The organism is Cytobacillus spartinae (assembly GCF_042865285.1).
Classification (GTDB): Bacteria; Bacillota; Bacilli; order Bacillales; family Cytobacillaceae; genus Robertmurraya_A; species Robertmurraya_A spartinae.
Genome location: NZ_JBIACK010000001.1, coordinates 1 through 115,343, shown reverse-complemented (window position 1 = coordinate 115,343; position 115,343 = coordinate 1). Strand labels below are relative to the sequence as shown.

118 protein-coding genes and 1 other annotated feature (1 of these 119 running past the window's edge) are annotated in these 115,343 nt (G+C 37.4%); of the genes, 2 read left to right on the top strand and 116 right to left on the bottom strand.

Annotation, left to right across the window (positions count from 1 at the left end; genetic code table 11):
* The 76 genes from ACFYKX_RS00590 to ACFYKX_RS00215 all read right to left on the bottom strand — a co-directional run.
* Positions 1-131, bottom strand: partial view of an isoprenyl transferase gene (locus tag ACFYKX_RS00590; RefSeq protein WP_389357036.1) — the 5' portion only. It extends 646 nt beyond the left edge of the window; 131 of the gene's 777 nt are visible here — the first part of the coding sequence; the start codon lies at positions 129-131; its stop codon lies beyond the left edge, outside the window.
* 368 nt (positions 132-499) lie between these two features.
* Complete coding sequence (frr, locus tag ACFYKX_RS00585; RefSeq protein ID WP_389357035.1) at positions 500-1,057, bottom strand: ribosome recycling factor; 558 nt, start codon at positions 1,055-1,057, stop codon at positions 500-502.
* The gene (pyrH, locus tag ACFYKX_RS00580) at positions 1,057-1,779 is read right to left on the bottom strand and encodes a UMP kinase (RefSeq protein ID WP_389357033.1); all 723 of its coding nucleotides are present in this window, start codon (positions 1,777-1,779) and stop codon (positions 1,057-1,059) included. The genes frr and pyrH overlap by 1 nt, the downstream gene beginning before the upstream one ends.
* Before the next feature lie 191 nt (positions 1,780-1,970).
* A complete protein-coding gene (gene tsf / locus ACFYKX_RS00575; protein ID WP_389357031.1) occupies positions 1,971-2,852 on the bottom strand; it encodes a translation elongation factor Ts in 882 nt (293 codons plus the stop codon).
* A gap of 176 nt (positions 2,853-3,028) precedes the next feature.
* Positions 3,029-3,730 carry a 30S ribosomal protein S2 gene (gene rpsB / locus ACFYKX_RS00570; protein ID WP_389357029.1) on the bottom strand — a complete coding sequence of 234 codons (702 nt, stop codon included), beginning with the start codon at positions 3,728-3,730 and terminating at the stop codon, positions 3,029-3,031.
* A 147-nt stretch (positions 3,731-3,877) separates the two neighbouring features.
* Positions 3,878-4,525, bottom strand: coding sequence for a hypothetical protein (locus ACFYKX_RS00565; RefSeq protein ID WP_389357027.1), 648 nt, complete (start codon positions 4,523-4,525; stop codon positions 3,878-3,880).
* A 103-nt stretch (positions 4,526-4,628) separates the two neighbouring features.
* Positions 4,629-4,949 (bottom strand): hypothetical protein, encoded by a 321-nt coding sequence (locus ACFYKX_RS00560; protein ID WP_389357025.1) that lies wholly within the window; start codon positions 4,947-4,949, stop codon positions 4,629-4,631.
* Between the two features lie 63 nt (positions 4,950-5,012).
* Positions 5,013-6,368 carry a DUF342 domain-containing protein gene (locus ACFYKX_RS00555; RefSeq protein WP_389357023.1) on the bottom strand — a complete coding sequence of 452 codons (1,356 nt, stop codon included), beginning with the start codon at positions 6,366-6,368 and terminating at the stop codon, positions 5,013-5,015.
* A 46-nt stretch (positions 6,369-6,414) separates the two neighbouring features.
* A complete protein-coding gene (locus tag ACFYKX_RS00550; protein ID WP_389357021.1) occupies positions 6,415-7,179 on the bottom strand; it encodes a FliA/WhiG family RNA polymerase sigma factor in 765 nt (254 codons plus the stop codon).
* Positions 7,180-7,457: 278 nt separating this feature from the next.
* Entirely contained in the window at positions 7,458-7,802 is a 345-nt protein-coding gene (locus ACFYKX_RS00545) for a hypothetical protein (RefSeq protein ID WP_389357019.1), read from the bottom strand.
* Positions 7,802-8,299, bottom strand: coding sequence for a chemotaxis protein CheD (locus ACFYKX_RS00540; protein WP_389357017.1), 498 nt, complete (start codon positions 8,297-8,299; stop codon positions 7,802-7,804). The genes ACFYKX_RS00545 and ACFYKX_RS00540 overlap by 1 nt, the downstream gene beginning before the upstream one ends.
* Positions 8,292-8,933 carry a chemotaxis protein CheC gene (locus ACFYKX_RS00535; protein ID WP_389357015.1) on the bottom strand — a complete coding sequence of 214 codons (642 nt, stop codon included), beginning with the start codon at positions 8,931-8,933 and terminating at the stop codon, positions 8,292-8,294. Before ACFYKX_RS00535 ends, ACFYKX_RS00540 begins: the two co-directional genes overlap by 8 nt.
* A gap of 4 nt (positions 8,934-8,937) precedes the next feature.
* Complete coding sequence (locus ACFYKX_RS00530) at positions 8,938-9,399, bottom strand: chemotaxis protein CheW (RefSeq protein WP_389357013.1); 462 nt, start codon at positions 9,397-9,399, stop codon at positions 8,938-8,940.
* Between the two features lie 97 nt (positions 9,400-9,496).
* Positions 9,497-11,548: a chemotaxis protein CheW gene (locus ACFYKX_RS00525; RefSeq protein ID WP_389357011.1), complete on the bottom strand. Its 2,052-nt coding sequence runs from the start codon at positions 11,546-11,548 to the stop codon at positions 9,497-9,499.
* A 17-nt stretch (positions 11,549-11,565) separates the two neighbouring features.
* The gene (locus tag ACFYKX_RS00520; RefSeq protein WP_389357009.1) at positions 11,566-12,663 is read right to left on the bottom strand and encodes a protein-glutamate methylesterase/protein-glutamine glutaminase; all 1,098 of its coding nucleotides are present in this window, start codon (positions 12,661-12,663) and stop codon (positions 11,566-11,568) included.
* A gap of 9 nt (positions 12,664-12,672) precedes the next feature.
* Positions 12,673-13,536, bottom strand: a complete 864-nt coding sequence (locus tag ACFYKX_RS00515) for a MinD/ParA family protein (RefSeq protein WP_389357007.1) — start codon at positions 13,534-13,536, stop codon at positions 12,673-12,675.
* Position 13,537: 1 nt separating this feature from the next.
* Positions 13,538-14,701 carry a flagellar biosynthesis protein FlhF gene (flhF, locus tag ACFYKX_RS00510; RefSeq protein WP_389357005.1) on the bottom strand — a complete coding sequence of 388 codons (1,164 nt, stop codon included), beginning with the start codon at positions 14,699-14,701 and terminating at the stop codon, positions 13,538-13,540.
* On the bottom strand, positions 14,698-16,734 hold the full coding sequence (flhA, locus tag ACFYKX_RS00505; protein WP_389357003.1) for a flagellar biosynthesis protein FlhA: 2,037 nt from the start codon (positions 16,732-16,734) through the stop codon (positions 14,698-14,700). The genes flhF and flhA overlap by 4 nt, the downstream gene beginning before the upstream one ends.
* A 32-nt stretch (positions 16,735-16,766) precedes the next feature.
* Entirely contained in the window at positions 16,767-17,849 is a 1,083-nt protein-coding gene (flhB, locus tag ACFYKX_RS00500) for a flagellar biosynthesis protein FlhB (protein WP_389357001.1), read from the bottom strand.
* A 1-nt stretch (position 17,850) separates the two neighbouring features.
* Positions 17,851-18,627 (bottom strand): flagellar biosynthetic protein FliR, encoded by a 777-nt coding sequence (gene fliR / locus ACFYKX_RS00495; protein ID WP_389356999.1) that lies wholly within the window; start codon positions 18,625-18,627, stop codon positions 17,851-17,853.
* 4 nt (positions 18,628-18,631) lie between these two features.
* Positions 18,632-18,901 (bottom strand): flagellar biosynthesis protein FliQ, encoded by a 270-nt coding sequence (fliQ, locus tag ACFYKX_RS00490; RefSeq protein ID WP_389356997.1) that lies wholly within the window; start codon positions 18,899-18,901, stop codon positions 18,632-18,634.
* Positions 18,902-18,913: 12 nt separating this feature from the next.
* Positions 18,914-19,579, bottom strand: coding sequence for a flagellar type III secretion system pore protein FliP (gene fliP / locus ACFYKX_RS00485; RefSeq protein WP_389356995.1), 666 nt, complete (start codon positions 19,577-19,579; stop codon positions 18,914-18,916).
* Entirely contained in the window at positions 19,576-20,247 is a 672-nt protein-coding gene (locus ACFYKX_RS00480) for a flagellar biosynthetic protein FliO (RefSeq protein WP_389356993.1), read from the bottom strand. The genes fliP and ACFYKX_RS00480 overlap by 4 nt, the downstream gene beginning before the upstream one ends.
* A 29-nt stretch (positions 20,248-20,276) precedes the next feature.
* Complete coding sequence (locus ACFYKX_RS00475) at positions 20,277-20,639, bottom strand: response regulator (RefSeq protein ID WP_389356991.1); 363 nt, start codon at positions 20,637-20,639, stop codon at positions 20,277-20,279.
* Between the two features lie 21 nt (positions 20,640-20,660).
* Positions 20,661-21,956 (bottom strand): flagellar motor switch phosphatase FliY, encoded by a 1,296-nt coding sequence (gene fliY / locus ACFYKX_RS00470; protein ID WP_389358966.1) that lies wholly within the window; start codon positions 21,954-21,956, stop codon positions 20,661-20,663.
* A complete protein-coding gene (gene fliM / locus ACFYKX_RS00465; protein ID WP_389356989.1) occupies positions 21,943-22,944 on the bottom strand; it encodes a flagellar motor switch protein FliM in 1,002 nt (333 codons plus the stop codon). Before fliM ends, fliY begins: the two co-directional genes overlap by 14 nt.
* A 42-nt stretch (positions 22,945-22,986) precedes the next feature.
* A complete protein-coding gene (gene fliL / locus ACFYKX_RS00460) occupies positions 22,987-23,415 on the bottom strand; it encodes a flagellar basal body-associated protein FliL (protein WP_389356987.1) in 429 nt (142 codons plus the stop codon).
* The gene (locus ACFYKX_RS00455) at positions 23,405-23,626 is read right to left on the bottom strand and encodes a flagellar FlbD family protein (RefSeq protein ID WP_389356986.1); all 222 of its coding nucleotides are present in this window, start codon (positions 23,624-23,626) and stop codon (positions 23,405-23,407) included. Before ACFYKX_RS00455 ends, fliL begins: the two co-directional genes overlap by 11 nt.
* A gap of 53 nt (positions 23,627-23,679) precedes the next feature.
* Positions 23,680-24,585 (bottom strand): flagellar basal body rod protein FlgG, encoded by a 906-nt coding sequence (flgG, locus tag ACFYKX_RS00450; protein ID WP_389356984.1) that lies wholly within the window; start codon positions 24,583-24,585, stop codon positions 23,680-23,682.
* A gap of 81 nt (positions 24,586-24,666) precedes the next feature.
* On the bottom strand, positions 24,667-25,053 hold the full coding sequence (locus ACFYKX_RS00445; protein WP_389356982.1) for a TIGR02530 family flagellar biosynthesis protein: 387 nt from the start codon (positions 25,051-25,053) through the stop codon (positions 24,667-24,669).
* Positions 25,054-25,068: 15 nt separating this feature from the next.
* Positions 25,069-25,707: a flagellar hook assembly protein FlgD gene (flgD, locus tag ACFYKX_RS00440; RefSeq protein ID WP_389356980.1), complete on the bottom strand. Its 639-nt coding sequence runs from the start codon at positions 25,705-25,707 to the stop codon at positions 25,069-25,071.
* 9 nt (positions 25,708-25,716) lie between these two features.
* The gene (locus tag ACFYKX_RS00435) at positions 25,717-26,934 is read right to left on the bottom strand and encodes a flagellar hook-length control protein FliK (protein WP_389356978.1); all 1,218 of its coding nucleotides are present in this window, start codon (positions 26,932-26,934) and stop codon (positions 25,717-25,719) included.
* A gap of 29 nt (positions 26,935-26,963) precedes the next feature.
* A complete protein-coding gene (locus tag ACFYKX_RS00430; RefSeq protein ID WP_389356976.1) occupies positions 26,964-27,557 on the bottom strand; it encodes a MotE family protein in 594 nt (197 codons plus the stop codon).
* An 8-nt stretch (positions 27,558-27,565) separates the two neighbouring features.
* A complete protein-coding gene (gene fliJ / locus ACFYKX_RS00425; protein WP_389356974.1) occupies positions 27,566-28,009 on the bottom strand; it encodes a flagellar export protein FliJ in 444 nt (147 codons plus the stop codon).
* A gap of 4 nt (positions 28,010-28,013) precedes the next feature.
* Positions 28,014-29,333: a flagellar protein export ATPase FliI gene (fliI, locus tag ACFYKX_RS00420; protein ID WP_389356972.1), complete on the bottom strand. Its 1,320-nt coding sequence runs from the start codon at positions 29,331-29,333 to the stop codon at positions 28,014-28,016.
* A gap of 1 nt (position 29,334) precedes the next feature.
* A complete protein-coding gene (fliH, locus tag ACFYKX_RS00415) occupies positions 29,335-30,108 on the bottom strand; it encodes a flagellar assembly protein FliH (protein WP_389356970.1) in 774 nt (257 codons plus the stop codon).
* Entirely contained in the window at positions 30,092-31,108 is a 1,017-nt protein-coding gene (gene fliG, locus ACFYKX_RS00410; protein WP_389356968.1) for a flagellar motor switch protein FliG, read from the bottom strand. Before fliG ends, fliH begins: the two co-directional genes overlap by 17 nt.
* A gap of 14 nt (positions 31,109-31,122) precedes the next feature.
* Positions 31,123-32,724, bottom strand: a complete 1,602-nt coding sequence (gene fliF / locus ACFYKX_RS00405; RefSeq protein WP_389358964.1) for a flagellar basal-body MS-ring/collar protein FliF — start codon at positions 32,722-32,724, stop codon at positions 31,123-31,125.
* A 71-nt stretch (positions 32,725-32,795) separates the two neighbouring features.
* Complete coding sequence (gene fliE, locus ACFYKX_RS00400) at positions 32,796-33,107, bottom strand: flagellar hook-basal body complex protein FliE (RefSeq protein WP_389356966.1); 312 nt, start codon at positions 33,105-33,107, stop codon at positions 32,796-32,798.
* A gap of 14 nt (positions 33,108-33,121) precedes the next feature.
* Positions 33,122-33,571, bottom strand: coding sequence for a flagellar basal body rod protein FlgC (gene flgC / locus ACFYKX_RS00395; protein WP_389358962.1), 450 nt, complete (start codon positions 33,569-33,571; stop codon positions 33,122-33,124).
* 8 nt (positions 33,572-33,579) lie between these two features.
* Entirely contained in the window at positions 33,580-33,975 is a 396-nt protein-coding gene (flgB, locus tag ACFYKX_RS00390) for a flagellar basal body rod protein FlgB (RefSeq protein ID WP_389356964.1), read from the bottom strand.
* Between the two features lie 532 nt (positions 33,976-34,507).
* The gene (gene codY / locus ACFYKX_RS00385) at positions 34,508-35,287 is read right to left on the bottom strand and encodes a GTP-sensing pleiotropic transcriptional regulator CodY (RefSeq protein WP_389356962.1); all 780 of its coding nucleotides are present in this window, start codon (positions 35,285-35,287) and stop codon (positions 34,508-34,510) included.
* 129 nt (positions 35,288-35,416) lie between these two features.
* Positions 35,417-36,829: an HslU--HslV peptidase ATPase subunit gene (hslU, locus tag ACFYKX_RS00380; RefSeq protein ID WP_389356960.1), complete on the bottom strand. Its 1,413-nt coding sequence runs from the start codon at positions 36,827-36,829 to the stop codon at positions 35,417-35,419.
* A 6-nt stretch (positions 36,830-36,835) separates the two neighbouring features.
* Positions 36,836-37,378 (bottom strand): ATP-dependent protease subunit HslV, encoded by a 543-nt coding sequence (gene hslV / locus ACFYKX_RS00375; protein WP_389356958.1) that lies wholly within the window; start codon positions 37,376-37,378, stop codon positions 36,836-36,838.
* A gap of 23 nt (positions 37,379-37,401) precedes the next feature.
* Positions 37,402-38,301, bottom strand: a complete 900-nt coding sequence (xerC, locus tag ACFYKX_RS00370) for a tyrosine recombinase XerC (RefSeq protein WP_389356956.1) — start codon at positions 38,299-38,301, stop codon at positions 37,402-37,404.
* A gap of 57 nt (positions 38,302-38,358) precedes the next feature.
* Positions 38,359-39,666, bottom strand: coding sequence for an FADH(2)-oxidizing methylenetetrahydrofolate--tRNA-(uracil(54)-C(5))-methyltransferase TrmFO (gene trmFO, locus ACFYKX_RS00365; protein ID WP_389356954.1), 1,308 nt, complete (start codon positions 39,664-39,666; stop codon positions 38,359-38,361).
* 205 nt (positions 39,667-39,871) lie between these two features.
* Positions 39,872-41,947: a type I DNA topoisomerase gene (topA, locus tag ACFYKX_RS00360; protein ID WP_389356952.1), complete on the bottom strand. Its 2,076-nt coding sequence runs from the start codon at positions 41,945-41,947 to the stop codon at positions 39,872-39,874.
* Between the two features lie 540 nt (positions 41,948-42,487).
* On the bottom strand, positions 42,488-43,357 hold the full coding sequence (dprA, locus tag ACFYKX_RS00355; RefSeq protein ID WP_389356950.1) for a DNA-processing protein DprA: 870 nt from the start codon (positions 43,355-43,357) through the stop codon (positions 42,488-42,490).
* A gap of 86 nt (positions 43,358-43,443) precedes the next feature.
* Positions 43,444-44,346, bottom strand: a complete 903-nt coding sequence (gene sucD / locus ACFYKX_RS00350) for a succinate--CoA ligase subunit alpha (protein ID WP_322448641.1) — start codon at positions 44,344-44,346, stop codon at positions 43,444-43,446.
* Positions 44,347-44,361: 15 nt separating this feature from the next.
* Positions 44,362-45,519 (bottom strand): ADP-forming succinate--CoA ligase subunit beta, encoded by a 1,158-nt coding sequence (gene sucC / locus ACFYKX_RS00345; protein ID WP_389356948.1) that lies wholly within the window; start codon positions 45,517-45,519, stop codon positions 44,362-44,364.
* Between the two features lie 649 nt (positions 45,520-46,168).
* Entirely contained in the window at positions 46,169-46,450 is a 282-nt protein-coding gene (locus tag ACFYKX_RS00340; protein WP_389356946.1) for an EscU/YscU/HrcU family type III secretion system export apparatus switch protein, read from the bottom strand.
* Positions 46,447-48,396, bottom strand: a complete 1,950-nt coding sequence (locus ACFYKX_RS00335; RefSeq protein WP_389356944.1) for a hypothetical protein — start codon at positions 48,394-48,396, stop codon at positions 46,447-46,449. Before ACFYKX_RS00335 ends, ACFYKX_RS00340 begins: the two co-directional genes overlap by 4 nt.
* Before the next feature lie 215 nt (positions 48,397-48,611).
* Positions 48,612-49,388 (bottom strand): ribonuclease HII, encoded by a 777-nt coding sequence (locus ACFYKX_RS00330; protein WP_389356942.1) that lies wholly within the window; start codon positions 49,386-49,388, stop codon positions 48,612-48,614.
* Between the two features lie 92 nt (positions 49,389-49,480).
* Complete coding sequence (gene ylqF / locus ACFYKX_RS00325; protein WP_389356940.1) at positions 49,481-50,344, bottom strand: ribosome biogenesis GTPase YlqF; 864 nt, start codon at positions 50,342-50,344, stop codon at positions 49,481-49,483.
* A 75-nt stretch (positions 50,345-50,419) separates the two neighbouring features.
* Positions 50,420-50,974 carry a signal peptidase I gene (gene lepB / locus ACFYKX_RS00320; RefSeq protein ID WP_389356938.1) on the bottom strand — a complete coding sequence of 185 codons (555 nt, stop codon included), beginning with the start codon at positions 50,972-50,974 and terminating at the stop codon, positions 50,420-50,422.
* A 176-nt stretch (positions 50,975-51,150) separates the two neighbouring features.
* Positions 51,151-51,495, bottom strand: coding sequence for a 50S ribosomal protein L19 (gene rplS, locus ACFYKX_RS00315; protein ID WP_389356936.1), 345 nt, complete (start codon positions 51,493-51,495; stop codon positions 51,151-51,153).
* A gap of 136 nt (positions 51,496-51,631) precedes the next feature.
* A complete protein-coding gene (trmD, locus tag ACFYKX_RS00310) occupies positions 51,632-52,372 on the bottom strand; it encodes a tRNA (guanosine(37)-N1)-methyltransferase TrmD (RefSeq protein WP_389358960.1) in 741 nt (246 codons plus the stop codon).
* The gene (rimM, locus tag ACFYKX_RS00305; RefSeq protein ID WP_389356934.1) at positions 52,372-52,890 is read right to left on the bottom strand and encodes a ribosome maturation factor RimM; all 519 of its coding nucleotides are present in this window, start codon (positions 52,888-52,890) and stop codon (positions 52,372-52,374) included. The genes trmD and rimM overlap by 1 nt, the downstream gene beginning before the upstream one ends.
* Before the next feature lie 11 nt (positions 52,891-52,901).
* On the bottom strand, positions 52,902-53,288 hold the full coding sequence (locus tag ACFYKX_RS00300) for a YlqD family protein (protein ID WP_389356932.1): 387 nt from the start codon (positions 53,286-53,288) through the stop codon (positions 52,902-52,904).
* 272 nt (positions 53,289-53,560) lie between these two features.
* Complete coding sequence (locus tag ACFYKX_RS00295) at positions 53,561-53,791, bottom strand: KH domain-containing protein (RefSeq protein ID WP_389356930.1); 231 nt, start codon at positions 53,789-53,791, stop codon at positions 53,561-53,563.
* Between the two features lie 8 nt (positions 53,792-53,799).
* Positions 53,800-54,072: a 30S ribosomal protein S16 gene (rpsP, locus tag ACFYKX_RS00290; protein WP_389356928.1), complete on the bottom strand. Its 273-nt coding sequence runs from the start codon at positions 54,070-54,072 to the stop codon at positions 53,800-53,802.
* Between the two features lie 110 nt (positions 54,073-54,182).
* Positions 54,183-55,535: a signal recognition particle protein gene (gene ffh, locus ACFYKX_RS00285; RefSeq protein WP_389356926.1), complete on the bottom strand. Its 1,353-nt coding sequence runs from the start codon at positions 55,533-55,535 to the stop codon at positions 54,183-54,185.
* 13 nt (positions 55,536-55,548) lie between these two features.
* The gene (locus ACFYKX_RS00280; protein ID WP_389356924.1) at positions 55,549-55,881 is read right to left on the bottom strand and encodes a putative DNA-binding protein; all 333 of its coding nucleotides are present in this window, start codon (positions 55,879-55,881) and stop codon (positions 55,549-55,551) included.
* 153 nt (positions 55,882-56,034) lie between these two features.
* Positions 56,035-57,027, bottom strand: a complete 993-nt coding sequence (ftsY, locus tag ACFYKX_RS00275) for a signal recognition particle-docking protein FtsY (protein WP_389356922.1) — start codon at positions 57,025-57,027, stop codon at positions 56,035-56,037.
* A gap of 12 nt (positions 57,028-57,039) precedes the next feature.
* On the bottom strand, positions 57,040-60,606 hold the full coding sequence (smc, locus tag ACFYKX_RS00270) for a chromosome segregation protein SMC (protein ID WP_389356921.1): 3,567 nt from the start codon (positions 60,604-60,606) through the stop codon (positions 57,040-57,042).
* A 27-nt stretch (positions 60,607-60,633) separates the two neighbouring features.
* Positions 60,634-61,401, bottom strand: coding sequence for a ribonuclease III (gene rnc, locus ACFYKX_RS00265; protein ID WP_389356919.1), 768 nt, complete (start codon positions 61,399-61,401; stop codon positions 60,634-60,636).
* Positions 61,402-61,662: 261 nt separating this feature from the next.
* A complete protein-coding gene (locus tag ACFYKX_RS00260; RefSeq protein WP_389356917.1) occupies positions 61,663-61,896 on the bottom strand; it encodes an acyl carrier protein in 234 nt (77 codons plus the stop codon).
* 346 nt (positions 61,897-62,242) lie between these two features.
* Positions 62,243-62,986, bottom strand: a complete 744-nt coding sequence (gene fabG, locus ACFYKX_RS00255; protein WP_389356915.1) for a 3-oxoacyl-[acyl-carrier-protein] reductase — start codon at positions 62,984-62,986, stop codon at positions 62,243-62,245.
* Positions 62,983-63,930: an ACP S-malonyltransferase gene (gene fabD, locus ACFYKX_RS00250; protein WP_389356913.1), complete on the bottom strand. Its 948-nt coding sequence runs from the start codon at positions 63,928-63,930 to the stop codon at positions 62,983-62,985. Before fabD ends, fabG begins: the two co-directional genes overlap by 4 nt.
* Positions 63,931-63,952: 22 nt before the next feature.
* Positions 63,953-64,942 (bottom strand): phosphate acyltransferase PlsX, encoded by a 990-nt coding sequence (gene plsX / locus ACFYKX_RS00245; RefSeq protein ID WP_389356911.1) that lies wholly within the window; start codon positions 64,940-64,942, stop codon positions 63,953-63,955.
* Between the two features lie 14 nt (positions 64,943-64,956).
* Positions 64,957-65,520, bottom strand: coding sequence for a transcription factor FapR (gene fapR, locus ACFYKX_RS00240; RefSeq protein ID WP_389356909.1), 564 nt, complete (start codon positions 65,518-65,520; stop codon positions 64,957-64,959).
* A gap of 111 nt (positions 65,521-65,631) precedes the next feature.
* Positions 65,632-67,680 (bottom strand): ATP-dependent DNA helicase RecG, encoded by a 2,049-nt coding sequence (gene recG / locus ACFYKX_RS00235; RefSeq protein ID WP_389356907.1) that lies wholly within the window; start codon positions 67,678-67,680, stop codon positions 65,632-65,634.
* Complete coding sequence (sdaAA, locus tag ACFYKX_RS00230; protein ID WP_389356905.1) at positions 67,670-68,560, bottom strand: L-serine ammonia-lyase, iron-sulfur-dependent, subunit alpha; 891 nt, start codon at positions 68,558-68,560, stop codon at positions 67,670-67,672. The genes recG and sdaAA overlap by 11 nt, the downstream gene beginning before the upstream one ends.
* Before the next feature lie 119 nt (positions 68,561-68,679).
* Positions 68,680-69,342, bottom strand: coding sequence for an L-serine ammonia-lyase, iron-sulfur-dependent subunit beta (gene sdaAB / locus ACFYKX_RS00225; protein WP_389356903.1), 663 nt, complete (start codon positions 69,340-69,342; stop codon positions 68,680-68,682).
* A gap of 219 nt (positions 69,343-69,561) precedes the next feature.
* Entirely contained in the window at positions 69,562-71,241 is a 1,680-nt protein-coding gene (locus ACFYKX_RS00220; protein WP_389356901.1) for a DAK2 domain-containing protein, read from the bottom strand.
* A gap of 34 nt (positions 71,242-71,275) precedes the next feature.
* Positions 71,276-71,638 (bottom strand): Asp23/Gls24 family envelope stress response protein, encoded by a 363-nt coding sequence (locus ACFYKX_RS00215; RefSeq protein ID WP_389356899.1) that lies wholly within the window; start codon positions 71,636-71,638, stop codon positions 71,276-71,278.
* Between the two features lie 309 nt (positions 71,639-71,947).
* Between ACFYKX_RS00215 and rpmB the strand changes: the two genes are divergently transcribed.
* Entirely contained in the window at positions 71,948-72,136 is a 189-nt protein-coding gene (gene rpmB, locus ACFYKX_RS00210; protein WP_019381740.1) for a 50S ribosomal protein L28, read from the top strand.
* 238 nt (positions 72,137-72,374) lie between these two features.
* Here rpmB and spoVM read toward each other — a convergent pair whose 3' ends face one another.
* From spoVM to ACFYKX_RS00125, 17 genes are all read right to left on the bottom strand, one after another.
* Positions 72,375-72,455, bottom strand: a complete 81-nt coding sequence (spoVM, locus tag ACFYKX_RS00205; protein ID WP_071395378.1) for a stage V sporulation protein SpoVM — start codon at positions 72,453-72,455, stop codon at positions 72,375-72,377.
* A 98-nt stretch (positions 72,456-72,553) separates the two neighbouring features.
* Positions 72,554-73,201, bottom strand: a complete 648-nt coding sequence (locus tag ACFYKX_RS00200) for a thiamine diphosphokinase (RefSeq protein ID WP_389356897.1) — start codon at positions 73,199-73,201, stop codon at positions 72,554-72,556.
* Positions 73,202-73,223: 22 nt separating this feature from the next.
* Positions 73,224-73,871 carry a ribulose-phosphate 3-epimerase gene (gene rpe / locus ACFYKX_RS00195; protein ID WP_389356895.1) on the bottom strand — a complete coding sequence of 216 codons (648 nt, stop codon included), beginning with the start codon at positions 73,869-73,871 and terminating at the stop codon, positions 73,224-73,226.
* Positions 73,872-73,873: 2 nt separating this feature from the next.
* Positions 73,874-74,758 carry a ribosome small subunit-dependent GTPase A gene (gene rsgA, locus ACFYKX_RS00190; RefSeq protein ID WP_389356893.1) on the bottom strand — a complete coding sequence of 295 codons (885 nt, stop codon included), beginning with the start codon at positions 74,756-74,758 and terminating at the stop codon, positions 73,874-73,876.
* A gap of 352 nt (positions 74,759-75,110) precedes the next feature.
* Positions 75,111-77,087 carry a Stk1 family PASTA domain-containing Ser/Thr kinase gene (gene pknB, locus ACFYKX_RS00185; RefSeq protein WP_389356891.1) on the bottom strand — a complete coding sequence of 659 codons (1,977 nt, stop codon included), beginning with the start codon at positions 77,085-77,087 and terminating at the stop codon, positions 75,111-75,113.
* Positions 77,087-77,842: a Stp1/IreP family PP2C-type Ser/Thr phosphatase gene (locus ACFYKX_RS00180; RefSeq protein WP_389356889.1), complete on the bottom strand. Its 756-nt coding sequence runs from the start codon at positions 77,840-77,842 to the stop codon at positions 77,087-77,089. The genes pknB and ACFYKX_RS00180 overlap by 1 nt, the downstream gene beginning before the upstream one ends.
* A gap of 5 nt (positions 77,843-77,847) precedes the next feature.
* Positions 77,848-78,933 (bottom strand): 23S rRNA (adenine(2503)-C(2))-methyltransferase RlmN, encoded by a 1,086-nt coding sequence (gene rlmN / locus ACFYKX_RS00175; protein WP_389356887.1) that lies wholly within the window; start codon positions 78,931-78,933, stop codon positions 77,848-77,850.
* 3 nt (positions 78,934-78,936) lie between these two features.
* The gene (gene rsmB / locus ACFYKX_RS00170) at positions 78,937-80,283 is read right to left on the bottom strand and encodes a 16S rRNA (cytosine(967)-C(5))-methyltransferase RsmB (RefSeq protein WP_389356885.1); all 1,347 of its coding nucleotides are present in this window, start codon (positions 80,281-80,283) and stop codon (positions 78,937-78,939) included.
* Between the two features lies 1 nt (position 80,284).
* Positions 80,285-81,229 carry a methionyl-tRNA formyltransferase gene (gene fmt / locus ACFYKX_RS00165; RefSeq protein ID WP_389356883.1) on the bottom strand — a complete coding sequence of 315 codons (945 nt, stop codon included), beginning with the start codon at positions 81,227-81,229 and terminating at the stop codon, positions 80,285-80,287.
* The gene (gene def, locus ACFYKX_RS00160; protein WP_389356881.1) at positions 81,226-81,711 is read right to left on the bottom strand and encodes a peptide deformylase; all 486 of its coding nucleotides are present in this window, start codon (positions 81,709-81,711) and stop codon (positions 81,226-81,228) included. The genes fmt and def overlap by 4 nt, the downstream gene beginning before the upstream one ends.
* Before the next feature lie 69 nt (positions 81,712-81,780).
* Positions 81,781-84,195: a primosomal protein N' gene (gene priA, locus ACFYKX_RS00155; RefSeq protein WP_389358958.1), complete on the bottom strand. Its 2,415-nt coding sequence runs from the start codon at positions 84,193-84,195 to the stop codon at positions 81,781-81,783.
* Positions 84,189-85,400 (bottom strand): bifunctional phosphopantothenoylcysteine decarboxylase/phosphopantothenate--cysteine ligase CoaBC, encoded by a 1,212-nt coding sequence (coaBC, locus tag ACFYKX_RS00150; protein WP_389356879.1) that lies wholly within the window; start codon positions 85,398-85,400, stop codon positions 84,189-84,191. The genes priA and coaBC overlap by 7 nt, the downstream gene beginning before the upstream one ends.
* A 128-nt stretch (positions 85,401-85,528) precedes the next feature.
* Positions 85,529-85,747, bottom strand: a complete 219-nt coding sequence (gene rpoZ / locus ACFYKX_RS00145) for a DNA-directed RNA polymerase subunit omega (RefSeq protein WP_389356877.1) — start codon at positions 85,745-85,747, stop codon at positions 85,529-85,531.
* A 4-nt stretch (positions 85,748-85,751) separates the two neighbouring features.
* Positions 85,752-86,366, bottom strand: a complete 615-nt coding sequence (gene gmk / locus ACFYKX_RS00140) for a guanylate kinase (protein ID WP_389356875.1) — start codon at positions 86,364-86,366, stop codon at positions 85,752-85,754.
* Positions 86,367-86,375: 9 nt separating this feature from the next.
* On the bottom strand, positions 86,376-86,639 hold the full coding sequence (gene remA / locus ACFYKX_RS00135) for an extracellular matrix/biofilm regulator RemA (RefSeq protein WP_003350261.1): 264 nt from the start codon (positions 86,637-86,639) through the stop codon (positions 86,376-86,378).
* 59 nt (positions 86,640-86,698) lie between these two features.
* Entirely contained in the window at positions 86,699-87,574 is an 876-nt protein-coding gene (locus tag ACFYKX_RS00130; protein ID WP_389356873.1) for a YicC/YloC family endoribonuclease, read from the bottom strand.
* 213 nt (positions 87,575-87,787) lie between these two features.
* Entirely contained in the window at positions 87,788-90,466 is a 2,679-nt protein-coding gene (locus tag ACFYKX_RS00125; RefSeq protein WP_389356871.1) for a calcium-translocating P-type ATPase, SERCA-type, read from the bottom strand.
* A 328-nt stretch (positions 90,467-90,794) separates the two neighbouring features.
* On the opposite strand from ACFYKX_RS00125, the gene ACFYKX_RS00120 reads away from it, so the two are divergent.
* On the top strand, positions 90,795-92,504 hold the full coding sequence (locus tag ACFYKX_RS00120) for an Rqc2 family fibronectin-binding protein (protein ID WP_389356869.1): 1,710 nt from the start codon (positions 90,795-90,797) through the stop codon (positions 92,502-92,504).
* Positions 92,505-92,897: 393 nt separating this feature from the next.
* Here the strand turns inward: ACFYKX_RS00120 and ACFYKX_RS00115 are convergent, their stop codons facing one another.
* The 23 genes from ACFYKX_RS00115 to ACFYKX_RS00005 all read right to left on the bottom strand — a co-directional run.
* Positions 92,898-93,104 (bottom strand): zinc ribbon domain-containing protein, encoded by a 207-nt coding sequence (locus tag ACFYKX_RS00115; RefSeq protein WP_389356867.1) that lies wholly within the window; start codon positions 93,102-93,104, stop codon positions 92,898-92,900.
* Between the two features lie 520 nt (positions 93,105-93,624).
* Positions 93,625-94,248, bottom strand: coding sequence for an orotate phosphoribosyltransferase (gene pyrE / locus ACFYKX_RS00110; RefSeq protein WP_389356865.1), 624 nt, complete (start codon positions 94,246-94,248; stop codon positions 93,625-93,627).
* A complete protein-coding gene (pyrF, locus tag ACFYKX_RS00105) occupies positions 94,245-94,961 on the bottom strand; it encodes an orotidine-5'-phosphate decarboxylase (RefSeq protein ID WP_389356863.1) in 717 nt (238 codons plus the stop codon). Before pyrF ends, pyrE begins: the two co-directional genes overlap by 4 nt.
* Positions 94,933-95,874, bottom strand: a complete 942-nt coding sequence (locus ACFYKX_RS00100) for a dihydroorotate dehydrogenase (RefSeq protein WP_389356861.1) — start codon at positions 95,872-95,874, stop codon at positions 94,933-94,935. The genes pyrF and ACFYKX_RS00100 overlap by 29 nt, the downstream gene beginning before the upstream one ends.
* Entirely contained in the window at positions 95,871-96,650 is a 780-nt protein-coding gene (locus tag ACFYKX_RS00095; RefSeq protein ID WP_389356859.1) for a dihydroorotate dehydrogenase electron transfer subunit, read from the bottom strand. The genes ACFYKX_RS00100 and ACFYKX_RS00095 overlap by 4 nt, the downstream gene beginning before the upstream one ends.
* Positions 96,647-99,859 carry a carbamoyl-phosphate synthase large subunit gene (gene carB / locus ACFYKX_RS00090; RefSeq protein WP_389356857.1) on the bottom strand — a complete coding sequence of 1,071 codons (3,213 nt, stop codon included), beginning with the start codon at positions 99,857-99,859 and terminating at the stop codon, positions 96,647-96,649. The genes ACFYKX_RS00095 and carB overlap by 4 nt, the downstream gene beginning before the upstream one ends.
* On the bottom strand, positions 99,859-100,944 hold the full coding sequence (locus tag ACFYKX_RS00085; protein WP_389356855.1) for a carbamoyl phosphate synthase small subunit: 1,086 nt from the start codon (positions 100,942-100,944) through the stop codon (positions 99,859-99,861). Before ACFYKX_RS00085 ends, carB begins: the two co-directional genes overlap by 1 nt.
* Positions 100,941-102,227 carry a dihydroorotase gene (locus ACFYKX_RS00080; RefSeq protein ID WP_389356853.1) on the bottom strand — a complete coding sequence of 429 codons (1,287 nt, stop codon included), beginning with the start codon at positions 102,225-102,227 and terminating at the stop codon, positions 100,941-100,943. The genes ACFYKX_RS00085 and ACFYKX_RS00080 overlap by 4 nt, the downstream gene beginning before the upstream one ends.
* Entirely contained in the window at positions 102,187-103,119 is a 933-nt protein-coding gene (locus ACFYKX_RS00075) for an aspartate carbamoyltransferase catalytic subunit (RefSeq protein WP_389356852.1), read from the bottom strand. Before ACFYKX_RS00075 ends, ACFYKX_RS00080 begins: the two co-directional genes overlap by 41 nt.
* A gap of 176 nt (positions 103,120-103,295) precedes the next feature.
* Entirely contained in the window at positions 103,296-104,585 is a 1,290-nt protein-coding gene (locus ACFYKX_RS00070) for a uracil-xanthine permease family protein (RefSeq protein WP_389356850.1), read from the bottom strand.
* Between the two features lie 133 nt (positions 104,586-104,718).
* Positions 104,719-105,261 carry a bifunctional pyr operon transcriptional regulator/uracil phosphoribosyltransferase PyrR gene (pyrR, locus tag ACFYKX_RS00065; RefSeq protein ID WP_389356848.1) on the bottom strand — a complete coding sequence of 181 codons (543 nt, stop codon included), beginning with the start codon at positions 105,259-105,261 and terminating at the stop codon, positions 104,719-104,721.
* 221 nt (positions 105,262-105,482) lie between these two features.
* Positions 105,483-106,391, bottom strand: coding sequence for an RluA family pseudouridine synthase (locus tag ACFYKX_RS00060; protein WP_389356846.1), 909 nt, complete (start codon positions 106,389-106,391; stop codon positions 105,483-105,485).
* Positions 106,363-106,854, bottom strand: a complete 492-nt coding sequence (gene lspA, locus ACFYKX_RS00055) for a signal peptidase II (RefSeq protein ID WP_389356845.1) — start codon at positions 106,852-106,854, stop codon at positions 106,363-106,365. The genes ACFYKX_RS00060 and lspA overlap by 29 nt, the downstream gene beginning before the upstream one ends.
* A 71-nt stretch (positions 106,855-106,925) precedes the next feature.
* Entirely contained in the window at positions 106,926-107,213 is a 288-nt protein-coding gene (locus tag ACFYKX_RS00050; RefSeq protein WP_389356843.1) for a hypothetical protein, read from the bottom strand.
* Between the two features lie 435 nt (positions 107,214-107,648).
* Complete coding sequence (gene ileS, locus ACFYKX_RS00045) at positions 107,649-110,420, bottom strand: isoleucine--tRNA ligase (RefSeq protein ID WP_389356841.1); 2,772 nt, start codon at positions 110,418-110,420, stop codon at positions 107,649-107,651.
* A 143-nt stretch (positions 110,421-110,563) separates the two neighbouring features.
* Positions 110,564-110,793, bottom strand: a binding site (T-box leader).
* Positions 110,794-110,836: 43 nt separating this feature from the next.
* Positions 110,837-111,355, bottom strand: coding sequence for a DivIVA domain-containing protein (locus ACFYKX_RS00040; RefSeq protein WP_389356839.1), 519 nt, complete (start codon positions 111,353-111,355; stop codon positions 110,837-110,839).
* A 79-nt stretch (positions 111,356-111,434) separates the two neighbouring features.
* Positions 111,435-112,208, bottom strand: a complete 774-nt coding sequence (locus ACFYKX_RS00035; protein ID WP_389356837.1) for a YlmH family RNA-binding protein — start codon at positions 112,206-112,208, stop codon at positions 111,435-111,437.
* A 237-nt stretch (positions 112,209-112,445) separates the two neighbouring features.
* On the bottom strand, positions 112,446-112,709 hold the full coding sequence (locus tag ACFYKX_RS00030) for a YggT family protein (protein ID WP_389356835.1): 264 nt from the start codon (positions 112,707-112,709) through the stop codon (positions 112,446-112,448).
* A gap of 4 nt (positions 112,710-112,713) precedes the next feature.
* Positions 112,714-113,172 carry a cell division protein SepF gene (locus ACFYKX_RS00025; protein WP_389356833.1) on the bottom strand — a complete coding sequence of 153 codons (459 nt, stop codon included), beginning with the start codon at positions 113,170-113,172 and terminating at the stop codon, positions 112,714-112,716.
* Position 113,173: 1 nt separating this feature from the next.
* Complete coding sequence (locus tag ACFYKX_RS00020; protein ID WP_389356831.1) at positions 113,174-113,863, bottom strand: YggS family pyridoxal phosphate-dependent enzyme; 690 nt, start codon at positions 113,861-113,863, stop codon at positions 113,174-113,176.
* The gene (gene pgeF / locus ACFYKX_RS00015; protein WP_389356829.1) at positions 113,860-114,690 is read right to left on the bottom strand and encodes a peptidoglycan editing factor PgeF; all 831 of its coding nucleotides are present in this window, start codon (positions 114,688-114,690) and stop codon (positions 113,860-113,862) included. Before pgeF ends, ACFYKX_RS00020 begins: the two co-directional genes overlap by 4 nt.
* Positions 114,691-114,757: 67 nt before the next feature.
* Entirely contained in the window at positions 114,758-115,033 is a 276-nt protein-coding gene (locus ACFYKX_RS00010; protein ID WP_389356827.1) for a YlmC/YmxH family sporulation protein, read from the bottom strand.
* 90 nt (positions 115,034-115,123) lie between these two features.
* On the bottom strand, positions 115,124-115,343 hold a 220-nt coding region (locus tag ACFYKX_RS00005; RefSeq protein ID WP_389356825.1), incomplete at its 5' end, for a hypothetical protein.

The following is a 115,343-nucleotide window of genomic DNA, read 5'->3' as shown; positions in this document are numbered from 1 at the left end:
GCCCATCTTCCATTCCCGTCCATAATAATTGCGACATGTTCAGGGACTTGTTGTTCTTTTATAGTACTTATTCGATCTCGGAGATTGGAAGAAGTGTTGTTACTTTTCCAAAGCTTCATTTTATCTAACATGGTCGGCTCCTCCATAAATAGATTATTCATATCCTCCGATAATAAAGTGACATTTTTATATAAAACTCTTGCTTTATTTTCAAAGAAACAGCCATTATATATTACTTTTGTAGACAAATATATGAACAAAGTAAATCGGCTTAACAGGGAATTAATCTATTATGTATTCATTCTATTTATGCATGTTCTTATCATACCAAAAATAAATAAAGATATCTCTATAAAAGAATATGTACAAGGACAAAAAATAAGAAGAAAAAGAATGGTGATGTCTTGAAACTATCTAATAACTTCTATTTAAAGTTGAATTATACGGACAACTCAAAAAAGAAAACCCCCTAAATTTAGAGGGTCTAAAGAATAAAAATTTATACTTCCATGATTTCTTTTTCTTTTTCTTTTGATAGCGCGTCAACTTTATTGATATGCTCATCTGTTAGCTTTTGAATATCGTCAGAGTAACTACGTTGATCATCTTCCGTAATTTCACCGTTTTTCTCAAGCTTTTTTAAATCATCATTTGCATCACGACGAATATTACGGACAGCTACTTTTGCTTCTTCAGATTCCTTCTTCACAACCTTAACTAAGTCTTTACGGCGCTCTTCTGTTAGTTGTGGAATCATAATACGAATAACACTACCATCATTCGTAGGATTAAGTCCTAAATCTGATTTTAAGATTGCTTTTTCGATTTCACCTAAAACACTCTTATCATAGGGTTGAATAACAAGTAATCTTGCTTCAGGAACAGTTACACCAGCTAATTGGTTGATAGGAGTTGGTGCTCCATAATAATCCACTGTTATTCTGTCTAAAAGTGAAGCATTTGCACGACCTGCACGAATACTCGCTAATTCTCGAGAATAAGCTTGGATTGCTTTTGACATTCTATCTTTTGCATTTGCAATAACTTGTTTTGGCATTATTTTTTCCCCCTAACAATAGTTCCAATGGTTTCACCCATAACGGCTCTTTTAATATTGCCCTGCTCCATAATTGAGAATACAATTAACGGAATATCATTATCCATACATAAAGAGGATGCTGTAGAGTCCATAACAGCTAAACCTTCTTTTAACACATCTAAATATGATAATTCGTCATACTTCTTAGCATTCTTATCAACTCTAGGGTCTGCTGAGTAAACCCCGTCTACATTGTTTTTTGCCATTAAAATAACTTCTGCTTCAATTTCAGCCGCACGTAATGCTGCCGTAGTATCTGTTGAGAAATAAGGATTTCCTGTACCCGCAGCAAAAATCACGACGCGTTTCTTTTCAAGATGACGAATTGCACGTCTACGGATATAAGGTTCTGCCACCTGTCTCATCTCAATAGAAGTTTGTACTCGTGTTTCAACACCAGATTGTTCAAGACTATCTTGAAGTGCTAGTGAGTTCATTACAGTCGCTAGCATACCCATATAATCGGCATTTGCTCTATCCATACCCATTTCTTCGCCGATTTTACCACGCCAGATGTTTCCGCCACCTACTACTACTGCAACCTCTACATCTAAATCAGCTAATTCTTTTACTTGGCTAGCTACAGATTTGATTACAGAAGGATTAATTCCAAAGCCTTGTTCGCCTGCTAATGCTTCACCACTTAATTTTAAGACAACGCGTTTGTATTTAGGACCCATTAGAACCTCCATATGTATATTGAAAACTCTATTTCTTGAAAAACAGGGAACACTATGTGTCCCCTGGATCATTCATCAGTCAAAGTTATTCTATTTTAAGATTCGCTTAAAATAGTACTTCATACTAGAAAAATATCAGCAAGGCCCAAAGATCCTTATTAGATATTCATGAAGTGATAACTGATTCAATATTATTTCTTAACTTGGTTCATTACTTCTTCAGCGAAGTTATCTTCACGCTTTTCGATACCTTCTCCAACTTCAAAGCGGATGAACTCACGAACTTTTCCGCCTTTAGACGCAACGAATTGTCCAACCTTTTGATCTGGATTCTTAACGAAAGCTTGGTCGTTTACACAAACATCTTCAAAATATTTGCTTAGGCGTCCTTCTACCATTTTAGCAACGATGTTTTCAGGCTTACCTTCATTTAATGCTTGTTGTGTTAAAACTTGACGCTCACGCTCAACTTCTTCTTGAGATACTTCGTCACGTGATACATATTTAGGATTTAATGCAGCAATGTGCATTGACACATCTTTAGCAGCGTCTTCATCTGTAGTTCCTTCAAGTACAGATAATACCCCAATACGTCCACCCATGTGTAGGTAAGCACCAAAAGCATCGTTATCGCCTTTAGTTACGATTTGGAAGCGACGAAGAGTTAATTTTTCTCCAATTTTAGCGATAGCTGCATTAATATGAGCTTCTACAGTTGCACCATTTTCCATCGTTTGTCCAGTTGCTTCTTCAACAGTTGCAGGCTTGTTAGCAAGTAGGAAATCTCCTAATTCTCTTACTAAAGTTTGGAAACCTTCGTTCTTAGCAACAAAGTCAGTTTCAGAGTTAACTTCTAGAATAACTGCTTCGTTTCCTTCTACCTTAATTGAAGATAAACCTTCAGCGGCGATACGATCGCCTTTCTTAGCAGCCTTAGCAATACCCTTTTCACGAAGATAATCGATTGCTTTTTCCATATCACCTTCAGTTTCTGTTAATGCGTTTTTACAATCTAACATACCAGCACCAGTTTTTTCACGAAGTTCTTTTACCATTTGTGCAGTAATAGCCATAATGAGTAATTCCTCCTTAATTCTATGTATTATTATTTTTTGCAAGCTTTTCAAAAGCTAATCAATCGTTGTAAAGTTTTTCTTTGCTTGTAATGATTTATGATTAAATAAACCACTGTCTTTAAAAAAAGGTGATAAAGGGGAGCGCCCTCTAATCACCTTTATATGTTAATTAATTAAGCAGTAGTAACTTCTTCGCCTTGTTTCGCTTCTAAAATAGCGTCTGCCATTTTAGCAGTTAATAGTTTAACTGCACGAATTGCGTCATCGTTCGCAGGGATTACTACATCGATTTCATCTGGATCACAGTTAGTATCAACGATTCCTACGATTGGGATGTTCAATTTGTGAGCTTCAGCAACAGCGATACGCTCTTTACGTGGATCGATGATGAATAATGCATCAGGAAGCACCTTCATATCTTTAATTCCACCTAAGAATTTTTCTAAACGCTCTAGCTCTTTCTTTAATTGAACAACTTCTTTCTTAGGAAGTACGTCGAAAGTTCCATCTTCAGCCATTCTTTCGATATCTTTTAAACGTGCAATACGCTTTTGAATTGTTTCGAAGTTTGTTAAAGTACCACCTAACCAACGTTGGTTAACATAGTATTGACCTGAACGGATTGCTTCTTCTTTAACTGAATCTTGAGCTTGCTTTTTAGTACCTACGAAAAGAACTGTACCACCGTTAGCAGCTAATTCTTTTACCCAGTTATAAGCTTCTTCAACCTTTTTAACTGTTTTTTGTAGGTCGATGATGTAAATGCCGTTACGCTCAGTGAAGATATATTTCTTCATTTTTGGGTTCCAACGGCGAGTTTGGTGTCCGAAGTGTACACCAGCTTCAAGCAATTGCTTCATTGAAATTACTGACATGTTTTTTTCCTCCTAATGGTTTTGTTTTCCTCCGCTCATTTCAACTCTAATCAAAAACTGTTTAAAACAGCACCATTTGACTAAATCCATGAACGTGTGTATTAACACCAAGAGTTAATATAGCATAAGTTCGACTGACTTTGCAAGTTATTCTTGGCTAATTTGACGAAATTTGAGTAAAAGTTCTATTTCGGTTTTACCCTTATTTAATTTACGGGCAATCTCCTCTTCATTAAACCCTTGTTTTTTAAGGAGTAAAACTTGATTCAAAAGGGACTGCATATACAAATCACTTGTAGATTTCTTTTCCTGTATATTTACCTCTGGAACCTCTTCACTTTTATTAAATTTCATTTCTTCTTTAAGGGGTGTGATGTTATTTATATCTTCATCAACAATAAGAGGGGGTATTTTATTAATATCCTCTTCATCAGTTAGATTAACATCTATTTCCCTAGTACTTGCCTTCTTATAAGCTTTAGAGGCCTGAAATGCCATAGCTTTGCGATAGGTGCCAGCTTGATTGTTTACTTGATCACTTGAAAGATGTTTTGGCGCAGCAGGTTTATCCTCTATATTCTGTTTTTCGACCTTACTATTTGGTTGTACTACCACTTCTTCTTTTGCTATTTTATTGCTTTGTTTTTCTTGTGCAATTATAGGTCGATTTAGATTGATTTCTTTTACCTTCTGTAAAAACTTTTCATTCTCGTCTTTCATTTCGATTAGATACGTAGAAATAACATCTTCCATATCTCGTATCATTTTGTCATGTTTTTTTTCAACGAGTAACAAACGATTTTGTCTTAGGAATAGAATGATAATTGCAAATAAGGCTATGATATTTAGAAGCAAGCTTATAAATAATAAAAATGTAGTCATAAGTAATCCAAACCCTCTATCCGCTAAAGTCAAAAAGAGTACCTTTGTAAGGGTGTTGTTCTTTTGCTTTATCTTTATCTTTATCTTTCTCTTGGTCTTTATCTTGTTTTTGTTGATACATTGACTGATTATGCTTTTGATCAAATTGCTGAAGGTGAGCACGGTCTTTCTGCTCTTGTTTTAGTACTGTGCTTCTCTTTTTATCCTCTTCCCTTTGAACACTTTGAGCAGCATAGTCATTATGTAGCTGTCCTCTTTGTTGGGCCTGTTCTTGTAGTTTTCCTGCTTCATAGGTTCTCGGAAGCGCAATCTGCATTTCAATTAACTTGAGACTCAAAATGGCCACTTCCTTTATAATTAGACTTTTTTACTATTCACCGACAGTTCAGGCAGGATGCAATCAGATTGGCTCAAATGCAACCTCACTGTTAGAAAAGTAAAACCTAACATACGTATGCTTCCTTTGGATATTTTGTGAATACTTGCCGAAATGAAGAGTTGTATTTGGATAAACAGTATCGTATATAAATACGGATGCCATTAATCTTTCCTGTTTCTCATCCTCTAACTCTTGGAGGGTTTCATTTAAATCCTCAATTTGAGTAGTAAAATGTTTTTTTGTAGCTCTTTGTTTTAAGATAAGTGTTTTATGTTCTTCGGATAACTGTCCAGATTTCTTCGCAACTTCAATTATTTTTGATTCAATTTCATCGATCTTTTTGATATTTTCGGAGACAGAAAATATTTCTTGCTTAAGTTTCATTTCGGTATCAGCGAGGATAGGATCGAACCCAATAAAAAGGTCTGTTTTTGTGAATAAATGGTTCCCTACATTTTTCACGTGAATATCCTTCCCTGATGATATTTGCCCACCGATAACATGTCCGTTTTTACAGAAGATGGATCCTCCTGTTTGAATAAAACTATGTAATAAAGAAGAGTCAACGAAAAGATCCTGTCCAGCTTTAACATTGGCTTGGTTTAGGTAGGCTGCATGAATGCTGCCTTCAGCCTCGATTTTCCCCCTATTTCCACCGGTAACACCGCCCATTATGACAATATTCCCTTTTGATGTAATATGAGCTCCTTCTACTAAACCATAAATTTTTATATCGCCACCTGCATGAACCTCATAACCTGTAGGAACATTTCCACGAATGACAACGTTGCCGATAAAGTTAATATTTCCTGTCTTTAAGTCTATATCTCCTTTTACTTCAAACACGGGATTAACTGTAATCATCGTTTTTGATATGCTAACTTGCCCGTTTAGAGTAGAGATAAATTTATTATCATTTTGTATAACATTTTTACCCGCTCTCACCTTTAATGGCTTTCCATTCTTTGCTTGGATCTGTTTCCCAGTTATATCCGTACCAGGTGCACCATAGGTTTGTGGAACAGCAGTTGCTATAATTTGCCCATTTTCAACAGAAGGAATTTCCATCACTTCACGAAAATTAATATCCTTCTTTTGTCTATCCTCTTTTTTTACTGACTCAATTAATAAGTATGCGTCGTCACCATTTTTAGGAAGAATCCCCTCAGCAATTACAACGGGAAATGAGATAGAAAATGGGTTGTTAGCTATTTCTGCTATTATTTCCTGGTTCAATCCGAGAGTAATGCCTTCATTCTTAATTAGTTCTTCTAACTCATGAACAGAAATGGAAAAGCGTTCATCAAGTTTCTCAATTAAATCTATTTCAGCTTTTAAACGATCTTTTGAAATTATAACTTTAAATGGCTTTTCCACAGTGATTCACCTCGTATGTATTAATAATTGAATATTTGCAGTGAAGTTAATTTATTTTTTTCAAAGATTGCCTTAGTTTGAATATTGCTTTTGAGTGAATTTGTGAAATCCTTGATGTAGATAAATCCATAACCTGTCCAATCTCAGTTAGCGTTAGCTCCTCTTGATAAAATAGACTAAGAACAAGCTGCTCTTTTTCATTTAACGATGAAATCATATTGGCCATTTCTTGAATAAGTTCATCCTTCATGACCTTTTCTTCTGGAATCTCTGCTTTATCGTCCTTAAGTACAAAAGATTGACCTTCTTTTTCATCCTGCTCATTTGGTTGTTCATCTATTGAAAGGATGTTAGCAAAGAAGTACTCGTTCATAGTTGTGTACACTTCTTCTTCTGTTAAATTTAACTCCAAAGCTATTTCCTTTGCCGAGACCGTTCTCATGTATTTTTGCTCTAACTTTTCAATCGCTGCTTCAATTCGCTTGGATTTTTCCCTTGTACTTCTTGAGAGCCAATCTTCTTTTCGTAATCCATCAATGATAGCACCACGAATTCGAAAAGATGCATATGTGTCAAACTTCAAGTCTCGTGTAGGGTCAAATTTTTCTAACGCATCATATAGCCCAATCATCCCTAAACTACGAAGGTCATCTCTCGAAACATTTCTAGGTAGCCCTACAGATATTCTTTGTACGTGGTAGCTAACTAGAGACATATATTTCTTAACTAATAGATTCCCTGCATGAGAGTCTCTCGTTGTCACCCACTTTTCCCATATTAACTGTTCCTCTGTTGTTGATGCCTGTGCCATAGTTCCACCTCAAAACGTACCTTTTTCATTATTCATATTATACCAAACTTAAAGCTCTCTTAATAGAATCGTTATACTTTTATATTGTCCATTATAAGGAAATTAGATAGGAAGTGTTTATGGGCGGTGAATCCCGAAATAGACTTCTTTATTGCACGAGGTAACGTTTTCGTAGATTTCTCTTATGGAGCTGATAGAAAGAATACTTGAAGGATCCTAGCAACTTGCCTTTTTACCATTAACAAAAATAAAAATCAGCACCTCAAAGGATACTGATTTTAATCTTTTATCATTTCTTTTATGTATTGTGTAGTTTTATCGATGTCTTCATCGTTTAATTCATTTGAGTCTGCCGTGTGATTTTTTCCAATAAATTCAGATTTATTTTCATCTAATTCTGATGTTTCCAAAACATTTAAATCCTCACTCTGGCTTTCCTTTTGATTCTGATTCATAAAATAGAGAGCCCATCTGAAAATATAGCCTAGGAAAAAGAAAACGAATCCCACAATTATCGCCTCGATGAGAGAACGAGTAATGGATTTATTTAATATAGATAAAAGAAAGTAAAATACAAACGAACCTAATCCAAACCATACATTAAAAATCCATGAGCCAAACACTAGAGTTCTTGCACTCCCTTGTTTACTGTACGAATATTTAATATACAAGTTTGAGGATCAAATTCTATCGTTCTTCCACTATTTCCTCCTACGTCCTCTGCAACAATGGTAATCCTAAGTGCGGCTAGCTCCTTCTTTACTGCTTCTACATTCCTTGGACCAATACGCATCATATCGCTTGAATTAGAGAACTGAAACATTTGTGCCCCACCAGCGATTTTAGCTTTTAAAGAGCTAAGTCGAGCACCATGTCTAACCAGTATATTAACTAATTCTTTGACAGCCGTATCTGCATATTTGGCTATATTTATAGAACCAGTCTTTGCTAAGGAAGAGTCAGGAAGCATTACGTGAACTAAGCCTGCAATTTCCTTAACTTGGTCGTAAATAACAACACCTACACAAGACCCTAGACCAGATGTCCGAATATGATTAGGTGGTTTCACAATATTCATGTCAGCTATTCCAACTTTAACGACTTCAACACAATCATTCATTCTGTGCAACCCCTAATGATTTAAAGATAATATCAAAAGAATCCGGATCAGGTAAAAGGAAGAAATGACCTTTAACGCTTTCTGAAATTCCTTCATTATCTTCATTAAGAGCAGTATCAATCACGATTGCATAATCACTTACTTGAGATAGCTCAATTAACCCAAAGCTTATGATAGCTCCCACCATATCGATGCTTAATGCTGGGACAGAAGGATATAAAGAAAGTTTTGTTAAATCTGACAAGGACGCTAAATAAGAGCCTGATAGGATATTCCCTAACTCTTGAAGAGCGGATATTGCTAATTCATTATATGGTGGATTTTCAAAGTTAAAGCTAGTATCACCAATCATCTGCTGAATAAAGGTAGTGGCTTGCTGAAGTGGCAGAACAAAGAACATGCTTCCAGGAGCATCCCCTTCAATTCTAAGAAATACACTCGCAACAATATTTTCAGCTCCACCAGCCATTTCCATCATTTCATCGAACGATACAACCCTTACATTAGGAACTTTCATATCCACTTTTTTATTTAAAAGCTTTGAAAGAGCTGTTACAGCATTTCCAGCACCAATATTTCCGACTTCTTTTAATACATCAAGGTGCATGCTCGTAAATTTATCCAAAAAACTCATATCGCTACCCTTCATTTCTGTTAACTTCTTCCGGATTTAACACCTTTACCAAGTCTATTAAAATCAACAATCTTTTTTCAATCTTTACTACACCATTTATATACTCAGCCTCTGTCACACCTACTACCTCTGGAGGTGGCTCAATAGAAGTTGTTTTTACATCGATAACATCGTTTGCAGCATCAACAATTAATCCTACTTCCATGTTTTCTAGTGCAACAATTATGACTCTAGTACTTTCAGAATAATGCTCTTCATCAATGTCAAAACGTCTACGTAAATCAATGATAGGTGTCACTACACCACGAAGGTTGATAACACCTTTTACAAATGGTGATGTACTAGGGACTCTAGTAATGTGTTGAACCTTTTCAATTGAACGCACTTGACTTACCGGGATCGCATATTCTTTCCCTTTTAATTGAAAAACGATTAGCTTTAAATCAGCCGTTAAAGTTTCAGTCATGATTTTCACTCCCGTTCAGTTTCCTATTTCATGAATGGCTCTGTCCTAAAGAGGAGCCAGAGCCATTAAATTTCTAAACATAAACAACTTGTATTGATTACTTAATTAAAGCATTACAGTCAACAATTAAAGCAACTTGTCCATCTCCTAAAATAGTCGCTCCAGAAATGGCAAATACAGAAGTTAAATAGTTCCCAAGAGATTTTAGTACAACTTCTTGCTGGCCAATAAAGGAATCAACTACTAACCCTGCCATCTTATCTCCTTTTCGAACAATAACAACTGAGTAAAACTCATCCTCTTCTTCATGAACAGGTACTTGGAAAATATCCTTTAAGAATAATAAAGGTACTACCTTTCCACGGAAATCAATTACTTTTTGATTATGAGCATTTAAGATATCTTCTTTTTTAACGATGGCTGTTTCAATAATCGATGATAGAGGAACAGCATATTTTTCCTGTTGTATTTCTACTAACATAACAGAAATAATAGAAAGTGTAAGTGGTAGCTGTATAGAGAAGGTTGAACCAGAACCTTCTTTAGCGTCAATAGAAACTGAACCACCTAATGATTCTATTGTATTTTTGACAACATCTAAGCCCACTCCACGTCCAGATACATCTGATATCACTTCAGCAGTAGAAAAACCTGATGCAAAAATAAGTTCATACACTTGTTTATCTGTTAAGGTAGCAGCTGTTTGCTCATTTACAACTCCATTTTTTAGCGCTTTCTTTAAAACTCTTTCTCTACTGATTCCAGCACCGTCATCTTGGATTTCAATGAACACATGATTTCCACTATGGAATGCCTTGAGAATGACTGTTCCCTCTTCACTTTTTCCTTTGCTCTTTCTAACTTCAGGTGTTTCTACACCGTGATCAAGGGCATTTCTAATTAAATGAACAAGAGGATCTCCAATTTCATCAATAACCGTTCTATCTAATTCAGTTTCAGCACCAATGATTTCAAGATTAATCTTCTTCCCTAAATCTCTAGCTAATTGACGTACCATTCTAGGGAAACGATTAAATACTGTCTCAACAGGAACCATTCTCATGTTTAAGATAATGTTTTGTAAATCCCCAGATATTCTAGACATTCTTTCAACTGTCTCATGAAGTTCCTGGTTATTTAAGTCACGTGAAATTTGCTCTAGTCTTCCACGATCAATAACGAGTTCTTCAAACAAGTTCATAAGAATATCAAGTCTCTCAATATTTACACGAATCGTTTTATTACTAGCTTGTTTTGCTGATGTTTGCTTTTTCTGATCAGTTGCTGGTGCTGCAGTATTTGTTGATATTTCTTGTGTTTCACCAAATGTTTCTACATTTACAACCGGTTCATGTTCCTTAGTTTCCTGCTTCTCGCGAAGTGATTCTAATGTAAACATTTCAACTTCTACTTTTTCCACCTCAGAAACTTTCATTACCTTCTTCTTAATATCTTCCTGAGGTTCCTTAGAAACGATTGTAACCGTAAATTCTTGATCGAATTGTTCTTCTTCAAGTTGATCAACGGATGGATTCGATTTAATTACTTCACCAATTTTCTCTAAAACTTCAAATACCATGAATACCCTTGCTGCTTTTAAAAGGCAATCTTCTCTTAAAGCGATTGTTATCTCAAACGCATCGAAGCCTTGTTCTTTTGATTGCTCAAGAACCGTGTATTCAAACTCATCATACTGACTTTTTGTCCCATTTTTCACTTCCGCTACAGCAACTGCAACTTCGTTCTTCGTTTGAGCTTGAGTTGGGCTTTCTCCCTTCTCAATCATGACTAGTTTATTCACGACTTCTTTTACGTCTCTTTTACCATCTCCACCTTCAGCAATCGATTGAACCATAGCTTCAAGGTCATCTACAGCTAAGAAAACAACATCTAATATTTCAGGTGTGACCGATATTTTTGAATTACGGATTAAATCTAGTACATTTTCCATTTGGTGTGTCAAGCTTGCTAAATCCTCGTACCCCATTGTAGCCGACATACCTTTTAAAGTATGTGCTGAACGGAATATATCATTAACAATGCTTATATCACTTGGATTTTTTTCTAAATCAAGCAATCTCTCGTTACAGCTCTGCAAATGTTCCTTACTTTCTTCAATGAACACTTCTAAATATTGATTCATTTCCATCGCCCTACACCCCTGACTTATACATATTTCAATATCGATTCTGCAATTCGTTCAACATTTTGAACTTCATCAACTAGATTTGTAGAAATAGCGGCTTTTGGCATTCCAAAAACGATTGAAGTCTCTTTTGACTCAGCTATCGCTTTTACCGCACCATGTTTCTTTAACTCTATTAAGCCTTGTGAACCATCTGATCCCATTCCTGTCATGACGACAGCAATTTTCAAATAATCTTTTATTACACTAACTGATTCAAACATGACATCAACTGATGGGCGATGCCCACTACGAGCTGGTGACTGATCTAGGTGAATGGCTAAGCTTGTTCCAACATGCTTTACCTTCAAATGGAATCCCCCAGGGGCAATATACACAGTTCCATTTTTCACAATCTCTCCATCTTCTGCTTCCTTTACTTCTACCTCAGAAAAAGAATTCAAACGATTAGCGAGACTTTTTGTAAACCCAGGAGGCATATGCTGAACAACTAAGACTGGTGCTTGTAAATTGCTAGGAAGCTTTGTGACTACATTCTGAAGTGCTCTTGGACCTCCTGTTGAGGTACCAATACATACAATTTTCTTCGTTGTATTCCAATTGCTACTAGTTACATAAGTTTTTAGCGTAGCTTCCTTTGGTTCTATTTTACTATAATTATCGGCGGAAATAGTAGTACTTTTTACATTAGAAGGCGATTTAGCTAATTGTTTAATATTTGCTTGACTCGCTGATAAAACCTTTTCAATAATTTCTTCTTTAATCTTATATAAATCTAGTGAAATAGCTCCTGACGGCTTTGCGATAAAATCTGTGGCACCATACTGAATGGCCTGAATTGTATTCTCAGCCCCCTCATAAGTGGTGCTTGACAGCATGACTATTGGGACAGGGTGCTCTTTCATGATTATTTTAAGAGCTTCTAGTCCATTTAGAATAGGCATTTCTATGTCCATAGTCACAACATCAGGTTTTAATTGCTTAATTTTTTTGATGGCATCCTCACCGTTTCTTGCTGTATCAATGACTTCTATACGAGAACTTTCGGTTAGAAAATCATGAATGAGTTTCCTCATGAATGCTGAATCATCAACGACAAGGACTTTTACTTTTTTCATACTGAAGCACTACCTTTCAAAGAGAAATTGCTTTAACTTTGAAACAAAAAGAAAATGATTGGAAGGCGGTAGAGTATTAAAAGATTGTTTTTCATATCTTTCAGTTATTTTATATAGTGCTTTGGACGCATTTGATTTTTCATTATTAATAAACGGAACTTGTTTTACTACCGATTGATGAATAGCTTTATCGTCTGGAAGTGTACCAAGTAAAATGACGTCCCTATCTAGAAACCTTTTAAGAACCATTTTAAGCCTATTAAATGTTTCTTTACCTTCTTTTTCACTCTGAACTCGATTTACCATAATCAAGATAGGAAGATCCTGGTTATTTAGATGTATGTATTTCATCATGGCATAAGCATCAGTAATTGAGGTCGGTTCTGGTGTTGTAATAACAACGATTTCATCCACTGCCAATATAAAATTAAGAGATTCCTCACTTACCCCTGCACCCATATCGAATATGATATAGTCATAATCATTTATCAATTTTGATAATTCATTAGAAAAAAATTCTACCAGTTCTTCATCCAATTTAATTAACTGGGATAAACCAGATCCCCCGGCAATATATCGAATATTATCGGGGCCCTCCATGACAACATCTTTTAAAGACTTATCTCCTTTGAAGAAATCAACAATGGTTGACTTAGTTGTCCTCCCCATTAAAATATCAATATTGCCCATACCTACATCCATATCAAATAGTAACACTTTTTGTCCACGCTTGGATAAGGAGATGGCAAAGTTTAACGAAAAGTTCGATTTTCCAACTCCACCTTTTCCACTTACAACCGCTATTGTTTTTGGAGTAGAATCTTTTTCGATATTGCTAATCTTGTTTCTTAACGCCTCAGCTTGATCGTTCATCTTATTCAACCCCAACAATGAATTTTGTTACTACGTTAGGATTTGCTAAAATCATATCATCTGGCACATTTTGACCAGTCGTAATATAGGCGATTCCTTTGTTATATTTATGGGTCAAATTCAACATTGCTCCATAATTAGATGTTTCATCAGACTTAGTAAAAATAAACCGATCAATATCAATCGTCGAAAACTGTTCATATATATCTTCCATGTCTCTCTGCTTTGCAGTAAGAGCTAAAACTAAAAAAGTTTCCATTTCATTGTTGTAATCGATAATCCCTTTTAAATCTTCAACATATTGCTTGTTTCTAAAGTTTCTTCCAGCTGTATCGATTAAGACAACATCGAAATCCCTAAAGGAATCACATGCTTTCTTAAAATCATCTAGGTTATAACATACTTCAAGTGGCATAGAAAGAATTTTCGCATAGGTTTTTAATTGTTCGATAGCTGCAATACGGTAAGTATCAGTCGTTATTAAAGCTACTTTTTTCTTATACTTTAATGAGCATTCTGCGGCCATCTTTGCTAGGGTGGTAGTTTTTCCTACTCCTGTTGGACCGACTACATTTACATATTTTTTTGTAAACGTAATTTCACCAAATGGTACTTTAGCGAGCTTTTCGGATAAGAGATCTTTCATCCAACCTTTTACCACTTCGTTAGCACCTTGTCCGCCATTTAAATACCACTTTTCGAGTAGTATTGTTAATATTTCTTCTTTAATTTCATTATCTACTTCCTGACTAGTCAAAATTTTGGCCGCCTCCTGCACAGGTTCAGGATAAGAGATTCTTTCGCTTGTAGGACTTGATAAATTTTTTATCATTCCTTTTAACTCGGATAACTCTTTAAGCAACTCTTCAGAAGGCTTTATTACTGTATTGATTTCAGGGCTTTTGTTAATAACTTCTTTACCGTGCTCAATTTTAAGACTAGGTTTCTCAGGTTCCTTTTTAGCTTTTTCCTTTAGTTTGGGTTCAGCTTTTGGTGTAGGATCGACAGCAGCGATGACTTCAATTCCTTTTTTCTTAAAGAAACCAAGGAAACCTCCAGTATGAACCATTTTGGAGTTAAGGATAACCGCATCGTTTCCAAGTTCAGCACGAATTTGTTTCATTGCTTCAGGCATCGAATTAGCTACGTATTTTTTTATTTTCAATCGATGTTCACCACCCCAACACTTTGTACTTCCACATTCGCTTCCAGCTCGTTATAGGAAAGGATGGGAATTTGTGGAAAATATCTTTCTGTTAACTGACGGACATACATTCTAACTGCAGGTGAACAGAGAACGATTGGTGTTTGCTCCATTAATGATAATTGCTCAACCTGAGATGCTAACGACTCAAGAATGGACTGAGAAACTGTAGGATCCATTGAAAGATAGTTTCCATGTTCTGTTTGTTGAATACCATCTGCTATTAGCTTTTCTATTTTACCTGACAAAGTAACAACCTTTAACGATTCGTTACTAGAGCTATATTGATTAGTAATCTGTCTAGCAAGAGCTTGTCTAACATATTCGGCTAGTAGATCCGTGTCCGATGTTACTTTCCCAAAATCAGCGAGAGTCTCAAAAATAATAGGAAGGTTTCTTATTGAAACATTTTCTCTTAATAGTTTTCCAAGTACTTTTTGGACTTCACCAACCGATAATGGATTTGGAGTTACTTCTTCTACTAGAATTGGATAGCTTTCCTTTATATGATCAATCAACTGCTTCGTTTCTTGTCTTCCTAGTAATTCATGAGCATTTCCTTTTATAACTTCAGTGATATGGGTAGATACCACAGACGGGGGATCTACTACCGTGTAACCAAATATTTCAGCTTGCTCCTTCATATCTTCAGTAATCCATTTTGCGGGAAGACCGAATGATGGTTCTACCGTATCAATCCCTTCGATTGAATCATCGTCAATCCCAGGACTCATCGCTAGATAGTGATCAAGTAATAGCTCACCTCGAGCCATTTCACTACCTTTAATTTTTAGTCTATATTCATTCGGTTGTAGCTGAATATTATCTCGAATTCTTACAACAGGAATTACTAGTCCTAGCTCAATTGCTAGCTGTCTTCGAATCATCACAATTCGATCGAGAAGGTCCCCTCCTTGGTTCGAATCGGCTAATGGGATAAGTCCGTAGCCAAATTCAAATTCAATAGGATCGACATTTAGGAGATTGACAACACTCTCAGGACTTTTCATCTCATCTGTTTGAATCTCTTCTTCAAGTTCTTGGAGCTGGTCTTTATCAGGCTGTGGAGTACGTGAGATCATGTATCCTCCCACAATCATTAGCCCACCAATTGGGAGTGTTAGAACAATTCCGATTGGTGTAAAAATCCCTAATAATAGGATGGTTGCACCTGTAACGTAAAGCATTTTTGGATAGGCAAACAGCTGTGAAGTGATGTCTTTACCAAGGTTCCCATCAGACGCAGCACGTGTAACCACAATACCTGTTGCAGTTGAAATCAAAAGAGCTGGAATTTGGCTTACAATTCCGTCACCTACTGTTAAAAGGGAAAATTTATTAGCCGAATCCGCAATACTTAATCCCATTTGAGTCATCCCGATGACGATTCCGAAAATTAGATTGATTATAACAATAATAATACCGGCTATGGCATCTCCTTTAACGAACTTACTCGCACCATCCATAGCTCCATAAAAATCGGCTTCTCTTCCGATTTTTTCACGTCTTTCTCTTGCTTCATGTTCAGAAATCATCCCCGCATTTAAATCTGCGTCAATACTCATCTGTTTACCTGGCATCGCATCTAGTGTAAAACGAGCAGCAACTTCAGAAACACGTTCAGACCCTTTCGTGATAACAATGAATTGGATGATAATTAAGATTAAGAAAACAACCATCCCTACTACTACATTCCCACCTACAACGAAGGTTCCAAAGGTTTCTACTACGCCCCCTGCTTCTCCTTTTGAGAGAATCGATCTTGTAGTAGAAACGTTAAGTCCCAGTCGAAAAAGGGTTAAAAGTAACAATAATGAAGGGAATATAGAGAACTGAAGAGGTTCACTCATATTCATGGATGTTAAAAGAACTAATAATGCTAATGAAATATTTATGATAATGAGTACACTTAATAACCATCCCGGAAAAGGAATAATTAGCATCGCAACTATTAAAATGACACTTAGCAATACCGATAAATCTCTTGCTGACATACTTCCCTCTCCTAACTGGTATTTTAAGACAACTAAATCTTATTTTTTGTTTTATATACGTAGGCAAGAATTTCTGCGACAGCTTTAAAGAATTCTTCAGGAATTGCATCCCCAATTTCTGCCTGGCTGTACAATGCTCTTGCTAAAGAACGATTTTCCACCATGACCACGTCATTTTCTTTGGCTATATACTTTATTTTCTGAGCGACGTAGTCAACTCCCTTTGCGACAACATACGGCGCATCAAGCTTTTTCTCATCGTATTTCAAAGCAATTGCATAGTGCGTTGGGTTCGTGATAACTACATCTGCTTGGGGTACCTCTTGCATCATTCTGCGCATAGCCATTTCTCGCTGACGCTGTTTGATTTTTGATTTAATTAAAGGATCCCCTTCAATATTCTTATATTCGTCCTTTATATCTTGTTTGGACATTCGTATATTTTTTTCAAAGTCGTACTTCTGATATAAGTAATCCAATACAGACAAAAATAATAACGCTGCAGATGCTATTAAGCCCATTTGAATCGTGATATTCGCTACAGTTACTAATGATGCACCAACGGATTTTAGGGCTAGGATTAAGATTTCCTCTCTATTAATCCAAAGGATGGCAAATGTAATAACTCCGACAAATGAAATTTTCAAGATACTCTTAAGCATTTCAACAATGGCCCTAACAGAAAAAATTCTTTTAAATCCTTTAATCGGATCAATCTTTTCTAGTTTAGGCTGTATCGCTTCTGTAGAAAATAAAAAACCAAATTGCATATAATTTGCTGCAACACCTGCAAGTAAGGCAACTATCATAATAGGACCTAAAAGAAGTATTAGTTCATATAAAATATCAAGAAAGATTACTTGTATATTACTTTCTGTTAATTCCATTCGCATGTAATCCTCGAAGGAGTGACTAAAGATATAAAGGACAATATCTTTCATATAACTTCCAGTAAATAAAAGCAATAAGAAAACTCCTACAAAACCTACAGCTGTATTAACATCCTGACTTTTGGCCACTTGTCCCTTTTTTCGGGAATCTTGCCTCTTTTTTGGTGTAGCTTTTTCTGTTTTTTCACCAGAAAAAAATTGTAAATCTAATTTTAATTGATTCATATTATGAACCTCCAATAAGATCCATAAGATTTCTCATTGTAATAAGCATCGTTTCAAATAATTGCGTCACAACCATCATTAACACACTCATAACAGCAATAAGGACAATAAAACTAACACCTATTTTAAGAGGTAGACCTACAACAAACACATTTAATTGAGGTACAGTTCTAGCTACAATTCCCAGAGCAACATCGACAAGAAATAAACTCCCTACAACAGGAATGGACATTTGAAAGGCGATCGTGAACATAGAACTGAAGGATTTTACGATAAACTCAACCATCGATTCATCCCCAAAAGGAATCCAAGCTTGGTCAAGTGGGATAAACTCGTAGCTATAAAAAACTCCATCTAAAAGCAAATGATGTCCATTTACCGTTAATAAAAAGAAAAGAGCAATAGTGTATAAATATTGACCCGTAAGAGGACTTTGCGCTCCTGTTTGAGGGTCAATAACATTGGCAATGGCAAAACCCATCTGAAAATCAATAAATCCACCCGCTACTTGAATAGCCGCAAGGATTAAGTATGCGATAAACCCTATTATTAAACCAACTAAGGCTTCTTTCATAATTAATAAAAAGTATGCACCGTTAATTTCTAATACCGGTGCATCAATGTTAGAGAACATAATCAATGAAAGAAAAAATCCTAATCCAATTTTATGTGTAGTAGGAATCGTCCGATAAGAAAAAATCGGCATCATTAAGAAAAAAGATGTAACCCTGACCAACACTAGTAAAAAGGCAGGGAATTCTGGAAGAAAATCTAACATATTATCATCCTACAAACCTAGTTAAATTCGAAAATATTTCACTTGCATATGAAAGCATCTGACTAAGCATCCATGGTCCAAAAAACACGATTCCTAGTAAAACAGCCACGATTTTCGGTATAAACGCAAGTGTTTGTTCTTGAATTTGTGTGGTGGCTTGGAATATACTTACAACTAAACCTACTATTAGAGCTAATGCTAATAATGGTCCGCAAATAATGATTACCATCCAAATACCCTGTTCAGCGATTGCGATTACACCATCTTGAGTCATACATTCACCTGCTTAAAAACTATATAGTAACGATTTAACGACCAAATACCAACCATCTACTAGAACAAAAAGCAATATTTTAAATGGTAACGAGATCATAACTGGTGGTAGCATCATCATCCCCATAGACATTAGAATACTTGCTACAACCATATCAATGACTAAAAATGGAATAAAGATCATAAAACCTATTTGAAATGCCGTTTTTATTTCACTTATGGCAAATGCCGGAACAAGTGCAGTTAACGGAATATCTTCAATAGATTCTGGTGGATCTGCCTGTGAATACTCTAAAAATAGTGCCAGATCCTTCTGCCTAGTGTGTGCACTCATAAACTCTTTAAACGGTAGTGCCGCTCTTTCATATGCTTCTTCCAAATTAATTTCCTCATTAAACAAGGGCGTTAAAGCTTTCTCGTTTACTTCTTGAAATGTTGGAGCCATAATAAAAAAACTTAAGAAAAGAGCTAGTCCAATAATTACTTGATTGGGTGGCATCTGCTGAGTAGCAAGCGCCGTTCTGACAAAGGAAAGAACTATTACAATTCTTATAAAACAAGTCATTAATACTAGAATACTTGGAGCTAGTGAAAGAACAGTGAATAGCAACAGTAGCTTCACAGAAGTTGAAACATTAGCAGGGGAACTGTTGTTGAAAAACTCCATAAATTCACTCATTGTTCGTCTTTCCCTTTCTTCTCCATTTCTTCATATAACTTTTTTCTCCCTTTTGACATTTCTTCTAACTGGTTCTTAAATAAAGAAGAGAATGGTGTGTTTCCAGTACTATCATTGCTTGTTTTTGTCAGCTTTGTTCTTTTTATTACCCTTGTCACAATATCGCTTGGTTGAACAAGCTGTTCTAATCTGTTGTTGTGGTCTTGGATGATTTGAAGAGCTTCCTCTTCGTCTTCTATCTCTTTTAACAGCTGAATATTTTCGCCTACTCCAACAATTAATACACGATTTCCAACCTTTATGATCTGTACAGAACGATTTGCCCCAAGTGTAGTTCCTCCTAAATTCTCTACTAATTGGGATGTCTTGTACAATCTACTTTTTTTATTAATAAATTTGAGTAAGAAATATAGAAGTGCTACCACAAAAATGGTTGCTATAATCATTTTTAAGAAATCCCAAATATTTAACCCAACATTGCTAGTTTGACCTTCCTGTTCTTCACTTGAATCATCTGCTGGATTTATTTGATTTTCACTACATTTCTCTGGATGTTGTATGCAATCTTTTACACTATTTAATTGCTCTGCATAGGCTTCTATTTCGAAGCCTAGCAAAGCAATCATCACTAGAAGCAACACCATTATTTGTCGTCTTAATCTTTGCAATGCGCTGCACCTCTAATAATTTCTAATTTTTATCCTAATGTTTTTGATATCGCTTCAATAACTCGGTCTGCTTGGAATGGTTTAACGATGAAATCTTTTGCTCCCGCTTGGATAGCATCAATAACCATCGCCTGTTGCCCCATTGCTGAACACATAATAACTTTTGCATTAGGGTTAATTTTCTTAATTTCCTTAAGTGCTGTGATTCCATCCATCTCAGGCATAGTGATATCCATTGTAACTAGATCTGGCTGGCTTTCTTTATACTTTTCTACTGCTTGAGCACCGTCTGCTGCTTCTCCTACAACCTCAAAACCATTCTTTGTTAAAATATCCTTAATCATCATTCTCATAAATGCCGCATCGTCTACAATTAAAATCTTGTGTCCCATATTCGAAATCCCCCTAAATTATTATCTAAGTTTTTTTATTCGATCCGTTTGACTGATGATATCTGTCACACGCACACCGAAGTTTTCATCGATAACCACAACCTCACCTTTTGCGATGAGACGATTATTTACTAATATATCAACTGGTTCCCCAGCTAATTTATCTAATTCAATAATAGAGCCAGAAGACAACTCAAGTATTTCTTTTACTGAGCGTTTTGTTCTTCCTAGTTCAACCGTAACTTGTAACGGGATATCCATCAGCATATTTAAATTTTTTGATTCAGATTCCTGCAGCTGATATTGCTCAAAATTAGAAAAGACTGCCGGTTGAACATTTGGTTGCACTCCTCCAGGGAACGGTGACCCATAATGCTGTGGCCCAGTTTGATACCCCATTCCTGGTGGTGGCATTTGATAACCTTGTTGCGGTTGCTGCCAGCTTGTTTGCTGATGGTTAGGGTCAAAAGTTGGCTGTTGTCCTTGATTTGGTGGTGGACTCCATTCATTATTAATAGGTTGTTCAGGCTGATATTGATGCAAAGGTTGATTACTAGTACCTGGTGATTGATTATATACCTCAGGCTGTTCCTCTTCCATTTTAACTGATTGAGTTGGTGTTGCTTCTCCCGGATTTAACAATTCCTTGACTAAATTCTTTGCAAATTCCAAAGGAAGTAGTTGCATAATGCTTGAATCAATTAATTCTCCGACCCTTAAACGGAAAGAAATTTTTGCAAGCATATCATCATCTGGAATTCTTTCTGTGCCTTCTCCTTGTTGAACATCAAGCATATCAATGGAAGGAGGAGAAATATCTACCTTCTTGCTAAAAATAGTGGACATCGATGTAGCCGAAGACCCCATCATTTGGTTCATCGCTTCTTGCACAGCACTTAACTGTATTTCACCCATTAGTTCTGCAGGATTTAATCCATCCCCACCTAGCATTAGATCTGCGATAATAGCAGCGTCTGTTTGTTTAATAACTAACAGATTTGTACCAGAAAATCCTTCCGTATAGCTCACTTGAATAGCCACATACGGATGTGGAAATTCTTCTGCAAGCTTATTTCTAGGAATAATTGATACTGTAGGCGTTGTAATATCAACTTTTTGATTTAATAACGTTGATAAAGCAGTTGCAGAGCTGCCGAAGGATATATTTCCAATTTCACCTAGCGCGTCTTGCTCCATTGAAGAAAGATAATCTTCTACGTTAAATATTTCATCATTATTGTTTTCAGAGTCAGAGTCATCTGTTCCTCTTAATAGTGCATCTATTTCATCTTGAGAGAGCATGTCATCGCTCACCATCATCGTCGCCCCCCTTCAACGTATCCAAAACTTGAATGGCAATTTTTTTGTTTAATTTTCCTGGTTGACCTAAAAATTTAGGAATATCGCCAACACTTATCGTCAACGGCTGATCAATTTGCTGGTTTAACTCAATAACATCTCCTACATCAAGCATTAAAAAATCTTGAATAGATATTTCGGACGAGCCAAGTCCAACAGATATTGGTACATCAGCCTTATGAATTCTCTGTTCTAATACTTCTATTTCTTGAGGTTTTCTTTCCTTCTTCTCCGTTTGCATCCAATAATGAACGGAAAGTTTAGGTATAATCGGCTCAAGAACGACGTGAGGTATACATATATTAATCATCCCCGACGTTTCGCCAATCGTTGTATTTAACGAGATAACGACAACCGTCTCGTTGGGAGATACCATCTGTAAAAATTGAGGATTCACCTCAAAATCAGTTAACATTGGATCAATTTCAGCTATCGTAGACCATGCTTCTCTTAGATTTTCAAAAGAACGTTCAAACGTATTAGACATAATCTTGGTTTCAATTTCTGTTAAATTATCAACTTTGTTTATACTTGTTCCTCTACCACCCATCATGCGGTCCATCATAGCATAAGCAATATTTGGGTTCACTTCCATCAATATTCTTCCATCTAATGGAGGAACTTCGAAAACGTTCAATATCGTCATTTTAGGAATGGAACGGATAAACTCCTCATACGGTATTTGGTCTGCGGACGCAACTGAAATCTGTACATAAGTTCTCAATTGAGCAGAGAAAAAGGTAGTAAGCAATCTAGCAAAGTTCTCATGAATCCGAGTTAAACTTCGAATTTGATCTTTTGAGAAACGTAATGCTCTTTTGAAGTCATAAACCTTAACTTTTTTCTCGGATTGTTCTTTTTTCAGTTCATCTGCATCCATTTCACCAGTGGAAAGAGCTGATAAAAGGGCATCTATTTCACTTTGGGACAATACTTCTCCAGACATGAATCCTCACCTCCTATTCGTAGTAATTTCTGTCATGTTGTTTTACTGGAGGAGTGGTTCAATAATATACACCTTGACGACTTCGCCTTCTTGCATAATTTCATTAATTTTAACCTTTAACTCTTCCTCAAATTTCAGTAGGGCTTCTTTACCTTGTAGGTCTTCTGCCTTTTTCTCTGATAATTCAAGTATGATAATGTTCTTTACTTGGAAGTCACGCTTTTCCAATTCTTCCTTTGCCTCTTTACTGTCTGTCTGTATTTTGAAGGAAATACGAATATAGTCATTACTTGCAAGATTAGTCGTTATCTGTGGGATATCAACAGACGCTTCTAAAACCTCATCTATAGTAGGCTCTTTATGTTCTTCGGCACCAGTAAATTTTAATACAACCACAAGCGCAACAGCCCCAACAAGGGTGATCGCAACAAGCATAATTAACATAATCATTAATAGCTTATTATTTTTCATTTTCTTTCCCCTCCCCCTGTTGTTGTCCTAGTAGGTTGACAGATTGATAGAAATTTTCAACTAACGTAAAAACTTGATCCTCTGCCTCCCTCACGACATACTTTCGGCCGTTTGTTAACGTAATGGTCGTATCAGGAAAGGATTCAATCGTTTCTATGTATACTGCATTTAACATAAATGAATTTCCATTTAATCTTGTAAGCTTAATCAATTTATTTATCAGGACTGAAGGCTAATTACTTTCAGTCCTGTCCCTCCCTTAAACTATCGTTTTAAGTTTACTAGTTCTTGCAGAATTTCGTCAGAAGTTGTAATAATTCTAGTATTTGCTTGGAATCCACGTTGAGCAGTGATCATTTCGGTGAATTCTTCTGAAAGGTCAACGTTGGACATTTCTAGGAAGCCTGACTCAGTTGTTCCTAGACCTGATTCTCCAGCAAAATTTAATACTGCAGCCCCAGTGTTATCATTACCTCTATAAGAATTACTACCGGTTTTTTCTAGAGCTCCGGTATTGGGGAATTTTGCCATCACTAGTTTACCAGCCCATTTTAAAACTCCAGCAGCATCTACATATGTTACTGTTCCATCTTTTCCTATACTCATGTCTTTTGCATCTGTAGGTATCTTGATTGGGCTATAATCCACCCCTGGATTTGTAGTAGTTGGTGTTCCACCCGCTGGAAAATTGAAACTCGCGTTATTTATTGCAGTAGGTGCGACACCAGGATCTGCCGAGAAACCAACAATATACATACCGTCACTATTTACTAAGTATCCCTCTTTATCCATATAAAAATTCCCTGCTCTAGAATACTGTATATTAGAAAAATTGGAATGAGTAGCATTAGATGTTCCTACTTGAAAAAAACCATCCCCAGCAATCCCTAAATCTAGTACTCTATTGGTTGTCTGTAGGTTTCCACCAGTGTGGATTGTATCAATAGTAGACATCTGCGAACCCAGCCCGACTTGCTTAGGATTTACTCCTCCACGAGTACCAGTGGGTCCACTAGCACCAGATAAATTCTGGCTCATCATGTCTTTAAAAACAACACGGCCCTTCTTAAATCCAAATGTATTTACGTTTGCAATATTATTTCCTATTACATCAAGCTTTGTTTGAAAGTTTTTTAAACCACTAATACCTGAATACATTGAGCGTAGCATATAACTATCTTCTCCTTTCGAATGAGCTGCTTCATTCGGTCCACAGCTCAGGCCTCCAACTAAGGTCCAGCCTATCACTTATTATTCTAGTACAATTGTACCGTTTATGTTAGTAAAAATTTGTGAAGTTGCTTCGTTCCGATCCATTGCCGTTATAACCGTATTGTTTTTTGCACTGATAATTAACGCAGCATTATCTAACAATACAAGGGAATCTTTAACCCCCATTTTCTTTGCTTCATTTACTTTTTCCTGAATATTCTCCCAACGACTCTCACTAATAGTTATCCCTCTTTGATGTAGTCGCTCTTTAGCATGCTTACTAATCGTTAACTTACTATTGGTTTCAATAGCTTGTTGTAAATGAAGGGAAAATGTATTATTTTTTGAGTGGTTTACTTTTGGTAAACGATTTTGTTGGCTTTTAATCGGCTGTGACTGAATCGGTCTAAAAACTGACTTGTCCATCCCAATCCTTCCTTTTTAGCCAATTTTGGTTATTTGACTTGAAGTTATACTCGTTTCATCATCTAACTGAAACAATGTTTTTCCATCTTTAAAAGAAACCGATTTAACCACTGACTGTTTTTCCTCTTTATTCTCATTAAAATAAGTAATACTTTTACCAATTAACATACTTGCTTGTATAAGATTATTTTCTGTAGGTGAGCTATTAATCTGTGAAATATTAGCAGGCTCTAGTTCTGTTCCGTCCTCTAACTTAAAATAGACATTACCGTCTTTAAATTGGAGAGATATTACTCTACTAATTCCCTCTTGAACTACTGGTTCTGCATCTGGGTCTTCTTCAGAATATTGTAATTTATGCCAAGTTATTTCTTTGCCTACGAATTGACTGTAAGATATTAGCTTACTGTCCTCCTGTGACTGTACAAATTTATCAATAGATTTACCCATGTTAGTAATTTGCTCCAAGCTAGTAAACGTTGCCATCTGAGCAATAAAATCCTTATCCTGCATAGGATTCAGTGGATCTTGATGCTGTAGTTGTGTCATAAGAATTTTCAAAAAATCATCTTTTCCTAAAACATCTGAGCCTGTATTCCTTTGTTGCTTTTGGTAGTTCGATAAATACAAAGATGAGTCAATTGTATTTGTCATATTCATCACCTATATTTCCATATTTAAAAGTGCATCCTCAAATGATAATTCAAAAGAATCGTCATTTTGATTTTCTTCTTTAGCTTCTTTATCCGGTTGTCTAGAATGATTGTTATGTTGTTGGTGACCCTCTTTATTTAAAGATCTATCCTGTTGGTTCATCTGTTGAGATATTTCAATTCTCTCAACTTGTATGTTTTGGGAATTAAATGCTTGTTTTAAGCTGTTTAGCTGCGATTCAATGGTATCTTTTGCAGTAGCAGTTGTTGTTAAGATCTTTGCAATCATCATTGAATCCTTTTGAATTAGCTCAATTCTTAAGGATCCTAGATGTTCAGGATTTAATTTAATGAACAACTTTTGTGTTCCACCGAGTTTTGAAAATTGACTTCTAGATAAAATGTTCTCAAACTGTCTGATCATATCTTCAGTAGTTGCGGCTTTGACAGACTTATCAACCATCAAACTAAATTGTTCTGGTTTAGAAATTTGGTGAAATTGAACAGTTCCATTAATCACTTCAAGTTTTGGTGATGTAGTTACCTTATCTGTTTGACCTTCAGAATTACCAGGGATTTTTTTAAACCCGGCAGCTACAGGAGCAAACTTTTCATATAACAATTGTAATCTATCATTCTTCGGCCCTAGTTTGTCAGACATAGTTGCTAGAGTAGAAGTTGACTTTCCATCTTCTAAAAGAATTTCGAGTTTCTTCGAAAGCTGTTCAGTTAAGCCTTTAAATTGACTTTTCTTTTCACTTAAATTTAGATGTTCAGACAAAAGGTCGAACAATTTTATCGTCTTAACCATATCGACAACATCGTTGTTTATCGATTTACCTAATTCTTTAATTGGTATTTGATTTAGGTTATTTAATTTACTAACAATTGCTAATAACTCTTCCTTAAAGGACTCTTCTTCTATACCCAGATATTCCTTTACCATTGAAAGCAAATCAAGCTCGCTGTTGGACAAAACTTGATTTAGTAACTCTAACCCACCATTTAAGTCAAGTAGATCATCTGTCTTTATAAACTGTATGAGTTCCTGAATTTCATTCTTGGATAGGGATTGCTCCTCCTCAACAGGACCAATTTGAGTATCATTGTTAACTGATAACAATGCTTCGAATAATCCAGCAAATCCACTATCACTAGTTGTAGACGAAATACTTTTATCACCTGACACTAAGGTATTTACTGCACCTAACCCTCCTACTTGCATCATTTCTCACCCCCTTTCAAAGAAAGCATAAACTAATTGTTTTCAGCAGTTAGAAGTTCTGTATATTTTGCTGCATCCTCTGGTTCCATATTTTCAATGATTGCAGCAAGATTGTCTGGTTTTATACTAGTCAGGATCTTTACAGCATCTTCGTCACTCATTTGAGTTATTATAGGCGCTGCTTTCTTCGCAGAAATCGTTTCATAAGTTTTAATAATATCTTTAAAGGCACGCTTATTTTCTTCTTGCATAGCTGTCAGTTCATCTATTTGCAGTTGAAGTTGTTCTTTTTCTAGCAGAACACGCTCCACTTGTTTTTCTTTTCCATCAAGTTCGGTTTCTAACTCTAGAATCTTAGCTTCGCGATCCTTAATTTCCCCTTCTAGCTCAATCATATTGGATTCCCAATCTTCAATTGAATTTGATGGATTTTCTTCAAAGTAGGCTGATAAGAAAGGAATATTTTGTCCATATTCTTTAGTCTTTTCGAAAACGTTAATCCCTGCAACTGAAAGTATAACTAACGCTAAAGTAACTGCAAATAAAATTGGAATTACTACAACAAACAAAAACCACTGAAACTTATTAAATTTTTTCTCTTCTTGTTCTTCAACTGCTTTAGCCATCCAATCACCTAGCTTCCCCGACTCATAAAGTGTTGAATCGAGATGTCATCCATCTGCTTATTCTCAGTAGCCTTTAAGTCTTCCACAAATAGATTTAAATCTTTTTCTCGAATCTTTTCTAGTTTCTTCACTTCTATGTTTTTTTCTAATAGCTTTTCTTGATACAAGAACATCCTGTTTCTAGCATTCATAACCATCTTTTGCTGATGATTAATCAGATTCTCTAGGTTACCAATAAAATGTTGATGGTAACGTACTTCTTGGACTGAGAGACCATGCACTAATCTATTAGATTGAAATTCTTCTAGATCCTCTTTCTTCTTTAGAAGTTCATATAGCTTTTCCGCAACTTCTTCAAACTTTTTTACTGATTCGTTGTATATCGAGAGAGCCTCTTCTTTCTCTCGCTCCTTTACGAACAAAATTTTATTAAACTTAAAATCGTATTTCATAAGCCTATTCAACCTTTCCAATTAAGTCGTATAGGGTATTAATACTCTCTTGCATCGAAACCTTTTCGTCTGTTTCTTGCTTTAAAAATGATATGATCTGGGGGGTTAACCTAATCGCCTCATCTATTTCTCTTGAGGATCCCTTCTTATATGCACCTATATTAATTAAATCCTCTGAATTAATGTAAGTACTCAATAAGTCCCTTAATTTCTCTGAAGATTTTCTATGGCCTTCAGGAACAATGTTATTCATTACCCTGCTAATACTCTTTAGAACGTTTAACGCTGGGTATTGTCCTTTATTGGCAAGGCTACGATCTAATACAAGGTGACCATCTAAAATTCCTCGTACTGTGTCAGATATAGGTTCATTCATATCATCACCATCAACTAACACAGTGTAAAATGCTGTAATGGAACCATACAAATTGGTACCCGTTCTCTCCAAAAGTTTAGGCAAAATAGCAAAAACGGACGGAGTATACCCCTTTGTTGTAGGCGGTTCTCCAATTGCTAGTCCAACTTCCCTTTGCGCCATTGCAACGCGTGTAACTGAATCCATCATCAGCATGACATTAAGTCCTTTATCTCTAAAGTACTCAGCAATGGCAGTTGCAGTAAAAGCACCCTTTATTCTCATTAACGCAGGTTGATCTGAAGTGGCGACTACTACTATTGACCTCGATAATCCTTCAGGACCTAAATCTCTTTCAATAAACTCTCGGACTTCTCTCCCACGTTCACCAATAAGGGCAATTACATTTAAATCTGCTGTAGTGTTTCTTGCAATCATTCCTAGTAAAGTACTTTTCCCTACTCCACTACCTGCAAAAATACCAACCCTTTGACCGTTTCCAACTGTTAATAGGCTGTCTATCATTCTGACACCTACTTCTATTGGATCGGTAATTGGTGGCCTACTCATTGGATTAGGAGGCTCTTTATCCGTTGGTACGGAAACCAATCCTTTAGGGAGAAGACTGCCATCTAATGGCTGCCCTAACGAATCTACTATATTTCCAATCAAGGCTGAACCTACTTTTACCTCGAGAGGCTTCAAGGTAGCTTCTACTAAACTTCCAGGCGAAATATCACTAATTGTTGTGTAAGGCATTAGTACGACATTCTCTTCTTTAAACCCTACAACTTCTGCAAGAATCCTTCTCTTTTGTAGATTGTTACTAACATGAATATAACAAACATCACCGATGGAGCTTTCTGGACCTTGAGATTCAATCATTAATCCGATGACTCTTTTGACTCTGCCATAACGTTTAAAGGTATCTAGTTGCTCAATTTGATCAATGAGATCGGTCACTTTCAAATCATTCACTCTCCAACAGTTCGAAAAGCTTTCGTTTAATTTCTTCCAATTGTTGATCTACACTAGCATCAATTCGTCCATTGGCTGATTCTATGATACAGCTCTGTTGAGATAATTCTTCGTCAGGATAAATATAAAGCTCTGTCTCCTTAGGAAATATACGAACTAGGTCTTCCTTTTGAGATAATAAATATCCGTAATGGATAGGATGAATGTGTAATTGAACTTCTTTGTAGTCTCTCGCCTCTTTTAGCGCTCGTTTAACAATCGTTAAAAACTGTTCTGTATTTCCATCAATTTTTTCACCAAGAATTCTCTCCGCTACCCTTAGTCCTATGTCTAGGATTGTACTTTCAGAGGATTCTATTTTGTTGAAATAATCCTGCTTAGAATCTTCAACAACTTGTTTTGCTTCGCTGATGTTTACCTTGTATTCCTCATATCCTCTTTGCTGCCCCTCAGAAAAACCATGCTTATACCCAGACTGTCTAGCTTCTTCAGCCATTCGTAGTTTTTCTTCCTCCCAGGCTATTTTTTCTTGTTCTATTTGCTGATACATGAACTGGATGTTGGCTTCTGTCTCTGAAATAAGTTGTTCAGCCTCTAGTCTCGCCTCTTGAAGAATCTTCTCTTTATCCTCTTGGAAATCAGCTTGTATGCTCGGAGCGACAACTTCTGGTTCAACACTTTTAAAACTTTTAATCGATATCACTTTGTTTTGTTGCTCACCTGGAGATGTCCAAGCAGACTTTATAAGTCTAGACAATGATATCATCTCCTCCACCGCGTGCTACGACGATTTCGCCAGATTCCTCTAGGCGGCGAATAATCGCAACGATACGAGATTGAGCTTCTTCAACATCACGAAGTCGGACAGGGCCCATAAACTCCATTTCATCCCTAAAGGTTTCCACCATCCGTTTAGACATGTTTTTAAAGACGATTTCTTTTACTTCATCACTTGATACCTTCAGTGAAAGCATAAGGTCTTCATTTTCACAATCACGAATAATTCTCTGGATTGCACGGCTATCAAGCGTGACAATATCTTCGAACACAAACATTCTTTTCTTGATTTCTTCTGCAAGCTCAGGGTCTTGAATTTCTAGTGCATCTAGAATCGTTCGCTCTGTAGCTCTATCAACTCCATTTAACACTTCGACAACCGCTTCAATTCCACCGGTTTGCGTGTAGTCTTGGGTTACTGTCGAAGAAAGCTTTCTTTCAAGCACCTGTTCAATCTCATTAATGATTTCAGGAGAAGTACTATCCATAACTGCGATTCTTCTTGCAATATCTGCCTGCATTTCTTGCGGAAGCTCGGATAGAATTTGACCAGCTTGTGTTGCATCTAGATAAGATAGAACTAGTGAAATCGTCTGTGGATGTTCATTTTGAATAAAGTTTAGGATTTGAGCGGGATCTGCCTTCCTTGCAAAATCAAATGGTCTAACCTGCAAAGATGACGTTAATCGATTTATAATTATAGCAGCCTGATCTGCCCCTAATGCTTTTTCTAACACCGTTTTTGCATACCCAATTCCGCCCTGAGTTATGTAATCTTGAGCTAAGGCGATATTGTGAAACTCTTCTAATATTTCTTCTTTAGAATGGGTATCTACTTTCTTTACACTTGATATTTCTAGTGTTAGCTTCTCAATTTCTTCCTCGCTTAAATGTTTATACACAGATGCTGACACATCAGGACCTAGTGAAATTAAAAGAATGGCCGCTTTTTGTTTTCCAGTTAATTCTTTTTGGTCTTTCTTTGCCACTTTTCACATCTCCCTTAGTCTTCGGCAATCCAACTTCTGAGGAGCTTTGCAAAATCCTCTGGTTTCTCTTTCGCCATTTTCTCTAGTTGCTTCCTTCTCATACTACCTTCTGTTTCAACCTCATCGTTCACATCAGGTACAGTAATGGGACTTGCTTGTTCAAGTATACGTTGATTATCTTCCTCTTCTTCAACACGTTTCTTACGCGCTCGCATGAATAAGAAAATTAATAACGCTATAACTGCTAGCAGCACTCCGCCTACTACATAGATCCACCATGGTATTACAGCAGTAGGTTTATCATCAAAAGTGACTTTGCCATTGAATGGCTGTACAGAAACAACAATTTTATCTTGGATACTTTCTTCTGTTAGTTCCTCTTGTAATGAGTTTTTATCAATGGTTGTACGGACAATAGTCCCTAGCATCCTAGTAATATCGTCTACTCTCTCTTGCGGAAGAGAGTTAGGATCATCTGCAACAGGTGGTTCAACCATAACTTGAATTCCTAGATCTCTAATCTTGTATGGACTTTCAACAATCTCTTTTCGAATCTTATTAACTTCATTGTTAATCGTCTCTTCTATTCTTTCATAATCACCATTTGCGTTAGCACCTTCTAGGTAACCGACCCCACCTGCATCTGCAGGATCTTCCCCCTGTGGGACTCCACCTACACCAGCCCCATTCCCGGTAAACGTTTCTGTAATCTTTTGTGCGCTAATAGCTATACCTTCCATGTTTTCTTCATCAACAGGTACAACAAGGTTTTCTTCTCTATTTTCTTGAGTAAAATCGATGTCAGCTGTAACGGAAACAACGACTTTGTCTTGACCCATTAATGTTCCTAACATACTTTGAACTTGTCTTTGCACATCACGCTCTAACTGATTTTTAATGTCAAGTTGAGCGGTGAAAGTAGAACCGTCAGAATTTGAATTATTTTTTAAATCAAAGTACTCAAAAAATTGGTTGGTGATGACGATATTATCTGTAGACAGATTTGGTACACTTTTTGAGACTAGATGGTAGAGTGCTTTTATTTGATCTTCTTCAAACTGATACCCTGACTTTGTATTTAATACAATTGACGCTGATGCTGCCTCGGCTGTATCAGTAACGAAAATCCCTTTTTCAGGAAGGTGAATCATCACCTTTGCGTCATTTACGCCATCTATGCCTTTTATTAGATTAGAAAGTTCCGATTGCATAGCTTCCAGCTTCAAAACATTAAATTCATTTTCGGTCATCCCAATCCCAGCATTTTGACTAAAAAAAGAATAATCTATACTCCCGGAATTTGGGATCCCCTCTGCAGCAAGTTCAACTTTTAAACTGTCTACTAACTCCTCGGGAACTTTAATAGTTGTCCCTCCGTCTGCAATTTCAGACACAATTCCTCTCCCATCTAAACTTTCCTTGATGGTCCCAGTTTCGGATGGAGTTAAATTACTGTAAAGAGGAACTAGTGTAGTTCTAGTAGCAAGTATAGTTGTTATGATTACTAGAACAATAAAAAACAAAAATCCACCGAAAAAGACCATTTTTTGTTTTTTCGTCCTAGTACCCCAATATTCTTTCACATTGTTTACATTTTTCTGAAGCGTTTCATTCATCATAATCCCCCGGTTATTCTGGCTAATTGTCGGCAGCTAATAACCGCAAGCCTTCATCACTTATATCTCTATTAAACTTGCATTCTCATAACTTCTTGATAAGCCTCGATTACCTTATTTCTGATTTCCATCGTAGCTGAAAACGTAATGCTAGCTTTTTGACTGGCAATCATCACCTGATGCAAGTCTACATTCTCACCTTTTGCTAACTTCGTTGTGTATTGGTCCGATTCAATTTGCGCTTGATTTACTTCCTCAATTGATTTCTTTAATACGGACGCAAAATTCTTATGTATTTCGAATGGTGTAGATGTAGGAGTAGCATTTATTTTATTTTGAGTTTGAAATATTTGATTTGTTGTTGGAAATGAAATATTATTCACTTATAAAACTCCTTTTATTTTCCAATTTCTAGAGCTTTCATCATCATTCCTTTTGAAGCATTTAAAACCGTTACGTTAGCTTCATACGATCTTGTTGCACTTATAAGATCAACCATTTCTCGAAGTGGGTCCACATTTGGAAGCTCAACATACCCATTTTCATCAGCATCAGGATGCTCTTGGTCAAACACTAGTTTAAACGGAGTTTCATCCTCAACGATTCTAGTAACTTTTACACCGTTCCCAGCACCATTACTTTGGCGATTTATGGCCATATTCATAAAAGATGAGAAGCTACCTTCTCTAGGCTCTAACACTACTGATTTACGTTGATATGGTACCCATTCTCCATTCACTAGCTTTCCACGCGTTGTATCTACATTAGCCATATTCGATGAGATAACATCCATGCGTAATCTTTGAGCTGTAAGAGCTGAAGATGAAGTGTTAATACTATGAAACATAGACAATGTTATTTCCCTCCTCGAATAACGGTTTGTAGAGAATTAAACTTACCATTAACTCTCTCAATTAATGCATTATAGTAGATCTGATTCTTTGCTAAATCTGCCATTTCTTTATCTAAATCTACGTTGTTGCCATTATGGTTGTAAGATGTATCATTTCTATTAATAATAGTCTTTTGCGTTGAAGGCACACCTTGAAATTGATAGTGCCTAGCATCCGTTCGGTTAGCTGTAATGGTTTGGTCTAGTGTAGATTGAAAAACAGACTTAAAATTCACATCTTTTGCTTTATAATTAGGTGTGTCTACATTAGAAATGTTCTGGGATATTGCTTTTTGCTTCAACGAAGAATAATCCAATGCTTTTTCTAAAGTTGTTATTGTGTTTGAAAACAGTTTCAAGTACCTCACCTCAAATTACTAAAAACATAGTGGAAATGTTAAAATTTGCAGAAATTTGTTATTTAACGCTGAATTATGTAATCTTAATCCTTATTGTAATGAAAGTGTCATAATATGTCTATGTAAAATAAGATAAAAACTTTGGTATATAAGTCCTATTTTGACCCACAAAACTGATATTATATGAAGAATTTACCAATCTAGATCGTTTTGTCCTAAAGTCTAAGTTTAGTCATACTTGTCAACATAAAACTGATTATATTTTTAAAGAAATTTTAGTAGGTAAATAGACTTATGAATTACTGAGAATAAAGCAAGTATATGGACAAAAGGTAGTAAGTTTCTTCGTTACAATTGTTAAAATAAATTCGTTTTTTCGTAAGAAATCTGTAACAATTTGTCGATGTAACTTCCGATAACCTGTTCACATGTAGCTTGCTATACTAGAATGGAGTCTTAGTTCTTTAGGGATTTTTTTCCTTTCAATTCTCCACAAAACAACCCCCTTAGCATCCTAAGGGGGTCAAATTTATTAATTCGTTTTTAGTTTTTCAAGTTCAAACAAGAACTTGTCATTTAGTACCTTGATGTAAGTACCTTTCATTCCTAGTGATCTTGATTCGATTACTCCAGCACTCTCAAGTTTACGAAGTGCATTTACGATAACTGAACGAGTAATTCCGACGCGGTCAGCAATCTTTGAAGCAACTAATAGACCTTCATTCCCATTAAGTTCTTCAAAAATATGTTCAATCGCTTCTAACTCACTGTATGATAATGAACTTATCGCCATTTGCACGACAGCTTTGCTACGAGCTTCTTCTTCAATTTCTTCCGCTTTTTCACGAAGGATTTCCATCCCTACAACAGTAGCACCATATTCTCCAAGGATTAAATCATCATCATGGAATTGTTCTTGAGTTCTAGCTAGGATTAGTGTACCTAGTCTCTCTCCACCACCAATGATTGGAACAATCGTTGTCAGTCCATTTTTAAACAGCTCTTTATTCTCAACAGGGAATGCTGTATATTCACTTTCTACATCTAAGTTCGAAGATGTCTCTTTAATATTAAATAAGTTATTTGTATATTCTTCAGGGAACTGTCTGTCCTCAAGCATCTTTTTCATACGCTCATTTTCAATTTGCTGATTGACAGCAAATCCTAAAAGCTTCCCGCGGCGACTTACGATAAAAATATTTGCTTCGATGACTTCAGATAATGTTTCGGACATTTCCTTAAAGTTTACAGGTTTTCCTGCTGCTTTCTGTAGTAGAGCATTAATTTTCCTTGTTTTTGTTAATAAATCCATCGTTTCTTCCTCCTATATTTGCTAAATCCCATAAAATATTTAGTAGTATATTTTTTTCTGTATCTATTGCTGTGAAATGACTCTGTTAAACATCAGATCGAACTTTAACATAGCCTTAATTTCTAAAATTTAGAGAATAAACTGACTTAAATCCTTATCCTTTGAAATGGCCCCAAGTTTTTCGTCTACATATTGAGGTGTAATAGCAACTTTATCCATTGTAATATCAGGTGCTTCAAACGATAAATCTTCTAAAAGTTTTTCAAGAATCGTATGAAGACGTCTCGCTCCAATATTATCAGTGTTTTGATTTACATCAAATGCTACTTCTGCAATCCTACGAATAGCATCGTCAGAAAATTCAATTTGTATACCTTCTGTTTCCAATAATGCTTGATATTGCTTAATGAGAGCGTTATCAGGTTCAATCAAGATCCTAAAGAAATCGTCTACCGTAAGCTTCGTTAGTTCAACACGGATTGGAAAGCGCCCTTGTAGCTCTGGAATTAAATCCGAAGGCTTCGCAGTATGAAACGCGCCCGCTGCGATAAAGAGAATATGGTCTGTTTTAACTGAACCGTATTTCGTTACTACTGTTGACCCTTCTACCACTGGAAGAATATCTCTTTGGACACCTTCACGGGAAACATCAGCAGACGAACCACCGTTATTTTTACTAGCGATTTTGTCTATTTCATCAATAAAGATAATGCCTGTTTGTTCCGCTCTGAAAACAGCTTCCTGCGTAACTTCATCCATATCGATTAACTTTTGGGCTTCGTCTTGTGTAATAACCTTTCGAGCTTCACTAACAGTGAGTTTGCGCTTTTTACGCTTTTTAGGCATCAAACCACTTAAGGCATCCTGCATGTTCATCCCCATTTGTTCCATTCCTGAACCTTGCAGCATATCAAACATGGAAGGCTGTTGTTCATCGACTTCGACAGAAACCATTTCATTTTCTAATTCGCCACGCTCAAGTTTTTCCTTAACAACTCTACGGCGATCTTGAAGGTTCAAATCCTCTGCAGTAGTATCAGGCTCTTCTTTTGTTTCCCCACCTCCAAAAAACATTTCAAGCGGATTTTTGTATCCCGTATTTTTTTTAGTAGATGGAACTAAAAGGTCGATTAAACGTTTGTTTGCATTATGCTCAGCTCTTTCTTTAACACTAAGCATCTTTTCTTCTTTTACTAAGCGGACAGAGGTTTCAACTAAATCTCTTACCATGGACTCAACGTCACGACCTACATATCCTACCTCGGTGAATTTCGTTGCCTCTACCTTAACAAAAGGAGCACTTACTATTTTAGCCATTCTACGAGCGATTTCCGTTTTCCCAACTCCAGTTGGTCCCATCATGAGGATGTTTTTCGGATTAATTTCATCTCGAAGCTTTTCATTTAATAAACTACGACGATATCGATTTCTTAATGCTACCGCAACCGCTTTCTTTGCATCCTTTTGACCTACAATATATTGATCCAATCTATCAACAATTTGACGTGGAGTTAAATCCGTTCCTTTGGTCACCATTTGCATTCCTCCTTACAACTCTTCAACAATAATGTTGTCATTTGTGTAAACGCAAATTTCTGCTGCCACTTCTAGTGCTGCTTTGGCGATGTCTTTAGCTGTTAAGTGCTCTCCTGCATATTTCTTTAATGATCTTCCAGCGGAAAGAGCATAGTTTCCACCTGATCCGATAGCTAATATACCATCGTCAGGTTCAATAACTTCACCTGTTCCTGATATTAAAAGTAAACCATCCTTATTCATAACAATTAACATGGCTTCTAGTTTTCGTAGAACTCTATCACTTCTCCATTGTTTCGCAAGTTCAACTGCTGCCCTTTGGAGATTGCCGTTAAATTCCTCGAGCTTGCCCTCAAACATTTCAAACAAAGTAAAAGCATCGGCTACAGAACCGGCAAAACCAGCAATCACTTTCCCATTAAATAGTTTTCTTACTTTTCTAGCAGTATGCTTCATTACTACTGCATTTCCAAAAGTCACTTGACCATCGCCGGACATCGCATATTGCCCATTATGATGAATTGCGAATATAGTGGTTGCATGAAATTCAGACATTTAATCCTCTCCTTTTTTGGAGTTTATGCCCTAGGATGATGGGTCATATACATTTTTCGTAAATAGTCATTGGTTACGTGTGTGTATACTTGTGTTGAAGATAGATACGCATGACCAAGCAATTCTTGTACCGTCCTCATGTCCGCCCCATTATTCAGCAAGTGAGTGGCAAAGGTATGCCTAAGCATATGGGGATGAATTTTTCCATCAAGAGAAGACTTATCGATTATGCTGTTTAAAATAGTTCTAACTCCTCTTGTCGTTAGAGGACCGCCCCGAAAATTCACAAATAAAAAATCATGTCCATTATTGGTCAATAATTCTTTACGTCCTTGTTGTATGTATTGTTCTAATGCGTCTTGAGCAAAGCTTCCAAAAGGAACATATCGCTCCTTCTGCCCTTTTCCATGTACTAATACGGTTGATAAATACATATCTAAGTCCGGTAAACGTATTTGGCAACATTCACTTACCCTTATACCTGTAGCATAGAGTAATTCAAGTAGAGCTTTGTTACGTTGACCAAGGGGTGTACTAATATCACAAGCTTCAAACACATGTGCCAATTCTTCTTCATAAAAAAAGTCTGGTAAACGTTTTTCAGATTTCGGGATAGCTACTTGTGAAAATGGATTTAGATCTACTAACTTTTCCCTTAGTAAAAACTTATAAAAAGTTCTCATGCTAGAAATTTTTCTAGCTACAGACTTTCTAGCAAGCTTTTTATTAAAAAGTTTAGTAAGATAGATACGGACATCCATGTATTGGACATCTGCAAACGATTGAATAGCTTGTTCAGACATGAACAATTGAAATTCTCTAATATCATGTTGGTAATGTTCAATAGTATATTGTGAATAATTTTTTTCAATTTGTAAATATTCTAAGAACAACTTTAAAGAAACGTTCATATTTGTCATCATAACACCTCACAAGGGCTACTAAATATTATCATAGTTTAATACCCCTTGCAAGAAAATTTACATATTTTTCACAAAGTTCTGAATTGTTTCCAAAGCTCTGTTTGCGTGTTGCTCATTTCTTTCTTTCTTCCCTCTAATTTTTTCAGGTAAATCAGGGAATAAGCCAAAATTAGCATTCATAGGTTGGAAGTTCTTTGAGTTAGCTGTTGTAATATATTTTGCCATACTCCCCATCGCCGTTTCGTGCGGGAACTCTATCGGTTCTTGGCCCAATGCAAGGCGAGCAGCATTAATTCCAGCAATTAGTCCACTAGCAGCAGACTCTACATAGCCCTCTACCCCAGTCATTTGACCTGCAAAGAACAAGTCCTCTCTATTTCTAAATTGATAAGTCGCTTTTAAAACCTTCGGTGAATTGATAAACGTGTTTCGGTGCATAACTCCATACCTTACAATCTCTGCATTCTCCAAACCAGGAATGAGTTTAAGCACTTCTTTTTGCGGCCCCCATTTTAAATGAGTTTGAAATCCTACTATATTGTAAAGAGTACCAGCAGCGTCATCTTGTCGTAACTGAATAACTGCATATGGTCTTTTTCCAGTTCGGGGATCCTCTAAACCGACAGGCTTCAGGGGACCAAACAACATGGTTTTTCGTCCTCTTTGTGCCATAACCTCTATTGGCATACAACCCTCGAAGAAAATTTCTTTTTCGAATTCTTTTAATGGTACTGTTTCAGCTGCAACCAAAGCATCATAGAAGCGATCAAATTCTTCTTCTGACATCGGACAATTCAGATAAGCAGCTTCGCCTTTGTCATAGCGAGACTTTAAATAAACTTTCTCCATATCAATGCTGTCTTTCTCAATGATTGGAGCAGCAGCATCGTAAAAGTACAGGTATTCTTCACCCGTTAGATCCTTAAGCTTTCCCGAAAGTGCTTCACTGGTTAAAGGACCCGTAGCAATAATAGTGATTCCTTCTGGTATTTCTGTCATTTCTTCATTCACTACCGTAACATTTGGATGATCCTTTACTTTTTCAGTTACTCTCGCTGCAAATTCGTGGCGGTCTACTGCAAGTGCCCCGCCGGCTGGTACTGCACACTCATCAGCAGAACTTATGATGACCGAATCTAGAAGGCGCATTTCTTCTTTTAGTACTCCAACAGCATTCGTTAATGTATTGGCTCTTAGTGAATTACTACACACCAGTTCAGCAAATTTATCCGTATGATGTGCTGGTGTTTGTTTTACTGGTCTCATCTCATACAAACGGACGTTTATTCCTCTTTTAGCAAGTTGCCAAGCAGCCTCACTTCCAGCTAAGCCAGCACCAATTACATTTACAGTTGTATTTAACATTTTATGTACCTCCATTTTTACATATGAATATTAAACATCGCTTTAAGTATTTGAATACGATTTAATAGTTTAATTTTGCTATCTTTGCAACCTTGGCTTAAAGGTACTAGTTTTATTTTCACCTATTCCTTTTTGGAAAAACCCTTAAAAACTTTTTCATTTACTTTTAAAAGGTCAATAGAAAAGAGTGAGCGTGCAGCTCACCCTAACTTTGTTGCTCTTCTTTATAGTCGCAATTAATACATTGGACTTGGACACCCTTTTTAAGCTTTTTCTCCACAAGTAGCTTGTCACACTTTGGACAATTACGTGGTAAAGGCTTATCCCATGAAATAAAATCACACTCAGGGAAACGATCACATCCGTAAAAGATACGACGCTTTTTACTTTTCCGTTCGATAATATTTCCCTCTTTACAATTAGGACATTTCACACCAATTTCTTTAACAATCGGCTTTGTGTTTCGGCAATCAGGAAAATTGCTACACGCCATAAACTTACCGTAACGCCCCATCTTGAAAACCATTGGATGAGAACATTGTTCACAATCCTCACCAGCTGGCTCATCTTTAATCTCTATTTCTTCCATTTCTTTCTCGGCTATTTCTAGACGTTTTTCAAAATCTTTATAAAAACCGTCGATAATACTGACCCACTTGGTTTTACCTTCTTCAATGTAGTCAAGATCCTGCTCCATTTTAGCTGTGAATTCTACATCGAGGATTTCTGGAAAAAACTCTAAAATTAACTCGTGTATGATCTCACCTAATTCAGTTGGAATGAAGCGCTTGTTGTCTAATGCAACATATCCACGCTTTTGAATCGTATCGAGAGTAGGAGCAAAAGTAGAAGGCCTACCAATTCCTAATTCTTCGAGTGTTCTTACTAGTCGTGCTTCTGTATAGCGTGGCGGCGGCTGTGTAAAGTGTTGCTTTGGTTCAATATCTTTTTTCAACACTTCGTCTCCTTCGACCAAGTCAGGAAGCATATTGTTCTTCTCTTCGAGTTGATCGTCGGTTCCTTCGACATAGACTTTCATAAAACCAGGGAATTTAACCTTGGATCCTGTTGCACGGAACACTACCTCACCATTTAATAAATCAACACTCATCGTATCCATGATGGCAGGTGCCATTTGACTTGCCACAAAACGTTCCCAAATTAATCGATATAAGCGAAGTTGATCCCTTGATAAGAATTCCTTTAAACTTCCTGGATCTTTTAATGTGCTAGTAGGTCGGATGGCTTCATGCGCATCTTGAGCATTTGTATTCTTTTTCTCTTTTCTTTTTTCTTCTTGCAGAAATTCCTTTCCGTAGGAAGATTCAATGTATTGGGAGGCTTCATCTTGAGCCACTTGGGAAATTCTTGTTGAATCGGTTCTCATATATGTAATTAGACCGACTGTACCTTCTTTTCCTAAGTCAATCCCTTCATATAGCTGCTGTGCGAGCATCATGGTTTTCTTTGCTCGGAAATTTAGCTTTCTCGCTGCTTCTTGCTGTAACGAAGATGTGGTGAAAGGGGCAGCAGGATTACGTTTACGCTCCTTCTTAGTAACCGAAGCTACAGAGAACTTATTCCCCTTCATTTGTGCCAATACATTTTTGACCTCGGCTTCTGATTTAAGCTCCATTTTTTCTTTCCCTATTCCGTAGAAAGATGCTTCAAAACTATCTTTCCCTTTTAAGAACTCTCCATCAATAGACCAGTATTCTTCTGGTACAAAGTCCTTAATCTCTTTTTCACGGTCAATAATGAGGCGAACTGCTACTGACTGTACTCTTCCCGCACTTAGACCTTTTTTTACTTTTTTCCACAGTAGAGGACTTATGTTATAACCAACAAGGCGGTCAAGAATCCTTCTGGCTTGTTGAGCTTCAACTAAGTCCATATTGATTGGTCTAGGGTGCTTGAATGACTCTTTAATAGCATCCTTTGTTATCTCATTAAAGACAACACGACAATCAGAGTTTACATCTACATCAAGGCTATGTGCTAAATGCCAAGCAATCGCTTCCCCTTCGCGATCCGGGTCAGCTGCAAGGTAAATCTTTTTCGCTTTTTTGGCAGCTGTTTTTAATTCTTTTAATACGGGACCTTTTCCACGAATCGTTATGTATTTTGGCTCGTATTCGTTGTCGACATCAACGCCCATTTGAGACTTTGGTAAATCTCTAACATGCCCCATTGATGCTTTAACTTTATATTTTTTCCCAAGATAGCGCTCTATCGTTTTAGCTTTGGCTGGAGATTCTACTATTACAAGAAAATCTGACATTAATGATCCTCCTCAAGAGGGTTGGTTTTTAGTTAAGGCTCTATTCGTTAACTTTATTGCTATTTAAATACTTTAAATTATTTTTATAGCGATGATGGTGCTGCTTCTTAGATCTACGAAGAAAAGATGCCACGAAGTAACACCGTATTCGTGTTAAAGTCAAAATACAAATAGCAGCAATCAATTCGAAAAGAGCCTTAGTTAATAATCTCAAATAAATGATTTAAGTGTTATATTCTTAAAATAAATGAAAATATCGGAGAAAATATCCATTATTATTAAACAGTTTGCTCGCTCTTGTCAATGTTTTAGTAACCGATTACAGTTTAGAGCGAGCAATTTTATAATAAATTGAGCAAAAGATATTATCAAACACCTGAAGCAAAATGTATAACAGTTTTAAAATAATTTCAACCTTTTCCTGAAAATTCTTTCCAGAAAATAGAGAAAAAAGTGAAAAATAGTCTTTATTGTGCATTATACAGCTTTATCTTTACAAAATACCATTTATTTAGTCTAAACCTTTCTAAATAAACTATTTTAATAACACAACTCGTCAAGAATATCTTGATAACTTTTTACAAGCTTTGCCCCTTGTTGTATGAGTTCATTCGTCCCAGCGGAATAATGACTAAAAATATTACCTGGGAGTGCAAATACTTCTCTTCCCTCATGAACCGCATAGTTTGCCGTAATTAATGAGCCACTTTTACTTTTTGCTTCTATTATAAATGTGCCCCTGCTCATTCCACTAATAATTCTATTTCTCATAGGAAACTGCCATCTGGTAGGCCTGGTATCTGGGGGATACTCCGATACAACAAGGTGTTGCTTCATCATTTCCAACGCCAATTTTTGATTCGATTTAGGGTAGATGTGATAAAGTCCTCCTGCAATAACACCAATGGTATTTCCACCTAGTTTTATTGAAGTTTCATGTACCAAAGTATCAATTCCTATTGCCAAACCACTAACAAATGAAATATTTTTTTCAACAAGGTAAGGAAATAAAGTATCTATCGCCTTCTTTCCGTATTCTGTTGCTTCTCTTGAGCCTACAACTGCAAGCTTTGGCTCTTCTTTTAAAAGACTAATCTTTCCCTTCGTATACAAAAGCCAGGGAGGCTGATAGATTTCTTTGAGCAATTCAGGATATAGAGGGTCAAAAATCGAAATGATTTTTATATTATTAATGGCGTACTGTCTGATTTTTTGAAGAATGATAGGAGAGTGTAAATCTTGTAGGAAATTGTGTAGCGTTTCGGAAGATAATTGTGTGGGGTAAAAATCTGGTGAGAGATTGTAAAGTGAGTTTAGTTGAGGGTCCTTCTTGAGCAATTGAAAAATAACTTGCCAGCTAGCACCTCTACAGTGGTGCAAATGAATAAGTCTTAATTTAAAATCATCCATAAAATGAAATTCCTCCAATTCTATAAAAAAATATTAGAAATAGTCCCTCTATTAAGAGGGACTATTTAAATATAAAAAAGTGTTAATTAGTGAGTTTTACATTGGTCATAAAGTCCTTTTTCTTTAAGAACTTTAATAAGTGTTTCACCCATTACAGATGGAGTATCAGCTACTTCAATTCCGCACTCGTTCATAACACGAATCTTTTCGTCAGCAGTACCTTTACCACCTGAAATAATCGCACCAGCATGGCCCATACGCTTTCCAGGAGGTGCCGTGCGTCCACCGATAAAGCCTACTACTGGTTTAGTCATGTTCGCTTTAACCCACTCAGCAGCCTCTTCTTCTGCTGTTCCACCGATTTCACCAATCATGATTACAGCATAAGTTTCAGGATCTTCGTTAAATGCTTTTAATACATCAATGAAGTTTGTTCCGTTAACTGGGTCTCCACCAATACCTACAGCTGTAGATTGGCCGATCCCTTCTTGTGATAACTGATGAACAGCTTCATATGTTAATGTACCAGAACGAGAAACTACTCCCACGTGTCCTTTTGTATGAATGTAACCTGGCATGATCCCAATTTTACATTCACCTGGAGTGATAACTCCTGGGCAGTTAGGTCCAACTAGGCGAGTCTTTTTGCCTTCCATATAACGCTTAACTTTCACCATATCTAAAACAGGAATATGCTCAGTGATACAGATAGCTAAGTCTAACTCAGCATCTACAGCTTCCAAGATTGCATCAGCAGCAAATGGAGCTGGTACGTAAATAACAGAAGCGTTCGCACCTGTAGCTTTAACAGCATCTTCAACTGTGTTGAATACAGGAACACCCTCAACTTCAGTACCGCCTTTACCTGGTGTTACACCAGCAACGATTTGCGTACCGTATTCTAGCATTTGTTTTGTATGGAAAAGGGCTGTAGAACCTGTAATCCCTTGAACAATAACTTTAGTATCTTTATTAATAAATACGCTCACAACAATTCCCCTTCCTTATACTAATGAAACGATTTTTTGTGCACCGTCAGCCATAGATTCTGCAGCAATAATGTTGATATCTGACTCAGCAAGAATTTTCTTACCAAGTTCAACATTTGTACCTTCTAGACGAACTACTAAAGGAACGTTTAAGCCTACTTGTTTAGCAGCTTCTACTACACCAGTAGCTATAACGTCACACTTCATAATTCCGCCAAAGATATTTACAAAAATACCTTTTACATTTTTGTCAGAAAGGATAATTTTGAATGCTTCAGTAACCTTTTCTGCTGTAGCACCGCCCCCAACATCAAGGAAGTTTGCAGGGTCTCCACCGTAATGTTTTACGATGTCCATAGTAGCCATTGCAAGTCCAGCTCCGTTAACCATACAACCGATATTTCCATCTAAAGAAATATAGCTTAGGTCATATTTAGAAGCTTCAATTTCTTTTGCATCTTCTTCATCAAGATCACGATATTCTACAATATCTTTATGACGATATAGAGCATTAGAATCAAAGTTTAATTTTGCATCTAATGCCATTACATTTCCATCACCTGTTACAACAAGTGGGTTAATTTCAGCAATTGAGCAATCTTTTTCAACAAATGCTTGGTATAAGCCCATCATGAACTTAACCGCTTTGTTTACTAATTCTTTTGGAATATTGATATTGAAAGCAATACGACGAGCTTGGTAGCCAGTTAATCCAACAACAGGATCTACTACTTCTTTGAAAATTTTCTCAGGAGTTTGTTCTGCTACTTCTTCAATCTCCGTACCGCCCTCTTCTGAAGCCATTAATACAACACGAGAAGTTGCACGATCTAATACCAAACCAATGTAGTATTCTTTTTTGATATCGCAGCCTTCTTCGATAAGTAAGCGTTTAACTTCCTTACCTTCTGGACCTGTTTGATGTGTTACAAGTGTTTTACCTAAGATTTCACTCGCATATGTACGTACTTCTTCTAAGTTCTTAGCAACTTTAACTCCGCCAGCTTTTCCGCGTCCACCAGCGTGAATTTGTGCTTTAACAACACAAACAGCTGTTCCTAATTCTTTTGCAGCTTCAACAGCTTCATCAACTGAAAATGCTACCTTACCGTTTGGAACCGCTACCCCGTATTTTCTGAGGATTTCTTTACCTTGGTACTCATGGATATTCATTTCCCATCCTCCTTAATTCTGCTCTCGCGCTTGGAAAATCTAATTCATTTTCCTTGTGTTAAAGCGCTTCCGCTTTTTTCCCTTAAGTTCTTTAAAAAATAGACTGCGCTTCCATTTTATAAAACAACACATACCTTGTCTACTATAAAGACAAAAATATTATTATTCTTTCTTTAATTTAGATGAAGATATACTGATTTAACTACGTTTTCATGTTAGAAAACTTATGAATTGAGCACAAATTATTTTTGTAACATAAGAAAAGCGCAAGCCCCTTGCTAAGCACCGTATAAATTGGAGCCCCATCTAATCTAGCTGTGGCTCCTTGACCCTCGAGTCACAAGCTGTACTGCTATGTGGCAAACAACGCCACGCCGCAGCCCATCTTATGCTTGTCGGGTCAGAGCAGTCGCCTCACTTTTTATGCATGAGATAAAGGAAACAGGAGAGCGAAAGCGATTCGATGTTGACTTATCGTAAGGAAGGAAAAATCATATGATTTTTCCCAGATGGGGTGAAGTTTACTAGGCGCTAGGCGCTGGAGCTAGACACCAATCTAAATTGAAGAACTTATACTCTCTTACCTAAAAATAAAAAGGAAAACTACCCAAAGGTATTTCTCCCCTAAAAATACTTTTATAGTCGTAAATTAATTTCTCCCTGCCTCTTTATCTGCTCGATAAATAAACGCAAATACTTCTGCAACAGCTTGATAAAGATCTTCTGGAATATTCTCATTTATATCTAATTTCCCAAGTAACTCAACTAATGATGAATCCTCTTGAATAGGCACACCATGGTCCTTAGCTGAGGCAAGAATATTTTCAGCAATAATCCCTTTTCCTTTTGCTACTAATTTAGGTGATTGATGCAGTTTATCATTATATGACAGGGCCACAGCTTCTTTTCTTTTCAATTTATCGTTCTTCATACCCGAATATCTACTCCGTTGTAGTTACTAGAATCATATAAAGGTTGAACAGCGTGTTTCTTCAGTGTGGTTTTCTGTTCTGAACTTTTTTGAAAATATATCGAAGACAATTTGTAATCATTCCTAGCCAAGTTTTCTTTTAAGATAGGAATAAGAGGAGTTGCTAACTTCTTTAACCTTTCCGTATCGTTAAAGATGGTTATATTCATAATCCGATTCTGAACTTGCATATCGACAATTGTCTCGTTCAGATTTTCTAAGTCTAAATAAAAGAGGACCCTACAATAGTTAGAATCTATTTCACCATTTTCCTTTTTTCTTCCACTCCATTGGATCGTTAAATCCGTCGTTTTTTGAAACAACGGTAAAGGTATTTGCATGACGTATTGTTGCAAAGGTCCAGTTTCCTGAGACATAAGCTGTACCCCTGTTATTTTGTGAAGGAGCTGTTCCGCCACATCTCTAATGTGAGGAGGAGGGGTCTCATTTAAATATTGAATGAGCACTGATTTAAGCGTATCTGTTCTTTGTAATTCTGGTGCATTCGTTTGTTTAAAAGAATGTAAAAGGTCTTTTTCATACGATAGGCCCAAATCTTTTATGATTTTCCGTAGTTGCTCTGATACGAACGTGCTATCCTCCCACTTTGCTCCCTCATTAATAACAGTCAATAATGACCGTAAAAGCATCTTTTCTTCTGCTTTTAATTGAGTTTGAATCTGGTTATTAGGCAGTAACTCTACAGGATCGAAAGTTTCATTCATAACTGAAACAACGTTCTGATTAAAGAGATTTATTTTTCCTACATCGTCCCCGTTTGAACTTAATAAAGGTAAGACCAAACGAGAAATCGTGTTTCCTACATTTTCGGTTTCTGTTTGTTGTATGATGGATAGAATGAAACTTTTCATTACACTATTTAGTATTCTATCATTCTGGCTAGAATTTACGCCTTCCGTCTGGTTAAGAATGCCCGAAACAACAGAATTTGATTGGGAGCTCCCAGGATTATTTGCAAGGTACTGTTTCACTTTTCCTATAAATTCTTCTTGGTTTCCAAGCCTAGAACTCTCAACCACTTCTTTGACTAGAGATAGATTCCTCGACACCTCATGGTTTAAGCCCCTTGTGGTGTCTTCTGCTGTCTTAAGGAGCTGTTCTGCACCATTCCTCAATACGACACTTTCATTCCCTTCTACAACCAACCCAAAGCGCTGTAGAAGTTTAAACGCAACTTGAGAATCGCCTTGTTCAGGAGTGCTTAGCCAGGTCTTCAATAGTTGGGTTAAGACTTGTTCTGTAAGTTTATGATTCTCCGATATCGTAAGCTGATGTGTTAGTTGTATAAGCTTATCGCCTGTAACAGAGGATGGACCTTGATCAAGCAGAGTATGTAACTGAGATAATAATACATTCATAGACTCACTTTTTATGTTGGCTTTCATAGATAGGAAAGTTTCTTTAGTAAGAGGTAAATCTTTTGTAAGCATCTGTTTAATGGCTTCGAGACCTTCTTTTGACTGACCATTTCCCTTTAACCACTCTGCAGATAATTGTAAGATTTCCTTTGAAATCGGAAGTCTCTCTTTGGCAAAAAAGGCCACCAACTCTATATTTTCCTTTGACTGAGGAAGAGAAAGCTGTTTAATCAGTCCTTCAATGGAAGCCGTACCGCCTTTTTGGAAGCTCCCTTCACTTAAAGGCAAAACCTTTAAATGAATTTTCCCTTCACCCGATTGGACCTGAAACCAATACCTTTCATTTGCTGATAGAGGAACTTCAAGTTGGGCAATTACTTTTTGATTCCCGACTTGGACCTCTGCTATTTGATTAGGAAATAACTTAATGATTTTCCCGTTTATAATTTGACCGGGTCGAAAGCCACGAGCTTCGGTTGGTGGAGCTGATTCTTTTAATAAAGACTGAATAATACTAGCAGTAACCATTTTCTCACCTTCTTTTATTACCTCTTAAAACAAGGCTGTTTTCACATAGATTGTTGCTATCCGTATATGTCTCAAGCACGGATTACATGCTACTTCGTGGCATCTTTTCTGCCTAATTTAAAGAAAACAGCACAATAAACCGTTTAAATGCAGGTTCAAAGTACTTAAATAACAACGAATTTTACGAAAAAAGCCTAAAACAACTTTATAAGGTCTTATTCATTACTTAAAGCTTCCCTTACCGGAGCGAAACTTCTACGGTGATAAGGTGTAACTCCAAATTTTTGTATAGCAGTTAGATGCTCACTCGTCCCATAACCCATATTACGAGCAAAACCATATTGCGGATATTCTAAGTCAATTTGCTTCATCATGCGGTCGCGAGTCACTTTGGCAATAATAGAAGCTGCAGAAATTGAAATACTCCTAGCATCTCCCTTTATGATAGACTCGCTAGCAAAAGGAGTCTCAAGCTTCATGGCATCTATTAGTAAAAAATCTGGTGTGACTGAAAGACCTTGTATGCTTAAGAGCATTGCTTTTTTTGTAGCTTCATAAATATTAATTGTATCTATGTCTCCTGCATCTACAACCCCAACGTTAATCGCTTCAGCTTGCTCTTGAATTTGAGAAAAAAATTCTTCCCTCTTTTGTTCTGTTAACTTTTTAGAATCATCTATCCCAGGCAGGTAAAATGTCTCTGGGAGAATGACTGCTGCAGCTACTACAGGTCCTGCAAGCGGTCCTCTTCCAACCTCATCGATTCCTGCAATTGATTTAAATCCTTCTTTACGGTATTTGTTTTCAAAGTAGGTCATTTCAACAAATTTTTCTTGAACTAGCTTCGTTTTTTCATAATTATTTAGCCATTTTTGTAAAAGCTGTTGCACCCCTTTACGTTCGTCGGATTTTAACTCCTTTAAAAATGGATGATTAAGATCTTCTAAAAGTAGTAGTTTATCGCTGATTTGACTAATGGTTAATTTGTTCAATGTAGGGTACTCCTTTTTTCACTCTTATTATATGTATCGGCTAGAATGAACAAAAAATAAAGGCCTCCTCAAATGAAGGCCTGGTTTGTAAACTATTTTTCATTAACTTCTTCTATAGGTTTTTCAAAAGAAAGTGGACCAAATAATTCTGTTCTTATTTCCCTAATGACAAGTTCTGCAACTTTATCATAGTCTACTTCTCCTCCACCCATCAAGCAGCCTCGTCGTCGGCCTATCGCATCAAAAAGTTCTACAATATCCTCTGGAATGATCTCTAAACTGTATCTTTCTTTCAGGCGTTCTGGGTATTCTCTTTCAAGAAACCGAAGCCCGTATATACAAATATCTTGTAGATTTAAAATTGTATCTTTAATCGCTCCGGTTAAAGCAAGTTTCATACCCACTTCTTGATCCTCAAATTTTGGCCATAAAATCCCCGGAGTATCTAACAGTTCCATCTCTTTCCCAACTTTAATCCATTGTTGTGCTTTTGTTACACCAGGTTTATTCCCTGTTTGAGCAATATTCTTTTTTGCAAGCCGATTGATTAAAGTCGATTTTCCTGCATTAGGAATCCCAACAATCATTGCTCTAATGGCTCTTGGTTTTACACCCTTAGCTTTCATTCGATCAAATTTTTCTTTTAAAATCATTTCCGAAGCAGAAACAATTTCTTTCATTCCAGTTCCTGCTTGTGAATTAATCGCTAGTGCGTTAATACCTTTACTTTTAAAATAATGAATCCACTCTCTTGTCACTTCTTTATCAGCCATATCTGCCTTATTTAAAAGAACTAGTCTTGGCTTATGTTGAATGATTTCATCTATCATCGGATTTCTAGAGGAGTATGGAATTCTAGCATCGACTAATTCAAAAATAATGTCGACAAGTTTGAGCTTTTCCGTTACTTGCCTTCTAGCTTTCGCCATATGGCCAGGAAACCACTGAATTGCCATCTCATTCACCTCCATGTCTTTTATCTTGTCATGAGTTCCAGTTTTGATGTTAAGTTCTTCTACAGCCAAAAGAAACTATTTTACCATCCGTATGTCTTCTATTGGCCAATAGATAATACTCGTATTACCTAGGACTTCTTTCATTGAAACCGCACCAATGTGACGGCTGTCTTTGCTAAATCTTCTGTTGTCACCCATTACGAATAAATGTCCCTCAGGAACAGTTTCTTGGGCAACAGGAGTGTCCTCAAGAGTAAACGAATCTGTTAATGGGCCATCAAGCACCTGACTCTTATATTCGTCTAAATACGGCTCCTCATATGCTTTACCATTGACATAAAGGGTATCATTCTTATACTCTACCCTATCTCCTGGTAACCCAATAACGCGTTTTATGTAGTCCTTATTTTCTGGGGCATGGAAGACGATTATATCAAATCTTTCAGGTTCCCCTATTTTATAGCTTAACTTATTTACAATCATTCTATCCTGATCATGGAGTGTTGGCATCATCGAAAGGCCGTCCACAACAATTGGAGCGAATAAAAAGTATCGAATAACGGCAGCCAAAAGTACCGCTATAATAAGAGCCTTTGTCCATTCCCAAAATTCATTTTTCTTTTTAGTCATGATTGTTCCCACCATTCTCATTTACAAATATGATCTCTTTGCTATGTAGTTCCCAGTAGGTATTTTAAATACAATGCTATGTTATTAAATATACTACATATTAATATGTAAGAAAAAGGAGCTTGCATGTAAAAATCATATGAAGATTTTTACTTGAACAAGCTCCTTTTTTATCATTATCTAATTTCTTTAATACGAGCTTTTTTACCACGAAGATTACGTAGGTAGTAAAGTTTCGCACGGCGAACTTTACCGCGACGAATTACTTCAAGCTTCGCAATTTTAGGTGTGTGTACAGGGAATGTACGCTCAACGCCTACACCGTAAGAAATTTTACGTACAGTGAAAGTTTCGCTGATTCCGCCACCACGACGCTTAATGACAACACCTTCATAAACCTGAACACGTTCACGAGTACCCTCAACAACCTTAACGTGTACACGTACAGTGTCACCAGGGCGGAATGATGGGTGGTCAGCACGAAGCTGTTCTTTTGTAATTTCTTCGATTAACTTTTGCATATATTTCTCTCCTTCTCACAGATGCTCTTACAAACCTTTTTCATTGCAGCGGAACATCGTTATAAGACCAAAACTAAATATTATTCAGCCTAAGTCACAAAAAACATCATAACATATTAATAGTCGAACTTCAAGACTATTTCCTCTCTTTTTCAAACTCCGTAATCCAACCCTTTTGCTGAACTGTTAATTCGATATCCTCTAAAAGATCGGGACGTCGGTCAAACGTTCTTCTTAGTGACTCTTTCGCTCGCCACTCATCTATTAAACGATGATTCCCTGACAATAGGACATCTGGTACTTTCATCCCTCTAAACTCTGCAGGTCTAGTATAATGAGGATGTTCTAAAACACCTGTGCTAAAAGAATCCCTCATATGAGACTCTTCGTTTCCAAGGACCCCTGGCAAAAGCCTAACTACACTATCCGTTACGACCATAGCACCAAGCTCTCCACCAGTTAAAACAAAGTCTCCAATTGAGATTTCATCAGTAATTAAATGCTCTCGGATTCTCTCATCATACCCTTCATAATGCCCACAGATAAAAATGAGATGTTCTTCCTTCGCTAATTCCTCTGCTAACTTTTGGTCATGTCTTTTTCCTTGTGGACACATTAGAATAACACGTGGACGATCTGTTCTGGCCTCAGACTTTAAATGTGCGACAGCATCAAAGATAGGCTGTGGCTTTAAAACCATCCCTGCACCACCACCATACGGATAATCATCTACGGTTTGATGCTTGTTATCTGCGAACTCCCGAAAATTAACAACATGGTAGTTAACAGCTCCGTTTTCTGTGGCTTTTTTTAGGATGGATTGCCCAAATACTCCCTCAAACATTTCAGGAAAAAGAGTTAATATGTCTATTTGCATCATGATAGTAGACCTTCCATCGGTTCAATAAGTATGATTTTCTCCTTTACATCAACTTTTTTTACTATTTGTTCAATGTAAGGAATTAAGATGTCCTTTCCACCTTTCCCTTTAACCACCCAAACATCATTAGCTCCTGGAGTCAGAATTTCACGGATTTTCCCGATCTCTTCTCCTTTAGTCGTACAAACAAGGCACCCGATGATTTCATGAAAATAAAACTCATTTTCCTCCAATTCACCTAGCTGACTTTCAGGAACTTTTAATATTCCACCCTTCATCTTTTCAACATCATTAACATTCCCGTAGCCTTTAAATGTTAATAGGTTGAAGGATTTGTGAGTTCGATGTGTTTCTACTGTTAATTCGATTGGCTCGTCCTTATCAGGCATAAATAAATACAATACATTACCTGGTGTATATCTTTCATCTGCGAAATCTGTTTTAGAAACAACTCTCACTTCACCTTTTATCCCGTGTGTATTAACGATTTTTCCTACATTAAACCATTTTTCCAAATCTATCACCTCTAGCGAATTTCATCGATAATCCCATCTTTAATAATAATTGTTTTCCCTGCAAGAACATCGTCCCAACGATCGCCTACCTTTATTTCAACAATTGCTTGGATCTCTTTTTCCTTAAGTTCACTTCCTATAGGTAGCATATGTAATTGATCAATTTGAAACTCAAGGAGCTTTATTTTTTCTTGCCTCATATGTATTTCTTTTTCAAAATGCTTCTTCAAACTGTTAGGTTGGAACTTTTTCGTTTTTTCCAGTTTTTTCAATTCAAATCCAAGCTGATCACATTCTTTATTCAGTTGTATTCTATTAAGCGCATATTTTTCTAGTAATTCTTCTTTACTCTTTTCGGTTAAAACTTGTTTTACCACTACATTTTGAAGAATATTCAATTTTAGCGCCTCCTATTTTTACTATTGGAAAAGCGTAAATGCCAGCTTAAGTATGTGTACTTATGACTCATTACGAGGCAAAGTGAAGCATCTGAGGGTTGTAACTTAGAGGATGGTAATGCTACATTTTTTAGATACTTGGTTAAATCAACATTCCCTTAGAATAACCTTATAAAAAAAGGAGGGGAAACCCCTCCTTTTTTTGCAAGCTAGTTTCCCGGCTTGCGTTATGTCTAGCTGTGCCTTCTGATTAGGAAGTCGACTAAACTTAGTTATTCAGTAATTTCTACAAAAATCTTCTTCTGTTGTGATGATCCTGCTGCGTAGACAACAGTTCTTATAGCCTTAGCTACTCGCCCTTGTTTGCCGATAACTTTTCCCATATCACTCTTATGAACCGAGAGCTTATACGTCACTTTATCAGCTTCTTCCTCAACATTGACTTGAACGTCTTCTGGGAAGTCTACAAGCGGCTTAACAATTGTTTCAATCAGCTGTCTCATAGATAACCTTATTTGCTGTATTTAGCATTATGGAATTTTTCCATAATACCTTGCTTAGAGAAAAGGTTGCGAACTGTGTCAGATGGTTTTGCACCATTTTGTAACCACTTAAGAGCTAACTCTTCGTTGATATCAACTTGAGCTGGTTGAGCTACAGGGTTGTAAGTTCCAACTGTTTCAATGAAACGTCCATCACGTGGTGAACGAGAATCAGCTACTACGATACGATAGAAAGGAGATTTGTTAGCTCCCATACGTTTTAAACGAATTTTTACTGCCATTTTAAATAAGCACCTCCGAATAGTTTCACACAAGATAGTATATTATCAGATTGTTAATTGGTTTGTAAAGTGTTTTTTCTTGTCACTTCAAAATTACATGGATTTTACAATTAAAAAGGATTAAAAGGGAGTTTAAATCCACCTTTTTTCTTGCCTTTTTGTTGCATTCCAGTCATTTGTTTCATCATTTTTTTCATGTCTTCAAATTGTTTTAGTAGGCGGTTGACCTCAGGAACAGATCTCCCGCTTCCCTTTGCAATACGTTTTCTTCGACTAGAATTAATGATTTCTGGATGAGCTTTTTCTTCCTTTGTCATTGATTTAATAATCGCTTCTACGTGTGCTATTTGTTTTTCATCAATTTGAAGATTATTTAAGCCTTTAATTTTATTTGCTCCAGGCATCATTTTTAGGAGTTCATCTAATGGACCCATATTTCGAACTTGACCTAATTGGTCAAGGAAGTCATCGAAAGTAAATGAAGCTGTTCGCATTTTTTGTTCAAGCTCTTTAGCCTTTTCTTCATCGACATTTGCCTGAGCTTTTTCAATTAAGGTTAGGACATCTCCCATTCCTAAAATTCGCGAAGCCATACGTTCTGGATGGAATGCTTCAATGGCATCCATCTTTTCACCAAGACCAACAAATTTTATAGGAGTATCCGTTACTGAACGAATTGATAAAGCCGCTCCACCACGGGTGTCGCCGTCTAGCTTTGTAAGAACCACACCGGTTAAGCCCAGTTGTTCATTAAAACTTTGCGCAACATTTACTGCGTCTTGACCCGTCATCGCATCAACTACTAAGAAGATTTCATCTGGTTTAGAGAGTTCCTTAATTTCCTTAAGTTCTCCCATTAATGCCGCGTCCACATGCAGTCTACCGGCAGTATCGATTAACACATAATCATGATGTTCTTCTTTAGCCTTGGCAAGAGCTTGTCTAGCAATCTCGACAGGACTTACTTGGTCTCCAAGAGAAAAAACTGGCATACTAAGCTGTTTCCCAAGTGTTTCAAGCTGTTTAATCGCCGCAGGGCGATAAATATCAGCAGCAACGAGCATTGGATTTCGATTGTATTTTTTACGCAATAAATTAGCTAATTTCCCTGTAGTGGTGGTTTTACCAGCACCTTGTAAACCTACCATCATGATGACGGTTGGAGGTCTATTGGAAACGGCTATTTTACTCTGCTCACCACCCATTAACGCGGTCAGTTCTTCCTTAACCACTTTAATGACTTGTTGACCAGGTGTTAAGCTTGTTAATACTTCTTGTCCAACGGCACGTTCACTTACTTTTTTAACAAACTCTTTGACGACTTTAAAGTTAACGTCAGCCTCTAATAGAGCCAGACGCACCTCACGCATCATTTCTTTTACATCCGCTTCATTTACTTTCCCTTTTCCACGGATTCTCTGAATGGTACTTTGCAGTCGGTCGGCTAATCCTTCAAATGCCATCTAATGCCGCCTCCTAATTTAATTTCTCAAGCTCAGCAACTGCCTCAATTAGAGACTGCCTAGAAAGAGATTCTTCTTTTAGCATTTCATTTATCTTGTTTAGAATCTTACTTCGCTCTTGAAATTTTTGAAATAATAATAGCTTTTCTTCGTATTCTTCGAGCATTGCTTCTGTACGTTTTATGTTGTCATACACCGCTTGACGACTTACATCGTATTCATCTGCAATTTCCCCAAGAGAATAGTCGTCTAAATAGTACAGGGACATATAGCTTTGCTGTTTTGGTGTTAACAGTGAATGATAGAAATCATATAAGAAATTCATTCTTGTTGTTTTTTCCAGCAACGACTCATCCCCCCTTGTTAAGTGAAAAGCCTTTACATAGATAGTTTACACAGAGAAAGAATAGATGTCAAGAAACAACAGTGGCACTTTCCTTGTAAAAGGCTATGTGAAAAAGGCCAACCCACCCATGTGAGTTAGCCTTCTCGTTAATCTTCAATCGTTTTCTTCTTCCACTAAGTCAGCGAATAATCCGTATACATACTGTTCTGCATCAAACTCTTGAAGGTCATCCATCTTTTCTCCGAGACCTACAAATTTCACAGGAATCTCAAGCTCATTTCGGATTGCTAAAACAATTCCACCTTTAGCTGTCCCATCTAGTTTTGTTAAGACAATTCCGCTCACATTTGTAGCTTCCTTAAATGTCTTCGCTTGAATCATCGCGTTTTGACCAGTAGTAGCATCAAGTACAAGTAAAACCTCATGTGGAGCACCAGGTATTTCGCGCTCAATGACTCTCTTAACCTTTTCTAGCTCCTTCATCAAGTTTACTTTATTTTGAAGTCGACCAGCCGTGTCACAAATGAGAATATCCGTTTTTCTAGACTTTGCTGATTGAATTGCATCAAACATGACAGCAGCTGGGTCTGAACCTTCCGCCTGTTTGATTACATCGACGCCTACTCTATCTCCCCAAACTTCTAATTGTTCAATCGCACCAGCTCTGAACGTATCACCAGCTGCTAAAAGCACATTTTTACCCTCTGACTTGAATTTATGAGCTAACTTTCCAATCGTTGTAGTTTTCCCAACACCATTGACACCCACAAATAAAATAACCGTTAAGCCCTCTTCCTGAATATTAAGCTTTGATAAATCCTCATTTCCACCAGAATTGTAGATATCAACAAGCTTTTCAGATATTACACCACGGACTTCTCTTGGATCTTGGATGTTTTTACGTTTCACTTCCATTTTGAGCTCATCGATTAATTCCATTACCGTATCAAAGCCAACATCCGCTTGGATTAAAACTTCTTCAAGCTCTTCAAAAAAATCTTCGTCTACTGTACGATAGCGAGCAACAAGGTCATTTACCTTACTGGAAAAATTATCCCTCGTTTTCGTCAAGCCCTCTTTAAATTTTTCTGTTACTGAGTCGGTTTGTTTCGTTATTTTTTCTTTTAACTTTTTAAAAAAACTCATGATTTCACTTCCTTATGATTGGACTAGTTCCTTTGTTTCTTCGAGTCTTACGGAAACAAGTTTCGAAACGCCAGATTCCTGCATCGTCACCCCATATAGAACATGAGCTTCTTCCATTGTTCCTTTTCTATGAGTAATGACGATAAACTGTGTTTCTGAGCTATAGCGTTTTAAATATTGACTAAAACGGTGTACATTTGCCTCATCTAAAGCCGCTTCGACTTCATCTAAAATACAAAACGGAACTGGTCTTACTTTTAAGATAGAGAATAGTAGTGCAATCGCGGTTAAAGCCCTTTCTCCACCTGATAATAGACCTAAATTTTGTAGTTTTTTACCTGGAGGTTGAGCGACAATTTCAACACCTGTATTTAGCAGGTCTTCAGGATCCGTCAGTCTTAAATCCGCTCTTCCCCCACCAAATAATGCTTGAAAGACAAATTCAAAATGAGAACGTATTCCATAAAACGTTTCTTCAAAACGTTTCTTCATTTCCTCATCCATTTCACCTATTACTTGGAACAACGTATCTTTCGCTTCTTGAAGGTCCGTCTTCTGCTCCAATAAAAACTCATATCGTTCAGATACACGTTCATATTCTTCAATAGCTCCAATATTAACCGTTCCTAGTTCTTCAATAGCTAGTTTAATTAACTTTACCTTCTTTTTAGCTTCATCAGCAGGAATGGTTAGTGGAAAATCTTCCTTCGCTCCTTCAAAGGTTAATAGATATTCTTCACGTAAGTGAGTGAGGCGATTTTCAAGTTCGACATCAAGACGATTAAGCTTGACTTCTTCATCTTTTAAGACTCCAGTTAGCCCTTTATGCTGTCGCTTCAACTCTTTAACTTCCAGTTCAGCATCCTCTAGCTGGTTCTGTAAGTTTAGACGTTCTTCGCGTCGTGAAGAAATTAGCTGCAATGTTTCATTTTTGTCTTGGAGTTTTCTTTTTGAAGCTTCTTCTAAGTGTCCTTCCCCAGATGAACTATCAGACATCTCGATGTTAAGAAGATTTAAATCCTCTTTTATAAGTTCATGTCTTTCTTCTTGTTCATTTAATTCATAGATTGTTTTCTCGAGCTTTTCCTTCACATGCTGTAATTGCTCACTTTTTGATGCAAATTTCACTTTTAACTCACTGATTTCAGAAAGTAAAGTATCTTTAGACGTCATTTGGTGAGATTTTTGTTCCGTTAGTAAGTTAATTTGCTTGTCTAAGGATAAAATTTCATCATTGTATTGCTGCAAGGATGATAACAATTCCTCTTTGCGCATTAAAACCTTTTCATGTTCATCACTATATTGAGATCGGTCGAGGTCATACACCGATAATCGCTCGTTAATATTTTTTTCTTCAAGCTCGACTTCACGGAGATCCCCTTTGATGGACTGCTCCTGCACCCGTAGCTCTTCTCCAGACTTTCTGAGTCCTTCCAACTGCTTTTCTTGTTTATCTATATCTGCTTTTAAAAGCTTAACCTTTTCTTCTAGTTGGACCGTCTTAGACTCCATCTCTGTAAGCTTACCCTTCAAGTCTTCTAATTCTCCTTTTCTACTTAAAAGAGAAGAAGACTTTTGTTTCACAGCACCACCTGTCATTGAACCACCAGGGTTTACGACATCTCCATCGATCGTAACAAACCGACATCGATACTGTAAAATTTTCGCCATCTCATTGGCACCTTTAAGGTCCCTTGTAATGACAACTGTCCCTAGCAAATTGCTAATTACACTATTAAACTTAACATCAAACTGAATTAAGTCCGTACCTAGGCCTATAAAGGAGGAATGTCCTCTGATTTGCTGCAACTGGCTAGAAGATAATGACTTTTCCTTTATAACGCTAAGTGGTAAAAACGTAGCTCGGCCAAAGGCATTTTGCTTTAGGAACTGAATGGCTTTCCTTCCGTTTTCTTCTGAATCTACTACTATATGTTGCATGGCTCCACCTAAAGCCGTTTCCATCGCTACTTCGTATTCTTTTGGCACTGTGATAAGTTCTGCAACAGCGCCTTCAATACCTGTCAGTTTTCCATCTCGAGCTTTTAAAACTTCTTTAACACCTTGAAAGAATCCAGAATAGTCATCTTCCATTTCCTCTAACATTTCTTTTCGGGATTGGGCTTTTTGCAGATACTGATAAGCTTGATATAGAGTCGTTTCTTGTTTTTGATAATGATTCCTGAGATTTTCAAGCTTGGTTTGTTCGCTTCGGAAATTGTGTACTTGATTCTCTAGTTGTTTTTGTATTTCAAGAAGAGAAGTTTGAATGGAACCCTTCTTTTCTTCGATAAGCTTTCGCTCCGTTAAGTATTTTTCATTTTCATTTTCTAACTTTGAACTTCTTGTACTATGTTGATTAATTTGTTGTTCAATATGTTGAAGTTCATTTTTAGAGGTTGCCTGTTTGTTCAGTATTTCTATATAATCGCTTTTCAATGAGTCAATTTTCAATTCAATATCCTCACTGAATAAAGCGAGTTGTTCTTGCTTTTCCTTTAGGTCCTTTTGAAGCAAAGTAGCCTCTTGCTTAAGAATATCAAGTTGCTTTTGCTGTTCATCCTTTTCAACCTTTAAAACTTGCAGCTTTACTGCAATTTCTGACACACTTTTCTCTAACTGTTCTCTATTTTGAGAAGCATTTTTCTTTCTTTCTTTTAGGACTTCTTTTCTTCCCTCAAGCTTTTCTAGCTCTTCACTTGTATGAAGGAGAATATTTTGCAAATCATTAATAGACTCATCTAGTGCGGCCATTCGGTCACGAGCTTCTTCAATTTTTGCTTCCTTACCACTCAGAGATGTAGAAAGCTTCATTTCATCATTTTTATGTTGTTCTAATTGCTCAGAAAGCTTCTTCCATTTCTCATGTAAATCCTCTATTTCATAAACCGTAAGAGCAACCTCGATTTTTTCAAGCTCTTCCTTTTGCTGTAGATAATCCTTTGCAATGGACGCTTGTATTTTTAGAGGTTCAACCTGACTTTCAAGCTCATGCAAAATATCGTTCACACGGTTTAAGTTTTCTTGGGTCTCATTGAGTTTTCCTTCAGCCTTCTTTTTCCTGGTTTTATATTTTAGTACACCTGCTGCTTCTTCGAAAATGGACCTTCTCTCTTCAGCCTTACTATTTAGGATTTCTTCTACCTTCCCTTGGCTTATAATGGAGAAAGCCTCCCGCCCAAGACCGGAATCCATAAATAAATCTACGATATCTTTCAGACGGCATACCTGTTTATTAATTAAGAATTCACTTTCACCAGATCGATATACTCTTCTAGTGACACTGACCTCATTAAATTCAATCGGTAACAGTTGATCTTCATTATCTAATGTAAGGGTTACCTCGGCAAAGTTTAATGCTTTCCTCGAATCGCTCCCAGCAAAGATAATATCCTCCATCTTAGCTCCACGAAGAGATTTAGCTGATTGCTCACCTAATACCCATCGTATCGCATCAATAATATTACTCTTACCACTTCCATTTGGGCCAACTACCGCTGTAACACCTGGTACAAACTCAACCCCTATACGTTCAGCAAATGATTTAAATCCTACTACATCCAAACGTTTTAAGTGCACGATTGGTTCCCCCTGCTTTTAATCTTGTCATATTTCTTGTTGTTTTGAGTGTTCGTGAAGATGAGACTTCAATTTTTCTAAAGCCATCTGGGCTGCATGTTGCTCAGCTTCTTTCTTCGAACGGCCAGTTCCTACTCCCAATTCCTGTCCATTTAAGGACACTCTAGAAACGAACTCTCGGTTATGAGCAGGTCCCTTTTCTTGAAGAATTTTGTATTCAATCGTACCAGTTCCATCACGTTGGGCTAGCTCCTGAAGTTGACTCTTAAAATCCATCACATGAGAAAAAGCACCAGAATTAATTTTAGGAAAGACGGTTTTTTCTAATAGCTCAACAACGGTTTCAAGTCCTTTATCTAAGAAAAGCGCACCAATGAAGGCCTCAAACACATCTGCAAGTAGCGCAGGTCTTTCTCTGCCCCCTGTCATTTCTTCGCCCTTCCCTAATAATACAAGAGAGCCAAATGACAGATCATTCGCAAAGGATACTAAAGATGGCTCACAAACTATCGCCGCTCTTAATTTCGTTAATTCTCCCTCACTCATCATCGGGTACTTTTTGTAGAGGAACTTAGATACCGTTAGTTCTAAAACCGCATCACCTAAAAATTCAAGCCTTTCGTTGTCTTCATAAGGCTTTCTACGATGCTCATTCACATATGATGAATGTGTGAATGCTTGCTTTAATAATTTTTCATCGCTAAATTGAATTCCAATTTTCTGCTGAAATTCTTTAAAATGTCTATCATTGACGCGAAACCCACGTCTTTCTTTGTCTTTTCCGTTCTTGCTCATCGAGATTCCACCTTGATCTTAATTTACATACTACAAGTTTACGTAATAGAATGAAAAAACGCAAAAGAGACTTGGATATTTTTACATCCAAGTAACTTAGAGTTCATACTTTATTCATTATGGATGAAAAACCGTAAAATAGTAACTATTTTTTAGAAAAACAACTAGATTGTTTTTCGTTTTCACTTTCAGGTTCAAAAAATTCCCGTTATAGAAGAAAGCCCCGTCTATTAAACGGAGCCTTTTCAAAAAGTCTAACGATTATTGATTACTTTTTATGTAATTTACAGCGTCACCCACTGTAGAAATTTTTTCAGCGTCATCGTCAGAAATTTCCATATCAAACTCGTCTTCTAATTCCATTACTAGTTCAACAACATCAAGGGAATCAGCGCCAAGATCATCTTTGAATGAAGCCTCAAGCGTTACTTGAGATTCTTCTACACCAAGGCGATCAACGATAATTTTTGTTACACGTTCTAATACTTCTGCCATGTTTGTTCACCTCCCCTCAAGTCATTATAGATGATTTGATTATAAATATTAATATTTATTGTACAATTTTTGCTAGACTTTCGAAAGGGCGGCTACACTTTTCTTTGTCTAGCTCCAACGGCTAGCTCCTCGACCACTTCAACTCCTCCTTCAGAAGCAAAGAGCGCTTCTTTGTCCGAGTTTCCAGTGCTTTTCGGAGCTGTTCAAGCCGTTTCCGCTTTTCTTTTTCCAGCTCCAACGGCTAGCTCCTCGACCACTTCAACTCCTCCTTCAGAAGCAAAGAGCGCTTCTTTGTCCGAGTTTCCAGTGCTTTTCGGAGCTGTTCAAGCCGTTTCCGCTTTTCTTTTTACATCACCATTCCGCCGTCCACATGAAGAGTTTGTCCAGTCATGTAGCGACTATCTTCAGATGCAAGGAAAACTACTACATTTGCGATGTCCTTTGGCTCGCCGAATTTAGCAAGCGGGATTTGCTTTAACATTTCTGCTTTAATCTCATCCGTTAGCTTATCCGTCATATCTGTAGTAATAAAGCCTGGAGCCACCGCATTGACTGTGATTCCTCTAGAAGAGAGTTCTTTTGCAGTTGTTTTAGTAAGACCAATAACGCCTGATTTCGCAGCTACATAATTAGCCTGGCCAGGATTGCCGCTTACTCCTACAATAGATGAAATGTTAATGATACGACCACTTCTTTGTTTCATCATTTGTCTAGTAACCGCTTTTGTGCAAAGGAAGACTCCTTTTAAGTTGATGTTAATTACATCATCCCATTCTTCTTCCTTCATGCGCATTAATAGATTATCTTTTGTGATCCCTGCATTATTAACAAGTATATCCAAGCTACCGAAATTTTCAATTGTTTGTTTAACCATTTCACTAACTGCTTCGGCATTACTTACATCACATTGAATAGCGAAAGCATCGCGACCTAATGCTTTAATCTCATCTACTACTTCCAAAGCTCTAGCTTCACTACCTGCGTAGTTAACAGCAATATTTGCCCCCTGCCTAGCAAGTTCAAGCGCAATCTCTCTACCAATTCCCCTAGATGCACCCGTTACTAAAGCTGCTTTTCCTTCTAATTTCATTGTACTTCCTCCTTTAGGGCTTCCAATGTAGCCTTGAAAGTGTCTTCATCTGATACAGCAAAAGTACTCACTGATTTGCTTACCTTTTTTACTAAACCAGATAACACTTTTCCAGGACCAATTTCGATAAACGTATCTACACCTAAATCGATCATTTTTTGTACAGAATCTTCCCAAAGAACAGGGGAATACAATTGTTCAATTAATTTCTCTTTGATATCTGATGCTTCCCTCATTTCGTCAGCTGTTACGTTTGCAATAACAGGGACCGAAGCACTTTTGACATTCACTTCATCTAATACACCTTGAAGCTTTTCAGCTGCAGGTTTCATCAGTACGGAGTGAAAAGGCCCACTAACATCAAGAGGAAGAACTCTTTTAGCTCCTGCTTCTTTCGCTTTATCAAAAGCAAGCTCTACCCCTTTTCTTGAACCAGAAATAACAATTTGCCCTGGGCAATTCAAATTGGCAAGCTGGACAGGATTTCCACCTTCCGTAATTTCATCTGTTACATTTTTTAATACTTCACGGTCTAAACCGAGAACAGCCGCCATTGTACCTTCCCGATTTGGTACAGCAGCTTCCATAAATTCTCCTCTTTTTCGAACAGCATAAACCCCTTCCTCAAATGAAAGAGCACCGGCTGCAACGAGGGCAGAGTATTCACCAAGACTATGACCTGCTACGTAATCAGGTTTAATACCAGCTTGTTTAAAATATTCAAGTATGGCAATACTCGTTGTTAGTAAAGCTGGCTGTGCATTGGTAGTTAACGTTAATTCTTCCTGCGGGCCTTCAAAAATGAGACTGGAAAGTGAGTAGCCCAACTTTTCATCCGCTTTTTTAAAATAAGAAGAAACGATTTCATTTGAATCAGCGAGTTGTTTTCCCATTCCGACGGTTTGTGAACCTTGTCCTGGAAATAAGAATGCAATTTTGCCCATCAAAACTCCCCCAAATCTATTTTTATACAGTCTCTTTCTCTACTGCACTTTTGATTGTACCTGTAACTTCTTTTTCCACCATCTCACGTGCTTGTCTAATCGCATTGAATATAGAGTTAGCATCGGAAGATCCGTGTGCCTTAATAACAGGTGCTTTTAATCCAAATAAACCTGCTCCACCATACTCTGAATAATCCATTTTTGTCTTTAGTTCCATTAAATCTGGCTTTAACACAGCTGCGGCTAATTTTGTTCTTAAACTACTATAAAGTGCTGTTTTTAGCATTTTAAAAACAGATAAAGCTGTTCCTTCAATCGTCTTAAGCACCATATTTCCGGTAAATCCATCCGTTACCGCTACATCACATACCCCATCTAACAAATCTCTTGCCTCTATATTACCGATGAAGTTAATATCAGCATTTTGTAATAAATCAAACGCCTGCTTAGCAAGGTCGTTTCCTTTTTTCTCTTCAGTTCCGATATTTAACAGGCCAACACGTGGCTTAGCTACTCCCCTAACCTTTTCACAATAAATGGAGCCCATTATTGCATTTTGGAGTAGATGTTCAGGTTTAGCGTCAACATTAGCCCCCACATCTAATAATAGAAATCCTTCTCCACCAATTGTAGGAAGGGTAGGCGCAAGTGCAGGACGCTCTATTCCGTCTATCCTACCAACCACAAACAACCCTGCTGCCATTAATGCACCTGTATTCCCAGCAGAAATACATCCATCTGCATTCCCATCTGCTACTTGCTGAGCAGCTAAAACCATGGAAGAATTCTTCTTTCTTCTTACAGCACGAACTGGCTCATCTGTCCCTAATATAACCTCTTCTGTATGTATAATCGAAATTCTCTCATTGTTCGTTAAGTATTCTTTAATCTTGGCTTCGTCACCTACAAGAGTAATGTTAATATCTTTATAGGTTTGGATTGCTTTCATTGCCCCTAGTACCACTTCTTTTGGAGCATGGTCGCCTCCCATAGCATCTAATGCTAGTCTCATCGTTCAATCATCCTTTATTTTTTTGACCTGTACATTTCGAATTCACCCTTGAAAACCATCTCATTGTTTACAAAGCTGTTTACTTCTACTAATGTACGACCGTTTACACTATCTATTTTTAGCACTTTTGCTTTTGCTATAACTCTTTCATTTTCTTTTACTGAACGAGTAAAACGAATATTCGCCTTAGCTGTTAGAGCCAATTCATCATTAATAACGGCAACAGCCAACGAATTTGCTTGAGCAAATAAGTGGTGTCCACGTGCTATTTGGTTACGTTTAAAAACATGTTCTCTTTTTACATCTAAAATAGAAATTGCTGTTTGGTCAAGATCTATATCGATAATTTCCCCAATTACTTCATCTATTGGTAAAGAACGAACTTCATCATCGAACCTTTTTTCAGCTACATTCTTAATACGTTCTCTAAGTTCGGGGATTGACAGTTCTAGTCGGTCTAGCCGAATGGTCTGAACACTTACCGTAAATTTATCAGCTAGCTCTTCATCCGTAATAAACGGATTTTCTTTTATTGTTTCAGTCAAAAGACTTTGACGCTCTTTTTTCGATCTTCTCATATTACACACCACACCGTCCGTGATATTAAGACTAGGTACTAATAGTAGTATATAATTAAAAAAAGCAGATTGCAAGGAAGAACTTTCCGTCCTGCAATCTGCACACGATATTTAATCGAGCTTTTCATGACTAAAGGCACCGGATTTTTCTAAGTGATTTCTCAATGCCTCATATTCTGGGAGTTCCCAGAATTCACTTGAGTTTATCAATAGAGCAGCATCATTTCTTGCTGTTTCAAGTGCTCGATAATCATGGACCATATCCGCTACCTTAAATTCAGGTAGTCCACTTTGTTTTTTCCCAAAGAAGTCACCAGGTCCTCTTAATTCTAAATCTTTTTCACTCAACACGAAACCATCGTTCGTTTCTGTCATAACCTTCATCCGCTCTTTCCCGACTTCAGATTTCGGGTCTGCGAGGAGAATACAATACGATTGGTCACTTCCCCGCCCAACACGTCCTCTTAACTGATGAAGTTGAGCCAGTCCAAATCTTTCTGCATCATAAATAACCATCATCGTTGCGTTAGGCACATTAACCCCAACCTCAACAACAGTAGTGGATACAAGTACCTGTACTTCATTCTGGCTAAAAGCTTTCATGACTTGATCTTTCTCATTGGAACTAAGTCTTCCGTGCATTAACCCAACTTGATACCTTCCTTGGAAAAAAGTAGAAAGGGCAGCATGAACATCAATCGCATTTTGGACATCTAGCTTGTCTGATTCTTCGATAAGAGGACAAATGACATAGGCTTGTCTACCTTTTGTTAACTCTTTTTCCATAAATCCTAACACTCGATCTAACATATCTTGCTTAGCCCAGTAGGTTTCAATTGTTTTTCTTCCTGCAGGCATTTCATCAATAATTGATACATCCATTTCCCCAAAAACTGTAATGGCAAGTGTTCTAGGAATTGGAGTCGCAGTCATAAAGAGAACATCAGGGTTTTCCCCTTTTTCACGAAGGACACGTCTTTGATCTACCCCGAATCGATGTTGTTCATCTGTAATGACTAGCCCAAGTTTGTTGAACTCGACTTCATCCTGAATAAGTGCATGGGTCCCAATTAGTACATGGATATCTCCAGCTTGCAATCTCTCGAGGATTTCTTTTCTTCGCTTCCCTTTTACAGAGCTTGTTAATAACTCACAACTTATGTTAAAAGGCTCTAGTAATTGCTTTAAAGATTCTGCGTGTTGCTCAGCAAGAATTTCAGTAGGCACCATTAGCGCACCTTGAAAACCTGCTGTAACAGATGCATATAGACAAATGGCCGCAACAACAGTCTTACCGGACCCAACGTCTCCTTGTAGTAAACGATTCATTCTAAAAGGTGATTTCATATCTGCTAACGTTTCGTTAACTACTCGTTTTTGAGCATTTGTTAATGGAAAAGGTAAGCTATTTATAAAATCTTTTAATTTGGGCAAATCGTAGTTTTGTGCGACACCCTTTGAATTTTCTCGTTCAAATTTTCTAAGAGCCTGCATTTTTAACTGAAAGTATAGAAATTCTTCATAAACAAATCTCCGTCTTGCTTGTTTCAGATCTTCTTCACTTTGTGGAAAATGCATGGTACGTAGTGCTCTATTTCGATCGATTAATTTATATCGAGCTAGAAGTTGCTTCGGTAGTGTTTCAACTACTTTGTCTCCATATTGAGAGAATGCAAGATTAATAAAACGACGTATTCCCTTGACGGTTACACTACCCCTTACAGCATATACAGGTTCGAAGTCTTTTGTTTGAACAACAGAGCCAAGCTTCGCTTCAGAAGCGGTTATGGTTTGTCGATGCTGATCCCATTTTCCTGTTACCGTAATAGTTTCATTCATTTTAATTTTGCTTTTTAAGTATGGTTGATTAAAGAACGTAACCTGGATTAAGTATCTTCCTACTAATAATCTAATCGTTAAGCGAGAACGTTTTCGCCCATAATAGACAAGAGAAGGCTCACTATGAACCTTCCCTTCTACCGTAACTCTTTCGTCGTGTTTAACTTCTGCCAAGTCTTTTAATCGATAGTCCTCATAGCGAAAAGGAAAATGTTCAAGCAAATCTTCTATTGTAAAAATATTCATTTCTGCTAAAGCTTCTGCTGTTTCTTCACCGATTCCTTTGACAGCGTTAACGGACTGTTTCACATTAAGATTCACCTTTAATAAGCGGTATACCGAAGATCTTAGCTTCTAACTCTCGACCAGTCGGTGTCGCCGCCAAACCTCCCTGCGCAGTTTCTTTTAAGGCTGTAGGCATAGTTTGCCCAATTTTAAACATCGCGTCGATTACTTCATCACAAGGAATTCGACTAGTAATTCCAGCTAGTGCCATATCAGCTGCTACCATTGCATTAGCAGCACCCATTGCATTTCTCTTTACACAAGGTACTTCAACTAATCCAGCTACTGGATCACAAACTAATCCTAGCATGTTTTTTAACGTGATGGCCATTGCGGTCGCTGACTGTTCAGGTGAGCCCCCCGCCATTTCAACAATCGCTGCTGCAGCCATACCTGATGCGGAGCCAACTTCTGCTTGGCAGCCACCCGCAGCACCAGAAATCGAAGCATTATTTGCAACTACAAATCCAAATGCCCCAGCTGTAAATAAGAATGCTACCATCTGTTCTCGGGTCGGATTCAATTTATTCTTTACAGCAAATAGTGTACCTGGAACAACACCTGCTGATCCTGCAGTTGGAGTTGCGCAAATCGTACCCATTGCAGCGTTAACCTCGTTTGTCGCGACTGCTTTACTAACAGCATCTAAAATCGTGTCGCCACATAAGGATTTTCCTGAATCTATATATTTTTGTAACAGGACCGCATCTCCACCCGTTAAACCTGAATGAGACTTAACCCCTTTAAGGCCTCTTTCAACGGCTTCCTCCATTACGGTCAAATTATTATCCATTTGTGAAAGTACTTGCTCTCTTGTTCGACCTGTTACTTCCATCTCTTGCTCAATCATAATATCTGAAATTTTCTTATTTTGACTAATTGCAAGTTCAACTAGTTCTGCTACGTTGCGGAACATGGTGCATCTCCCCCTTGCAGGTTATTTATAATGTAAACGCTATCATCAAAAAACATCAAAAAATTTTTTAAAATCATGGAGAAAATATGCGAAAAACATCAAAGTACGAGAAAACAAACTTAATCAACAATTTTAGTTACTTTTACAATATTATCTAGTGTTTCTAGTTCTTTTAAAATACTCTCATCAATATTTTGATCAACTTCAATTGTCATCAGCGCTAGCATTCCTTTTTCTTTCCTTGAAACTTCCATGTGCCCGATATTAATTTCATATTTTGCTAGAATATTAGATACCGAAGCAATTGCACCAAATCGGTCATTATGGACGACAAGGATAGCTGGATGATGACCGGAAAGTTTAAGTTCAAAACCATTCAGTTCTGTTATCTCAATTTTCCCACCACCAATTGAAATGCCCACAAGCTCTAATTCAGCATGATCATCTCCTATAACAATTCTTGCTGTATTAGGATGATCAGTAATAGCATCCTCTTCGATGAATTCAATGTTTATCCCCAGTTTATTTGCCATTTCAATCGAGTTAATAATTCTTTCATCGAAGGTATCAAAATCCAATAAACCACCAACAATCGCTACATCTGTCCCATGGCCCTTATATGTTTTTGCGAATGAGCCGTAGAAAGAAATTTTTGCCCATTTTGGCTCACGGCCGAATAAACTGCGGGCAACACGGCCAATTCTAGCAGCCCCGGCTGTATGTGAACTCGATGGCCCAATCATAACAGGACCTATAATGTCAAAAACACTTTTATATTTCATAAAACCGCTCCCCCTTTGGTGAGTTCGAATGTATCTATTCATTTTATTAATCAATCGGAAATCAATCAAGACAAAAGGAAAAGAAGGGTAAACCCTTCTAGATGGTATTATACAGGATTACGAACCAAATTCCTCTGTATATACTTTATCCTTTTATATAAAAAATTGGAAACACTTACGAAAAGCATGACCGTTTAAAGTCATGCTTTTCCTTTTGTATTATTCGATTGAGAAGATAAAGGAATAAAGAGGCTGTTTACCATCATGAATTTCTATTTCAACATCCTCGTATTCAGATTCAACAAATTCCACTAGTGCATTCACTTCTTCGTCTGAAGCTTCTTCACCTTTTAAAATCGTTAAGATCTCTGAATCTTCATCAAGCATCGCTGATAAAAGCTCTTTAGCTGAAAGAACTTTATCCTTGTTCTTAACAACAATCTTGCCATCAGCAATACCCATAAAATCGTCTTTCTCGATTTCTAAGCCATCAATACTTGTATCTCTTACGGCATAAGTAATTTGCCCCGTTTTAACGTTTTGTAAGGCATCTGTCATCCCTTGCTCGTTTGACTGTAAATCAGTACCAGGGTTAAATGCTAAGAGTGCAGACATCCCTTGTGGTACCGTCTTAGAAGGTATCACAATTACCTCTTCATCAGCAACATCTGCTGCCTGCTGTGCTGCCATGATAATGTTTTTATTGTTCGGTAAAATAATAACTTTCTTTGCATTTATGTCTTTAATGGCTTTAACGATATCCTCTGTGCTAGGGTTCATCGTCTGGCCACCTTCGATCACAGCATGAGCACCGATGCTCTTGAATAGCTCAGCTATCCCACTTCCCATTGAAACGGTTACAATCCCATATTCAAGCTTTTCTTTGCTTTTAGCAGGAGCTTCCGTTTTTATTGGTGGAAGTGACTCTGACAAGAGATTTGTGTGCTGCTCTCTCATGTTTTCAATTTTCATATTAACAAGGCTACCGTAACGTTGAGCATATGTTAAAACTTCACCAGGTTCTTCAGCATGTATATGTACTTTTACTAATTGTTCATCAGCAATGACAAGTAAAGAATCTCCATACTTGCTAAGGTCTTGTCTGAAATCTGTTTCAGAGAAAGGATGGTGCTGTACTTTTTCCTCATCAAGCTTCACCATAAATTCAGTACAATATCCAAACTCAATGTCTTCGGTGTTCACGTGACCAGCAACATTCATATGATGCTCTGCGCTTACTAACTCATCCATTGAAGGAAGCGAAGTAGATGGTGCAAGCTTTTCACCCTTCAATTCTGCTAGAAAACCTTCGTATACGAATACTAACCCTTGACCACCACTGTCCACTACTCCTACCTCTTTTAAAACAGGTAGTAGATCTGGTGTGCGGTTTAGAGAAGCTTTTGCTTCCTTTAAGACATCTTCCATAACAGAGATAATGTCATCTTTATGTTTTGCTACTTCAACTGCTTTTTTTGCAGCATCTTTTGCAACGGTTAAGATCGTTCCCTCTACCGGCTTCATAACAGCCTTGTAAGCTGTTGCTACACCCGCATCAAGAGCAGCAGCAAATTCCTCAGCAGAAATCGTTGCTTTTTGTTCGATGGCTTTTGAAAAACCTCTAAACAATTGTGATAAAATAACACCGGAATTTCCACGAGCTCCCATTAATAAACCTTTCGAAAGAGCTGAACCTACTTTTCCAATATGGTCCTGAACATTATTTTTAACTTCCTTCGCACCAGAAGTAATAGATAGGTTCATGTTCGTTCCGGTATCACCGTCTGGAACAGGAAATACGTTAAGTGCATCCACATATTTTGCATTTGCGGATAGGTGGTTAGCTCCCTGAATCACCATTTCTGCAAAACGTTTTCCGTCTAGAGTTTTAATTGACACAAATCTTTCCTCCTCACTAATGATCGCATACGAATTAAGGGTTCGTTACACGAACTCCTTGAACGTAAATGTTAACAGAGTCAACTGCGAGCCCGACTGTCTTGTCTAACGTGTATTTTACTTTTGATTGCACATTATGGGCAACCTCAGAAATTTTCGTTCCGTAACTAACAATAATATACATATCAATATGTACTTCATCATTTTCTTGACGAACAATTACACCACGTGTAAAGTTTTCTTTTCGTAAAATATCAGTAAGGCCATCTTTAATTTGGTTTTTTGACGCCATTCCAATTATACCGTAACAGTCAACTGCTGCACCACCCGCAATTGTTGCGATTACATCGTTCGAGATATCAATCTGTCCAAAATTAGTTTTTAGTTCGATAGACATTTATCGTTCCCCCTCCTGAATTACTCCTTGACTACAGTCATTTTACTATAATGAATATAATTTTAAAAGTCATATTCCCTCGCTATTATTATAGAGCAACAGGAAAGATGTTATGTCAAGGAATTTTTCTTGAAAGCTTTTCTTAGAACTGTTGCATTCCTAAAGTTTCTATGATAAATTATTAAAGTATCTTTTAATGTAAGAAAAACACGAACGGTTTTTCACATTAAATCAGACTGAGCAATGTAGAGTTGCATTTAAAAGAGTGAAAAAATAGCTTCGCCTTTGATAGTAAGGAGGGAAATTAATATGCCACGTAAATGTGTTGTAACTGGTAAGAAAACTACTTCCGGTAATGCACGTTCTCACGCTATGAACGCAAACAAGCGTACATGGGGTGCTAACCTTCAAAAAGTACGTATTCTTGTAGACGGTAAGCCTAAACGTGTTTGGGTTTCTGCAAGAGCACTTAAATCAGGTAAAGTAGAACGCGTTTAATAATGAACTGGACAGGGCATCCTTAATGGATGCTCTTTTTCATTGTAATAAGGTCTCACCAATATCTTTGCCATATCTTTTTATAATTAGACCGTTAGTATTATTGGAAATAAGGTTTTAATCACTTTGTTCTAAAAAAAATAGCACCTCTACGAAGAAAGGTGCCAGTCAAATTGTTTTTTTAAAGGTTGTCTGTCCTATAGACATAAAACAACCAGGTCCATACTGTTATTTTGCTTTAGCCTTTTTTAAATGTACCTAACATCGCGCGGACAAGGCCGCCTAAAAATTTCGGCAGTTTAATCGTATAAAACTTCATAATGTCCCTCCTCACCATCTCACGCATACATCTTTTTCTTAATCGTCCTTATCATCCTATTCAAAGTTTTAAGATAAGTACTTCACCAGAAAAACTTTTTAATCGCGACTTCTTATCACCATTAATATGCCTTCCGTAAAAGAAAAAGTACCATAATCAATAATAAGTTCATTACTAATACATAGTGTGGAACCCAGCAGAATATGCCTATCTTTTAAAGGATATTTAAAACCAGTAAGCGTGAGACCTTTTACATCATGGGTTATGGGGACAAAAGAAATATATTTAAATTTAGGTATATTTTCTAGCGAATAAGAACCAGCTCTCCTGATGAACATGATATTTTTCTGATCAATGATTTGAACTTCACTACTTGTATTTTCTTGGAGGGGTTTTAGTAACAAGTATACATTTGCAAATAAATGATCTAATCGTCCACCAGTTGCTCCAAATAACCTAATAAGCTTTGGGTTTTGTTGTAGAGCCCAGTTTAAGGCGAGCTCCATATCTGTTTCATCTTTTTCAGGTTTGAATTGCTCTAAATGCTTGATCGTCTTCTTTATCGTCTGTTTTTCCTTCTCAGTCACAGAATCAAAGTCACCGAAAGCCTTCTCTGGGTTGAATCCTCTTTTCATTAATGTGAGAACGCCTCGATCTACACCAACCCAAATACACCCTTCTTCATTGTATTCAGTTAAATCTGGGAGGTATTCATCCGGTCCAGAGGCCAATATATTAATAATCAAATTTATCACCTAGTAATTTCGATTAAAAACCTTTTAAGGTTTTTATAGCTAGTCCACGATCACTTTCATTATATACAGCAGAGCCTGCTACAAGGACGTTTGCTCCTGCCTCAATACAAAGTCGGGCTGTTTCCTTGTTCACGCCACCGTCAACCTCTATTTCTATATCCAAACCTCTTGAAACAGCCATTTCTTTAACTTGGGTGATTTTAGACAATACACTTGGTATAAATTTTTGCCCTCCAAACCCAGGGTTAACTGACATTAATAAGACCATATCTATATCATCAATAATATGTTGGATCGTGTCTACAGGAGTTGCTGGATTCAAAACGACACCTGCTTTTACTCCGAAAGATTTAATGTGGTGGATGGTCCTGTGTAGATGACGGCAAGCTTCAACATGAACAGTAATATAATCTGCACCAGCATTGGCAAATGCTTCAATATACTGATCTGGATTTTCAATCATCAAGTGAACATCTAAAGGCAACTTAGTTACTGGTCGAATTGCTTCGACAATGAGTGGGCCGATTGTAATATTAGGAACAAAATGTCCATCCATTACATCTACATGAATATAATCTGCCCCCCCTCTTTCAACATCCTTAATCTCTTCTCCTAATTTCGAAAAATCAGCAGACAGTATGGAAGGTGCAATCTTAACCATAATTAATACCTCGGCTTTCTATCTTTAATTTCCTGAATAAACGTCTGATAATGCTCATAACGATATTCAGGAATATCCCCGCTTTCTACTGCACTTTTTACAGCACATTTGGGCTCCTTCAAGTGGATACAGCCTCTGAACTTGCATTTTTCACTCGTTCGCTGGATTTCTGGAAAGCAATAGTTCAAATCTTCTAATTCAATATCTGTAAACTCTAATGAACTAAAACCCGGTGTATCAGCAACTAGACCATTCCCGACCTTAATTAATTCTACGTGTCGTGTAGTATGCTTACCCCTTCCTAGATGACTAGAAATATCATCGGTTTTCAGTTCTAGGTCCGGCCGCAATACATTTAATAAGGATGATTTACCTACCCCTGATTGACCAGCGAAGACTGAGATTTCCCCTTCGAGTAGCGGAATTAAGCTTTCTATTCCAGCCTCCGTTTCGGATGAAGTTAGCAGTACCTCGTAGCCAGCAGATTTGTAGTGAGATGCATAAACCTCTATTTCATCCCGCTCCTTTTGATTCGTAAGGTCCATTTTCGTAATACATATAATCGGCCTAATATTGTTAAACTCAACTAGTACTAGAAAACGATCCAATAGCGATGTACTAAAAGCAGGTTCAACAGCTGAAAAAACTAAAATAGCTTGATCAACGTTTGCGATTGGAGGTCGAACGAGTTCATTCTTTCGTTCTTTTACTTCTAAAATATATCCGTCTGTATCATTTTCAGCTTGGAAAACGACCTCGTCACCTACTAATGGAGTCACTTTGTTTAGCCGAAATACCCCACGCCCACGACATTGAATAAGTTGTTCATCATCCGTTAAGACATAATAAAACCCACTTAATGCCTTAACAATCTTGCCCTCAGGCATAGCTTCACTCCTTTATCTTCCTTCTACTAGATTTAGTTTCTGCTTTCATTTCACTTTTCATCATAGTCTTTAATAAATAATTATGTATAAAAAAATATTTAAAAATTTCTTACAAACTTATCTAAAAATAACTAAAGGGGAATCGAAACAACCCGATTCACCTTTAGTAAGCTAGTTTCGAATAGATTATTGCTATTCGTATATGGTCCCGAACACAGATTCTATGCTATATCGTGGCATCTTTTCTACCAAATAAAGAAAACAGCACCATAATCAGTTCAATAGCAGATAGAGTATTTAAATAACAACAAAGTTTACGAAACGAGCCTTCGTTAAACACCTTTTAATAACTCTACTGAACCTCATCATAATATACAGGTTGGTCAATAATGACCTTATTATCCCTAATTACTTTATATCCAGCTGTCTCACCATATTCAATGGTTAGCTCAATGGTTCTAGTAACCGTTTCTGTGATATAAATAGTTTGATATGGTTCAGTCATGTTTCGATTCATATCTTCCACTAATATCTGAACAGACTGAGCTTCCCCTTCCACTTCAGGTTCATATGGAATTTGAATCTCGACGGTAACAGTTTTAGGAGGTATTTCCTCTTTCCCTTTTGAGAGAATGACCGTTACTTTATCTCCCTTAGTAAGCTCGGCACCTGCTTTTGGTTCTTGAGATATAACTAATCCTTTTGTAATGGTGTCATGATACTGCTCTTCCTTTGCAATTTCAATAAATAAACCAACGGAATCTGCATATTCCTGGACACCTTTTGCGTTATATTCAGTTAGGTCCTTTAAAGTAATAATTTCTGGACCCTTACTTACCGTAAATTCCAAGATGGTATCCTCAGGAATGACTTGATCGCCAGGCGATATTGTTTGATCTATAATCGTTCCAATTGGAACATTGTCGTCATGAACTTCTTTTTTTAGGATATCTTTAAAGTTTTTATTTTCCAATAGATTAACTACATCATCAAACTGACGACCTTTGTAATCTAATAGTTCATATCTTTCCTTACCGATACTTTGATAAATATCAATAACTTGCCCTTCTTTTATCGTTTTACCAGCTTTGGGATCTGTTCTTATCACGAATCCATCTTCAATTTCTTCATCAGTAATTTCTTTCGTCTCACCTATTTTAAAACCAGCAGCTTGCAATTCTTCCATTGCATCATCTAGTTCTAAACCTGTAACATCCGGAACCTCAACATCTTTAGGTGATAAAATCCCCGGTAAAACGGTCACTGTTAGAATTGATAGAATAACGAGCAAGAAGAAAACAGATACTAGAGCCACAGGCCACTTTTTGCGTTTCTTTTTATTTTTACCGTTACCCTTTTGATTGCTATTTGTTTCAACTGAACCTTTTTGATTACTATGAATCAGTGTGTCATCCAGATTTTGATATGGCCTTTCATTCGTAATAACCGGAATGGCTTTCGTTGCATCATCATCAATAGGGATAACAAACTTTTCTTCATACAATCTTTCCGGATCTAGAGCTGTTCTTAAGTCATCTTCCATTTCTTCCACACTGTTATAGCGATGAAAGGGATCCTTTGCTGTTGCCTTTAAGACAATATTTTCAACACTTTGAGGGATAGAGGGATTCCATCGTTTTAAGGAAGGTGTTTCTGATTGGAGATGCTTTAGAGCTATAGAGACCGCCGATTCTCCTGAGAAGGGAAGCCTTCCTGTTAATAGCTCAAACATCACGATTCCTAAAGAATAAATATCTGACTTTTTATTTGCCATTCCCCCACGTGCCTGTTCAGGAGAAAGATAGTGTACGGACCCTAATACAGAATTAGTTTGGGTAATACTAGTTGCACTAAGTGCCATGGCTATACCAAAGTCAGTAATTTTAACATTCCCATCTCGGTCAATTAATATATTATGAGGTTTAATATCTCGATGTACAATATGATTTTGATGAGCGTTTGAGATAGCAGAAGTTAGCTGTTTTAAAATGTCTAGTGCTACCTCAACCCTAACTGGTGAGTGTTGTTGAATATACTGTTTTAATGTTTGACCATCTACATATTCCATTACAATATAGTAAATGGAGTCCTCTTCACCTACATCATAAATGCTTACTATATTCGGGTGAGCTAGGCTAGTTGCTGCCTGTGCTTCACGATGAAACCTTTTAATAAGTTCTTCATCATTCGCAAAGTCAAGACGAAGCACCTTTACAGCAACATCGCGGTCTAGGATCATGTCGTGCGCTAAATATACATTGGCCATCCCACCTCCGCCAATCATATCTAGAATCTTATAACGACCACTTAATCTTTTACCCATTAACATTATTCATCACCCATTTCGTTGCGATCATCAAATTCAACTATTACAAGGGTGATATTATCTTCTCCACCATTATCATTAGCTAACTTTATAAGAGTTGTCCCTTTTTCCTCTAATGAATCCTCATTTTTTAGGATGGATAGCATTTCTGACTCAGAGACCTTATTCGAAAGCCCATCAGAGCATAGAAGCAACTTATCTCCGTCCTCAAACATGATGGTTTTAATATCCATCACAACATTCTCTTCAGTTCCTAAAGCTCTTAAAAGTACATTTTTTCTAGGATGATGTTCAGCATCCTCTCTTGAAATTTGTCCAGTACGAACTAATTCATTCACTAATGAATGATCTTCAGTAAGCTGCTGAAAACCAGTGTCATTAAGAATATAGCATCTACTATCCCCAATATTTGCCACAGTAGCAAATCGACTGGTCGCAATAACAGCTACAATGGTTGTCCCCATTCCATCACATTCGGTATGACTTTTCGAATGCTCAAACAATAATGAGTTTACTTTTTCAATGCTAGCTTTTAACCAATTCTCGGCGTCGTCTGCTGTGTGAATTCCTTCCGTATTTTCCCACCATTTCTTCATTGTGGATAACGTCATTTCACTTGCAACATCACCGGCACGGTGACCACCCATACCATCAGCTACAATGGCAAGGCGATTCCCGTCACGGTTTACAAAAGCTCCACCACTATCTTCATTATGCTGGCGAACTCGACCTTGATCTGTAAAAAAAACGGTCTTCATTCTTGTCACCTCGTCTCCTCTTTTCGCTCCTTCGCACGAAGTTGACCACACGCTGCATCTATATCATGGCCCTGCTCTCTACGGATCGTTACATTCACTCCATGCTTCTTTAACGTCTTTTCAAATGCAAAAATTTGATCTTTTGGTGTTCTAACATAATCTCTCTCGGGTACATAGTTAACCGGAATTAAATTGATATGGCACTTAACTCCTTTTACCAACTTGGCTAATTCTTCAGCATGCTCTACTTGGTCGTTTACTCCCCCAAACAATCCGTACTCGAAACTCACTCTTCTACCTGTTTTTTCAATATAATATTGAACAGCTTTCATGAGGTCAGGCAGTTTATACGCTTTGTTAATAGGCATCAAACGACTGCGAATTTCTGTATTTGGCGCATGTAGAGAAATAGCAAAATTGATCTGCATATTTTCATCAGCAAATTGATAAATCTTTGGTATAATTCCACTTGTTGAAACAGTAATGTGACGAGCACCAATATTTAACCCTTTATCATGATTAATGATTCTTAGGAATGACATCATCGAGTCATAATTATCGAATGGCTCCCCAATCCCCATAATGACCACCGAGCTAACACGCTCTTCAGTTTCATCAAGTGCTTGTTGTACTTTTACGACCTGAGAGACGATTTCTCCTGCTTCTAAGTTTCGTTTTAATCCACCTAAAGTAGATGCACAGAATGTACACCCAATTCTACAACCTACCTGAGTTGTCACACAGATCGAGTTTCCGTACTCATGTCTCATTAATACTGTCTCAATGGAGAAACCATCATGCAATTCAAATAAAAACTTGATAGTCCCATCACTTGATGTTTGCTGTATTAATGTTTTTAAAGTTGTAACGGTGAAATGACCTGATAATAAATCTCTTAGGTTTTTCGAAAGGTTTGTCATATCTTCAAAAGAGGATACTCGCTTCTTATAAAGCCAATCAAAAATTTGTTCCGCTCTAAACGCTTTTTCATTATTTTCCACTAACCAATCTTTTAATTCATCCAATTGCAATGAATAAATGGATGGCTTTTCTACAGCTGTTTTCTTATTTTCTAATGTTGTTTGTTCCATCTATTACACCTTCTTCCTTAATGAAGCGATATAAAAACCATCTGATCCGAAGTCCTGAGGAAGAATTTGAAGGTCAAAATCATTCATTAGTGGCCTTATTGCCTTAGGCATCCGGTCACTAACAGATGAGTCCTCTTCAAAGTCTTGGTTTTCCTTTAAAAACAACTTCATTACATGTTCGTTTTCTTCTTGATCAACTGTGCACGTACTGTAAACAAGGATACCACCTTTTTTTAACAACGGGGCAACCGAATGTAACAAGCTTAGCTGAATCGTATGTAACTGAGCTACATCTTGTTCTTTTTTCGTATATTTCATATCGGGTTTTCTACGCATAACACCTAACCCTGAGCATGGTGCATCTAGTAATATCCTGTCAAAAGTTTCTTTTGAAAAATGCTCCTGAACCTTCCTACTGTCTAAAGCCCTTGTTTCAATGTTGGTTAGTCCTAAACGCTCTGCATTCTCACCAATTAGTTTTACCTTGTGTTCATGTAAATCTAGCGATATGACCTGACCAGTATTCTGTAATTTTTCAGCTATATGAGTTGACTTCCCGCCTGGTGCAGCGCATGCATCTAGGACGGTTTCACCTTGTTCTAAACCTAAAGCATACGCTACCAACATCGAGCTTTCATCCTGAATGGTAACATATCCTTCTTTAAACGCATTAGAATTAGCAAGATTCCCTTTTAAGCATTTAATGGCTTCAGGGATAATCGGACTTTCCTCAACCTGAAATCCCTCATCCTGAAGCTTTTTTAAACATTCTTCACGACTAATTCGTGCTGTGTTCACTCTTCCTGTCTGCAATGGAGCTGTTAAATTAATCTCACACATTTCTTTTGCTTTATCATAACCAAGTTGATTAATCCACCGCTTTACTAGCCAAACAGGATGACTCGTCTCGACAGAAAGTCGTTCAGCTTGATCTGTAATCGTGTCCAAGCTCGGTAGTCCCTCTCTTTGGATACTTCGAAGAACACCGTTCACTACCCCTGCAATTCCTTTATGGCCTCTTCTTTTCGCGATTTCAACCGCTTCAAAAATGGCTGCTCTATCAGGTATTTTATCCAAATATACCATCTGATAAAGCGTTAATCTTAAAAGTTGTATAACCCAACTTTCAATCTTTTTCTTGTTATTTAGAAAAGGCTGCAAATAAAAATCTAATGTCATTTTTCTTTGAAGGGTCCCATAAGTAAGTTCGGTTAAAAGACCAACATCCTTAGCATTAATGTCATTTTTCTTAATGACATTATTAAGAAGAAGATTGCTATATGATTGATTTTTTTCTATTGTTTCTAATAAATTTAATGCACTCTCTCTCACATTAGGTTTTTTACTCATGTCACACTCCTAATTGTTCACCAGTTGTAAGATTAGACCCAGCACCTCTTAAAAATTGTTCAGCAGTCATTTTCTTTTTCCCAGAAGGCTGAAGTTCCATAACTTTTATGGCTGTCTCATTCCCTGTTGCTACAGTAAATCCATCTTCTTCAATAGAAACAACTTCTCCTGGATTCTTCCCTTTTGAATATTGGACTTTTTCAGCCCACCAGACCTTTAGAACAGTTTCATTTAATGTTGTGTACGCAACAGGCCATGGGTTCAATCCACGGATATGGTTGTAAATTTCTTCTCCTGTCTTAGACCAATCGATCTTTTCCTGTTCTCTCTTAATATTATAAGCAAATGTTGCTTTCTCATCATCCTGAGGGATTGGGTTAATCTTCTTCTCTAAAAGTAATGGTAATGTTTCTGATAGCAACTTAGAACCAGCTTCACTTAATTTATCGTGAAGAGATCCTACCGTATCTGTTTCAGTTATAGGTACCTCTACTTGTGTTAGGATATCTCCTGCATCTAGCTTCTCCACCATATACATGATGGTAATACCCGTCTTATCTTTTCCTTGTATAATCGAGTAGTGAATGGGCGCTCCACCTCTAAGTTCAGGCAATAATGAAGCATGAACATTAATACAACCGTATGTAGGTGCTTCTAACAGCTCCTTAGGCAATATTTGCCCAAAAGCTGCAGTGACAATAAGATCCGCATTTAGATTTATAACTTTATCTAATTCTTCTCTTTGACGAATTTTTTCAGGTTGGAATACAGGAATCCCATGTTTTTCTGCTTCCACTTTTACTGGAGGAGGTGTTAATACTTTTTTCCTCCCAACAGGACGGTCGGGTTGTGTAACAACGCCTATAACTTCATATCCGTCAGAAATGATTTGTCTTAAAACTGGAACTGAAAAATCTGGAGTTCCCATAAATACTATTTTCGTCATTCGCTCTCCAACCCTTCTAGCTCGTGTTCTTCTAAATACCTTGTTACCTTAGAGGTAAATAAGATTCCATTTAGATGGTCAATCTCATGAAGAATAGCCCTTGCTAAAAATCCATTTGCTTCGATTGTAAAATGCTTCCCTTTTCGATTTTGTGCTTCTACCTTTACAAAGTCAGGTCTTGTTACTTCTCCATAAAGTCCTGGAAAGCTCAAGCAACCTTCAGGTCCCGTTTGCTCACCACTCGTTTCTAAAATGACTGGGTTAATAAACTCAATGGTTCCCGATTCATCATCTATATCAACGATTGCAATCTGTTTTAATAAACCGATTTGAGGAGCTGCTAAACCTACTCCATCAAATTCAATCATTGTATCATACATATCATTTAGTAGCTTCTCTAACTTCTTATCAAAAACGGTGACTTTCTCACAAGACTGAGTCAAAACATCCGCTGGATAAGTAACAATTTTTTTTACTGTCAAAACTTTTCCTCCAAAGTCTATTATCTATTTTCAACTAAAACATGAAGCTTCATAACCAATCATAACAATTTACATTAAGATATACGGATTTACATCCACAGAGATTTGTAGTCCGTTTGTATTGATTTCCTGTTGATATTGATCTAGTACTGTTTTAATCGCTTCACCTAGTCTAGGTTCTCGTTTGTATTTTATCAAACATTGATACCTATATCTATTATTGATGCGTGGGATGGATGATGCTACCGGTCCTAAAACAATCGAGTCTTTAGAAAGCTTCGATGAGATAAAATGAGTTATCTTTTCCGTAACAGATACAACCTTCATCAAGTTCTCATGACTAACCGTTATTAAGGAAATATAATAAAAAGGTGGATATTGATGCAGCTTTCTAATCATCATTTCTCTATCGTAAAAACGGTCATAATCCTGCTCTCCCGCGAGTTCAATACTGTAATGCTCAGGGGTATAGGTTTGAATAACAACCTCCCCAGGCAACTCATGACGACCTGCACGACCACTGACTTGAGTTAGCAACTGAAACGTCTTTTCTGAGGAACGAAAATCCGGTAGATGAAGCATCGTATCAGCCGATAAGACACCAACTAAGGTTATATTAGGAAAGTCTAGCCCTTTTGCAATCATCTGAGTTCCTAATAGAATATCTGCCTTTCCCTGCTCAAACTCATTTAGTAGCTTTTCATGGGCACCTTTTCTACTAGTCGTATCTACATCCATCCTAATGACTCTTGCTTCCGGTAAAATCTTCCCTAACTCTTCCTCCACCTTTTGTGTCCCAGTACCAAAATATCTAATGTGCTCACTGTTACATTCAGGACAGGTAGTAGGTACAGAATCTTCATAGCCACAATAATGACATTTCATTTGCTGACTAAACCTATGATAAGTTAACGATATATCACAGTGTGGACAATTAACAACATACCCACAATCACGACACATGATAAAAGAAGAATGACCACGTTTATTTAAAAACAATACGGTTTGCTGCTTCTTTTCAAGGCGGTCTTTTAGCTTATCTAGCAAGAACCTTGAGAACATGGATCGATTACCTTCTCTCAGTTCCTCTCTCATATCAATAATTTGAACGGTAGGCAATTGTTGATCATTCATTCTTTTTGAAAGAGTAAGTAACCCATATACACTCTTTTGTGCCCTCGCAAATGTCTCTAAAGAGGGAGTTGCACTTCCAAGTATAACCGGGCACTTATGATATCGTCCTCTTTCAATCGCTACATCACGCGCATGGTATCGAGGGTTTTCCTCTTGTTTATAGCTAGTTTCGTGTTCCTCATCAATAATAATGATTCCGATATTTTCAAATGGGGCATAAATGGCTGACCTTGCACCAACTACGACCTTCACTTCTTTTCTTTGAATCTTTCGCCACTCATCATATTTTTCTCCGGTAGAAAGACCGCTATGTAGAACAGCTACTTGATCTCCAAATCTACCTTTAAATCGCTTCACCATTTGTGGAGTTAAGGAGATTTCCGGAATCAAGAAAATGGCTTCCTTCCCTTCTTGTAGCACTCTTTGGATAGATTGCAAATAAACTTCAGTTTTTCCACTTCCCGTAACACCATATAGTAAAAAAACGTGCTGCTTCTTTTCTTCGATGGAATCCAAAATGGGGCCAATCGCTTTTTCTTGTTCATTTGTTAAAGGAAAGGGTTCCGTTCTTTGAAATTCTCGATGAGCAAATGGGTCTCGATACACTTCCATATCTTTTTCGCCAAGGATTCCCTTTTGAACGAGTCCTTTAATAGTCGCTGATGATATTTCAAGAGCAGATAATATCTCTCGAAGCTCCACCGGTTCAGGCCTTTCAATAAAGTACTCTATCACTTCTTTTTGTTTAGCTGCATTGGCTGGAAGCTGCTGTATTGCTTGTGAAAGCTCGTTACCCGTCAATTTAGAAAAGACATGCTTTAACTTTTTCTTTTTAACCCGCTCTTTAACCTCATACACTACTTCAACTGTTCCTCTTGAAGCCTCTCTTTGTAATAATGGTAATATTCCCTTTTCAACCGCATCCGCCCAAAGGATGGTTTCATTTCTGCAAAATAAATCCTGCAGTTCTAAAGGGAGAATTTCCACATCATATCCGTTTGCAAGCCTTATTTTCTTATCGTATTTTGCCTTTAAAGCAGCTGGTAACATCACTTGAAAGGCTGAAATTTTATAACAAAGAGTTTGCTCTGTTAACCAATCACCCAGTTGCAGGAGTTCATGATTTAAGACAGGTGATAAGTCCATGGGTTCAACAATGCTTTTTAATTTATCAAAGTCGGACTTTTCTTTTATTCCAACGACGAACCCTTGTATTTTCCGAGGACCAAATGGTACCACTACTCTCATCCCAGGTTGGATAACATGCTTGAGTTGCTCGGGAATGCGATAGTCAAATGCCCGGTCCGTTTGTTTTGCCGGTACATCTACGATTACACTTGCAATCATGATAAATGATCATCCTTTAAAAAACGAGAAGCCTCATTTAAAATCTTTATGGCGACTTCTTTTTTTGACATGATTGGTAACTCAAGTGTTTCACCTTTCCGGTTAAAGATCGTCACAATATTCGTGTCCGTACCGAACCCTGCCCCCTCTGATTTAACATTGTTGGCTACGACTAAATCAAGATTCTTCTTTTCAAGCTTTTTCTTTGCGTATTCTTCCACTAGATCAGTTTCTGCTGCAAACCCTACAAGTATTTGAGCCCTTTTTCTCTTCCCTAGTTCTAGCAAAATATCTTTTGTTCGCTCTAACTCTAACGTTTCGTCACCAGGCTGTTTTTTCACCTTGTAGTCGTAAGCAACTTTGGGACGATAATCTGATACAGCTGCAGTCTTAACAACGATATCGACGGAATCATATTTTTGTAGAACCGCTTCATACATTTCTTCCGCACTTTCAACCATAATTCTATCCACGCCTTTTGGGGCATTTAGCGATACTGGGCCAGAAACGAGGATTACATTGGCACCTTGTAGTACAGCTTGCTCAGCTATCGCATACCCCATTTTTCCTGAGGATAGGTTGGTAATAAAGCGAACAGGGTCTATTTTTTCCCTAGTTGGACCTGCTGTAACTAAAATCGTCTTCCCTTTTAAAGGCTGCTCTTTAGGCTTGAAAAACTCCTCCATTATACGGATGATTTTTTCAGGTTCCTCTAGTCGGCCCTTCCCAACATACCCGCAAGCTAAATAGCCTTCGCTAGGCTCAATAAACTGATAGCCGTATTCCGTTAGGGTCTTAATATTTCGGATAACAGCAGGATGGTCATACATATGTACATTCATCGCTGGAGCAACCCAAACAGGTGCAGTGGTCGCTAATAAAGTCGTCGTAATCATGTTATCAGCAATTCCGTTCGCAATTTTTCCGATAACATTCGCTGTTGCAGGGGCCACTAAAACCAAATCGGCCCAATCAGCGAGATCAATATGTGCAATCACTTTTGGATTTTTTTCATCGAAAGTATCTATATAAACATCATTTCGAGAAAGCGCTTGAAAGGTTAGAGGAGTCACAAATTTAGAAGCAGAATCACTTAAAATGATCTTTACTTCCACACCTGCTTGAGTTAATTTACTCGTTAATGCTGCTGCTTTGTAAACGGCAATTCCTCCCGTTACACATAGCAATACTTTTTTACCGCTTAGCATTGAAATCCACCCCGTCCATCATTATCTTTCTTTCATTATGCAAGAATTATTGTTGCATTTCATCTATTTTGTATAAGAGTTTATGGTGAAATAAAAAACAACCTAGAAATTTAGGTTGTTCGTTACTTTTATTCTACAGATGTAGCATCTTGTTGCGCAATTCTATAAGTTAATTTATCAGAGTGGATTTCCTCTAAAGCTTTTCCTACTTGCTTATAAGAAACATATTTATCAAGATGTAGCTTTTCACCTTGTTGCAGCTTACGTGCTCGCTTTGCAGCAACCGAAACTAAAGAATACTTAGAATCAATTTTTGTCATTAATGAATCAATAGATGGATATAACATTTATTTAATCAACCTCCAGCATTTTTTTATATCTAGGCTCTACTCGTTCTCTGCGGCAATGTTCAGCAACAACAATTGCCTTAATTCTCTCACAAGCACGCTCGACTTGATCATTCTCCACGACATAATCATATAGATTCATCATTTCAATTTCATCTCTAGCTGTACTCATACGATTATTAATCACATCTTCTGTTTCAGTTCCCCTTGTAACAATTCTATTTTTTAGCTCTGAAAGACTTGGAGGAACTAAGAAAATGAAAAGTCCATCAGGAAATTTTTCACGCACTTGCCTAGCGCCTTGTACTTCGATTTCCAAGAAAACATCTTTTCCATTATCTAATGTTTGTTGAACATAATCAACTGGAGTTCCATAATAATTTCCAACAAACTCCGCATATTCTAAAAGTTTTCCCTCTTCAATTAGCTTTTCAAATTCCTCTCTCGTTTTGAAAAAGTAATCGACTCCGTCAACTTCACCTTCCCTAGGTGCTCTAGTAGTCATGGAAATAGAATATTCAAAGGCTAAATCAGGCTGTGAAAAAATTTCTTTTCTTACGGTTCCTTTACCAACTCCAGAGGGACCTGAAAGAACGATTAATAACCCCTTTTCTTGCATGAAAAAATCCTACCCTTCATCTATTATTTCATCTCGGTCATTTAAACGATGTGCAACTGTTTCAGGTTGAACTGCAGAAAGGATGACATGGTCGCTATCCATTACTATGACGGCACGTGTACGTCTACCATATGTAGCATCAATCAGTGATCCACGATCCCTAGCATCTTGTATGATTCTTTTTATCGGTGCTGATTCTGGACTAACAATGGAGATGATTCGATTTGCAGAAACGATATTTCCAAAACCGATATTAATTAACTTAATGGACATAATGGTCCCCCACTCATTAGATATTTATTTTGACCTTGCCTAGCACTTTCTAATCAAATCTATTCAATATTTTGGACTTGCTCTTTCATTTTTTCTAGTAAGCTTTTCATTTCGACGACTTCTGTTGCAATGGAAGAGTCATTTGCTTTAGAGCCGATAGTATTTACCTCACGATTCATTTCCTGCAATAAGAAATCAAGCTTTCTTCCAATCGGTTCATCTAAGTCTAGAGTTTTAGTAAACTGTTCAATATGACTATGAAGTCTTGTTAATTCTTCATTAATATCAGCTTTATCTGCAAAAATAGCTACTTCATTCACGATTCGATATTCATCAATTTGTCCTTCCGAGAACTCCTGCATCCTTTTTTTAAGTCGTTCTGCATAATAGCGGACAACATTTGGTGCATACTCGGTAATCTGATGAACTTTCAAGTCTAGTTGATTTAAATGCCCTAGAATATCCTGTTTTAAAGCTTCTCCCTCTGAGACGCGCATTTTTTTCAACTGAAGCGCTGCTTCCTTTACAGCCTCTAAAACTAAAACTTCGACCTCTTCATTCCCTGCTTCCTCTTCTTCAATGATGACAAAATCCTCCCGGTTAAGCAGGTCTCTTATTGTGATATCTTGAGCTATGTTATATTTTTTCTGTATTTCTACTATGTATTGATGATATTCATCTAGCAAATCCCAATCAATGGTTACTTTCCGATTAGCAACGGCTTCTCCCTCTAGGGTTACAAAGACCTCTGCTCTTCCACGAGAAATATACTGTGCTAGTTCCTTTTTAAGCTTATCTTCGATGTTTAAAAGCTCACGAGGCATTCTGATATTATATTCTGAAAAGCGGTGATTAACTGTTTTAACTTCTACATTCACAGAAAACTGATTCAATTCACGTTTACTTCTTCCGAAACCAGTCATACTTAGAACCACGAATTCCACATCCTATCTAACATTAGGCTGTTTCGTTTACATATTTAACTTCTATAATATGGCAAAAGAAAAATTGCCATTAGAAAAAGGTAATAGAGAGTGGTCTCTACTACCTTTTGGATTATATCACACTTTATGGATGTTTTCTAAAGATTTATTATGAAACTAAAGTGTTTCTAATTTTGCAAAAACAAAATAACCTTGGTTAACAAATTACTTTGTTTTACTAATTAGGAACGATCCTGCTAAAAGGAAAGTTGGTACAGCAGATAATCCCATGATTAATAGCCAGTCTCTTGCAGCAATTGAAACCGTATGGAAGATGGGTTGTAGAGGTGGATAGTAGATTACAACAAACATTAAAGCAACTGATGAAAGAACTGCCCACACTAAATACTTATTTCCAAATGGGTTTCTAGAGAATACAGATTTTTCACTACGGCAGTCAAAAACATGGATAAGCTGAGCCATAACTAACGTAGCAAATGCAACGGTTTGTGCATATGCAAGGTGATCAGGATTGTTGTGGTACGCAACCATAAAGGCAATGAGTGTAACGATTCCAATTAGGAATCCTCTAGAAATGACTTTCCATCCTAACCCTCTAGCAAATACCCCTTCTTTCGGGCTTCTAGGGTTACGTTTCATCACATCATCTTCAGGTTGGTCCAGTCCTAGAGCCATCGCTGGGAGTCCGTCCGTTACTAAATTAACCCATAAAATTTGAATCGGAACTAATGGTAATGGGAGCGCTAGTAACATCGCAAATAACATGACAAGAATTTCCCCTACGTTTGAAGCAAGTAAGTACCGAATAAATTTTCGGATGTTCTCGTAAATATTTCGACCTTCTTTAATCGCAGCTTTAATAGTCGCGAAGTTGTCATCTAGTAGTACAAGCGCAGATGCTTCTTTCGCTACATCTGTTCCTGTTATCCCCATTGCCACTCCGATATCGGCTGCTTTTATGGCAGGTGCATCATTTACACCATCCCCTGTCATCGCCACGATATGTCCGTTATTTTGTAGAGCCTTTACGATCTTTAGTTTATGCTCTGGTGAAACTCTGGCAAAAACAGAAACATGATCGACCACTTCTTCAAGCTCTTCGACAGACATTTCATTTAAAGCATTTCCATCTAGAACTTTGCTATCTTTTGTTAGAATTCCAAGCTGACCAGCAATTGCTTTTGCCGTAATGACATGGTCACCTGTAATCATAACCGTTTTAATTCCTGCTTCTTTACACTCTTTAACAGCTTGTTTTACCTCTGGTCTTGGAGGATCAATCATCCCTTGTAAGCCAATAAAGGTTAAGTCTTTTTCAGCTTCTTTTTCATCCATTAGAATCGTTTGGGATGATACTTCCTTGAATCCGATTGCGATCGTTCTCAAAGCTTGTGAACCAAGGTCATTGATGGCACCTTTAACGTTATCGGTCATTTCCGAAGATAAATACTGTCGTTTGCCATCCCATAAGATAGATTCACTCACATTTATTAATACATCTGGAGCACCTTTCGTTACAATAAACTGTCTGCCATTTTGATCCTTCACGACAACCGTCATCATTTTTCTAGCTGAATCAAACGGAAACTCGTGGACAATCTTATATTGGTTGAGTAAAGAGTTTCGGTTGTAACCTGCCTTCATCGCAGCAACTAAAAGAGCACCTTCGGTAGGATCGCCATCAATCACGTACTCTTTATCTTTTTTCGATAATTCCGCATGGTTACACAGTAAACCGAACATGAGCATTTGTTGAAGGGCTTTTTCATTGCTTATGTCAATCTCATTATCCCCTCTATAGAAGCTTCCCTTCGGTTCGTAGCCTACACCATCGACCGTCCAATTATGACCACCACTCCATAAATGAGTAACGGTCATTTTATTTTGTGTCATCGTACCAGTCTTGTCTGAGCAAATGACAGAGGCACAACCTAAAGTTTCAACTGCAGGGAGCTTTCTAACAATCGCATTCTTCTTTATCATTCTCTGTACACCTAACGACAGAGCAACCGTTACAATAGCAGGCAAACCTTCAGGAATAGCAGCTACAGCTAGTGACACCCCCGCAAGGAACATCGTATACAAGTCATGTCCTTGGATTACCCCTACAATCACGACGAGAGCAGTCAATAATAACGCGCCCGTAATCAGTATTTTACCTAGCTGTTCTAAACGGCGCTGTAATGGAGTTTCCATCACTTCTGCATTTTGCAGGAGGTCAGCAATCTGTCCCATCGCTGTTTTCATACCCGTTGCAACAACAACACCAACTCCACTACCTCGAGTTACCATCGTTCCCATGAACGCCATATTTTCCATATCACCAATACCTAGATTTCCTTGCGTTAACTCATCTGGATATTTTTGAACAGGAACGGATTCCCCGGTTAATGCAGACTCTTCAATTTCTAGACTACTACATTCTATTAATCTAACGTCTGCACCAATTCGGTCTCCGCTTGTGAATTTCAGTAGATCACCAACTACTATTTCCCTAGATGGAACCTTCACCCACTGCCCATCTCTTAAAACACTTGCTTGTGGGGCAGAGAGCTCTTTTAAAGCCTGTAAAGATTTTTCCGCCTTCCTTTCTTGAAAAAAACCTAAGAAAGCATTGATGATTACAATGGCGATAATGGCGATGGCGTCTATATATTCTCCTAACAAGCCCGAGATTAATGTAGCTGCTAATAGCACAAGAACCATAAAATCTTTGAACTGACTGAAGAATAAAAGTAAAGCGGATTGCTTTTCTCCTTCTTCAAGCTCATTATAGCCATTTTGTTTCCTCCGCTTAACCGCATCTACTTCTTTTAAGCCTGCCGTAAAGTCCGTATTTAAGGCTTTCTCCAATTTTCTCTTATCCATCTCATGGAACTTCATCCGGCCATCTCACTTCCCCCTTTTAGATTTAAAACATTCACTATTAGTTGATATAGACGCAGCTTGAGGTGTAGTTGCACTTTCACTCTTTAAAAGTAAAGTTGGCCGCTACTATTCTTCATTTTCTGCTGCAGGACAGAGTTGTCCCTAATACATCACTCTAAAGAAAGCTTATTCAGACTCGTCCAAAAAAATGCTACAATAAGAGAAACCTTTATATGAATACCTGACTTTTTAGGATGGGAAAGGATAAGTTGTTTCTTTAGACCTTTAAGCCCATATAAAGGTGAACATAACTTACATAAAACTAAAAAAAGGATGTTTCCATATGTCATTTGATGGATTATTTACAAGAGCTATGACCAAAGAGCTTTCTCTCGAGCTAAAGGGAGGAAGAATTAACAAAATACATCAACCATTTAAAAATGAAATTGTGTTAGTTATAAGAGCAAATGGAAAAAACCATAAGTTGTTGCTCTCTGCACACCCAAGCTATGCAAGGGTCCAGCTTACAAATGAGCAATATGAAAATCCATCCGAGCCACCTATGTTTTGTATGTTGCTTAGAAAGCATTTAGAAGGGTTTATATTAGAAAATGTTCATCAGATTGAACTTGACCGTATGATTGTCATTGATGTTAAGGGGCGCAATGAGATCGGGGATATTTCTTATAAACAGCTAATCATTGAAATTATGGGTAGACACAGCAATATTATTTTAGTGGACAAAGCTCGTAATATTATTTTAGACAGCATTAAGCATGTTTCTTATGCCGTTAATACTCATCGGGCCATCATGCCTGGTCAAGAATATAAACTGCCACCGAGTCAGGATAAATTTAATCCTTTACAAGTTGATGAAAATGAAATTCTTAAAAGACTCGATTTTAATGCGGGAAAATTAGATAAACAACTTGTAGGACAATTTGCGGGTATTTCCCCATTGTTTGCTCGTGAAGTTATACATAGAGCGGGAATGGCTAATCGTATTTCAGTGCCCAAAGCATTCTTGGCACTTTTAGATCCTATTAAAAAACACCATTATACACCTACAATCTCTACAAATGAAAACAAGGAGTCATTTTATTTAATTGAACTTGAACATCTCGGAAGCGCCTCAAGAAACTTTAATTCATTAAGTGAAATGCTAGACCGTTTTTACTTTGGGAAGGCGGAGAGAGATCGAGTTAAGCAGCAAGGGAACGATTTGGAGCGTTTTATCATCAACGAAAAAGAGAAAAACGTAAAAAAAATTGAGAAGCTATACGCTACTCTTTCTGAAGCAGAAAAGGCAGATAAATACCAACTTTTTGGTGAGTTGTTAACAGCCAATCTATACGCTGTTAGTCGTGGGATGACTGAGGTGGAGGTCATTAATTACTATGATGAGGAAGGTACAATGGTAACTATTCCACTTAATCCTCAAAAATCACCGTCTGATAATGCTCAAATTTATTTTACAAAATATCAGAAAGCAAAAAATGCGATTACCATCGTAAATGAGCAAATTAAAAAAGCGGAGGAAGAAGTTCTATATTTTGATTCTCTCCTTCAACAAGTTGAAGCTGCGTCTACGAGGGATATAGAAGAAATTAGATTAGAGTTAATTGAAGAAGGTTATTTAAGAGAAAGACAAAAGCGCAATAATAAAAAAATCCAAAATGTTAAACCAAATCTTGAACGTTACGTTTCTTCTGATGGTACTGAAATTTTAGTAGGGAAAAATAATAAGCAAAATGATTACTTGACCAATAAAGTGGCAGCTAGAGATGAAATCTGGTTGCATACCAAGGATATTCCTGGTTCTCACGTCGTCATAAGAAGCAAAGAGCCTGAAGAAGCTACGATATTAGAAGCTGCAAAACTAGCTGCATATTTTAGCAAAGCTCGTAACTCTAGTTCGGTACCTGTTGATTTCACACAAGTTCGTCACGTTAAAAAACCAAGTGGAGCTAAACCTGGATTTGTTATTTATGAAAACCAGCAAACAGTATATGTTACTCCAGATGAGGATACAGTACTAGCGTTGAAAAAATAGTAATTTTAAAAGAGGCTGGGACATAAGTAATTCAATCAATGACAAACCCGAACTATTAGGAATATTTTAATGAATATTTCACCTTATAGTTCGGGTATTTATTTGTTTTTAATTAGTCTAATGATTCCACAGGCCATTAACTAGTGGAATGGAGCGGAAGCCACTCGACTCCTGCGGGAAGTAGAGGAAAGGCTGAGACCCCACAGGCGTAGCCGAGGAGGCTCAGCTTCCTCCCCGCGGAAAGCGAGTGGCTGCAGCGCAATGGAACGAACTTGCTCTTCCAACTTGACTCATTAAAAATTAACAAAGGTATTAAGTTTAATTAAATATTGTTCGTCTTTCCGTATAGTTTATTAAGTTATGTCCCAGGCTCTTTTTATACTTCCTTAGAAATTAGCCTCCAAAGAAGAAATCTAAAACATTGGATGCAGTTGAGGATTGCTTATTATAGAATTCTGAATACCCACAGTTCTTGCAAAAAACAACTACAAACTTATTATGTTGTAGGTCTAGCATCTTTGATAACCCCGTACCCGTCATAGCAACTTCCTTTTGGCCTGCATCCCTACTTCCACATTTAATACAGCCTTTGTTACTCATTAAATACCATCTCCCCTTTTAGTTTCCTAAATAAGTATACGATTGAACTTTTATATAGTTTCGCCGAGATCTAAAATAGGAGGTATTTTTAAACAAACCAAAAAATCTATTAATGAAACGATGAACGAACTCAAAAATTCCTATTTTTTTGTTGCCTTTTGAATAAGAAATAGTCAAAATCATATAGAATTTGGATTTTGGTACATGAGCTAAACTGGAGCTATTAACTAAATTGACTTATTACCAGCGGAACAACGAATTTACTGTCCGTTCAAAATGAGGTTTTTAGTTTATTGTCCAAACTTGAAGCTCAATTGTCCATATTTTCAAATTTATTGTCCGAATTGGAAATTGCACTGTCCAAACAGTAAAAACTACTATAGCAACCGGCTATTAACCTCAAAACATTTCAAAAAGTTGTCCGGAGCTTCCAGATTGAAAGTAATCCGCTACACTACCACTCACCTGACAAAAACAAAAAAAGAATAGCAGCCACAAAGCCGCTATCCTTAAAAACATATTATTTTTTCCAACTAACTGGATCTGCCTTCCACTCAGAAAGTGTTTGAAGATCATCAGCTTCAATATACCCTTTTTCCTTCGCTACTTCAGACAATGTTGAGAAGTCAGATAGAGAGTATGCTTCAACTTTCGCATCCGCTAGTAGATCTTTTCCTTTTTGTAATTCATACGTAAAGATGGCTACAACACCTAATACTTCGCAGCCTTCCTCTCTAAGAGCTTCAACAGCCGTAATAGCACTTCCACCAGTAGAAATTAAATCCTCTACAACAACTACTTTTTGTCCCGATTTTACTTTTCCTTCAATCTGTTTCCCTTTTCCGTGGCCTTTTGCCTTAGAACGAACATAGCACATTGGTAAATCTAATAAATCACTTACCCATGCAGCATGGGGAATTCCAGCTGTTGCTGTACCAGCCACTACTTCTACTTCTGGGAACTTTTCACGTATGATGTCTACCATCCCGCTTGCAACTTCTTTACGAACCGCTGGATAGGAAAGAATTAGTCTGTTGTCACAATAAATAGGTGAAAGCATCCCAGAGGACCATGTAAACGGATCATTTGGTTGTAGTGCTACAGCTTCGATTTCTAGTAATCTTTCAGCAATTAAACGTTTCATTTTAAAATTCCTCCCCATTCTTCCATAAACTTATGATAGCTCTTTACTGGATCAGCAGCCTTTGTAATCGATCTTCCAACTACAATGGCTGAAACTCCAGCCTCCCTCGCAAATCTAGGAGTAGCTACCCTTTTTTGGTCCTGTAAATCATCTGATCCTAAACGAATCCCCGGGGTAACGGTTAGGAAATCAGTTCCTAGGTTTTGGCGAATTAGGGAAGCTTCATGTGAAGAACAAACTACTCCATCTAATCCTGACTCTTTTGCTAAACTCGCATAATGCATAACGGATTGCTCAAGTGAAGCTTGAATAAGCTGCTCCTGCTGCATTTGTTGCTCTGACGTACTTGTAAGTTGTGTAACAGCGATTAATTTAGGTCTCTCTTTTCCTGCTGGTGTTGCAGCTTCTAAGCCCTCTAGAGCTCGCATCATCATTTCTTTTCCACCAGCTGCATGAACGTTTACTAGATCTACACCTAGTCTAGCTAACCCTTTCATCGCACTTCCAACTGTATTCGGAATATCATGAAGTTTTAAATCTAAAAAGATTTCATGGTCCTTTTCTTTTAATTCATGAATCATGCTAGGGCCCTCTTGATAGAAAAGTTCCATTCCTACTTTAACAAAAAGCTTTTCTCCTTCAAAAGGTGTTAAAAATTCAAATACTTCTTTTTTGCTCGCAAAATCAAGAGCGACTATAAGTGAGTTTTTCATGTTTTCCCCAGCTCCTTCCTGTACAGTCAGAAATGTGATCAAACCCTAATTTCTTTAAAAGCTCAGGTAATTCTTCAATAATTTTAGGACATACAAATGGATCTACAAAGTTTGCTGTTCCTACAGCTACCGCACTTGCACCAGCGTAGAAGTATTCAATGACATCTTCAGCTGATTGGACACCACCCATCCCGATAATCGGTAGCGAAACTTGTTGACTAACCTCATGAATCATTCGGATCGCAACTGGTTTAATGGCTGGGCCTGAAAGACCACCTGTTTTATTTGCTAAGATTGGCTTTGCTGTTTTTAGGTCAAGTCTCATTCCTAATAATGTATTGATCATCGTTAAACCGTCTGCACCACCGTCTTCAACAGCCTTTGCCATTTCAACAATGTTTGTGACGTTTGGTGAAAGCTTTACATAAACCGGTACTTCCGAAACTTCTTTTACTTTCTTTGTTAAGTTTTTAGCTACTTCAGGAATCGTACCAAATGCAATACCACCTGTTTTTACGTTCGGACAAGAAATGTTTAACTCAAGAGCATGTACGTTTGGAGCCTTTGATATTTCCTTTGCTACTTCCACGTAATCCTCTTCTAGTGAACCTGCAACATTCGCAATAATCGGAACATCAAATTGCTCTAGCCACTTTAGTTCTCCACTGATTACTTTTTCTAATCCAGGATTTTGAAGCCCAATTGCATTAAGCATCCCAGCTGAAGTCTCCGCTACACGAGGAGTTGGGTTTCCAAATCTCGGTTCAAGGGTTGTTGCTTTAATCATAATGGCACCAAGCGTATTTAAATCAAACAGTTGGCTGTACTCTCTTCCAAATCCAAAGCACCCCGAAGCAGGCATAACTGGATTTTTTAATGATAACCCTGGTAATTCAACACGTAACATACTCATAGTACAACCTCCCCTGCTCTAAAGACTGGTCCATCACTACATACTTTTTTATATGAATGACCTGTTGGATCATCACCTGTATGGCATACACATGCGAAACAAGCTCCAATCCCACATCCCATTCTTTCCTCAAGTGATAGAAATACTTTTTTATGTGAAAAAGTATTTTCTAACGCTTTAAGCATTGGCGTTGGGCCGCAAGAATAGAGAACATCGAATTCAATCCCTTGGTCTTCAATTACATTCGTTACAAACCCTTTACTTCCGAATGTTCCATCGACAGTCGCAACGTATGTTTCGCCTAATTTTGAGAAAGCATCATAATAAAAAACTACATTTTCAGACTGGAAGCCTAAAACATGAATTACCTTAACTCCACGCTCTACAAGCCGTTGTGACAATTCGTATAACGGAGGAACTCCAATGCCTCCACCTACTAGAAGAGCGGTTTCGTCTGTTCCTACTTCCTCTACTGGGAAGCCATTGCCTAAGGGACCTAGTACATCAACAGTCTCTCCAGCTTTCTTTTCTGAAAGTAAACGAGTTCCATACCCTTCACTTCGATAGATCATAGTAAATTGATTTTGGTCTTTATTTATATTTGCAATACTGATTGGTCTTCGTAAAAGTGGGTCAAACCCATTTGAAACTTTTAAGTGTACAAACTGTCCTGGCACATTCATTTCATGAACAAGCTCACCTTTTAGGGTGAGCTCGTAAATTTTATTTGCAATTTCTTTTTGAGAGATGACCGTACAAAGTTCATTTTTTATCATGATAGGACAACCTCCCGTTTTTCTGTTACGTGGTTCATTGATTCTGCTGAGAATGTCATCGATTCAATTACACGTAAAATCGCTTCTGCTGTATCTAAAGAAGTTAAGCAAGGTATTCCATTCTCAACTGATTCACGACGGATTCTGAATCCATCACGCGCGGGTTGCTTTCCTTTTGTTAATGTATTGATTACGATGTGTGCTTCTCCGTTGCGGATCACATCAAGTAAATCTGGACCGTCCGCACCAATCTTTTCAACTACTTTTACTGGGATTCCAGCTGATTGCATGAACTGTGCTGTTCCACTTGTTGCCATTAGTTGATATCCAATGGAAGAGAAGCGCTTCGCTAGTTGTAATGACTCTTCTTTGTCTTTATCTGCAACTGTCATTAACACCGTTCCGAATGGTTGGATCTTCATTCCTGAAGCTACTAGACCTTTGTATAATGCTTTTTCTAACGTTATGTCTTTACCCATTACTTCACCTGTTGATTTCATTTCAGGTCCTAATGTAATGTCCACTCGTCTAAGCTTAGCAAATGAGAACACCGGTACTTTTACAAATACACCTTCTTTTTCAGGAACAAGTCCAGATTCGTAACCTTGTTCAGCAAGAGTTTGACCTAAGATTACTTTCGTTGCAATTTTAGCCATTGGTACATTTGTAATTTTACTTAGGAATGGAACTGTACGACTTGAACGAGGGTTTACCTCAAGTACATAAACTTCTTCCTTGGATACTACATATTGGATGTTTAACAGACCAATAATTCCAAGACCCTTTGCAAGTTTTTGTGTATAATCAATTAATTTCTCTCTTACACTATCAGAGATGCTCTGTGGTGGATATACAGCAATGGAGTCTCCAGAGTGTACTCCCGCTCTTTCGATATGCTCCATAATTCCAGGAATAACTACATTTTCACCGTCAGAAATCGCATCTACTTCAATTTCTTTTCCTGTTAAGTAGCGGTCGATTAACACTGGGTGCTCTGGATTTACTTTAACCGCATTTTTCATATAGTGTAATAACTCTTCTTCTTGGTACACAATTTCCATCGCACGGCCACCAAGAACATATGAAGGTCTTACTAACACTGGATAACCGATTTCTGCTGCGATTGCAACAGCTTGCTCTACTGATAGAGCCGTTTTCCCTTTCGGCTGAGGAATGTTTAATTGTGATAAAGCATGCTCGAATTTATCACGGTTCTCAGCGCGATCTAGATCTTCTAAAGATGTACCTAATATTTTCACGCCTCTTTCTACCAATTTAGCAGCAAGGTTAATGGCTGTTTGACCACCGAACTGTACTACTACTCCTTCTGGTTGCTCTAAGTCGATGATATGCATGACATCTTCAATCGTTAATGGTTCAAAATATAATTTATCTGAGATACTGAAGTCTGTTGATACCGTTTCAGGGTTATTGTTAATAATAATAGCTTCATAGCCCGCTTCTTTAATCGCCCATACAGCATGTACAGTAGAATAATCGAACTCAATTCCTTGACCGATACGAATTGGACCAGAGCCTAGAACCACAACGCTTTTTCTATCTGTTACGATAGACTCGTTTTCATCTTCATATGTTCCATAGAAATAAGGAGTTTCAGATTCAAATTCAGCTGCACAAGTATCAACCATCTTGTAAACAGGAATGATGCCTTGTTCTTTTCTCCAGTTGTACACTTCTAGTTCTGTAGAATTCCATAGTTTAGCAATGGTTGTATCAGCAAAGCCCATTTCTTTTGCCTTCTCCGCAATTTCAGCTTGGAAAGGATGTTCAGCTAGTTCTAATTCGTAGCGAATGATTTTTTCCATTTTATGAAGGAAGAATAAGTCGATTTGGCTCCACTCATGAATAGTTTCAATCGTTACACCGCGCTTAAGAGCTTCGCCGATATAGAATAGACGCTCGTCACCCGCTTTGCGGATTCGCTTTTCTAAAAGTTGATCATCGATTTGATCAGCGTCATTTAGAGATAAATGGAACACACCAGCTTCTAGTGAACGAACCGCTTTTAAAAGAGACTCTTCAAACGTGCGTCCAATTGCCATTACCTCTCCAGTCGCTTTCATTTGTGTTCCTAAAGAACGATTGGCAGACTCAAATTTATCGAATGGCCAGCGTGGAATTTTAGAAACAATGTAATCCAATGCTGGCTCAAAGCAAGCATATGTTTTACCAGTTACCGGGTTCATCATTTCATCTAATGTTAACCCTACAGCAATTTTCGCTGCTAATTTTGCGATTGGATAACCCGTTGCTTTAGAAGCTAGTGCAGATGAACGACTCACCCTTGGGTTTACTTCGATAATATAATAGTTAAAGCTATATGGATCTAAGGCAAGCTGAACATTACAGCCTCCTTCGATTTCAAGAGCACGAATAATTTTTAATGAAGTGTTTCTTAGTAGTTGGTATTCTCGATCACTTAACGTTTGGCTAGGTGCTACAACAATGGAATCGCCTGTATGTACGCCTACAGGGTCGATATTTTCCATGTTACAAACCACGATTGCGTTGTCATTTGAATCACGCATTACTTCGTACTCAATTTCTTTGAATCCAGCAATGCTTTTTTCAAGTAAACATTGAGTTACTGGGCTATTTTTTAAACCACTTGTTACAATTTCAATTAATTCCTCTTCATCATGGCAAATTCCACCGCCAGTTCCTCCAAGCGTAAATGCAGGGCGGACGATAACTGGATACCCCACCACATTTACAAACTTGTAAGCCTCATCAAGGTTATGAATAATTTCACTTTCAGGTACAGGCTCACCAAGCTCATTCATTAAGTTTCTAAATAAGTCACGATCTTCCGCTTTTTCAATCGCAGATAATTTCGTTCCTAAAATCTCCACTCCACATTCTTCTAACACGCCTGCTTTAGCTAATTCTACAGCTAGGTTTAATCCTGTTTGGCCACCTAGAGTTGGAACTAGAGCATCTGGACGCTCTTTACGAATGATTCTACTAACAAATTCTAATGTTAACGGCTCGATGTAGACAGCATCTGCAATTTCCGTATCTGTCATAATCGTTGCAGGGTTTGAGTTCACAAGAATTACACGATACCCTTCTTCTTTTAGTGCGATACATGCTTGTGTTCCAGCATAGTCAAATTCTGCTGCTTGCCCGATAACAATGGGTCCTGATCCAATTACTAGAATACTATTAATGTCTGTACGTTTTGGCATTAGTTCGTAACCCCACTTTCTGCAGTTTCAATCATTTGTAAAAAGCGTTCGAATAAGTGATTTGCATCTTCTGGTCCTGGTGAAGCCTCTGGGTGATATTGGACCGTGAATGCAGGTACATCTTTATGTTTTAATCCTTCAATCGTTCCATCATTCAGTGCAATATGAGTAACCTCTAAACGCGTATTTTCAATGGAATGCTCTTCTACTGTATATCCGTGGTTTTGTGAAGTAAGAGCTACTTTTCCTGTTGTTAAATCTTTTACAGGGTGGTTAGATCCTCTATGACCGAACTTCATCTTTTCTGTATTTGCTCCACAAGCAAGGGCGAATAATTGGTGTCCTAAGCAAATCCCGAACATTGGAACTTTCCCTAAGATTCCTTGGATCATCTTGATTGCTTCAGGTACATCTTTCGGGTCCCCAGGTCCATTAGAAAGCATCACTCCATCTGGACTTAGGTTTAAAATTTCTTCAGCTGTTGTGTTGTAAGGAACAACAATCACATCACAGTTACGTTTGTTTAGTTCTCTTAAAATTCCATGCTTCATCCCAAAGTCTACAAGTACGACTCTTCTACCACGTCCCGGGCTTGGATAAGCAGTCTTCGTAGAAACTTGTTTTACTTGATCATTTCTTAAGTGTGTTGCTCTTAAGCGCTCTAACACTTGATCAACATTTTCATCGATGCTACAAATGGCACCTTTTAGCGTTCCGTATTGACGGATAATTCTAGTTAACTTTCTTGTATCAATTCCTGCAATTCCAGGAATGTTTTTGATTTTGAAAAATTCATCTAGTGACTTTTCGTTTCTCCAGTTTGAAGGGAAGTCAGCCACTTCCTTTACAATAAAACCTTGGATAGCTGGATTAATTGATTCGAAATCATCACGATTGATCCCATAGTTTCCAATTAAAGGGTATGTTAATGTAACAATTTGACCACAGTAGGATGGATCTGAGAGGATCTCTTGGTAGCCTGTCATTCCTGTATTAAATACAACCTCACCAATCGTTCCAGTATCACTTCCAAAACCTTCGCCGATAAAAACTGTTCCGTCTTCAAGAATTAATTGTTTTTTCATTCTGTTACACTCCCTTTTTTCCATGCTGTTTTGCCTTTTGCGATGGTCATTACTGGCCACCCTTTACATTCCCAACCTGCAAATGGTGTATTTTTACCTTTTGATAAGAATGTCTCTGGATCAATAGCTGCTTTCTGTTCAAGATCTATTAAAACTAAATCTGCAACTGCACCAACTTCAATCGTTCCAAGCGCTAATCCAAATGTTTCAGCTGGTTTTCTAGTTAAGAAATCAATTAGCTGATTTAACGTTAATACGCCTTTTTCAACTAAGTGTGTGTATAGCAGTGGAAAAGCTGTTTCTAGACCAACAATTCCAAATGGAGCTAGCTGCATACCTTCTGCTTTCTCTTCTGCAGTATGAGGGGCATGGTCCGTCGCAATAAAGTCAATCGTTCCATCCAGTAACCCTTCAATTAGTGCTGTGCGATCTGCACTTCCTCTCAAAGGCGGATTCATTTTGTAGTTTGAATCCATTCCTGGTATATCATCTTCACATAATAATAAGTGATGAGGTGTTACCTCGGCAGTGACTTTAATTCCTGCGCGTTTTGCGTCTCTAACTACTCGTACCGATTCTTTCGTACTGATATGGCAAACATGATAGTGGCAATTTGCTGCCTCTGCTAACAACACGTCTCTTGCGATATGAACTGATTCACAAACCGATGGGATCCCATTGATTCCATTCTCTTTTGAAAAAGTGCCCTCATGAACTGCCCCTTTATTGATAAGGGTATTTTCTTCACAGTGAGCTACAATTGCCATGTCAAGACTAGCTGCTTTTTTCATCGCTTGCAACATCATGCTAGCTGATTGAACACCTACTCCATCATCCGTAAATGCAAATGCTCCGGCTTCCTTTAGTTCTTCAAAGTTTGTTAGCTCCTGACCAAGCTCACGAATCGTAATAGAAGCATAAGGTAAAACACGTACCGCTGCTGTGTCTTCAATGCGGTTATTCAACCATTCAAGCTGTTCTTTTGTATCTGGAACAGGTCTTGTATTAGGCATCGCTGCAACCGTTGTAAATCCACCCTTTGCAGCCGCTAAAGTACCTGTTGCAATCGTTTCTTTCTTCTCTCCGCCTGGTTCACGGAGATGAACATGAAGATCAATGAATCCAGGAGCAATTAAAGCACCATTCGCATCAATTGTTTCATCTGCTTCTCTAGAGATACTCTCATTAATTTCTTGGATTTTTCCATCCTCTATAAAAACTTCCGCTTTGATGTATTCTCCATTATTTGTGAGCAAGTGACCATTTTTGATGATGATTGACATTTGTAAAACTCCCTTCAAGTGATCTTTTTAGTACTGCCATACGAACATACACACCATTTTCCATTTGCTTAAATATTCTAGAACGTTCACATTCTACTAAGCTATCAGCGATTTCTACGTTTCTATTAACTGGAGCAGGGTGCATGATAATACTGTCCCGCTTCATTCTTTGTTCTCTTTCAACTGTTAAGCCATATGCTTGATGATATTCATCAACTAAGTTTGCACCATTTTGTTCGTGACGTTCGTGTTGAATTCTTAGTAACATGACTACGTCAGATGTTTCTATTGCTGTATCCACATCCTCGTAGCGTCCATTTTGTAAAAGTGTTTCATCAAACCACCCTTCTGGTCCTGAGAACACCACTTCCGCTCCTAATCGTTGCAAGGCATCTGCGTTAGACCTTGCTACTCGACTATGTCTGATGTCACCGATAATGGCTACTTTTAAGCCAACAAACTGACCAAACTCTTGTTGGATGGTTAGTAGATCTAGTAATGATTGTGTTGGATGATGACCACAGCCATCACCAGCGTTAAGTACTGGGATATTTATTTTCCCTACTAATTCCTCAAAATATCGATCTTGATTATGTCTAATGACAACAGCATTAACACCAATTGCTTCTAATGTTCGAACTGTATCGTACAAGGTTTCACCTTTCAAAACGCTAGAAGTGCTTACTTCAAAAGGAATAACGTCTAAACCTAGTTTTCTTTCCGCCACTTCAAAACTACATTTTGTTCTAGTACTTGCCTCGAAGAATAAATTTGTAACAAACGTCTGTTTTTCAGGTCTCCAAGTTGCTCCTTCTGAAAAGGATTGAGCATCAGATAATATCCCTCTAATTTCTTCAAGCGTTAAGTCTGTCGTGGTTAACAAATCTTTCACGAGTGAAACCCCCATTTGAATAATTGTGTAAAAAAAACACCCTGACATCTATCATCAGGGTGTTTTGAATATACATTGGCCTCAGAAGGGTATACTCAAATAGAGTAACACCTTTTGTTCGATGCCAACATATTCTCACCCTTGTAAATCTCTCTGGATTTAATTAAAAGGTGTTACTATGCAACTTCATTATCTTCTTCGAATAAACTAGTGTCCTTATCTCTTCCAGGTAGAATTAGGTTAAGAATAACCCCGATGATTGCTGCTAATGCCATTCCCTCAATCGAGAAAGCCTCAGATATTTCTAATGCAGCTCCACCAATTCCAACTACTAGGATAACAGACGAAATTACTAAGTTTCTGTTCTGACCGAAATCAATTTTATTTTCAACTAGCATACGTAATCCACTTGATGCAATAATACCGAACAATAGAATCGAGATTCCACCAAGAACGGCTGTTGGAATTGTTTGAATGAACGCCATTGCTTTACCAAAGAACGAAAACAAAATCGCTAGAACCGCTGCACCAAGAATGACATAAACCGAGTATACTCTTGTGATTGCTAGAACACCGATGTTTTCACCATAAGTTGTTTTTGGTGGTCCACCAAGTAATGCACTTACAAATGTTCCTAAACCATCTGCAACAATCGAACGGTGTAAGCCTGGATCTTTAATATAGTTTCTATTTACAACTTTACCTAGTACTAATTGGTGACCGATGTGTTCTGAAATCGTAACTAGCACGATTGGTACCATTGCAAGTAAGATGGTAGAAGTAATGGTAAATTCGTAATGTACTCCTGGTATTAAGAAATCAGGCATTTCGAAAATAGCTGCTTCTTTAACTGCTGAGAAATCGACAATTCCGATCATTGCTGAGTAGAAATAACCAATAATTAATCCCATTAAGATTGGCATAGCGCTTAGGATATTCTTAAAATAAACCGTGAATATAATGGCTGAAAATAATGTTACTAAAGCTGCTGAAAAATGAAGGAAGCTATATTCTCCATTAACATTCATAGACATGTCTACTGCAACACCTGCTAAAGCTAAACCAATAACCATAATAACTGGTGCTACCACAATCGGCGGTAAAAGACGCATTAACCACTTGTAACCTGTTTTCCATATAATAAGTGATACAATTCCGTATGTTACCCCTACTGCCATTGCTCCAATCATTGCATTCCCTGGATTTTCTCCTCCATTTGAAGCGATGATGATTGGTGCGATAAAGGCGAATGATGATCCTAAATAGGCAGGCACTTTAAATTGTGTAATTAACAAGAAAATGATTGTTGCAATACCACTTGTTAGTAATGCAATCGCTGGGCTTAACCCAACTAGCTTTGGTACTAAAATAGTAGCACCGAACATCGCAAACATATGTTGAAAGCTTAGTGTAATCATTTGTGTTTTAGTTGGTACATCTTTGATATCAAGTACTGTTCTGTTCATTATGTCTCTCCCTTTCAATAAAAAACCTCTTTGAAATTTCTTTCAAAGAGGCTAGTCTTGAAAAGTAAAATGGGGGGTCCCATTATTACAATCCTTTTGCTAGCCTCTCTGGACTACATTTAAAAGGTCTAATTTAAATTTCATAAATACTTACTTGTTCTTTTTCATCAACTTCTGCTAATTCTACAACTATTTTTTCCGAGCTAGATGTTGGAATGTTCTTTCCAACGTAGTCTGCTCTGATTGGTAACTCACGATGACCACGATCGACTAGAACCGCAAGCTGTACAGAAGAAGGTCTTCCTAAATCAACTAAAGCATCAAGTGCTGCTCTTACAGTTCTTCCTGTATATAATACGTCATCAACTAAAATAACTTTTCGGTCGTTAACTTGATTAGGAATATCTGATCCTTTGACTAAAGGTTCCTGATCATCAGTTGCTTTTGTTAAGTCATCTCTGTACAATGTAATATCTAACTCTCCGACTGGAATTTTAGCACCTTCAATTTGCTCAATTCTTTCTGCTAGCCGGTTTGCTAGGTATATTCCTCTTGTACGAATTCCTATTAAGATGCAACCTTCTATCCCTTTATTTTTCTCGATTATCTCGTGTGCTATTCTAGTTAATGCTCTTCGTATCGCCTGTTCATCTAGTACGACTGCTTTTTTAGTCATCGCAATCACCCTTTTATTTTTTTTTGCTTATAATGAACAAAAAACCCTCTCACCATGGGCGAGAGGGTATACGAATCCTACTTATGCAAAATGGGCATGCGTATCCCACTTCACTTATCCGTTTCCTTCTCAGCCTCACGGGACTGTTTTAAAGGACTTATTCAGCTAAGGTAATCTTATATGACGTGTAGAATTTTGTCAATAAAGAATTTTAATTTTCCCTATTCCCTACGCAACTTATTCAACAGAACTTCGTAATACTCCGGAAGAGGAGCTTCAAACTCAAGATACTCATTCGTTCTTGGGTGATTAAATCCTAGTACTCCGGCATGTAGAGCTTGGCCACCTATATCTAGGGTCTTTCTTGGTCCATATTTAGGATCCCCAGCTAATGGGAAGCCAATATATTTCATATGAACACGGATTTGATGAGTTCTACCTGTCTCTAATTGACATTCAACATAGGTAAAATCCGTAAATCTTTCTAATACATGAAAATGAGTTACGGCTTTTTTTCCGTTATCCACAACCGTCATACTTTGCCTGTCTTTAGGATCTCTCGCAATAGGCGCGTCAATCGTTCCGTAATCATGCTGGATGTTTCCGTGTACGATGGCTCTATATTTTCTCGTTACTGTTTTTGCAACCAGTTGATTAACTAAGCTTTCATGAGCTAAATCATTTTTAGCAACCATCAATAAACCTGATGTATCTTTATCAATCCGGTGAACAATTCCAGGTCTTAATACTCCATTGATACCCGAAAGGTCTTTACAATGTGCCATTAATCCGTTTACAAGTGTTCCTGTCATGTGGCCAGGTGCCGGATGAACAACCATCCCTTTAGGCTTGTTCACAACAATAACGTCATGATCCTCGTAATAGATTTCTAAGTTCATTTCTTCCGGAATAACATCTAATTCCTCTGGTTCGGGTATTAGAATGCTAATTGCATCATTCAAGGAGCATTTATAATTCGTTTTAACATTTTTTTCGTTTACAAGTACATGACCGTCCTTAATCCACTGTTGTACTTGAGTACGAGACCATTCAGCATTTATCGTTGAAAGAACCTTATCAATTCTTTCACCGACTTGTTCTTCAAGAACGATGTGTTCCATTTTCTCCATTAGATTTCTCCTTTGCTTCTCTTTCTTCTTTAATCATTTGAAGCATTAACAGTGCAACCCCAATGACTAATGCAGAGTCGGCGATATTAAAAATAGGAAAGTCGTATCCAAAAATATAAGTATTGATAAAATCCACTACTTCTTTCCTGAATAATCGATCAATAAAATTGCCGATTGCTCCACCTAGCATTAAAGCTAGCGATAACCCTAACAAAAGCTTCCCTTTAGCCGCTTTTTGAATGTAATAGATAATCCCAATCACCACAATGATTGTTATTACATAGAAGAACCACATCTGCCCTTGTAAAATCCCCCATGCAGCGCCACGGTTGCGATGTGATGTTATATAAAAGAAGTTCTCAATAACTTTAATGCTGTCTCCAATCTCCATATTTTTTACAATGAGCCATTTCGTCCATTGATCAAGAAGAATAATAAATAAAGCAATTATGTAATAAAACACAAAGGCAACCTCCAAACACTTCTAATTCATTACCTTTGCATTTTAGCATAAACGTATGGAAAACGACAGCATCATGAGTATATCGGCTTACAGAAAAAGCGATCAATATTTTTACAATCCTTCATCGTTTTGATAGTGGGAACCATCATGAGCAAATTTTCAGGAATCAGTTCACCAGAAAATTCACATCTTCCAAATTCACCATTCTGAATCTTTTCCAATGCGATTTCGATATCACGTAGCTCTTCCTTTAACATAGGTTTGATTAAATCTGAGCCTTGACCCTCTTCAAGTCTTTCCACTATTTCCTTTCTTGTTTTACGGAGTTCTAAATAGAGCTTTTCCTGGTTTGCATCCATATGTTTCCCTCCGTTCTTAAATTGTCGCTGAATAAACGTTCATTTCGTCCTCATCGGTATAAAGCCGTATCAATTTTGCAAACAACCTTTTAGATTACTCTATAGGTTTGATGTACAAATAGTATTACCGGCAAATAGTTAATGACTCGAAAAAACATTTTACATAGTAAACAACTATTAACGAAGGTGGAATATTTTTCGCTCTTTTTTTATGTATACCCTTATGGTTAACGATGTTTATAAAAATATTAGTAAAAGAAGGCTCTTTTCATAAACTTTTTTACTTTTCAAATACTTTAAACTGCTTTTAAATGATTATGGTGCTGTTTTCTATTATTTTGTGCAGAAAAGATGCACGAAGCAGCATTCTATGCGAAAACAGCCTAAAAGAAAAAACTCCTCGTCATTTAACGAGAAGTTTTTCAAATAATTAAATTAAGATAAATGACTATAATTCTCTTCTACTACCTGTGCACAGCGAGTACATAATGTAGGATGGCTGTCTACTTGACCCACTTCCGGTGTAACTGTCCAGCAGCGATCGCAAGTTTCACCTTCAGCCTTCGTCACTACAATAGCAGCTGTATCTAATTTCAACGCCTCTTCTGGTGCATTTTCATAAGAGCCTGCTACTTCAAAACCAGAAACAATAAATAGCTGTTTTAAGTTTTCTGAGATGGATTCTAAAAGATCTTTCGTTTTGTCGTTTACGTAAAGTGTTACTTTGGCTGTTAATGATTTACCAATCACTTTATTATTACGAGCTTCCTCTAGCGCTTTTAGTACATCATCACGAAGTTCCATGAAAGCAGTCCATTTATCCTCTAATGCCTTACTATTTGCAATCTCAACTGCTTCAGGTAAATCCGTAAGTTGAACACTTTCTTCTTTAACTGAATCAATATATCCCCATACTTCATCAGCAGTATGAGATAGAATCGGTGCAACAAGCTTTGTTAAAGCAATTAGGGACTCGTATAAAACCGTTTGAATTGCACGGCGTTCAGCATGATCTTTTGCTTCAATATAAAGAACATCTTTTGCAAAGTCTAAATAGAAAGAACTTAAATCAAGTGTACAGAAGTTGTTCACAGCGTGATAAATTCCCGCAAACTCATAGTTTTCGTATGCATTTCTTACTGTTTTAATTAGTTTGTTTAGCTTCACAAGCATAAACTGATCTACTTCACGCAGATTCTCAAATGCAACTCTATCCGTTTCTGGATTGAAATCATTTAGATTCCCAAGTAGGAAACGGAATGTATTACGAATCTTACGGTAAACCTCAGCTACTTGTTTTAAAATTGCGTCAGATACGCGTACGTCTGCTTGATAGTCAACAGATGCTACCCATAGGCGTAAAATGTCAGCTCCGAGCTGATTCATTACTTTTGCAGGAACAACAACGTTTCCAATCGATTTACTCATTTTTCTACCTTCACCATCTAAGGCAAAACCGTGACTTAAAACACCTTTATATGGAGCTTTCCCCGTTACAGCTACACCAGTAGATAAAGATGAGTTAAACCAACCTCTATATTGGTCAGATCCTTCTAGGTATAAGTCTGCTGGACGCTGCAAGTCATCACGTTCTTCAAGAACTGCTTGGTGTGAAGACCCAGAGTCAAACCAAACATCCATGATATCTGTTTCTTTTGTGAACTTCCCATTCGGACTTCCTGGATGAGTAAATCCTTCTGGTAAAAGATCTTTTGCTTCTCGCTCAAACCAAATGTTAGATCCATGCTGACGGAATAAATTAGAAACATGATCAATCGTTTCATCAGTGATGATTTCTTCTCCACTTTCAGCGAAGAATACTGGAATTGGCACTCCCCAAACACGTTGACGAGAAATACACCAGTCTCCACGATCACGTACCATGTTAAATAATCGAGTTTCACCCCAAGCTGGAACCCATTTTGTTTCTTTTACAGCCTCTAATAATTCATTTCTAAAATCTTTAATGGATGCGAACCATTGAGCTGTTGCACGGAAGATTACTGGCTTCTTCGTTCTCCAATCATGAGGATAAGAGTGAGTGATGAACGTAAGCTTTAATAATGCACCAGCTTCTTCTAGTTTTTGAGTAATCGGTTTATTCGCTTCATCATAGAATAATCCTTCAAAGCCTACAGCATCCTTTGTAAAGTATCCTTTATCATCTACTGGACATAAAACTTCTAATCCATATTTCTGACCAACTAGGAAGTCATCTTCACCATGACCTGGTGCTGTGTGAACACATCCTGTACCTGCATCCGTTGTTACATGCTCACCAAGCATCACTAATGAATCTCGATCATATAATGGGTGCTTAGCTAAAATATGTTCAAGCTCTTGACCTTTAACCGTTTTAACTACTTTAGGATTTTCCCAACCAATCGTGTTTGCAACAGATTCAAGTAATTCTTGGGCCACAACATATTTCTGTCCACTTACTTCTACGACTACATAGTCTAAGTCAGCGTGAACAGTAATCCCTAAGTTAGCTGGCATTGTCCAAGGAGTAGTCGTCCAGATCACAATTTGTGTATCTGTATCAAGAACACCTTTTCCATCTCTTACTTTAAAACCAACATAGATTGAAGGAGATTTTTTGTCATTATACTCAATTTCAGCTTCAGCTAAAGCTGACTCACTTGAAGGTGACCAGTACACAGGCTTCAACCCTTTATAGATATAGCCCTTCTTAGCCATTTCTCCAAATACTTTAATTTGTTGTGCTTCATACTCAGGCTTTAAAGTGATATATGGGTTTTCCCAATCGCCTCTAACCCCTAGTCGTTTAAATTGAGTACGCTGACTATCAATTTGTTCGTAAGCATACTCTTCACACAATTTACGGAACTCAGCTACTGTTAATTCTTTACGCTTAACCCCTTTATTTGTAAGAGCCTGTTCAATTGGTAGTCCGTGTGTATCCCATCCAGGCACATATGGAGCATTGTATCCACTCATTGATTTATAACGAACGATAAAATCTTTTAGAATTTTGTTAAGAGCATGCCCCATATGGATATCACCATTAGCATATGGCGGTCCATCGTGTAGAACAAACATTGGACGTTCTTTCGTTCTTTCTTGTACTTTTGCATAGATGTCCATCTCTTCCCACTTGCTTTGGATTTCCGGCTCGCGATTTGGAAGATTTCCTCGCATCGGAAATTCAGTTTGTGGCATTAATAACGTATCTTTGTACTCCATGTTAATATTTCCTCCTATACACTACTGTTGAGCAAAAATGGTTTTATGTGGATCAGTATTTACTGGTTGAATTCTTTAAAATAAAACTCACAGTTACCATTATTACCAAAGAAATGAAAAATAAAAAAACCTCCTCATCCCTAAAAAGGGACGAGAAGGTTTAAACTCCCGCGGTACCACCCTTGTAGATAGAATAATCCTATCCGCTCAAGATATTCGTAACGTGAATAAAACGCCATAGTCTACTCAGCTATGCTTTCGACCTGGTACTCAAGGGGGATCTTCTAATCGTTCACTTTTACTGGACTCACACCAACTCCAGCTCGCTTAAAAAAGTATTGAATGATTATACTGTCCCTATCATCGTAGAACGTATTACTTTGTTAGGAAATTATATGCGAAACAAATACGTTTCGTCAAGCCATTGTGTCTTCTTCTTCTTTTGCTGATTTTAGTTCAGTTGCATCAAGTTCATATTGCATCAAATAATCCCAATCATCTGTATTAAGCATATCTAATTGGGCCTCAATTAACATTTTAAAACGAGTTCGGAAAACCTTTGACTGTTTCTTTAAATCTTCTATTTCTAGAGCAATTTTCCTAGCTTTAGATAAGGATTCATTAACGATGCGGTCAGCATTCTTTTCCGCTTCTTTTATAATTAATTTTGCTTCTTTTTGAGCATTTCTTTTAACTTCTTCAGCAGCTTCTTGAGCAACTACGATTGATTTGTTTAATGTTGACTCAATATTATTAAAATGCCCAATACGCTCAGTAAGGTCGTTAAGCTTTTCCTCTAACTCTTTCTTTTCACGGATAATAAGCTCGTAATCTTTAATAACTTGGTCTAAAAATTCATTTACTTCATCTTCATCATAACCGCGGAACCCTTTATTAAATTCCTTGTTATGTATATCTAACGGTGTTAATGGCATAAGGCCACCTCCATCTTAGTCTATCATTTATGTGTTTTGATAATATTCGACAGGTAATGAGAAAATCCTTCAAAAAATTTTAAATTTGTTTACCAACAATAATTCTTAGTTTGTCTTTTTTTGTTCTTCCTTCAATGGAGATTATTTTTGCTCTACCAAAGCCTCTTGCTGATAAAATATCTCCTTCACCACATTCAAATGCATTATTTTCTATCGTAGTCCAATTAACCTTCACTAGACCCTGATTTATGTACAATTGTGACTTCTGCCTAGATATGTTGTGGATAGCTGAAAGGACCGTGTCGAGTCTAAGAGATGAGACAGTTGTGGATGTCTCGTTCCATTGTATATATACGTTTATCACATCGCTTAACGGCATTTCCCTTAAACTGATTGATGCCCGCCCGATTGAATCCAATTGTAGCATAATATAATCAGATACTTCTTTTGCTGCAAAAAATTGGACTCGATCTTGTTCCAATAGGATATCGCCGAATTTCCCCCTTTTTAATCCCAAGGACATCAGGCTACCTAATACTTGGGGATGTTCTAATGTGACAAACTTACTTGGATAATCTACTTCAAACAAGCAAATTTCATAGTCCTCTAGGTCAACTTGGTGATATTCAGGATAAATGAGAGCTCGCTGTCTTTCAGCCCCCGGCATTCCTCCAAACATCTCCACTTTTACATCCGCTTGTGTACCAATAATGGTTTTGACAATTTGTTGCTCTCTAGGATCTAGAAAATCCGTAACTTTAGCTACAAAGGTATTCTCAACATGGTCTTTCCAGTTCATTACTTGATCAATAAAGTCACGCTCTTCAGGTCGAAAATGTTGGTAAATACTCACTTAACCACCTACGTCCTTGTGTAAATCCATCTCATAGTTGGAATCTAAAGAAAAATACGAAAAAAGGGACTATAAAAAGCCCCTTAACATTAAGGCCATATATATTTAAGGCTCTTTTCTTGTTAAAAAAAGCAAACATTAATATAGCAACCTTTTTAGAACTAAATAAATCTTCAATATAGGCTACCCTACCCACTTATAGTGGTAAACTAAGCGTACATCCGATCAATAGATTTATTATAAAAACCAACCGAATAACTGTACTAATCCAGACGTAGCAAAACGTAGAACTAAAATTGCTACAATTGGAGAAATATCAATCATACCAAGTGGAGGAATAAACTTTCTAAAAGGTTCTAAATAAGGTTCACAAATACGAGCTAAAAATTGCCCAATCGCACTTTCTTTAGCATTTGGAAACCATGAGAGTAAAATGTAAATAATTAATGCCCATGAATAGTATTCAATTAACCTTACTAAAATTAATAAAACAAATTCCATCTACTTACCACCTCGAATCTTCAAGATCAGCCTCTTGCAACAGCTGTGATATATTACCTGAAACCTCAACATTATCTGGGGTACATAAGAAAATATCTGATCCTATTTTTTGTATGTCTCCACCAATAGCATAAACAGTCCCGCTTAAGAAATCTACGATTCTTTTTGCTTGGTCACGTTCGATCCTTTGAAGGTTAACAATGACTGAACGTCGATTTTTTAACTGATCAGCAATGTCCTGAGCCTCTGCGTAAACGCGCGGTTCTATCAGCACTACTTTAGAAGCCTTTTGTTGAACACTTTGAAGACTAACAACATTTTGTTTTTGAACAGCTTGTTGGGTTTGTTGTTGTTTTTGAGGCTTTACAGGCTGCTGAACTTCACTTTCAGCCATTTCCCCTTCTTCATAGTCATATTCATCATCTAGGAAAAAAAATGTTTTAATTTTGGATTTCAAGCTCATTTTATTTAACCTCCTGGCTTTCTTGACCTACGAGTGCAGTTCCAATACGCACCATAGTCGCCCCTTCTTCAATAGCTAACCGATAATCATTCGACATCCCCATTGAGAGTTCATTACATGAAGCAAAATCCAGTTTCAAATTCTTCACTTCTAACTGAAGGTTCTTTAACCTTCTAAAGCAGTCTCGGATCATACTTTCATCTTCTGTAAAAGGCGCCATTGTCATTAATCCTGCTACATGTATATTGGGACACCCTTCTAATTGCTTAACGAAGTCGCAAACAGCTTCTGGCTCCATTCCATGTTTCGACTCTTCCCCAGAAACATTTACTTGTACTAAACAATTTATGGTCCTTGTAGCTCTTTTATTAATTTCTTTTGCAAGGGAGAGTCTGTCTAACGAATGTATGTAATCCACCTTATCAATCACGTTCTTTACTTTTCTAGTTTGTAATGAACCGATAAAGTGCCATGTGGGCTTGTCCTTTAGTTCCTCCCATTTGGATAAAAGTCCATCATCTCGATTTTCTCCTAAGTGGGTTACACCAGCCTCAACTGCTTCTATTGCCCTATCTATTGAAACATATTTAGTAACAGCGATTATTTTAATTTCTTCAGCATTCCGGTTTGCTTTACTACAAGCTGCAATAATATTTTCCTGGATGTTTTTCAGATTGTCCTTAACACTCATGAATCGATGGGGTCCTCCTTCCAACCAATAAAACTCATCATCCGTCCTGTCATTGCTTTGTCTCGTCGGTGGGAGAAAAAGTGTTCTTCATGACAGCTCGTACATAGATTCGTTCCTTGTATGTTTTGCTCTGGTAAACCCGCTTTTAACAGTAACTGCCGATTAAGCTCCTGCAAGTTCAAGTAATATTGATTACCACTAATTAAATTATATGGCTTTTTTTCGACATGTTCTAGTGCGTTTTCAACTAAATTAACTACTCGGTCATCTACAATATAACATTTTTCGCAAATAGAAGGGCCAATAGTTGCAAAAATATTGTTAGGTTCGATTCCTTCCTCTTTAAAAACATCGATCATTTTTACCCCAATCCCGTGGACCGAACCCTTCCATCCTGCATGAGCAATACCAATAGCTTTTTCCTTTGGAGCATAAAAATACAATGGTACACAGTCAGCAAAATTCAATATTAATAGGACACCACTATCGAAGGTGAAAAAACCGTCAGTCTCTTTAAACGCCTCATGGTAGGAAAGGGATCCCATCCCCCTATCCTTCTTCGTCACTCTTTGAATGTGCACATCGTGAGTTTGTTGCGCGCTAATCCAATGATTAATAGGGAAGTTTATTAATTTGGAAATCTTTTTGCGGTTATCACAAACAGCTTCAAACGTATCGTCAACGTGAAAACCGACATTTAAACTTGTATATTTACCGTTACTAGTTCCACCCTTTTTTGTCGTAAAGCCTGCAACAAGACCTGTTGTCTCATTCATCCAATCCTGAATAAGAAACAATTCTTCATCCTTTAAAACGAATGGTTCCATGTGTCTAACCTCTTTAGTTTTCTATAGTTTACCATACCTAGCCAAAAGCTCACAGAAAAAATGACAATTATTGCTCTTCTTCTTCTTCAATTTGTTTATATTGGGTTACATCTATATAACGAACTAAGATGACATCCTCACCAATCTTTAATATATTCTTCCAAGGGATAATAACCTCTTCATCTTTGCCGAAAAAACCCAAAACTTTACCTGCCCCACTAATGATAATTGCTTCGATCTTTCCGTTAGTTAAATTAATTTCAATATCTCCAATATTCCCCAATTTTTTTCCGTCAGCTACATTCACAACATCTTTAATCTGGAATTCTGATATTCTCACCATTTATCATCCACTCCCGCAACTAGTTAAGGCTACTGTATTAAGCCATCATTAACTAAATTATATGAATCTGATGCGTCAAAAAATGAGTCTTTAGCTAAAATTGCTAAAATATATATTTCTAATAAAAACTTCTTTAAAGAATGATGTGCTGAACAAAGATAAAAAGCTGCCATAGTAGGCAGCTTCAGATTGTCGACAAAAGGCATCGAGACTTCGATGCTTTTTGTCTTTTTTATTTATTTTGGAGGGGAAATGGTTGATTTCCGCTCCAGGCGCTTGCTTTCCGGGGGGCGTTCGCCAAGCCTCCTCG

Coding starts and splice junctions, on each gene's coding strand:
- flhA (WP_389357003.1), bottom strand. CDS start 16,734: ATGTCAGCAAGAGATTTATCGGTATTGCTAAGTGTCATTTTAATAGTT.
- ACFYKX_RS00335 (WP_389356944.1), bottom strand. CDS start 48,396: ATGGTTACTGCTAGTATTATTCAGTCTTTATTAAAAGAATCAGCTCCA.
- lepB (WP_389356938.1), bottom strand. CDS start 50,974: ATGACTAAAAAGAAAAATGAATTTTGGGAATGGACAAAGGCTCTTATT.
- flhB (WP_389357001.1), bottom strand. CDS start 17,849: ATGAATCAATTAAAATTAGATTTACAATTTTTTTCTGGTGAAAAAACA.
- ACFYKX_RS00070 (WP_389356850.1), bottom strand. CDS start 104,585: ATGAACAGAACAGTACTTGATATCAAAGATGTACCAACTAAAACACAA.
- ACFYKX_RS00540 (WP_389357017.1), bottom strand. CDS start 8,299: ATGAATGATTGTGTTGAAGTCGTTAAAGTTGGAATAGCTGACATGAAT.
- ACFYKX_RS00340 (WP_389356946.1), bottom strand. CDS start 46,450: ATGAAGAACGATAAATTGAAAAGAAAAGAAGCTGTGGCCCTGTCATAT.
- fliM (WP_389356989.1), bottom strand. CDS start 22,944: ATGTCTGGAGAAGTATTGTCCCAAAGTGAAATAGATGCCCTTTTATCA.
- fabD (WP_389356913.1), bottom strand. CDS start 63,930: ATGGGCAAAATTGCATTCTTATTTCCAGGACAAGGTTCACAAACCGTC.
- ACFYKX_RS00115 (WP_389356867.1), bottom strand. CDS start 93,104: ATGAGTAACAAAGGCTGTATTAAATGTGGAAGTAGGGATGCAGGCCAA.
- fabG (WP_389356915.1), bottom strand. CDS start 62,986: ATGAAATTAGAAGGAAAAGCAGCTTTAGTAACGGGTGCATCTAGGGGA.
- ACFYKX_RS00525 (WP_389357011.1), bottom strand. CDS start 11,548: ATGGAAATGAATCAATATTTAGAAGTGTTCATTGAAGAAAGTAAGGAA.
- fapR (WP_389356909.1), bottom strand. CDS start 65,520: ATGAGAAGATCGAAAAAAGAGCGTCAAAGTCTTTTGACTGAAACAATA.
- pyrR (WP_389356848.1), bottom strand. CDS start 105,261: ATGACTAAAAAAGCAGTCGTACTAGATGAACAGGCGATACGAAGAGCA.
- ACFYKX_RS00125 (WP_389356871.1), bottom strand. CDS start 90,466: ATGAAGTTCCATGAGATGGATAAGAGAAAATTGGAGAAAGCCTTAAAT.
- carB (WP_389356857.1), bottom strand. CDS start 99,859: ATGCCAAAACGTACAGACATTAATAGTATTCTAGTAATTGGATCAGGA.
- rplS (WP_389356936.1), bottom strand. CDS start 51,495: ATGCAAAAGTTAATCGAAGAAATTACAAAAGAACAGCTTCGTGCTGAC.
- ACFYKX_RS00515 (WP_389357007.1), bottom strand. CDS start 13,536: ATGAACGATCAAGCTGAGGCGTTAAGAAACAAGATTAGCAATATCGAA.
- ACFYKX_RS00040 (WP_389356839.1), bottom strand. CDS start 111,355: ATGCCATTAACACCGTTAGATATACATAACAAGGAATTTAATAAAGGG.
- ACFYKX_RS00085 (WP_389356855.1), bottom strand. CDS start 100,944: ATGAAAAAACAATTAATTCTTGAAGACGGAACAGTTTTTATCGGCGAA.
- fliJ (WP_389356974.1), bottom strand. CDS start 28,009: ATGAAATACGATTTTAAGTTTAATAAAATTTTGTTCGTAAAGGAGCGA.
- rpsB (WP_389357029.1), bottom strand. CDS start 3,730: ATGTCAGTAATTTCAATGAAGCAATTGCTTGAAGCTGGTGTACACTTC.
- rpoZ (WP_389356877.1), bottom strand. CDS start 85,747: ATGTTATATCCATCTATTGATTCATTAATGACAAAAATTGATTCTAAG.
- ACFYKX_RS00010 (WP_389356827.1), bottom strand. CDS start 115,033: ATGGTGAGAATATCAGAATTCCAGATTAAAGATGTTGTGAATGTAGCT.
- ACFYKX_RS00100 (WP_389356861.1), bottom strand. CDS start 95,874: ATGAGTATGTTACGTGTTGAATTACCAGGGTTATCATTAAAAAATCCA.
- fliH (WP_389356970.1), bottom strand. CDS start 30,108: ATGATATCATTGTCTAGACTTATAAAGTCTGCTTGGACATCTCCAGGT.
- xerC (WP_389356956.1), bottom strand. CDS start 38,301: ATGATGACAAATATGAACGTTTCTTTAAAGTTGTTCTTAGAATATTTA.
- plsX (WP_389356911.1), bottom strand. CDS start 64,942: ATGAGACTAGCATTAGATGCTATGGGAGGCGACCATGCTCCAAAAGAA.
- ACFYKX_RS00095 (WP_389356859.1), bottom strand. CDS start 96,650: ATGATAAAAAATGAACTTTGTACGGTCATCTCTCAAAAAGAAATTGCA.
- trmFO (WP_389356954.1), bottom strand. CDS start 39,666: ATGTTAAATACAACTGTAAATGTAATTGGTGCTGGCTTAGCTGGAAGT.
- fliR (WP_389356999.1), bottom strand. CDS start 18,627: ATGTTAGATTTTCTTCCAGAATTCCCTGCCTTTTTACTAGTGTTGGTC.
- fliL (WP_389356987.1), bottom strand. CDS start 23,415: ATGAAAAATAATAAGCTATTAATGATTATGTTAATTATGCTTGTTGCG.
- ACFYKX_RS00535 (WP_389357015.1), bottom strand. CDS start 8,933: ATGAGTTTTTTGGATAAATTTACGAGCATGCACCTTGATGTATTAAAA.
- flgC (WP_389358962.1), bottom strand. CDS start 33,571: ATGTTTCATAGTATTAACACTTCATCTTCAGCTCTTACAGCTCAAAGA.
- pknB (WP_389356891.1), bottom strand. CDS start 77,087: ATGTTAATGGGTAAAAGATTAAGTGGTCGTTATAAGATTCTAGATATG.
- spoVM (WP_071395378.1), bottom strand. CDS start 72,455: ATGAAGTTTTATACGATTAAACTGCCGAAATTTTTAGGCGGCCTTGTC.
- fliQ (WP_389356997.1), bottom strand. CDS start 18,901: ATGACTCAAGATGGTGTAATCGCAATCGCTGAACAGGGTATTTGGATG.
- ACFYKX_RS00520 (WP_389357009.1), bottom strand. CDS start 12,663: ATGAAAAAAGTAAAAGTCCTTGTCGTTGATGATTCAGCATTCATGAGG.
- hslV (WP_389356958.1), bottom strand. CDS start 37,378: ATGTCTGAATTTCATGCAACCACTATATTCGCAATTCATCATAATGGG.
- ACFYKX_RS00445 (WP_389356982.1), bottom strand. CDS start 25,053: ATGGACAAGTCAGTTTTTAGACCGATTCAGTCACAGCCGATTAAAAGC.
- ACFYKX_RS00060 (WP_389356846.1), bottom strand. CDS start 106,391: ATGGAGAAAATGGAACACATCGTTCTTGAAGAACAAGTCGGTGAAAGA.
- hslU (WP_389356960.1), bottom strand. CDS start 36,829: ATGCAAATGGTGACCAAAGGAACGGATTTAACTCCACGTCAAATTGTT.
- ACFYKX_RS00475 (WP_389356991.1), bottom strand. CDS start 20,639: ATGGGACACAAGATTTTAATTGTAGACGATGCGGCATTTATGAGAATG.
- ACFYKX_RS00435 (WP_389356978.1), bottom strand. CDS start 26,934: ATGATGCAAGTAGGAGGGTTAGGTGCAGTAAATACCTTAGTGTCAGGT.
- pyrE (WP_389356865.1), bottom strand. CDS start 94,248: ATGAAACGTTTAATTGCTGAAAGATTACTAGAAATCGAAGCTGTAGCA.
- pyrH (WP_389357033.1), bottom strand. CDS start 1,779: ATGGGTCCTAAATACAAACGCGTTGTCTTAAAATTAAGTGGTGAAGCA.
- coaBC (WP_389356879.1), bottom strand. CDS start 85,400: ATGCTAAGCGGTAAAAAAGTATTGCTATGTGTAACGGGAGGAATTGCC.
- fliY (WP_389358966.1), bottom strand. CDS start 21,956: ATGGTGAGCGATGACATGCTCTCTCAAGATGAAATAGATGCACTATTA.
- topA (WP_389356952.1), bottom strand. CDS start 41,947: ATGTCAGATTTTCTTGTAATAGTAGAATCTCCAGCCAAAGCTAAAACG.
- ACFYKX_RS00020 (WP_389356831.1), bottom strand. CDS start 113,863: ATGAGTGTTAAGGACAATCTGAAAAACATCCAGGAAAATATTATTGCA.
- rpe (WP_389356895.1), bottom strand. CDS start 73,871: ATGGTTAAGATTGCACCTTCCATACTGTCTGCTGATTTTTCGAAATTA.
- ACFYKX_RS00120 (WP_389356869.1), top strand. CDS start 90,795: ATGTCATTTGATGGATTATTTACAAGAGCTATGACCAAAGAGCTTTCT.
- ACFYKX_RS00550 (WP_389357021.1), bottom strand. CDS start 7,179: ATGGCACAGGCATCAACAACAGAGGAACAGTTAATATGGGAAAAGTGG.
- trmD (WP_389358960.1), bottom strand. CDS start 52,372: ATGCAAATAGACATATTAACTCTTTTTCCTGAAATGTTTGAGGGAGTA.
- ffh (WP_389356926.1), bottom strand. CDS start 55,535: ATGGCATTTGAAGGATTAGCCGACCGACTGCAAAGTACCATTCAGAGA.
- sucC (WP_389356948.1), bottom strand. CDS start 45,519: ATGAATATCCATGAGTACCAAGGTAAAGAAATCCTCAGAAAATACGGG.
- ACFYKX_RS00050 (WP_389356843.1), bottom strand. CDS start 107,213: ATGGATGCAAACCAGGAAAAGCTCTATTTAGAACTCCGTAAAACAAGA.
- rsmB (WP_389356885.1), bottom strand. CDS start 80,283: ATGAGTAAAAAACCTAATGTGAGAGAGAGTGCATTAAATTTATTAGAA.
- rlmN (WP_389356887.1), bottom strand. CDS start 78,933: ATGGAACAAACAACATTAGAAAATAAGAAAACAGCTGTAGAAAAGCCA.
- fmt (WP_389356883.1), bottom strand. CDS start 81,229: ATGACGAAAATAGTATTTATGGGAACTCCAGATTTTTCAGTTCCAGTT.
- ftsY (WP_389356922.1), bottom strand. CDS start 57,027: ATGAGTTTTTTTAAAAAGTTAAAAGAAAAAATAACGAAACAAACCGAC.
- dprA (WP_389356950.1), bottom strand. CDS start 43,357: ATGGATGATTTTAAATTAAGACTTATTCATTTGCACCACTGTAGAGGT.
- ACFYKX_RS00430 (WP_389356976.1), bottom strand. CDS start 27,557: ATGGCTAAAGCAGTTGAAGAACAAGAAGAGAAAAAATTTAATAAGTTT.
- gmk (WP_389356875.1), bottom strand. CDS start 86,366: ATGCAAGAAAAGGGGTTATTAATCGTTCTTTCAGGTCCCTCTGGAGTT.
- frr (WP_389357035.1), bottom strand. CDS start 1,057: ATGCCAAAACAAGTTATTGCAAATGCAAAAGATAGAATGTCAAAAGCA.
- pgeF (WP_389356829.1), bottom strand. CDS start 114,690: ATGGAACCATTCGTTTTAAAGGATGAAGAATTGTTTCTTATTCAGGAT.
- sdaAA (WP_389356905.1), bottom strand. CDS start 68,560: ATGTTCCGCAACGTAGCAGAACTAGTTGAACTTGCAATTAGTCAAAAT.
- rnc (WP_389356919.1), bottom strand. CDS start 61,401: ATGAGCAAGAACGGAAAAGACAAAGAAAGACGTGGGTTTCGCGTCAAT.
- ACFYKX_RS00530 (WP_389357013.1), bottom strand. CDS start 9,399: ATGACTGAAACTTTAACGGCTGATTTAAAGCTAATCGTTTTTCAATTA.
- ACFYKX_RS00180 (WP_389356889.1), bottom strand. CDS start 77,842: ATGAAGACCGTTTTTTTTACAGATCAAGGTCGAGTTCGCCAGCATAAT.
- ylqF (WP_389356940.1), bottom strand. CDS start 50,344: ATGGCAATTCAGTGGTTTCCTGGCCATATGGCGAAAGCTAGAAGGCAA.
- ACFYKX_RS00025 (WP_389356833.1), bottom strand. CDS start 113,172: ATGAGCTTGAAATCCAAAATTAAAACATTTTTTTTCCTAGATGATGAA.
- ACFYKX_RS00215 (WP_389356899.1), bottom strand. CDS start 71,638: ATGTCTATCGAACTAAAAACTAATTTTGGACAGATTGATATCTCGAAC.
- flgD (WP_389356980.1), bottom strand. CDS start 25,707: ATGACAAATACAATTGACTCATCTTTGTATTTATCGAACTACCAAAAG.
- ileS (WP_389356841.1), bottom strand. CDS start 110,420: ATGGAGTACAAAGATACGTTATTAATGCCACAAACTGAATTTCCGATG.
- flgG (WP_389356984.1), bottom strand. CDS start 24,585: ATGCTACGCTCAATGTATTCAGGTATTAGTGGTTTAAAAAACTTTCAA.
- fliP (WP_389356995.1), bottom strand. CDS start 19,579: ATGAGTGAATTTATGGAGTTTTTCAACAACAGTTCCCCTGCTAATGTT.
- rpmB (WP_019381740.1), top strand. CDS start 71,948: ATGCCACGTAAATGTGTTGTAACTGGTAAGAAAACTACTTCCGGTAAT.
- ACFYKX_RS00080 (WP_389356853.1), bottom strand. CDS start 102,227: ATGTCAATCATCATCAAAAATGGTCACTTGCTCACAAATAATGGAGAA.
- remA (WP_003350261.1), bottom strand. CDS start 86,639: ATGTCCATTAAGTTAATTAATATCGGTTTTGGAAATATCGTTTCTGCA.
- ACFYKX_RS00295 (WP_389356930.1), bottom strand. CDS start 53,791: ATGAGACAGCTGATTGAAACAATTGTTAAGCCGCTTGTAGACTTCCCA.
- sdaAB (WP_389356903.1), bottom strand. CDS start 69,342: ATGAAATATAAAAGTGTTTTTGACATTATAGGTCCTGTTATGATTGGG.
- ACFYKX_RS00030 (WP_389356835.1), bottom strand. CDS start 112,709: ATGGAATTTGTTTTATTAATTTTAGTAAGGTTAATTGAATACTATTCA.
- pyrF (WP_389356863.1), bottom strand. CDS start 94,961: ATGAAAAACTCACTTATAGTCGCTCTTGATTTTGCGAGCAAAAAAGAA.
- rpsP (WP_389356928.1), bottom strand. CDS start 54,072: ATGGCAGTAAAAATTCGTTTAAAACGTATGGGAGCTAACAAATCTCCT.
- tsf (WP_389357031.1), bottom strand. CDS start 2,852: ATGGCTATTACTGCACAAATGGTAAAAGAACTTCGTGAAAAAACTGGT.
- fliF (WP_389358964.1), bottom strand. CDS start 32,724: ATGAATGAAACGCTTCAGAAAAATGTAAACAATGTGAAAGAATATTGG.
- rsgA (WP_389356893.1), bottom strand. CDS start 74,758: ATGCCTGAGGGCAAGATTGTTAAGGCATTAAGTGGGTTTTATTATGTC.
- codY (WP_389356962.1), bottom strand. CDS start 35,287: ATGGATTTATTAACAAAAACAAGGAAAATTAATGCTCTACTACAGAAA.
- ACFYKX_RS00260 (WP_389356917.1), bottom strand. CDS start 61,896: ATGGCAGAAGTATTAGAACGTGTAACAAAAATTATCGTTGATCGCCTT.